Genomic DNA, 99,569 nt, shown 5'->3' with positions numbered 1-99,569 from the left:
CTCCGCGTTCGACCTCGGGTCCCCCGCGTAGTCCATCCGGTCCGTGCACTTCACCCCCTCCTTGCCGGGGGCGGCGGAGGCCGTGCCGCCGGCGGACGCCGTCCCGCCGGCGGAGGCCCCCGCCGTGGCGGTGGAGGGCTGGGCGACGCGCGTCGTCGCGGTGGAGGGCGCGGCGCTGTCGGCGCCGCCGCCGCTGCTGCAGGCGGTGAGCGACAGGCCGGCGGCCACGACGGCGAGGGCGAGCATCGGGAACTTCCGAGCGGGCATGACGTTGTCCTCCACGGTTTGGGCCTCATCGGGCGGGCCTTACGGTTCTGAGGAGCGTGCGGCCCGGGACCCGGTTGTCCCGCCCGTGGCGTCAGGACAGGTCTGTGACGGACGGAGGTCGTCCCCGTGACATCGTCTCAGGCCAGGCGGCCCGCGAGGGCGCCCAGGAGGGCCACCACCCCGGCCGGGCCGTCCACCTCCAGGTCCGCGCGTCGCCTCAGTTCCGTCACCTCGTCACTGCCGCTGCACACCAGGAGGCCCGGGGTGCCCTCGGCGCGCAGGGCGGCGACCGCCGCGAAGGCCGGCAGGTCACCGAGGTCGTCCCCGGCGAAAAGGACCGACCCGGCGTCCGTCTCCCGCGCGTACTCCCGCAGCGCGACCCCCTTGTCCATGCCGGGCGGCCGCAGCTCCAGCACCATGCGCCCCGGTTCGACGACGAGTCCGTGACGGGCCGCCAGGTCGGCCAGGGGCGTCCGCAGGGCCTCGAACGCGGCCTGCGGATCGGCCGCGCGGCGGGTGTGCACCGCGACCGCCCGGCCCTTCTCCTCGATCCAGGCGCCCGGCCCGGCACCGGCGGCGTCCAGCAGCCCCGGCAGCTCGGCCCGGACGGCGGCCACCCCCGGGTGGGGCGGCGGGGCGGTGACGGTGCCGGTGGCGGCGTCCCAGCGCTCGGCGCCGTAGTGGCCGAGGACGACGAGGTGGTCCAGGCCGGGGACGTCCGCGAAGCCTCCGTGGTGGACGGCGACCTCGGCCGGGCGGCCGGTGATCACCGCGACGGAGGCGACCTTCGGGGCGAGGGCCGCGAGCGCGGGCACCGCGTCCGGGTGGGCGCGGGCCCGGTCGGGGTCCGGCACGATCGGGGCGAGCGTGCCGTCGAAGTCGAGCGCGATCACCGCACGGCCGGGGTCCGCGAGGAAGGCGTCGAGCCCTTCGCGGCCGGCCTCGGTCGCGGGCGTCGGCAGGTGGTCCGCGGGGACCCGGGAGTCGGGGGTGGATTCCTTGTGGCTGCCCATACGGCGAACCTATCCCGCGGGCGCGGGAAAGAACCTCAGCGCTCGCCGCGCCGGGACTCCCGCACCCGGCGCAGCCGGTTGACCGTCACCGGGTCGAGGGCCAGCGCGCGCGGGTCGTCCAGGAGGGCGTTGAGGAGCTGGTAGTAGCGGACGGGGGCCAGGCCCAGTTCCTCGCGGATCGCGCGTTCCTTCGCGCCGGGGCCCGGAAAGCCGCGGCGCTCCAGCGCGAGGATGCCGCGCTCCCTTGCTCCGAGGTCCATGTACGGCACCGTAACGCCCGCCACCGACAGCGGCGCTATTCGGCGCTGTCCGACAGGTTCGCCGTCGCCTGGATCTGGCCGAGCACCTCGGCGGGGCTGCCGCCGGGGGCGACCGCCTGGCCGATGCGCTTCTTCACGTCCGCGCTGACCGCCGCCCAGGACGTCTTGCCGACCGGGTAGAGCTCGGAGAGCAGCAGTTCGTCCAGGAAGGGCCTCAGGTGCTCGTCCTCGGCCGCCGCGCTCATCGCCTCGGACGCGGAGGTGGTGACCGGCAGCAGGTCGTACCGGCGGGAGAAGTCGAGGACGTTCTCGTCGCTGTAGACGAAGTCGAGGAAGTCGCCGATCTCCTCCTGGTGGCCGTTCTTCTTGAAGGCCGTCATCCAGTCGGTGACCCCGAGGGTGTTCTTGCTGACGCCGTCGACGCCGGGGGTCTGCACCATGCCGTACTTCACGCCCTTGTCGGACGCCATCTTCATCAGCGTCGGGTGCCCGTTGAGCATGCCGACCTCGCCGTTCGCGAAGGCGGCGAAGGCGTCGGCGCGGTTGAGCCTGCCGGGGGCGACGGGGCCGGTGAGCCCCTTGCCGACCAGTTCGTCCCTGAGCCAGGTGAAGGTGGTGGCGTTCTGCGGGGAGTCGACGGAGTAGGTGCCGACGTCGTCGGTGTAGCCGCCCCCGCCGCTCAGCATCCACTGCATGGTCTCGGCCGGCGCCTCCTCGGGGCCCAGCGGCAGCGCGTACGGGTACTTCACGCCCTCGGCCTTCAGCGCCTCGGCCGCCTCGGCGAGGTCGTCCCAGGTCTTGGGCGGGGTGACGCCGGCCTTGGCGAAGAGGGTCTTGTTGTAGAAGAGGACGCGGGTGGAGGCGGCGAACGGCAGGCCGTACTGGACGCCGTGCACCTGGCCGGCGGTGGCCAGCTGGGAGACGAAGCCGGCCTGGACGGGGATGGAGAGCACGTCGTCGGCCCGGTAGAGCAGGTCCTCGGCCGCGTAGTCGGCGTAGGCGCCGATCTGCGCCATGTCGGGGGCCTCGCCGGCCTCGACCATCTCGCGGACCTTGCGGTCGACGTCGTTCCAGGAGTAGACGGTGACGTCCACGTGCACGTCGGGGTGCTTGGCCTCGAAGGACTTGGCCAGCTCGTCCCAGTACCCCTGGGAGCTGTTGTCCTTGTTGTCGCCGTAGTCGGCGGCGACCAGCTTCAGCGTCACCTCGTCGGAGCCGCCGGTGATTCCGCAGCCGCCTAGGACCGCCGTCAGCCCCAGGGCCGACACCGCCGCGATCGTTCCTGTCCTGTGCCGCCGCACGTTCCTGCCCCGCCCCTGTCCTGTGTCCATCGGTTCGTTCGTCCGCTTACCGGACTAAGGTCTACACCACCCCAATGGACTAGACCTCTCCCGGGTGTACGGGCCACACTGTCCCCGTGAGACATGTCATCGCCCTCGATGTGGGCGGCACCGGGATGAAGGCCGCCCTGGCGGGGCCGGGGGGCGAGCTGCTGCACCGGGCCCGCCGCGCCACCGGACGCGACCGCGGCCCCGAGGCCGTCGTCGCGGGGATCCTGGACTTCGCCGCCGAACTGCGCGCCCTGGGCGCCGACCGGTTCGGCGAGGGCGCCGTCGCGGCCGGTGTCGCCGTCCCCGGCATCATCGACGAGGAGCGCGGCACCGCCGTGTACGCCGCCAACCTCGGCTGGCACGACGTGCCCCTGCGCGCGCTGCTCGGCGAGCGGCTCGGCGGCATCCCGGTCGCCCTCGGCCACGACGTGCGCACCGGCGGGCTCGCCGAGGGCCGCATCGGGGCCGGGCGGGGCGCCGACCGGTTCCTGTTCGTGCCGCTGGGCACCGGCATCGCGGGCGCCATCGGCATCGACGGCCGGGTGGAGGCGGGCGCCCACGGCTTCGCGGGCGAGATCGGCCACGTCGTCGTACGCCCCGGCGGCACCCCGTGCCCGTGCGGGCAGCGCGGCTGCCTGGAGCGGTTCGCGTCCGCGTCGGCCGTCAGCCAGGCCTGGGCCGAGGCCTCGGGCGACCCGCGGGCGGACGCCGCCGACTGCGCCAAGGCCGTCGAGTCGGGCGACGCCCGCGCCGTCCGCGTGTGGCAGGACGCCGTGGACGCGCTCGCCGACGGCCTTGTCACCGCGCTCACCCTGCTGGACCCGCGCGTCCTGATCATCGGTGGCGGCCTCGCCGAGGCCGGGGAAACCTTGTTCACACCGCTGCGGGACGCCGTCCGGCGGCGCGTCACCTTCCAGAAGCCGCCGGAGATCGTCCCCGCGGCCCTGGGGGACACCGCCGGCTGCCTCGGTGCCGGGCTCCTGGCCTGGGACCTGCTCGACACCACTCCCACGACCGCGACTCCCCCGGAGGTAACCACCTGATGGCCCCAAGCAAGGTTCTCGCCGGTGCCCGGGTGGTACTGCCCACCGGCACCGTGGACGACGGCCGCGTGATCGTCGACGGCACACGGATCGCGGACACCGCGCCCCCGGACGCGGAGACCGTCGACCTCGCCGGCCACTGGGTGGTCCCCGGCTTCGTCGACCTCCACAACCACGGCGGCGGCGGCGCCTCCTTCACCGGCGGCGCGGCCGAGGACGTCCTCGAGGGCGTCCGCACCCACCGCCTGCACGGCACCACCACGGTGGTCGCCTCCGCCGTCACCGGCGACCTGGACTTCCTCGCCCGGCAGGCCGGGGTGCTCGCCGAGCTCGCCCAGCAGGGCGACATCGCCGGCATCCACTTCGAGGGGCCGTTCATCTCCCCGTGCCGCAAGGGCGCGCACGACGAGGAGCTGCTGCGCGACCCCGACCCGGCCGAGGTGCGCAAGCTGATCGACGCCGCGCACGGCCACGCGAAGATGATGACGCTGGCCACCGAGCTGCCGGGCGGCCTGGACTCCGTGCGGCTGCTCACCGAGCACGGCGTGATCGCGGCCGTCGGGCACACCGACGCGACCTACGAGCAGACGCTCCAGGCCATCGACGCGGGCGCGAGCGTCGCCACGCACCTGTTCAACGCCATGCCGCCGCTCGGCCACCGCTCGCCCGGCCCCATCACCGCCCTGCTGGAGGACGAGCGGATCACCGTCGAGCTGATCAACGACGGCACCCACCTGCACCCGGCCGCGCTCCGGCTGGCCTTCCACCACGCGGGCGCGTCCCGGGTCGCCTTCATCACCGACGCGATGGACGCGGCCGGCTTCGGCGACGGCCGCTACATGCTCGGTCCGATGGAGGTCGAGGTCGCCGACGGCGTGGCCCGGCTGGTGGAGGGCGGCTCGATCGCCGGCTCCACGCTCACCCTGGACCGCGCCTTCAAGCGGGCGGTGACGGTGGACGGGCTGCCCGTCGAGGACGTCGTCGCCGCGATCTCCGCCAACCCGGCCCGGCTGCTCGGCCTCGACGACCGGATCGGCTCGCTGGAGCCCGGCAAGGACGCCGATCTGGTGGTTCTCGACGCCGGGTTCGACCTGGTGGGCGTGATGCGCCGGGGCGAATGGGTGGTCGGTCCCCACCTGGGCTGATCCGTACCGGGCCCCTCCCCGGGACCGTCTCCGGGCCGCCCGCGGCGACCGGGCGGGGGCTGGGCCGACGGCCGTCCGTTTGGCATGATCGTGACTCCGGACAACGTCTTCGGCGCACATGGCGGACACAGACCATCGGGGGAGGTCGGCACGGGTGATACTCACGGTCACGCTGAACACCGCTCTCGACATCACCTACCGCGTCCCGGCCCTGCGGCCCCACGCCTCCCACCGGGTCACCGACGTGACGGAACGCCCGGGCGGCAAGGGGCTGAACGTGGCCCGGGTGCTCGCGGCCCTCGGACACGAGACGACCGTGACCGGCTTCGCGGGCGGCACCACCGGACGCGTCGTGCGGGAAGGACTGACCGGGGTGCGGAGGGTGACCGACGCGCTCGTGCCGGTCGCCGGGGCGACCCGCCGCACCATCGCCGTCGTCGACGAGCGCACCGGCGACACCACCCAGCTCAACGAGCCGGGCCCGGCCGTCGCCCCCGCCGAGTGGAACGCCTTCCAGGAGGTCTACGCGGACCTGCTCGCCGGCGCCTCGGCGGTCGCCCTGTGCGGCAGCCTGCCGCCGGGCGTGCCGGTGGGCGCCTACGCCGGGCTGGTGCGCACCGCGCGCGCGGCGGGCGTGCCGGTGCTGCTGGACACCAGCGGGGAGCCGCTGCGCCGGGGCGTCGCCGCCCGCCCGGACATGATCAAGCCGAACGCCGGCGAACTGGCCGAGCTGACCGGTTCGCACGAGCCGCTGCGGGCCACCCAGGCCGCCCGGCGCCGCGGCGCCCGGTCCGTGGTGGCCTCCCTGGGCGCCGACGGTCTGCTCGCGGTGACCCCCGAGGGCCGGTGGCGGGCGGTCCCGCCCGCGCACGTCCGCGGCAACCCGACCGGCGCGGGCGACTCCGCGGTCGCGGGCCTGCTGTCGGGCCTGGTGGAGCACCTGCCCTGGCCGGACCGCCTGACCCGCGCGGTCGCCCTGTCCGCGGCGACGGTGCTGTCGCCGGTGGCGGGCGAGTTCGACCGGGCGGCGTACGAGGAGCTGCTCGGCCGGGGCGTCGCGGTCACGGCGGAGGCCGACGCGGCGTGACCCGCCCGGGGGAGGCGTCCGGACCGTGCCGGACCCCGCGGCCCCGGCACGGTCCGGACGACGGCCCTAGTCCTTGACCTGGCCCTTCTTCAGGGAGAGCTGGTCCAGCAGGATGTTGCACTTGTCGCCGTCCCCGCAGGACAGCGAGATCGTGTTCGTGCCCTTGTTGAGCGTGGGCCAGGCGTAGGTCTTGGTCCAGCCCTTGGCGAAGTCGCCGTCCGCGGCGTGCGCGAAGTTGCCCAGGTTCATCTTGCTGCCGAACGGCTTGCCGTTGACCGTGAGCGTCATCGACTGGTCCTCGCCGGCCGCGCTGAAGCGGGCGAAGAGGGTGTAGACGCCGTCCTCGGGGATGCCGTTGACGGTCCAGGTGACCGAGGCGCCGGGCTGGTTGAGGTTGGCCACGTAGGCGCCGCCGTCCGACTCGGCGCCCTCGACGTCCGAGGCCGTCGCCACGCCGGGCGACAGCTGCAGCTCGCCCGCCTGGGCCGACGGCAGCTTCACCTCCTCGTCGGCGCTGCTGCTCGCCGACGGGCTCGGGTCGGTGCTCTGGGTCTGGGTGGGGGTGGGGTCGCCGACCGCCTCGTCGCCGCCCTTGTCGTCGTCCGTGCCGCTGCTGGTCATCGCCACGGCGATGCCGATGACGACCGCGGCGACCACCGCGACCGCGCCGATCAGCAGGCCCTTGGTGTTGGGCCCGCGGCGTCCGCCGCCGGCGGCGCGGGGCGGCTGCTGCGGGGCGGTGGGGGCACCGCCGCCGGGAAGCGTCTCCGGCGCGGCGTAGTGCGCGTTCGGCCTGCCGTAGGCGCCCTGCTGCTGCGGGGCCGCCTGGCCGTACGCGGCGGCCGGGGCCTGCGGTGCCCCGTACTGCCGTGTGCCGACGGGACGCACCCGGTTGACGGAGTTCGGGTAGCCGTAGCCACCGGACGGCGGCTGGGCTCCGTTGGCCTGCCCGTCGGCGTACAGGTAGCCGAACGGGTCGTCGTCCTCGGGCGTGCTCGCGCCGTTGTTGCCGGGCGTCATCCCTAGGTCTCCTAACCAGATGCGGTGCGTTTGCGGTACAGGTGGTGAGAGGGCGAGCCTACCTGCTCCCACTGACCCGAACGGGTGGCTCGGTCGGCCTCAACCCGCTGACCTGGGGTTCATCCGGCACGGCGGTGCTGTTTGGGACGAGATCGTTTCTCGACGTACATCCGCTCGTCGGCGGACTTCAGGACTTCGTCCGCCGTCATGCCGCAGTGGGCCCACCCGATGCCGAAGCTGGCGCCGACGCGGACGGCCCGTCCCTCGGCCCGGATCGGCTGGATGATCTCGTTGCGCAGCCGTACGGCGAGGTCCTCGGCGTCGGCCCGGCCGAGCCCGTCGGCGAGGATGACGAACTCGTCGCCGCCGAGCCGGGCCACCGTGTCGCCGTCGCGCACCCCGCCGCCGAGCCGGCGGGCGACCTCGATGAGGACGGCGTCGCCCGCGTTGTGCCCGAACCGGTCGTTGATCGACTTGAAGCCGTCCAGGTCGCAGAAGAGGACCGCGAGCCCCTTGGCGCCGTCGTCCGGCCCGTCGCCGGGGGCGACGGTGTGCACGTGGTGGTCGTAGGCCCCGTAGGGATCGGCGCCGGAGCGGAAGTCGAAGGTGTGGCCCCCGGAGTCGATGACGGGGTGCCCGTAGGCCGCGTCCATCGCGTCGGCCACCGCCGCGTGCGGGGACTGCGGGCGCCGGCACAGCCGGGCGGCGAGCCGGGCGCGCAGCTCGGCGGAGTTCGGCAGGCCGGTGAGGGAGTCGTGGGAGGCGCGGTGGGCGAGCTGGAGCTCGCGGCGTTTGCGCTCCTCTATGTCCTCGACGTGGGTGAGCAGGAAGCGGGGCCCGTCGGCGGCGTCGGCGACGACGCTGTTGCGCAGGGAGACCCAGACGTAGGTGCCGTCGCGGCGGCCCAGGCGCAGCTCGGCCCGGCCGCCCTCGGCGGAGGTGCGCAGCAGGGTGCCGATGTCCTCGGGGTGCACGAGGTCGGAGAAGGCGTAGCGGCGCATCGCGGAGGCGGGGCGGCCCAGCAGGCGGCACAGGGCGTCGTTGGTGCGCAGGATGCGGCCGTGCTGGTCGCCGCCCATCTCGGCGATGGCCATGCCGGAGGGGGCGTACTCGAAGGCCTGCCGGAAGCTTTCCTCACTCGCCCGGAGGGCCTGCTGGTCGCGTTCGAGGCGGACCAGGGCGCGCTGCATGTTGGAGCGCAGGCGGGCGTTGCTGATGGCGATGGCGGCCTGGAAGGCGTACATCTGCAGGGCTTCGCGGCCCCAGGCGCCGGGGCGGCGGCCGTTGCGCGGACGGTCCACGGACAGGACGCCGATCAGCTCGCCGCTGGCGTCGCCGCGCTGCGGGCCGGGCGCGTACAGGGGGGCGAAGAGCCGGTCCGAGGGGTGCCACTCGTCCTCGAAGCGGGGCGCGGGCCCGTCGGTGTACCACTGCGGGACGTCGTCGTCGTCGAGGACCCAGCCCTCGGTATGGGGTATGAAGATCAGGTCGCCCCACTGCTCGCCCATGGTCAGGCGGCGGTCCCAGGACGCGCGGGAACCGACCCGGCCGGTGATCAGCGCCTCGGCGGCCTGGTTGCCGGAGAAGGCCGCGACGACGAGGTCGCCGTCGGGACGGACCAGGTTGACGCACGCCAGCTCGTACCCGAGGGCCTGGACGACGCCGTCGGCGACGGCCTGCAGGGTGTCGGCCAGGCTGCGGGCCTTGTTCATCTCGGCCATGACCTGGTGCAGCTGCCGCAGGGACGCAAGACGGACGTAGGGCTCCGACTCGGTCTCCATGCTCGCCCTCCCCCCGAGACCTCGCAGCGAATCAAGGGTTCTCTTCGGCGTATCGTCCTACCAACTTCCGCCACTGAATCACAGCGCGCTGCCCACTCGGTACACAGGGTCAACAATTAATGTCCCTTGTGACTCAAGTCACAACCAAAGATGAACAATTGAGTGGTGATTCTGCGTTTTCCGCGTGCGTTTACTGAACGCAAAATTTGTAGCCATGCGCACGACTCCTCCCGCGGCTCCCCCGCCGCACTCCTGCGGGGGTCCTAGGCCGGTCCTAGGTCCCGGTTCGGGCCGGGGGCCGATGCCGGGCCGGGGACCCGGCGACTAGCGTGGCGGGGTGTCGAACACTCCCCCGCTCGCGTCCCCCACGTCCTCCGCGTCCCCGTTGACCTCACCGGTCTCCGGGCACCCTGAGGGGGTGAGCAACGACGAGTTCCGCGCCGTCATGTCCCGGCTGGCCTCGGGCGTGGTCCTGGTGACCGCGCAGGAGCCGCCGCTCGACCCCGACGACCCCGGGGCGCCGCGCGGCGAGGACGTGGGCATGACGGCCACGGCCTTCATGTCCGTGTCCCTGGACCCGCCGCTCGTCCTCGTCAGCCTGCGCGAGGGGTCCCGCATGGACGACCTGCTCGGCGAACAGCCCGTGTGGGCGGTCTCCGTGCTGTCCGAGAACCAGCGGCACATCGCGGGGCGCTTCGCGATGAAGGGCCGCGTCAGCGACCGGCTCCTGTTCGCGGACATCCCCTGCGTACGGGGCGAGGTCTCGGGGGCGCCGCTGGTGGGCGGCGCCCTGGCGACCCTGGAGTGCCGCACCGAGCAGCGCGTGCCGGCCGGGGACCACACCCTGGTGATCGGCCGCGTCCTGACCGCCTCGGTGCCGAGCGCGGACGGGGGGCCGCTGACGTACTTCCGGGGGCGGTACCGGCAGTTGGGCTGAGCGCTAATTCGCTCGTCCGGCGTGCGGGCGCCTGCCTAGGGTGCGCGCATGACGACCAGCGCCGCGCTCCGCCTGGAGCGCATCACCCCCGCGAACATCGAGGCCGCCCTCGCGATACGCGTGCGCCCCGAGCAGGAGTTCGCCGTCTCCCCGGTGGTGAAGTCCCTCGCCGAGGCCTACGTCCACTCCGAAAAGGCCTGGCCCCGGCTGATCGTCGACGGCGACCGTCCCGTCGGCTTCCTCATGGGCTTCTTCGACATCGACTGGTACGACGACGGCAGCGCGCTGCGCTCCGGCCTGTGGCGCCTGAACATCGCCGCCGACGAGCAGGGCCGGGGCTACGGCCGCTTCGCCGTGGAGTCGGTGGCCGCCGAGATCCGCCGCCGCGGCGGCAACGAGTGCTTCGTCACCTGGCACCCCGGCGAGGACGGCCCCGAGGACTTCTACCTGCGCCTCGGCTTCCGCCCGAACGGCGAGAAGGCCGAGAGCGAGACGGTGGGCGTGCTGGAGCTGGACCGGTAGCGGCGCCCGCGCGGACGGGGCGGCGGTCAGTCCCAGTTCTTCGGGGACCGGCCCCGCTTGGTCTCGGAGCGCTGCTTCTTCTCCCGCAGGCGGCGCTCGTTGATGCCGCGCGGCACGCGGGTCGGCCTGCGCGGCCGGGGCGGGGGCGCGGTGGCCTCGGCGAGCAGAGCCGCGAGGCGCACGGCGGCGGCCTCGCGGTTGCGCCACTGCGAGCGGTGCTCGGAGGCCCGCACGGTGACGACCCCGTCGCTCAGCCGCCCGGCCAGCCGCTCCAGCGCCCGCCGCTTCCACACCTCGGGCAGCGCCTCGGTGCGCGCCAGGTCGAAGCGGAGCTCCACCTGCGTGTCCGTGGTGTTGACGTGCTGTCCGCCGGGCCCCGAGGACCGCGAGAAACGCCAGACGAGCTCGGACTCGGGGAGCGAGACGGAGCCGCGGATGACGTGGGGACCGGACATGCCGTCCATGTTCCCGTCCCCGGCCGGTCCACGTCACCCCAATATCCCCGGCCGGACCCGGCCCTCCCCGGCCCGGCCCGGTCCAGAACTCGGTAAAGAAAGTAAAGAGACCTGGAACCTTGCCTACCCCTCTCGTCGTTCATGGGGGTAGCTGTAGCTTTCTTGCCGTACGTAAACGAGGGAAGGGACTCCCGAACAATGGCTGTAAGCCTGTCCAAGGGTGGCAACGTCTCGCTCACCAAGGAGGCTCCGGGCCTGACCGAAGTCACCGTGGGCCTCGGCTGGGACGTCCGCACCACCACCGGCACCGACTTCGACCTCGACGCCTCCGCGATCGCGGTCAACACGCAGGGCAAGGTCTACTCCGACGCCCACTTCGTGTTCTTCAACAACAAACAGACCCCGGACAACACGATCGTCCACACCGGTGACAACCGCACCGGTGAGGGCGCCGGCGACGACGAGGCGATCAACGTCAACCTGGCCGCCCTGCCGGCCGACATCGACAAGATCGTCTTCCCGGTCTCGATCTACGACGCGGAGAACCGCTCGCAGAACTTCGGCCAGGTCCGCAACGCCTACATCCGCATCGTCAACCAGGCCGGCGGCGCCGAGATCGCCCGCTACGACCTGTCCGAGGACGCGGCCACCGAGACCGCCATGGTCTTCGGCGAGCTGTACCGCAACGGCGCCGAGTGGAAGTTCCGCGCCGTCGGCCAGGGCTACGCCTCGGGCCTGGTGGGCATCGCCCAGGACTTCGGCGTGAACGTCTGACGTCCGCCCGTCCGTTCCTCACGTACGAAGGCCCCCCGGCCGTGTGCCGGGGGGCCTTCGGCGTCACGGCAGCAGGCGCTGTTCCTTCGCCACCGCCACCGCGCCCGCGCGGGTGTCGACGCCGAGCTTGTCGTAGATGCGGCGCAGGTGCGTCTTCACCGTGGCCTCGCTGATGAACAGGGCCCGGGCGATATCCCGGTTGCCGAGACCGGTGGCGAGCTGGGCCAGGATGTCGCGTTCGCGGTCGGTGAGGGAGGGGCGCGGACTGCGCATGTTGGCCATGACCCGGCTGGCGACCGGCCCGGACAGCGCCGTACGACCGCGCGCGGCGGCGTGGATCGCGGCGAACAGCTCCTCGGGACGCTCGGCCTTGAGCAGGTAGCCGGTCGCGCCGGCCTCGATGGCGCGGGTGATGTCGGCGTCGGTGTCGTACGTGGTGAGCACCAGGACGTGCGGGGAGGGGCCGTCGCCGGCGGTGAGGCGGCGCGTGGTCTCCACGCCGTCGATGCCCGCGCCGAGTTGGAGGTCCATCAGCACCACGTCGGGCGTCAGCCGCGCGGCGAGGGCGAGCGCCTCCTCCCCGGTGCCGGCCTCGCCGGCCACCTCGATGCCGGGGGCGCTGTCGAGCAGGGCCAGCAGCCCGGCGCGCACGACGACGTGGTCGTCGCAGACGAGGATGCGGACGGGGGCCGCGGCGGCGCCCGGGTCGGCCGGTCCGGTCATCGGGGTGCCTCCAGCGGGTCGGCCGGGCCGGTGCGGGGCGGGCCGGGCGGGTCGAGGGGGACGGCGGCGGACAGGACGGTGCCCTCGCCGGGCGCGGACTCGACGGTCAGGGTGCCGCCGAGCCCGCGCAGCCGGGCGCGCATGGCGGGCAGTCCGTGCCCGCGCACCCCGGACGGGGCGCCGGGCAGCGCGGCCGGGTCGAAGCCGTGGCCGTCGTCGGTGACGTCCAGGACGGCCTGGTCGTCGAGGAGGGTGAGGGTGAGCGCGGCGGTGGACGCGCCCGCGTGCTCCCGGACGTTGGCCAGGGCGCCCTGGGCGATCCTCAGCAGGGCCGACTGGACGCGGTCGGGCAGCAGCGGGGCCCGGCCGCCGTCGTCCACGTGGACCCGCACGGCGAGGTGGTCGCCGGACTCCCGCTCGGCCAGGACGCGCAGCGCCGCCACCAGGCCGCCGCCGCGGGCGAGGTCGGCCGGGGCGAGGTCGTGCACGAAGCGGCGGGCCTCGGCGAGGTTGTGCTCGGCGACGGACGCGGCGCCCCGGACGTGGGTGCGGGCCTTGCCCGGGTCAAACTCCCAGACCCGCTCGGCGGCCTGGAGCAGCATGCGCTGGCTGGACAGGCCCTGGGCGAGGGTGTCGTGGATCTCCATGGACAGCCGCTGGCGTTCGGCGAGGGTGCCCTCGCGGCGTTCGGCGGCGGCGAGTTCGCGGCGGGTGCGGATCAGGTCGTCGATCAGGGCGCGCTGCCGGGCCGCCTGCCGTTCGGTGTGCAGGAACACGGCCGTGGCGATGGCGGCGACGGCCGGCGGGGCGAGCAGCAGGTTCGGGTCGAAGCGCCCGGCGAGCCGGAGCTGCGCGGCGACGACGAACACCGTCAGGACGGTCACCAGCACGAGCGCGGCCCGGGCCGGCAGGGTCCGCAGGCCGGTGTAGAAGAGGGGCACGGCGCACCAGGAGAAGCTGGGCGCGAGGACGACGAGCACCATCCACACCGCGACCACCGCGCCGAGCCAGGCCAGGCGCCGCCGGGTGGCCCGCGCCCCGGCGCCGCTCAGCACGGGCCCGAGCAGGTGCAGCGCGGCGAGGGCGAGGGACAGGGCGATGATCCAAGGGGTGCGGGGCTCGCCGGGGTGACGCAGCAGGAAGCGGGCGAGGGCGCCGCCGAGCAGCAGGAAGAACGCCGCGTGCAGGACGGCGCCGAGCCACCGGGTGTCCGGGTCGTAGGGCTTCGGCATCCGCGCACGCCTCCTCTCCACCGTCGTCTCCTCCTAAGCCGAGCTGCGCGTCCCCTCCCATGGTGGCCTGTCCGGACGGTGGACGGGTCAGCCGATCGGACGACCCCGCCGTCGCCCGTTCCGTCACCGGGGAGCAGCCGGAACGGCAACCGCGCACCCCGCCTGCGGGACGGAGGGTGGAGGGCAGACGGACGGAGACGGCCCGCAGGGGCCTCGACGCGGACCGTCCGCCCCGACCCCGAGGAGCAGACCCACCATGAAGAAGACCCTTTCCCGGCGCGCCCGTATCGCCACCGGCGGCGCCGTCCTCGCCGCCGTCGCCGCGGGCACCTTCGGCACGGTGGCGGCCAACGCCTCGGCGCCGGAGTCCGCCCCGGCCACGGCGGCGGCCGCCGCCGTGGCCGGCAAGCGCGACACCACCACCTCCACGCACCTGACGATCGGCGCCGCGACCAAGGCCGCCCAGGCCGCGCTGAAGGCGGCCGCGAAGGACGGGCAGCGGGTCACGGTCGCCGTCGTCGACCGCAACGGCAACACGATCCTCACCATGCGCGGGGACGGCGCCGGCCCGCAGTCGTACGAGTCGGCCGTGAAGAAGGCGTACACCGCCGTCTCCTGGAACGCCACGACCACCGAGCTGGAGGGCCGCCTGGAGAACGCGCCGAACCTGAAGGACATCCCGGGCACGCTGTTCCTGGGCGGTGGCGTCCCGGTCACCGCCGACAAGGCGCCGATCGCCGGCATCGGCGTCGCGGGCGCCCCCTCCGGCGCCCTGGACGAGAAGTTCGCGCAGGCGGGCGCGGAGGCACTGCGCTAGGCCCTGTCGTCCGGACCGGGCCGGCTCCGGCAGGCCCCGGACGGCACCCCCGGACCCCGTGGGACCGGTGGCCGGTTCCGGCGGGCGTTTCACGTGAAACGCACCATAGGATCGCGGGGTGCGCCTGACCCGAGTGCTCGTAGCCGCCGCCACCGCCACCGCCCTCGCGGCGTGCAGCGGTGGCGGTGGCGGTGGTGTCGACGGCACCCCCGGCGGTTCGGGTGTGCGCGATCCGTACTTCCCGAAGGCGGGCAACGGCGGCTACGACGTCGGCCACTACGACCTGGTCCTCGACTACGACCCCGGCACCGGGCGTCTCATCGGCACGGCGACGATCACGGCACGTGCCACCCGGGACCTGTCCGCCTTCAACCTGGACCTCAAGGGCCTGGACGTCGAGAAGGTCACCGTCGGGGGCCGGGGAGCGCGCTTCAACCGGGCCGGGCAGGAGCTGACCGTCCGTCCGCCCGGCGAACTGGGCGACGGCGAGACGTTCCGCGTGCGGGTCCGGTACTCCGGCGAGCCCGAGACCGTGACCGATCCGGACGACTCCGAGGAGGGCTGGCTGCCCACCGAGGACGGCGCGGTCGGACTCGGCGAGCCGATCGGCTCGATGGCCTGGTTCCCCGGCAACCACCACCCCTCCGACAAGGCGACGTACGACCTCACGGTGACCGTCCCCGAGGACTACGGGGTCGTCTCCAACGGGCAGTTGACCGGTGAGACGACCAAGGGCGGCCGGACGACGTTCCGCTGGCACACCGGCGAGCCGATGGCGAGCTACGTCGCCACGGTCGCCGTCGGCGACTGGCGGATCGGCCGCTCGGCCACCGAGGACGGCCTGCCGGTGTACACGGCCGTCGACCCGGAGCAGGCCGGCGCGAGCCGGACGGTCCTCGCGCGGATCCCCGCGATCGTGAAGTGGGAGCAGGACGTCTTCGGCCCGTACCCCTTCTCCTCCACCGGCGCGATCGTCGACCGCCCGGAGGACGCCGGCTACGCCCTGGAGACCCAGACCCGGCCCTACTTCCCCGGCGCCCCCGACACCGAGACCCTCGTCCACGAGCTGGCCCACCAGTGGTACGGCGACTCCGTCACGCCGAAGACCTGGCGCGACATGTGGCTCAACGAGGGCTTCGCGACCTACGCGGAGTGGCTGTGGGCGGAGGACCACGGCGGCCACACCGCGCAGGAGACCTTCGACGCGCTCTACGACGGGACCTACTTCGACGACGAGGAGGCGGACGAGGCGGTCTGGGCGTTCCCGCCCGGCAAGCCGTCCGGTGCCGCCCACATCTCCGACAGCCCGGTCTACCAGCGCGGCGCGATGGTGCTGCACCGCATCCGGCAGACGGTCGGCGACGACGCCTTCCGCGCCCTGCTGCGCGACTGGGCCGCCGCCCACCGCCACGGCAACGCGGACACCGGCGACTTCACGGCGTTCGTGGAGAAGTCGGCCCCCGACGAGGACTTCACGGAGATCTGGGACGACTGGCTGTACGGGGACGGGAAGCCGGAGCACCCGTGAGACGGGGGTGCCGGCCGGCGCCTCACTCCTCGAACGCGTCGAGCAGCCGGGGCAGGTCCGGCGGCCACAGGGCCTCGGGGGCCTCGGCGAGGTCCGCGCGGCTCCACCAGCGCCAGGTGAGGATGCCGTCCGCGGCGTGCGCGGCGGCGAGGTGGGCGCCGGTGGGCTCGCGCCGGGGGCCGCGGGCGACGTAGATGTGCTCGTGCTGGCGGACCGGGCCCACGCTCAGGTGGGTGAAGTCGTGTTCCCACGTGCACAGCAGCGGGCCGGGCTCCAGGTCCGTCCAGCCGGTCTCCTCGCGCAGCTCGCGCAGGGCGCCCTCGCGGGGGCTCTCGCCCGCGTCCAGGCCGCCGCCGGGCATCGCCCAGTGCACGCCGACCTCGACGTTGTCGTACCGCAGGAGGAAGACCGCGCCGTCCGGGTCGAGCACGGCGACGCGGGCGGCGCGGCGCGGGACGCGCAGCGGCTTGCGCAGCACCGTGCAGGGACGGCCGGCGCGCAGGTCCCGGCGGTGACCGACGGTCTCGTAGCCGAGGGCGGTCCAGAAGGCGAGGGCGTCACCGTTGCCGTCGAGGACGGCGAGCCGCAGGCCGGCGTGGCCCGCGGCCCGGAAGCGGTCCTCGACGAGGGACGCGAGCCGCCTGCCGTGGCCCTTCCGGCGCAGGCGCTCGTCCACCATCAGCAGGCCGATCCACGGGTCGGGGTCGGCCGGGTCGGGATGCCGGGCGAGGGTGATCGCGATCCCGGCCAGCCGGCCCGCGTCCCGGGCGAGCAGGACCTCCGCGCCCGGCTGCGCCGACTCGTCGGCCAGCGCCGCCGCCACCTGTTCCGGACGGATGTCGTCGGGGTCGGGGAAGTCGCCGCTGAGGGCGTGGAAGGCGCGGTGGGACGCGTACAGGGCGGTCAGCTCGGTGAGGAGCGGGCCCGGGATGTCGTGGCCGGGGGCGAGCGTGAGCGGAGTGATGATCACACCGGGCAACCTACTCCGACGCGGTGCCGCGGTGGCCCGCAGGCGAGGGCATGACACCATCACCTGCGTGCTCGACATCGGCTACGCCCTCTCCACCCGTTTTCCCGACCCCCCGCAGACCGACTACCGCCGCGCGGACGTCCACGCCCTGCGGCACGACCTGTTCTGCGGGGACGTGTACCTGGCCGACACCCGGAAGGACCAGGAGATTTCCACGGCCTGGGGATGGGTGCCGGTGCTGGACTTCGCGTGGGCGCTGTGCGACATCGTGGAGCACATCGACCGGGACCCGGCGGGCTCCCGGGCCGCCCGGCCGCAACACGCCGAGTTGGACTTCACCGAGTCCACCGACCGCCTGCTGTTCGAGCGCCGCTTCGGCTGGGTCGACATCGAGGCGGAGTGGCTGCCGGCCTCCGAACCGCCGTTGTCCTTCTCGCACAGCGCACTGCGCCGGGAGGCCCGGGACTTCCTGCACGACCTGATCGCCGACCTCACCGACATGCACGAGGACCTGGCGGAGAACCCGGCGATCTGGACCCTCCAGGCCCGCTTCCCCCGCGTCTCCTGAGCCCCGCCCCGCGCGTCCGGCCCCTACCCCTCCGCCAGCACCCGCACCCCCATCTCCGCCGCCAGCACCGGTGCCAGGTCCAGCAGCTGGGCCGGGCTGATCACCGCCCCGGCCAGCCGGTCCACGCCGCGGGCCAGCTCCAGCGGAGCGGCACCGCGCAGGTCGACGTCCGTCAAGGTCGCCGCACCGAGGTCCGCGTCCTTCAGGGCGCAGTCCACGAACGCGACCCGCTCCAGGCGCGCGCCGCCGAAGTCCGGCTCGATCAGCACGCAGCCCTCGAAGACGACGTCCTTGAGCCGGGACCGGCGCAGATTCAGGCAGTCGATCTTGCCGCCGCGGATCAGGACCCGCTCCAGCACGGCCCCGTGCATCTGCGTGCCGCCCAGCCGGGCGTCGAGCAGCTCCACATCGCGCAGGGTGGCCTCGGCGAGGTCCGTGCCGACGCCCCGTGCGCCGGTGAGGACCGAGTCGAGCAGCCGGGCGCGCGGCAGTGACGTCCCGTCCAGCGCGCACGCCGTCAGCGCGCAGTCCAGGAAGCGGGCGCCCGCCCCGTCCTGTCCGGCGAGGTCCTCCTCCCGGAACTCCAGCCCGTCGTAGTCGCCGTCCGGCTCCAGCTCCCCGCCGGTGTACGGCTCCAGCACCGGCAGCCGCACCTGCGGACGCCGCGCCGCCCGCACCGTCGCCGTACCGCCGCCCGCCGCTCTCCTCGCCATGCCCCCCATGCTGCACCCCGCCACTGACACCCGCCCCCGCCTGCGGCTCCGCCGTCCCGTCGGCCGCGTGTCACACCCTCCGCCCGCGCGTCCGCCGTCCGCCGTCCGCCGTCCGCGCAGGAGGACACGGCACCGGGCGATCGCGCACCCGGGAAAGACCCGGGCCATGCCCCGCGTCACCGTCGTCGGCGGCGGCTTCGCCGGACCGACCGCCGCCGACAGCGCCCCGAGGGCCGTGTCCCTGGCCCTCGGGCGGAAGGAGCTTGACCTCAAGCGCGCTTGAGGACGTTGGGTGAGTCCCTGACCACGAGCCTCACGTTGGGGGACCGCCATGCGCGCCATCCGTCTGCACACCTTCGGCCCGGCCGAGAACCTCGTCCTCGAAGAGGTCGAGGACCCCCGCCCGGGCCCCGGCCAGGTCCGCGTCGCCGTCCGCGCGGCGGGCGTCCACCTGCTGGACACCGCCCTGCGCGAGGGCGTGCAGGGGCCGGCGCCCGAGCCGCCCGTCCTGCCCACGGTCCCCGGCCGCGAGGTCGCCGGCGTCGTCGACGCCCTCGGCGAGGGCACGCCGGAGAGCTGGCTCGGCCGGCGGGTCGTCGCCCACCTCGGCTTCGCGCCCGGCGGGTACGCCGAACTGGCCGCCGTCGACGCCGGCCGCCTCCACGAGATCCCGGCCGGCCTGGACTTCGCCGAGGCCGTCGCCATGATCGGCACGGGGCGCACGACGATGGGGATCCTCCAGTTCGCCGATCTCGGGCCCGGCTCCGTGGCCGTGGTCCCGGCCGCCGCGGGCGGCATCGGCACGCTGCTGGTGCAGTACGCGAAGAACGCCGGGGCCACCGTCGTGGGGCTGGCCGGGGGCCCGGAGAAGACCGCACGCGTCGCGGCGAGCGGCGCCGACCTCGCCGTCGACTACACCGATCCCGAATGGCCGGCCGAGGTCCGCGCCCACCTGGGCGGACGGGAGGCGACCGTCGTCTTCGACGGCGTGGGCGGGGACGTCGCCCGGGATGCCGTCGCACTCCTGGGGCCCGGCGGCCGGCACCTCGTCTTCGGCTGGTCGGGCGAGGGCCTGCGCGACGGCGGGCCGTACCTCGTCGACGGCGTCTCCCAGCAGGTGCTCGGCCCGGTGATGCTGGAGAGGGCCGGCGGCACCGACCCCGTCCGCACCCTCGAACTGCGCGCCCTCGCCGAGGCCGCCGGGGGCCGCCTCTCCCCCGCCGTGCACCGCTTCCCGCTCGCCGAGGCCGCGGCCGCGCACCGCGCGCTCCAGGGCCGCGGGACGACCGGGAAAGTGGTTCTGGAGCCATGACCGCCGACACACCCCGCGGACGACCGGAAGGGGATGCAATACGCCCCGATTCATGGTCTTCTGGCCGAATGAGCGCCGTCCGGACAGGTGAGGGAACGGCCCCCGCGGACGCCGACCCCCGCCGCTGGTGGGGGCTGATGGTGATCGCCCTGGCCCAGCTGATGGTCGTCCTCGACGCGACCATCGTGAACATCGCGCTGCCGTCCGCGCAGCGCGACCTGGGCATGTCCGACGCCAACCGCCAGTGGGTGATCACCGCCTACACCCTCGCCTTCGGCGGTCTGCTGCTGCTCGGCGGACGCATCGCCGACCTCGTGGGACGCAGACGCACCTTCGTCATCGGGCTGATCGGCTTCGCCGTCGCCTCCGCGATCGGCGGAGCCGCCGTCGGCCCCGCGATGCTCTTCGGCGCCCGGGCGCTCCAGGGCGTCTTCGCCGCCGTCCTCGCGCCCTCCGCGCTGTCCCTGCTGACGACCACCTTCACCGACCCGGGGGAACGCGGGAAGGCGTTCGGCATCTACGGCGCGCTGGCCGCCAGCGGCTCCGCCATCGGCTTCATCGTCGGCGGCGTGCTCACCGAGTACCTGGACTGGCGCTGGTGCCTGTACGTCAACATCCCCGTCGCCGTCGCCGCCGTGACCGGCGCCCTGATCCTCCTGCACGACCGGCCCGGCCACACCGGCGTCCGCCTCGACGTCCCCGGCGTGCTCCTCGGCTGCGGCGGTCTGGTCGCCCTCGTCTACGGCTTCAGCGAGGCGCAGCCGCGCGGCTGGAGCGACCCGCTCGTCCTGGCGCTGTTCGCCGCGGGCGCCGCCCTCCTCGCGACCTTCGTGTGGTGGCAGACCCGGGCGCCGGTCCCCCTGCTGCCGCTGCACATCGTCCGCGACCGCAACCGCGCCGGCTGCTTCCTGACGATGATGCTGGCCGTCATCGGCATGTTCGGGCTGTTCCTGTTCATGACCTACTACCTCCAGGTCGTCCTGGACTACTCCCCCGTGCGGACCGGCCTGGCGTTCCTGCCGATGACCGCCTCGATCCTCGTCGGCTCCACCCAGATCTCCGCCCGGCTGCTGCGCCACGTGGGCCCGCGCATGCTGATGGTCCCCGGCATGGTCCTCGCCTCCAGCGGCATGGTGGTCCTCACCCGGATGACCGTGCACTCGCAGTACACCTCGGAGATCCTGCCCGCCCTGATCCTGATGGGCCTCGGCATGGGCCTGACCTTCATGCCGGTCTTCTCCACCGCCACCGCCGGCGTCGCCCCGCAGGACTCCGGCGTCACCTCGGCGACGGTCAACACCTCGCAGCAGGTGGGCGGCTCGATCGGCACGGCGCTGCTCAACACCGTCGCCACCAGCACCGGCGCGTCCTGGATCACGGCCCACCTCACCGACCCGGCCCGGCGGGAGGAGATCGTCCGGGAGGGCATCGTCCACGGCTACACGGTCGCCATCTGGCTGGCCGCGGGCATCATGCTGCTGGCGGGGCTGGTCGCGGGCGTGATGGTCACGGCCAAGGCCCCGAAACACGGCACCCCGGCCGACCGCCCGGTACCGGAACCGGTGGCCTGAAGGGGAAGGGGCCTCGCCCGTCCTCCCCGGACCCCCGACGCCCGCCCGGACGCAACGTCTCCCGACGGGCCACCGCAGAACCCCACCGCTCGTCGCACGGCCCGGCCGGCGCCCCGCCGCACGAGCGGGCCCCACGGGCCACCCGCACAAGCACCGCCGGCCGCAGGTGCGGGCGTCGCCAGGAGGCTCTGCCTCCCCTGGAAACCTCCTGGAGGATCCCCGCCTACGCACAGACCCGCCGGCGCCCCGCCACCACGGGGGTTCGCCGACACCCCGCCGACCCGTCGCACGAGTCGCCGCCACGCCCCCCGCACAAGCCTCCGGCGCCCCCGGCGCGGAGCGCTCAGTGGCGGCCCGCCACCCGGTCCGCCAGCCGCGCCAGCCGGGACGACGCCGCGCTGTGCGTCGTGCGCTCCCGCCGGTCCGCCTCCCGGTACACGGCGTACATGCCCTGCACGCCCAGCCAGCGCAGCGGTTCCGGCTCCCAGCGGCGCACCCGGTGCCCCACCCACGGCAGGCCGGTCAGCTCGGTGCGGCCGCCCCGGCCCGAGTCCCGCCGCACCAGGTCGCCCAGGGTGCGCCCGGCCAGGTTGGCGGTGGCGACACCGGAACCGACGTAACCGCCCGCCCAGCCCAGCCCCGTCGACCGGTCCAGGGTGACGGTCGCGCACCAGTCGCGCGGCACCCCCAGCACCCCCGACCAGGCGTGCTCGATCCGCAGCCCGGCCAGGGAGGGGAAGAAGCGGACCAGGACCTCGCGCAGCGCCTCGACGGTCGCCGCCTGCGTGGTGCCGTCGTTGTCGGTGCGGGAGCCGAAGCGGTACGGCACCCCGCGTCCGCCGAGCGCGATCCGGCCGTCGGCGGTGCGCTGCGCGTACATGTAGGCGTGCGCCATGTCGCCGAGGGTCTGCCGGCCCTCCCAGCCCACCGACTCCCACTGCTCGTCGGTGAGCGGCTCGGTGGCGATCATCGAGGAGTTCATCGGCAGCCAGGTCCGCCGCTGGCCTTTGAGGGAGGCGGTGAAACCCTCGGTGCAGCGCAGCACGTAGGGCGCGCGGACGGTGCCGTACGGCGTCACCGCCCGCCGGGGCCGGATCTCCGTGACCGGCGTCGACTCGTGGACCGTCACCCCGATGCGCTCGACGGCCGCCGCGAGTCCCTTCACCAGCTTCACGGGATGCAGCCGCGCCCCGTGCGGCGTCCACGTCGAACCGACGGCGCCCGCCACCCTGATCCGTTCCGCCGTCTCCCGCGCCCCGTACAGCTCCCGGTCCTTCTCGCCGAACGCCAGCTCGGCCTCGTGGAACGCCTTCAGCCGGGCCGCCTGCGCGGGCGTGCACGCCACCTCCAGCACCCCGCCCTTGTGGACGTCGGCGTCGATGCCCTCCGCCGCGGCGGCCCGGACCACCTCGTCCACGGTGTCGTTCATCGCGCGCTGGAGCCGTACCGCCGCCTCGTGGCCGTGCAGCTTCGCGTACCGGTCGCGGCCCGCGATGCCGTTGTACAGCCAGCCGCCGTTGCGGCCGGAGGCGCCGTAACCGCAGAACCTCTGCTCCAGGACCGTGATCCGCAGGGACGGCTCCGCCTTCTTGAGGTAGTACGCCGTCCACAGTCCGGTGTAACCACCCCCGACGATCACCACGTCCGCCGACGCGTCCCCGGCGAGCGGTTCGCGCACCGCCGGAAGGCCGTCGTCCGCGTACCAGTAGGAGATGCCACCGTTCACGACGCCGCTGCTCGGGCTGCTCATGGGCAGGACGTTAACCCCGGTGGAGGGCCGTTGTCTGCTTCGGATTCCGTGGACTTCCGGCCCCCACGGGGCCCGTGCGGATCCGGTTGAACACCTGACCGGACCGCCGCCCGCCGGTAACGTCGCCGGACGTGATCGACGTTCCGGACGCCCTCGCGGCGTCCCAGGCGAAGTACAACAAAGAGGCGGGCCGCGCCTTCGTCGACGCGCTGCCCGAGCTGGCGGCCGGCTTCCTGGACCGCTGGCGACTGCGCCTCGACGGCCCCTCGATGCACGGCTGGGCCGCCCTGGTGCTGCCCGTCGTCCGGGGCGACGGCACACCGGCCGCGCTCAAGCTCCAGATCCTCGACGAGGAGACCGCGGGCGAGCCCCTCGCCCTCGGCCTGTGGGACGGCGACGGGGCGGTACGCCTGCTCGACCACGACCCCGCCACCGGCACCATGCTGCTGGAACGCCTCGATCCGACCCGCACGCTCGGCCACGTCGAGGACTCCCGCGAGGCCGTCCTCGTCGCCGCCCGGCTGCTCGCCCACCTCACCGCCGTCCCCGCCCCGCCCGGCCTGCGCCGCCTCGGCGACATCGCGCGGGCCATGCTGGAGCGCACGCCCCGGGCCCTGGAGCGCATCCCCGACCCCGAGGCCCGCCGCCTGGTCGCCGACTGCGCCGCCGCCGTGCGCGAGGTCGCCGACGAGCCCGGCGACCGGCTGCTGCACTGGGACCTGCACCAGGGGAACGTCCTGGCCTCGGACCGCGCCCCCTGGCTCGCCATCGACCCCAAGCCGCTGGCCGGCGACCCCGGCTTCGACCTGCTCCCCGCCCTCGGCGACCGCTACGACCCGGCCGAGACCCGGTGGCGCTTCGACGCCATGACCGACGTCCTCGGACTGGACCGCGAACGGGCCCGCGCCTGGTCCCTCGGCCGCGTCCTGCAGAACTGCCTGTGGAACGTGGAGGACGGCGACCCGCTCGAGGCGGAGCGGCTGGACATCGGACACCGGCTGCGGGCGTGATCCGCCCGGCACCGGGACACGTCGACGGCCCCCGCCCGACGCGGGCGGGGGCCGTTCGCCCGAGAGCCCCCTGTCGGATTCGAACCGACGACCTTCGCTTTACAAGAGCGGCGCTCTGACCAGCTGAGCTAAGGAGGCGTCGCGCGGCGGTGCGCGCGGAGGCTGCTCCACTGTACACAGAGCCGGTGAACGATGGGATTCGAAAATTTCGGCGAAGTTCACAGGCCCGCAGGTACTGACAGATCAGGTGAACGCCCGGTACCGTCCTGAGCCAGTTCACCCGCGTGGACTACACCAACCACCTTCCTACAACGGATCGTCCGGCACGTTCCTGCCGGTAGAAGGGGGCCCATACATCATGGCCACAGTCCAGTTCGACAAGGCGACCCGCGTGTACCCGGGTTCCGACAAGCCCGCCGTCGACGGTCTCGACATCGACATCGCGGACGGCGAGTTCCTCGTCCTGGTCGGCCCGTCCGGCTGCGGCAAGTCCACCTCGCTGCGCATGCTCGCGGGGCTCGAGGACGTCAACGGCGGCGCCATCCGCATCGGCGACCGCGACGTCACCCACCTGCCGCCGAAGGACCGGGACATCGCCATGGTGTTCCAGAACTACGCGCTCTACCCGCACATGACGGTCGCCGACAACATGGGCTTCGCCCTCAAGATCGCCGGCGTCAACAAGGCGGAGATCCGGCAGAAGGTCGAGGAGGCCGCGAAGATCCTCGACCTCACCGAGTACCTGGACCGCAAGCCGAAGGCGCTCTCCGGCGGTCAGCGCCAGCGTGTCGCGATGGGCCGCGCGATCGTGCGCGAGCCGCAGGTGTTCCTCATGGACGAGCCGCTGTCCAACCTGGACGCCAAGCTCCGCGTCTCCACCCGCACCCAGATCGCCTCGCTCCAGCGCCGCCTGGGCATCACCACCGTCTACGTCACCCACGACCAGGTCGAGGCCATGACGATGGGCGACCGCGTGGCGGTGCTGAAGGACGGCCTGCTCCAGCAGGTCGACTCGCCGCGCAACATGTACGACAAGCCCGCGAACCTCTTCGTCGCCGGCTTCATCGGCTCCCCGGCCATGAACCTGGTCGAGGTGCCGATCACCGACGGCGGCGTGAAGTTCGGCAACAGCGTGGTCCCGGTCAACCGCGACGCCCTGAAGGCCGCCGCCGACAAGGGCGACCGCACGGTCACCGTCGGCGTCCGCCCCGAGCACTTCGACGTGGTGGAGCTGAACGGCGGCGTCTCCGCGTCCCTGTCCAAGGACTCCGCCGACGCCCCGGCCGGCCTCGCCGTCACCGTCAACGTCGTCGAGGAGACCGGCGCCGACGGCTACATCTACGGCACGGTCGAGGTCGGCGGCGAGACGAAGGACCTCGTGGTCCGCGTCAGCAGCCGCGCGGTGCCGGAGAAGGGTGCGACCGTGCACGTCGTGCCGCGGCCGGGCGAGACCCACGTGTTCTCGTCCTCCTCGGGCGAGCGTCTCTCCGACTGACGCCCGGCGCGTGCCGGGGACGGGTGTCCCCGGCACGGGTGAATTCCCCCGGATCGACGAGAAGGGCCCCGCAACCTGCTGCGGGGCCCTTCTCGTTGTCGACAAATAACCTGACACAACGGGCTTTTCGGGCAGTGCGCGTCAACCCACTACCCATTTTCGGGTCCTGCCATGTCACCCGAACCGGTGACTAAATGTCGCCAAATCATCACCGGGCGCTACCCTCGCTCGCGTGAAGCACTCCGTGAAGCACTCCGCCACCCAGCAGACGCGAAGCGGCCGGGGCCCCGCCCGCCGGATCGGCCGTTCCCTCGCCTTCGTCCTGCCCGTCGTCCTGGTGCTCTCCGGGACCCTCGCGGTCACCCGGGTCAACTGGTCGGGGGATCCCTCGAGCCCGGTGCTCACCGCGTCGGACGCCTCCGCCGCCGGGGCCTCCACGCGCGCCGGGGCCCGCGCTCCGCACGAGGTGCTGCGCGACCGGCTGCTGACCGAGCTTCAGGAGGAGGACCCGGGCGTCGCCCTCACCGACCTCCAGAAGGCCGTCGACGAGCGCCCGTCGCTGGGCAGGCACTGCGCGTCCATCGCCCGCGCCCTCGGCCGCGCCGCGGTCAAGGTCTACGGTCCGACGCGCGCCCAGTCGTACGCGCGCCCCGTCTGCGACACCGCCTTCGCCTCGGGCGTGCTGGCCCAGCACCGCTGAGCGCCCCGCGGCCGAGCACCCCCGCCGGGGCGGCGGGACGCCACGTACAGTTCGGGTCATGACCGATCCGAACGCCGCGTCCCGCCGCCCCGTTCAAGCCGTCGTCCTGGCCGGCGGGCAGGGTTCCCGCCTGCGTCCGTACACCGACGACCGGCCCAAGCCGATGGTCGAGATCCCGGGCACCGGAACCCCGATCATCGGCCATCAGCTCGCCTGGCTCGCCGAGGAGGGCGTGACCGACGTGGTGGTCTCCTGCGGCCACCTCGCCGAGGTGCTCCAGAAGTGGCTGGAGACCGCCGACCTGCCGCTGTCCGTCACCACCGTGGTGGAGACCGAGCCCCTCGGCCGCGGCGGCGGCCTGAAGTACGCCGCCGCGCACCTCCCCCACCCGGACCGGCCCTGGTACGCCACGAACGGCGACATCTGGACGCGTTTCTCGCTGCGCGACATGGCCGACTTCCACGCCGAGCGGGACGCCGTCGCGACCCTCGCCCTGGCCCGCCCGCGGCTGCCCTGGGGCGCCGTGCAGACGGACGGCTTCGGGCACATCACGGACTTCATCGAGGCGCCCCCGTCGACCTTCGAGATCAACGCGGGTGTCTACGTCTTCTCGCCGGCCTTCGCCTCGATGCTCCCGGAGCGCGGCGACCACGAGCGGACGACGTTCCCGCGGCTGGCCCGTGAGCACCGGCTGGCCGGTTTCCCGATCCCGCAGGGCTCCTACTGGCGGGCGATCGACACCGCGAAGGACCTGACGGAGGCGGCCCGGGAACTGGCCGCGCCGAGCCGCTGAGCCGCTGAATCACCCGCCCCTACGCCGACGGGTCCCGCACGTCTTCCGTGCGGGACCCGTCGGCGTAGGGGCCGGGGGACGGCTCTAGCCCAGGAGGCCGCCCACCAGGCGGCTGCCCGGCTGCCCCGTGGAGGAGGAGCCGTCGTCGCCGTCCCCGCTCCCGGTGGAGCCGGTGGAGCCGTCGCCGCTGCCCCCGGTGGCGGTGCCGCCGGAGGACGGACCGGCGGTGGTGCTCGGGGCCTGTCCGGCCGGGGAGGTCCGCTGCGGCGGGGCCTGGCCCGTGGTGCCCTGGGTCTGGCTGGGGGCGCCGCCGGGGGTGGTGCCGCTGTCGTCGGTCGCGCCCGGGGTGGTCGTCCCGCCGTCCTCGGAGGGAGTGACCGCGCCGGACGTGGTGCCGCCCTCGACGGGTGCGGAGGAGGAGGCCTCCGGCGTCCTCTGCCCCCGCTCGCCGGGCTCCTGGGGGAGCGGCGAGCCGGGGAGGTTGTTGCGCGGGCCCTCGCCGGGCCCGGGGACGACCACGCGGTCGGCGTCCCGCACGGCACCGCCGAGCAGCGAGCCGACGAGGAGGGTGACGCCGGTGACGAGGAAGGTGACGAGGGCGCCGCGGCGCAGCACGTAGCGGCGCAGGTCCCAGATGTCGGCGCGGGGGCCGAGGCGGCGCCAGGCACCGCCGGCGAGGCGGCCGTCGACGGAGTAGACGGGGGCGCCGGCGATGATCAGCGGGGACCAGGCGGCGAGGTAGATGATGTCGGGCGCGTCGTAGACCGGGGTGCTCTTCCAGCTGACGGTGACCAGCAGCGCGGCGGACAGGATCGCGCCGATGACGGCGGCGACGCGCTGCCAGCAGCCCAGGACGGTCAGGACGCCCACGATGACCTGGAGGAAGGCGATGACCAGGCCGGAGCCGACCGGGTGCGCGAGGGCGAACTGGCGCAGCGGTTCGGCCACGTCCCAGGGGTGCAGGGTGTTGAGCCACTTGACCATGGAGCCGCGCTCGCCGCCGTCGAAGTAGACGGGGTCGCAGAGCTTGCCCATGCCGGCGTAGACGGAGATGAAGCCGAGGAAGACGCGCAGCGGCAGCAGCACGACGCCGAGGTTGATGCGGCGGCCGGGGTAGTAGGCGTGCCGTGCCGGGTCGTCGGAGTGGCGCCGGGCGCGCGCATCCGTGCCGGCGCCGTCGCCGAGGTCGTGACCGGCGGGGTACGGGCCGAAGTCGTCGTCGGCGTAGGCCGGTTCGTCGTAGGCCGGTTCGTCGTAGGCGGGTTCGTCGTAGGCGCTGCCGGCGGTGCGCATCGCGGGCAGCAGCCGGGTGCCCGCGCGGACGGTGCCGGGCCGTCCGTCGACGACGGGGGCCTCCAGGGGCTGGGTGTCGGGACCGTCGTCGAAGTCGTCGTACGGGCCGTGGCCGGGGCGGCCGCCCTCGCCGACGCGGGGGAGGACCTGGGTGGCGCCGGCGTCGGCGGAGGTGTCGGCGAGCGGGTCGTCGGCGTGACGGCCCGCTCCGGCCCGCACTGCCTGGAGCAGCCGGTGGGCGCCGGTGTCGTCCGGGGCGGACCGGCCGCTCCAGACGACGGGACGGCGCCGGGCGGGCGCGGGGACCGCGGCGCCTGCGACCGGCGTGCGGGCGGTGTCCTGGGTGGCGCTCAGGTGCCGCGCGATCCGCGGGGACCGGGTCCGCCGCGCGGAGGCACCGAGCTGCACGCGGAAGCTCGCGTGGTTGACGATGACCTGGGCCGGATCGCTCGGCACCTTCACCATGCTCAGCGCGGGAGCGTCGTCGTATCCCGACGAGCGGTCCCCCGTGGGTGTGCGGGGTGTTCTGGTGTCCACGCTCATCTAACCGAGTGACGTGTCGTTAGGACACTGCCTTGACCCGCCGGATCTGTCCGGACCGCGTCAAGCTTGCCCGAACCATCCGGAACACCCCGTTCGAGGGACCGTGCCGGACACCCGTTCCCCCACCGGCACCGCGACCGGCTCAGCCCCGCCGGCGCGCCGCCTCGTACAGCACGATCCCCGCCGCCACACCGGCGTTGAGCGACTCCGCACCACCGGGCATCGGGATCCGCACCCGGAAGTCGCAGGTCTCGCCGACCAGGCGCGACAGGCCCTTGCCCTCGCTGCCGACCACGACGACCACGGGGCCGTCCAGGGCCTCCAGCTCGCCGAGTTCGACCTCGCCGTCGGCGGCGAGGCCCACGACGACGAGCCCGGCCTTCTGGTACGACTCCAGCGCGCGGGTGAGGTTGGTGGCGCGGGCCACCGGCGTCCGGGCGGCCGTGCCCGCCGACGTCTTCCAGGCGCCCGCCGTCATGCCGGCCGCGCGCCGCTCGGGCACGACGACGCCGTGGCCGCCGAAGGCGGAGACGGAGCGGACGACCGCACCGAGGTTGCGCGGGTCGGTCACGCCGTCGAGGGCGACGATCAGCGGGTCCGTGCCCTCGTCGTGGGCGGCGGCGACCAGGTCCTCGGGGTGCGCGTACTCGTACGGCGGGACCTGGAGGACGAGCCCCTGGTGGTTGAGCCCGTTGGTCATCCGGTCGAGCTCCGGGCGGGGGGCCTCCATGAGGTTGATCCCGCCGCGCTCGGCCGCGAGCTGGAGCGCCTCGCGCACCCGCTCGTCGTTGTCGATGAACTGCTGGACGTAGAGCGTCGAGGCGGGCACGCCCTCGCGCAGTGCCTCGTAGACCGGGTTGCGGCCGACGACGAGTTCGGAGGCCGACCGGCCGCCCCCGCGACGCTGCTGCGGGCGTCCGGTGGCGCGGCGCGCCTTCGCCTGGGCGGCGCGCTGCTTGGCGTGTCCCTTGCGCATCTCGGCGGGAGGCGTCGGCCCCTTGCCTTCCAGGCCCCGGCGCCGCTTGCCGCCGCTGCCGACCTGCGCGCCCTTCTTGCCGGACATGCGGCGGTTGTTCGCGGCCATGAGTTACCTGTCTCCGCTCTCTGCGTCTTCACGCGGGTGTGCGTGGTGCTTGCGTCTTATGCAGTGTGCCGCCCGGGAGGCCGGGCGGCACAGTCGATCTTCCGGGACCGGGGGTCAGCGGGAGCCGAGGCTCCAGCGGGGTCCCTGCGGGCTGTCCTCGATGACCAGCCCCGACTCCTTCAGCTGGTCGCGGATGGCGTCCGCGGTGGACCAGTCCTTCCGCGCCCGGGCCGCCTCCCGCTGGTCGAGGACGAGGCGCACGAGGCCGTCGACGACGTCGTGCAGGTCCTCGCCCTTCTCCCCCTCGCCGGCCCAGTGCGGCGCCTGCGGGTCGAGACCGAGCACCTCGAGCATCGCACGGACCTCGGCGAGGCGGGCGACGGCGGCCTCCTTGTCGTCGGCGGCCAGCGCGCTGTTGCCCTGCCGGACGGTGGTGTGCACGACGGCGAGCGCCTGCGGGACGCCCAGGTCGTCGTCCATCGCCTCGGCGAAGGCGGGCGGCACCTCGGCGGCGGGCTCGACGGTCCCGCCGGCCAGCTCGGTGACGCGCTGCACGAAGCCCTCGATCCGCGCGTACGCCGACTCGGCCTCGCGCAGGGACTCCTCGCTGTACTCGATGGTCGAGCGGTAGTGCGGCGTGCCCAGGTAGTACCGCAGCACGACCGGGCGCCACTGCTTGACCATCTCGCTCACGAGCACGCTGTTGCCGAGCGACTTCGACATCTTCTCGCCGCTCATGGTGACCCAGGCGTTGTGCACCCAGTACCGGGCGAAGGCGTCGCCGAAGCCCCTGGCCTGGGCGATCTCGTTCTCGTGGTGCGGGAAGATCAGGTCGATCCCGCCGCCGTGGACGTCGAACTCGGCGCCCAGGTACTTGTGCGCCATGGCGGAGCACTCCAGGTGCCACCCCGGCCGCCCCCGTCCCCACGGCGTCTCCCAGCTCGGCTCCCCGGGCTTGGCCGCCTTCCACATGGCGAAGTCCCGCGGGTCCCGCTTGCCGGTCTCGCCCTCGCCCGCGGGCTGGCGCAGTTCGTCGATGTCCTGGTTGGACAGCGACAGGTACCCGGGCAGGGACCGCACGTCGAAGTAGACGTTGCCCTCGGCCTCGTAGGCGTGCCCGCGCTCGATGAGGCCGCGCATCATCTCGACCATCTCGGTGACGTGGCCGGTGGCGCGCGGCTCGTAGGTGGGCGGCAGGCAACCGAGGGCGGTGTAGGCGTCGTCGAACGCCCGCTCGTTCTCGTAGCCGATGGACCACCAGGGGCGGTTCTGCTCCGCCGCCTTCCTGATGATCTTGTCGTCGATGTCGGTGACGTTGCGGATGAACGTGACCTCGTAACCGCGGTACGCGAACCAGCGGCGCATGATGTCGAAGTTCAGGCCGGAGCGGATGTGCCCGATGTGCGGGGCGGCCTGCACGGTGGCACCGCACAGGTAGATCGAGACACACCCGGGCGTGAGGGGGGCGAAGTCACGGATCTGCCGGGCGCTGGTGTCGTACAGGCGAATAGTCACGAGTCCAGGGTAGTGGTCCCCGGGCAGTGCCAGGGGCGTACGGCCCGCTTGTCCACCGCACCGGATCCGAAAGACGGCGCTCGTCCCCCGCCCGGCCGAGCGCGGCGGCGACGGTCACCGCTTCGTCCGGCCGGGTGGGGCGGGCGGGCACAGGCCGGGGGCGGGGTGCGGGGCAGGCCCCGCACCCCGCCCGGCCCGGACGCCGCCCGTCATCCCGCCCGGACCACCAGTGCCGTGGCCACCGCCATCAGCCCTTCCCCCCGTCCGGGGAACCCGAGCCCGTCCGTCGTGGCCCCCGACACCGACACCGGTGCCCCCGCCGCCTCGGACAGCACCTTCTCCGCTTCCGCCCGCCGCTTGCCGATCTTCGGCCGCGGCCCCACCACCTGCACCGCGACGTTCCCGATCCGGAAACCGGCCGCCCGCACGATCCGCGCGGCCTCCGTCAGCAGCGTCACCCCCGACGCCCCGGACCACTCGGGCCGCCCGGTGCCGAAGTGCTGCCCCAGGTCACCGAGGGCCGCCGCGGAGAACAGCGCGTTGCACGCCGCGTGCGCGACGACGTCCGCGTCCGAGTGCCCGGCCAGCCCGGAGCCCTCGCCCTCCCACTTCAGCCCGGCGCACCACAGCTCGCGCCCGTCCTCGAAGGCGTGGATGTCGGTGCCGATCCCGACCTGCGGCAGCACCGGTGGAACGTCCGTCTCAGAACCCATCGTTCAGCCTCCTGCGCGCCAGCACCGCCTCCGCGAGCACCAGGTCGAGGGGCCGCGTCACCTTGAACGCCTCCTCGTGCCCCGGCACGACCACCACCGTGGGTCCCAGCTGCTCGACCATGCTCGCGTCGTCGGTGACGTCGCCGGTCACCGTCTCGTGGGCCCGCACCAGCGTGGCGCGGTCGAAGCCCTGCGGCGTCTGCACCGCCCGCAGCCGCGCCCGCTCCGGCGTCGCCACCACGGGTTCGGGGCCGCCCGGCACCGCGGCGGGCCCGACCTGCTTGACGGTGTCGGCGAGCGGCAGCGCCGGCACCACGGCGGGCGCGCCCTCCCGTACGGCCTCGATCACGGCGTCCACCGTGTCCACCGGCACCAGCGGCCGGGCCGCGTCGTGCACGAGGACGATGTCGTACTCGGACGGCAGCGCGTCCAGGCCGAGCCGTACGGACTCCTGCCGCGACGCGCCGCCGGGGACGACGAGGAAGTCGGTCCGCTCGGGCAGGGCGTGCGCGTCGAGGAGGCTCTTCACCTCGGCGGCGCCGTCGGGCGGGGCCACGACGACGACCAGGGAGACCGCGCGGGACGCGGCCATCGCGCGCACCGCGTGGATGAGCATGGGCGTGCCGCCCAGCGCTCGCAGGGCCTTGGGGGCGCCCGGGCCGAGGCGTACGCCGCGGCCGGCGGCCGGGATCACGGCCGCGGTCCGGGCGCTCGTACGGGCCTCGGCGGGCGGCTGCGCGGGCGAGGGGCGCGATTCGTCAGACATCGGTTCCTGTCAGGTTTGTGTGCTCGACCTAGTTGGGTATGGCCTCACCGTGCCGGGCGCGACGCCTTGACCGGACCCTTCCGTGACCCTGGTCGAGCCTGCTGCCCGGGCCCGGCACGCCAGGACCGGGGGGAAGCCTCCCGGGATGAGCGTACGAAGGCGTACGGCGTCGGGGTACGAAGATGCCGCAGCGCCCGGCGACAGCAAAGATGTCATCGGGCACCGCGGCATGTGTGCGCTGAACCGAGTGGGCCTGAGTGGAGCGGCCGGAGGGCCATCCCCTCGCGTCAGGTCCCGTGCGGGTCTCGCCTCAGGAGGCGAGCACCTCGTCGAGCAGGGCCTCCGCCTTGTCCTCGTTGGTGTTCTCCGCGAGAGCCAGCTCGCTCACCAGGATCTGGCGGGCCTTGGCGAGCATGCGCTTCTCACCTGCGGAGAGTCCGCGCTCGCGCTCACGGCGCCACAGGTCGCGCACGACTTCCGCGACCTTGATGACGTCGCCGGAGGCGAGCTTCTCCAGGTTTGCCTTGTAACGACGCGACCAGTTCGTGGGCTCCTCGGCGTACGGCGCGCGCAGCACCTCGAAGACCCGGTCCAGCCCGTCCTGACCGACCACATCACGCACGCCGACGAACTCCGCATTGTCCGCTGGCACACGTACCGTCAGGTCACCCTGGGCGACCTTCAGCACCAAGTAGGTCTTGTCCACGCCTTTGATCTGGCGAGTTTCGATAGCCTCGATCAGCGCGGCCCCGTGATGGGGATAGACCACGGTGTCGCCAACCTTGAACGTCATGTGACAGGTACCCCTTCCGTGGCTATCCAGGGTAACACGGATACGGCGTCTTCTGAATGGCGTTTTCGCAGGTCAGGGCATATCTCGGGGCTTGACAACAGCGACAGGGACGTGCTGCGCGGGGTGAGCGGAAGAAAGTATTCGCAGGTGGGAGCGGCTCTCCGGGCCGGGCGAAACACGCACGTCACACACGCCGGGAGCACCCCTCGGATGCCCGAAGATCCCCATATGTCCGCTTCCACGTGTGCGACTTCCGCTACTCCGTTCGGTGCCCGGCGCGCGCTTCCGGACGAATCCGGAATTGATCACCGACGCTCCCGGCCGGCCCCGCCGGTGATCAATTCCGCGGCCGTCCGCGCATTCCTTCACGCAAAATTCGTGCGCGGCGGGACACCGGTATGACGGCGCTTCTTATCCGAATGGCGGATGGGTGCGTGTTGTCTCTGTGCGCCAATGTGACTGCTGATGCCAGTGCGCCCGACGCCCCTCCCGATGCGGCGCGGAGGCTCCGGCACTACCGCCTGCCGGGCGAAGCCGAGCCCCTCCGGGGGAGGGTCGGGTGAGACGCCCCGGGAACGGCTCGGTAACCTAAGGCCGCTGACAGTCACTTAGGGCGGCTTTATCCGTTGCCGCCGCCTCGCTCGAGTCCAAGGAGTTGCCGCCGCCGTGAGCAGCAGCCTTCGACGCGGTGCCCTCGCCGCCGCCGCCATCGCGTTCTCGATCGCCTCGCTCGCCGCGTGCGGTGCCGGTCACAACGCCCAGACCCTGGAGATCAAGCCGGACAACGCGGCGATCTCGGTCGGTGACATCAAGATCCAGAACGCGATCGTCATCACGCAGCCCGACCTGGAGTCGACCGGTCCGGCCGTGGTCTCCGCCACCCTGTTCAACGGCGGTTCCACCGACCAGACGCTGGACTCCATCACCGTGGCCGGCAAGACCGCCGAGCTGAAGGCCGCCGGGGGCGGCAAGAACCTGACCGTCCCGGCCGGCGGTTCCCTGATCCTGGGCGGCGAGGGCAACGCCTCCGCGGTGCTGCCCAGCAGCCGCGAGGCCATCCAGGACGGCAACGCGCAGAAGGTCACCTTCGCCTTCAGCAAGACCGGTGACGTGAGTCTGCGCGCCTTCGTCGTCCCGGCCGAGAGCTACTTCTCCTCGTGGGGCCCGACCGACGTCCCGGCGACCCCGGGCGCGTCGGCGACGCCGGGCGCGGAGGCCTCCGGGGAGCCGGCCGCCGGCGAGACCTCGGGTGCCCCGGCCGACGGCGCCCCGGCCGACGGCGCGTCGGCCACCGCGACCGACTCCGCCGCGCAGGAGGAGACGGCCGGCCACTGAGCCCCGTACACCCGCGCCACGACGAAGGGCGGACCCCCGAGGGGGTCCGCCCTTCGTCGTGCGTCCCGGGGCCGGGGCCGGTCCGGCTACGGCTCGAACTTGTAGCCGAGCCCGCGCACCGTCACCAGGTACCGCGGCGCGCCCGGGTCGGGCTCGATCTTGGCGCGCAGCCGCTTGACGTGGACGTCGAGGGTCTTGGTGTCACCGACGTAGTCGGCGCCCCACACCCGGTCGATCAGCTGCATGCGGGTCAGGACGCGGCCGGCGTTGCGCAGCAGCATCTCCAGCAGGTCGAACTCCTTCAGCGGCAGGTCGACCTTGGTGCCGCCGACGGTCACCACGTGCCGGTCGACGTCCATGCGGACGGGCCCGGCCTCCAGCGCGGCGGGGGTGACCTCCTCGGGTTCGCCGCGGCGGCGCAGGACGGCGCGGATGCGGGCGACCAGCTCGCGGGAGGAGAAGGGCTTGGTGACGTAGTCGTCGGCCCCTATCTCCAGCCCGACGACCTTGTCGATCTCGCTGTCCTTGGCGGTCACCATGATCACGGGGACGTTCGAGCGGCCGCGCAGCTGACGGCACACCTCGGTGCCCGGCAGCCCGGGCAGCATCAGGTCGAGGAGGACGAGGTCGGCGCCGTTGCGCTCGAACTCGTCGAGTCCGTCGGGCCCGGTGGTCGCGACGGCGACCTCGAAGCCCTCCTTGCGGAGCATGTAGGACAGGGCGTCGGAGAAGGACTCCTCGTCCTCGACGACGAGCACACGGGTCACGGAAGGACCTCCGGGGCGGGAGACGTTTCGTACGGGGATGTGTGGGGGGTGACGGAGGACCGTCCGTCGCCGGCGATCTCGCCGTGCTCCACGTGTCCCAGGTCCAGCTGCTCCACCTGGTCCGTGGGGTCGGCGTCGTGGTCGGTCCGCCGTGCTGCGCGGTCGCGGGCGGGGCCCGACTCCGGCAGTCGCAGGGTGAACGTGGAGCCCTGGCCTTCGGCGCTCCACACCGTGACCTCCCCGCCGTGCGAGGCGACCACGTGCTTGACGATCGCGAGACCCAGTCCGGTTCCGCCGGTGGCCCGGGAGCGGGCCGGGTCGACGCGGTAGAAGCGCTCGAAGACGCGCTCCCTGTCCTTCTCGGAGATGCCGATGCCCTGGTCGGTCACGGCGATCTCGATCAGGTCGCCGCCGGGGGCGCTGACGCGTCGGGCGGCTATGCCGACGCGGGTGCGGGCGGGCGAGTAGTTGACGGCGTTCTCGACGAGGTTGCCGAGGGCGGCGGCGAGCTGGCCGCGGTTGCCGCGGACGCAGAGGTCCTCGGTGCCGCCGGCGGCCATCGTGATCTGCTTCGTCCCGGCCGCCTGCCGGCAGCGGTCGATGGCCTCGGCGACCAGTTCGTCCACCCGGACGGGCTCGGCGTCGTCCAGCGGATCGTCGTTCTGGACCCGGGACAGGTCGATGAGCTCCTGCACGAGGTTGGTGAGCCGGGTCGCCTCGATCTGCATGCGGCCGGCGAAGCGCTCCACGGCCTCGGGGTCGTCGGAGGCGTCCATGACGGCCTCGGAGAGCAGGGAGAGCGCGCCGACCGGGGTCTTCAGCTCGTGGCTCACGTTGGCGACGAAGTCGCGCCGTACGGCCTCGATGCGGCGGGCCTCGGTCAGGTCCTCGACCAGCAGCAGCACCAGCCGCGACCCGAGGGGCGCGACGCGCGCGGAGACGGCGAGTGCCTCGCCGCGCCCGGTGCCCCGCCTCGGCAGGTCGAGCTCGACCTGCCGTATCTCCCCGTCCCGCCGTGTGTCCCGGGCCATCTGCAGCATCGGTTCGACGGCGAGCTTGCCGCCCCGGACCAGGCCGAGGGCGTACGCCGCCGAGCTGGCCTTGACGACGCCGTCGGCCTCGTCGAGGACGACGGCGGAGGACCGCAGCACCGACAGGACGGTGTCCACGCCGGGCGGGAGCACCGGATCGGTGTGCAGGGAGGTGCGGGTGGGCCGCTTCTGGTCGCGCTCGCTCCAGCGGAACGCCAGCATGGCGATGACACCGGTGAGCACTCCGGCGATCGCTGCCGATGCGGCGACCGCCGCGTTCACGTCCATGCCCCCAGGTTAGGCATGGCGAACCGCCCCGCATCAGCCATCGCGGTGCGACCTCGAACACTCGTCGCCCAGAGTTCACCTCGGAGCCAGGGACGGTTCACTTGTGGTGCCGGAAACGGTCGCGTACAGGCCGGAACGTGGAGGCGTGGGGGTGCGGCGAGGGGTTCGAGCCCCCTCCTAGGACGTACGAGAGGGAACCTGATGCGGGACGCGTACCACGAGGAACTGGACTCGATCGGCGACAGCCTGGTGGAGATGGCCCGGCTGGTCGGGTCGGCGATCGGGCGCGCCACGACCGCCATCCTCGACTCCGACCTGAAGCTGGCCGAGCACGTGATCGAGGGTGACCAGAAGGTCGACGAGCTCCAGCACGACCTGGAGGCGAAGGCGATAGCCCTGCTGGCCCGGCAGCAGCCGGTGGCGACGGACCTGCGCATCGTCGTCACCTCGCTGCGGATGTCGGCCGACCTGGAGCGCTCGGGAGACCTGGCCCAGCACGTGGCCAAGCTGGCCCGGCTGCGCTACCCGGCGCGTGCGGTCCCGCACGACCTGCACGCCACGATCCTGGAGATGGGCCAGCTCGCGCAGCGCCTGATGGCGAAGGCGGCCGAGGTGATCATCACCAAGGACGTGGACCTGGCGCTCCAGCTGGAGCAGGACGACGACGCGATGGACCTCCTGCACCGCACCCTCTTCCAGCACCTGATGGACGACCGCTGGAGGCACGGCATCGAGACGGCCGTGGACGTGACCCTGCTCGGCCGCTACTACGAGCGCTACGCCGACCACGCGGTCGCGGTCGCCAAGCGGGTGGTCTACCTGGTCACTGGCGAGCACGCGGACGAGCTCCAGGCGGACGTCCAGCCGGTGACCGGGGTGGAGGGGGCCTGACGGGGGGAGCGACAGGGGCTTGGGCAAGGGGCGCGCGCGAGCGCCCCAGTGCGCCGTTGATGCGACCAGGGTCCCGGGCTTCCAATGGGCTCAGGCACCAGCCTCGAGGAGGGACCCATGGCCGAATCCCCCAGCACGACCCCCGACCCCGCGCAGGAACGGCAGACCGAGCAGCCCGCCGACCTCCGCAGCCTGCCCCTGATCGCCGCCTGCGGCTGCGGTTCGGGCTGCGGCTGCGGCTGCCAGTCGGGCAACCCTTGCCAGTGCGGCTGACGGGACGATGACGCGGTGACCGTACGGCGGCCGGGCCCACCCCGGCCGCCGTACGGTCTTCCGCCGCGCGCGCCGGCAGGCGGTGACCGGGTCCCGCGCCTCGCGGGTCAGATGCCGAACGCGGCGGCGTAGCGGACGGTCCCGCCGGGGAGCGGGTGGCGGGCGTCGAGGCTGAGTGCCATCAGGGCCTCGTCCGGGACGTCGATGGTCACGCCGATGCCGTGCTCCGAGGCCCGGGAGAACCCGAACCGGGGGTAGTACGAAGGGTGCCCGAGGACGACCACGTGGCGTTCGCCCTGCGCCCTCGCCGCGGCCAGGGCCGCGCGGACGGCCGCGGTGCCCGCACCGGTCCGCTGCCACTCCGGGTGGACGGCGCACGGCCCCAGGCACAGGGCCGGCGTGGTGTCGATGTGGCAGCGGGTCAGGAGGGCGAAGCCCACCGGGCGGCCGGTCTCGTCCGCCGCGACGAGGGAGAGGCCCTCGATCCAGGCGTCCGGGTCGGCGCGCAGGGCGTCGACGAGGTCGGCCTCCATGGCGGTGGGGAAGGCGGCGAGGTTGATGTCGCGGACGGCGGGGATGTCGGAGCCGGTTTCGGCGCGTGTGATCCAGGTGTTGCCCATGACGACGGGAGATCCGTTCCGGGAGAGGTTCGTGTGGTCGCCCCGCGAGCTCACGCTCTCGGCGGGGGGCTGAGGGTCAGGCCACGGCCCGGGACACGAGGGGGAGCCGGGCGCTGCGCACGGTGGTACCGAGCGCGGTCGTCGATCCCACCTCCCCGGCCTTCGGTCCCTGCTCGCACACGAGACGGGACAACCCTACGACGCCTCCCGCGCCCGACGCCGTCGCCGGCACCGGACCTCCGGCCACGGCCTGCCCACGAGGTACGTCCGGACTCGGAGCCGCTTCCCGCCGTGCCCGCTTTCGGCCCTACTGGCTGAGGCGCCCGTGCCGCACGTACCGAAGGACCACGAAGGTGATCACAGCGAGCTGTGCGAGGAACCAGACGCCGGCCTCCACCGCTCCCATGCCGCTGCCGACCGCCACCAGCACCAGCACCAGCACCAGCACCAGCACCAGCACCAGCACCAGCACCAGCACCAGCACCAGGGCGAAGACGGCGACGGCCGGCAGAGGGTTCACGATCAAACTGCGCGACGTCCCGCCCCCGGACTCATGGCCCTGTGCCTCGGAGAGCATGATCCCAAGGAGTGACCGCCATGTACAGAACATTGCGGACCACAGGTGCGCCGCGGGGGCGCTTACCCGTCAGGTCATCGACTCCACCGCCCCGGCATGCCATTCTCCCGGCGTACGGAGCCCGACCGACCGGAAGGACGCCATGCCCGCCTACGCGATAGCCCACCTGCAAGAGGCCGTCCCGCACCCGGAGATCGCCGAGTACATCGAGCGCATCCCCGCCACCTTCGAGCCCTACGGCGGACGCTTCCTCGTGCACGCCACGCCGCACGAGGTGAAGGAGGGCAGCTGGCCCGGACACGTCGTGCTGATCGGCTTCCCCGGGATCGCCGAGGCGCGGGCCTGGTGGGACTCGCCCGCCTACCAGGAGATCGCGCCGCTGCGCTCGCGGCACATCGAGGGCGACATCATCCTGGTCGAGGGCGTCCCGGAGGGCTACGACGCGACCGCCACCGCGAAGGCGATGCGTGAGGCCCTGCCCGCCGAGTAGCCCCCGGGCCCGGCCGGGCCCGGACCCCGCGGAGACGGCCCGAGCACGGCGACAAGCCCCCTCCCGGCGGCAGGACCGCAGGCAGGGGGCTTGATCAGTACCGCCTACTTCTTCTTGCCCTGGTTCTTCACGGCCTCGATCGCCGCCGCGGCCGCCTCCGGGTCGAGGTACGTGCCGCCCGGCTTCAGGGGCTTGAAGTCGGCGTCCAGCTCGTAGGCGAGCGGGATGCCCGTCGGGATGTTCAGGCCCGCGATGTCGGCGTCGGAGATGCCGTCGAGGTGCTTGACCAGGGCGCGCAGCGAGTTGCCGTGCGCCGCGACCAGGACCGTGCGGCCGGTCAGGAGGTCGGGGACGATGCTGTCGAACCAGTACGGCAGCATGCGGACGACGACGTCCTTCAGGCACTCCGTCTGCGGGCGCAGCTCCGGCGGGAGCACGGCGTAGCGCGGGTCGGAGAACTGGGAGTACTCGGCGTCGCGGTCCAGCGGCGGCGGCGGGGTGTCGTAGGAGCGGCGCCACAGCATGAACTGCTCCTCGCCGAACTCGGCGAGGGTCTGGGCCTTGTCCTTGCCCTGGAGGGCGCCGTAGTGGCGCTCGTTCAGGCGCCAGTGGCGGTGGACGGGGATCCAGTGGCGGTCCGCGGCCTCCAGCGCGAGCTGGGCCGTGCGGATCGCGCGCTTCTGGACGGACGTGTGGACCACGTCGGGCAGCAGGCCGGCGTCCTTGAGCAGCTCGCCGCCGCGCGTCGCCTCCTTCTCGCCCTTCGGGGTGAGGTTGACGTCCACCCAGCCGGTGAACAGGTTCTTCTCGTTCCACTCGCTCTCGCCGTGGCGGAGGAGGATCAGCTTGTACGGTGCGTCGGCCATAGCTCCGAGCGTAATCGACCCCCTCGGCCGACCGCGCGCCGCGCCCGGTGGGCGGACGGTTGACGGGAAGTGTTAATCGACTGGTCTGCGGCGATCACCGTCTCGTAAGTTGTGCTCACCACATGAGCCGCTTACATCTTTCGGGGGTCCACATGTCCGTCGCCGGGCTGAGACATGCCGTACGCCAGTCCGTCTCCGGGCTGCCGCGCGAGTTCTGGTGGCTGTGGACCAGCACCCTGGTCAACCGGCTCGGCGCCTTCGTCGCCACCTTCATGGCGCTGTACCTGACCCTCGACCGCGGCTACTCCGCCTCGTACGCCGGTCTCGTCGCCGCCCTGCACGGGCTCGGCGGGGTCGTGTCCTCGCTGGGCGCCGGGGTGATGACGGACCGGCTCGGGCGGCGGCCCACGCTGCTCGTGGCGCAGACCTCCACCGCGCTGTCCGTCGCGCTGCTCGGCTTCGTGCGCGACCCGGTCGCCATCGCGGCCGTCGCCTTCCTGGTCGGCATGGCGAGCAACGCCTCGCGGCCGGCCGTGCAGGCGATGATGGCGGACATCGTGCGGCCCGAGGACCGTATCCGCGCCTTCTCGCTGAACTACTGGGCCATCAACCTCGGCTTCGCGGTCTCCTCGATGGGCGCCGGGTTCGTCGCCGAGGTCAGCTACCTCGCCGGCTTCCTGATCGAGGCGGGCATGACCCTGGTCTGCGCGGTCCTCGTCTTCGTGAAGCTGCCCGAGTCGCGGCCCGACAGGCCCCTGCCGGGCACCGCCTCGGCGGACGAGCCGCCCGTCTCCCTGATGACCGTCCTGCGCGACGGGCGCTACATGAGCGTCGTCGGGCTCTCCTTCCTCGTCGCCCTGATCTTCCAGCAGGGCTACCTGGGCCTGCCGGTCGCCATGGGCGAGGCCGGGTTCACGCCGGCCGACTTCGGCGCGGCCATCGCCGTCAACGGCGTGCTGATCGTCGTCCTCCAGCTCCCGGTCACCCGGTTCATCGAACACCGGGACCCCCGGCGGCTGCTCGTCGCCTCGTCGCTGCTCGCCGGGTACGGCTTCGGGCTCACCGCCTTCGCCGGGTCGGTGGGCGTGTTCGCCCTGACCGTGTGCGTGTGGACGCTGGCCGAGATCGTCAACGCGCCGACGCAGACGGGGCTGGTCGTACGCCTCTCCCCCGTGCACGGGCGCGGGCGCTACCAGGGGATGTACACGATGTCCTGGGCCGTCGCCTCGCTCGTCGCACCGCTGATGTCGGGCTTCGTCATCGACCACTGGGGCGCCGGGTGGCTGTGGGGCATGTGCGCGGTCGTCGGCACGGTGGCCGCCGTCGGGTACGGGGCGCTGATGCGCCGGCTGCCGGACGGGGAACCGGCGCCCGCCGAGGCGACCGTCGCCGGGACCCCCGCGAAGTCCGAGGTCGGCGCCGCCTGACGCCCCGCCCCGCCCCGCCCTCCTCGTCACGGGTGCATCCGGGCCCCCTTCAGCACCTTGTCCACCGCGTTCCTCGGGCCGTACACGGCCAGTCCGACCAGGTCCAGGTCCGCGGTGGGCACGGCGCGGACCGCGGCCCGGTTGTCCCGGTCGTTCCCGGTGCCGAAGAGGTCCGAGGTGAACACCGCGCGGGGCAGGGCGCGGGACAGGGCCCGCGTGCGGGCGTCGGCCAGCGTCTCCTTCGTGCCCTCGAAGACCAGCACCGGCTGCCGGAACATCGGCAGGTAGGGGGTCGCGTCGGCGTCCTCGTAGGGCTCGCCGATCACCTCGGGGACCTGGCTGCCCAGGCCGCTGACCAGGAAGGCGGTGACGTTGAGGCGCTGCCAGGTCTCCAGGTCCTCGCGCAGCAGGACGGCGATCTTGGTGTCGAAGCGGACGGGGGGCCGGGCGTCGTCGTGCGTGCTCATGCCGTGAGACTGCCGGTCGGCGCACGGCGCGGTCTTGTACGTTCTTTGCATGGCCGACCAGCGGGACGTCTCCGCCTGGCGTCCCCGAATCCCGGGGGTCGTCGAGGTCTTCCACGCGCACTACACCGCGTACAGCTACCCGATGCACGTCCACGACGCCTGGACGCTGCTCATCGTGGACGACGGGGCCGTGCGCTACGACCTGGACCGGCACGAGCACGGCACTCCGCACGACACGGTGTCGCTGCTGCCGCCGCACGTGCCGCACAACGGCTCCCCCGCCACCTCGGACGGCTTCCGCAAGCGCGTCCTGTACCTGGACGCCTCCCGGCTCGGCGAGGAGCTGATCGGGCGCGCGGTCGACGCGCCCGACCTGCGTGACCCGGTGCTGCGGCGGCGGGTCGGGCAGGTGCACGCGGCGCTGGCCCGGCCCGGTGACGAGCTGGAGGCCGAGAGCAGGCTGACGCTGATCGGGGAACGGCTGCACGCCCACCTGCGGCCCAGGGGCGCGCCCCGTTCCCCGCGCCCCGACCCCGTCCTCGCCCGCCGGCTGCGCGAGTTGCTGGACGAGCGGGTCGTCGAGGGCGTCGGCCTGGAGGAGGCCGGCGGCCTCGTTTCCGCCCATCCCGCCCATCTGGTACGGGCGTTCAGCACGGCGTACGGGATCGCCCCGCACCAGTACCTGATGTCGCGCCGCGTGGACCTGGCCCGGCGGCTGCTGCTCGCGGGGCGCACCCCGGCCGACGTGGCGGGTGCGACCGGTTTCTACGACCAGGCCCACCTGACCCGGCACTTCAAGAGGCTGGTGGGCGTGACGCCGGGGCGCTACCGCACCGGCGCGCGGCGGAGCTGACCGGGCGTCAGTCGCCGGAGCCGCGCTCGATCAGGTGCTGGAACGCCTCCAGGTTCCGCGTCGACTCCCCGCGCGACGTACGCCACTCGTACTCCTTGCGGATGGCGGAGGCGAAGCCCAGTTCCAGCAGGGTGTTGAAGGCGCCGTCGGCGGCCTCCAGGACCTGTCCGAGGAGGCGGTCGATCTCGTCGGCGGTGACGGCGGCCAGCGGGAGCTTGGCGGCGACGTAGATGTCACCGAGGCGGTCGACGGCGTAACTCACCCCGTACAGCTTGAGGTTGCGCTCCAGCAGCCAGCGGTGGACGGCGGCTTCGTTCTCGTCGGGGTGGCGGATGACGAAGGCGTTGAGGGACAGGGAGTGCCGGCCCACGAGGAGGGAGACGGTGGTCGACAGTTTGCGGGTGCCGGGGAGCTTCACGACGTAGGTGCCGGGTTCGGGGCCCTCCCACTCCAGCCCGGCGTCCTCGAGAGCGCCCTCGACGACCTGTGCTGCCTTCTGTGCTGCCTCAGCCATGGTGGGAGCGTACGCGACGGCGGTGGGACTGGGTCGCGGCCGCGTAGACGTCGGCCGTCGCGGCGGCGGCGCTGTCCCAGCCGAAGGACTGGGCGTGCCGGGCGGCCGCGTCGCCCATGCGGCTCGTCAGCCCGGGGTCGTCGGCGAAGTCGCGCAGGACGCGCGCGTAGGCCGCGGGATCGTGCCCTTGGACGAGGCGTCCGGTGTGCCCGTCGCGCACGGCGACCGGGAGACCGCCGACCGAGGCGGCGAGGACGGGCGTGCCGGTGGCCTGGGCCTCTATGGCGACCAGTCCGAAGGACTCGCTGTAGGACGGCATGACCAGCACGGACGCGGCCCGGAACCAGTCGGCGAGCTGCTCCTGCCCGACCGGCGGGCGGAACCGTACGACGTCGGCGATGCCGAGCCGCGCGGCGAGCTTCTGCAGGCCCTCCGGCTTGGTGAGGCCGCTGCCGCTGGGGCCGCCGACGACGGGGACGACGACGCGGGAGCGCAGCTCGGGACGCTCGTCGAGGAGGACGGCGACGGCGCGCAGCAGGATGTCGGGGGCCTTCAGGGGCTGTATGCGGCCGGCGAAGAGCGGGATCAGGGCGTCCTGCGGCAGTCCGAGGCGGGCGCGGGCGGCGGCGCGGCCGTCGGCGGGACGGAACCGGTCGAGGTTGACGCCGGGGTGGACGACGGCGACCTTGGCGCGGTCGGCGGCGTAGTGCCGGACGAGTTCGTCGGCCTCCTCGGCCGTGTTGGCGATCAGCCGGTCGGAGGCGGCGACGATCTGGGTCTCGCCGATGACGCGGGCGGCCGGTTCGGGGGTGTCGCCGTCGGCCAGGTTGGCGTTCTTGACCTTGGCCATGGTGTGCATGGCGTGCACCAGGGGGGCGCCCCAGCGCTGGGCGGCGAGCCAGCCGACGTGGCCGGAGAGCCAGTAGTGGGAGTGCACGAGGTCGTAGTAGCCGGGGCGGTGTCCGGCCCAGGCCTGCATGACGCCGTGGGTGAAGGCGCACAGCTGGGCCGGCAGCTCTTCCTTGGCGAGTCCCTCGTACGGGCCCGCGTCGACGTGCCGGACGAGGACGCCGGGGGCCAGTTCGACGGCGGGCGGGAGGGCGGCGGTCGTCGCGCGCGTGAAGATCTCGACCTCGATGTTGATCGCGGCCAGGCGCTGCGCGAGCTCCACGATGTAGACGTTCATGCCGCCGGCGTCGCCGGTGCCGGGCTGGTGGAGCGGTGAGGTGTGCACGGAGAGCATGGCGACGCGGCGGGGCCTGCGGTGCAGCCGCAGCCGCGGGGAGGCCACCGGCGAGCGACGCCCGAGCCTGCTGACGTACTGGCTCACGAGCCGTTCCTCCTCGCTGCGGGCATGCCGGTCGGAGGACACGCGTCGCCCTCCAAGGGGAGGGAACACCGGACGCGGGTGCGCCATTTCCGGTTCCGCGCCCTTTACCGAATCATTACCGCATATCGCTCAACCGTTCGACGGCCCGGTCTGCGGCCCGGCGCCCACGAGGGCTTCCACGCCCTTCCTCCAGGCCTCCGTCAGGTCCGCCTCCGGAGGGAACCGGCCGTGGATCTCGAGGACGGCCATCCCGTGCGCGAAGGCCCACAGCGAGCGCGCCAGGTCCCCGTCCCCGCCACAGGCCCGCAACACCGGGGCGGCGGCCCGGTCCTCCAGGCCGGCCGGGAGCGAGGCGCGGGGCAGGGGGCTCTCATTGGCCAGGCAGTACAGGTGGGGATGGGCGAGCGCGTAGGCCCGGTAGGCCCGCGCCAGCGCCACCGGCGAGCCGGGCTCCCGCGCCACGGCGGCCTCCAGCGCCTCGGCGGCCTCGGTGAGGAACTGGGCGACCAGCTCGACCTCGACGGCCTTCTTGTCCGGGAAGTGCTTGTAGAGGGAGGGGGCCTTGATGCCGAGGCGGTCGGCGAGCGCGCGCAGGGTGAGCGCGGCGGGCCCGGACTCCTCCAGGAGGGCGCGTGCCGCCGAGGCGATCTCACGGGCCCGGGGGGACAGGCGGTCAGCCACGCTGAGAGCCCTCCTTCGTACGCGGTCCATAGCCGAAGGCGCGATCGTACGAGATGTGGGCGAGCCACCCGCACAGCGCCGCGGGGACCGGCGCCCAGGTCTGCGGCCCCACGGCAGGGAGCACGAGGAGCGCGAGCGGGACCGGGGCACGGTGGACGGCGTTGCGGTACGGCGCCGCGCGGGCCGGCAGCCGCCCCTCCTCCGTGCGGGGCGCGCCGGACAGGCCCATGAGGAGGGCCGGGTCGGGCGCCACGAAGAGGACGAGCGCCGGGAGCCCCGCCGCCCAGCCGTGGTCCACCGCCTCCAGGACGGCGGAGGCGGACCGGAACAGCGCGCCCGGCGGCCGGGCCGCGCGCCGGACGGGGCGGGCGGACGGAGAGGCCGTGGGGTGGCGGTGACGGTGGCCGTGCTCATGGATACGGCCTCCCTCCTGCCGGGTGGGGCGACACCATCGGCTAACATTGTTAGCCTCACCGTAGGGCTAACGGTGCTAGCCGTCAAGCGCGGGCAGCCGGCCGCATACCCTCGTAGGCATGACACCCCGCGCCACCACCCGCCCTGTGGGCACGGTCACGCGCGGGACGACGAATCCGAACCGGCTGCGCCGCATGGACCGCTGGATCGCGGCCGCCCACGGCGCCGAACTGCGCCGCGCCGCCGACCCCGTCGCCGTCGACCTCGGCTACGGCGCGGCCCCCTGGACCGCCGTCGAGCTGCTGCACCGCCTGCGCACGGTCGCGCCGCACGCGCGCGTGGTGGGCGTCGAGATCGACCCGGCGCGGGTGGCGGCGGCCGAGCCGTACGCGCGCGAGGGGCTCGTCTTCCGGCACGGCGGCTTCGAGGTCCCGGTGCCCCGGCCGCCGTCGCTGATCCGCGCGGCGAACGTGCTGCGCCAGTACGACGAGGGCGAGGTCGCCGCCGTCTGGCAGCGGCTGTGCGCGCGGCTCGCACCGGCGTCGGAGCACTCCCGGGGCGGGCTCCTGGTCGAGGGCACCTGTGACGAGATCGGACGGCGGCACGTGTGGGTCGCGCTCGGACCGGAGGGGCCGCGCACGGTCACCCTCGCGACCCGGCTGGGCTCCCTCGGCCGCCCCTCCGACCTGGCCGAACGGCTGCCCAAGGCGCTCATCCACCGCAACGTCCCCGGCGAGCCGATGCACGCCTTCCTGCGCGACTTCGACCGCGCCTGGGCCGCCGCCGCGCCCTACGCCTCCTACGGCGCCCGCCAGCGCTGGATGCGGGCGGTGCGGGACCTGAGCGCCGACTGGCCGGTGACGGACGGCCCGGCGCGGTGGCGGCAGGGCGAAGTGACGGTGCGCTGGCAGGCGCTGGCCCCGCGCGGCTGAGCAGCGAGCCGCACCGCACCGCACCGCACCGCACCGCACCGCACCGCACCGCACCGCGGGAACGATCTCCGTGCGACGTTCGTCACACACCGCGGGAAGTGCCGCGCCGGGAGGCGGCGGAGGGAAGAGGGGCGTGGAGACGGCGGGGGGAGAGGCGACGGCGGAGCCGCGGCGAACGGGGGGAAGCCTTCCCGCGGCCCCCGGAAGCGCCCCCTCTGTCGCTTTCCGCGCCGGCGTGGCACGATCCGTCGAGCGATCTAAGTTACTGACGGTAAATCAGGTGTGGGGGCGAGGTATGCGTACGGGGAAGCGTGGCTTGACGACTGCCGCCGTGACCGTGGCCTGCGCGGTCACCGTGCTGGCCGCCCCGGGCACGGCGTTCGCGGACCCGGGCCCCGCCCCGTCGCCGACGGCCTCCCGGGCCGCGCCGCCCCCGGCGACCCCCGGCAAGGACCTGGAGGCCGTGCGCCAGAAGCTCGACGAGCTCTACCGCGCGGCGGCCTCGGCCACGGAGGACTACAACGCCGCCGAGGAGAAGGCGCGGCAGCAGTCCGCCGAGATCGTCGCCCTGGCCAAGAAGATCGTCGAGGGCCGGCAGGAGCTGGACCGCCTCAAGGACCGGGCGGGTGCCGCGGCCCGCGCCCAGTACCGCACCGGCGGGCTGTCCGACGAGGCCAGGCTGGTGCTGAGCGAGGACCCCGCGGAGTTCCTCGACGGCACCGGCCGGGTGATGCAGGGCCAGCGCGCCACCAAGGGCCTGCTCGGCGAGCTGGCCCGTACCCAGGAGGACCTGAAGGCCTACCAGGCGGACGCCTCCGCCCAGTGGAAGAAGCTGGAGGCCAACCGCAAGGCCAAGGCCAAGGCCCAGAAGGAGGTCGAGAAGCGGATCGCGGCGGCCGAGAAGCTCGAGTCCGAGCTGGAGCAGGAGGAGAAGGAACGCCTCGCCCGGCTGGAACGGCAGGCCCAGGAGAAGGCCCAGGCCGCGTGGCTCGGCTCCGGCGTCGTCGAGGACCTCGACGCCGGAGCGACCGAGCAGGGCAGGAAGGCCGTGGAGTACGCCACCGCCCAGATCGGCAAGCCGTACCGGTGGGGCGCCGAGGGTCCGGACGCGTACGACTGCTCCGGCCTGACCTCGCAGGCGTGGGGGGCGGCCGGGCGGGCGGTCCCGCGCACCTCGCAGCAGCAGTGGCAGCAGCTGAGGCACGTCGACATCAAGGACGTGCGCCCCGGCGACCTGATCATCTACTTCGACGACGCCAGCCACGTCGGGATGTACGTCGGCGACGGCAAGGTCGTCCACGCCCCGCGTCCCGGGCGCACGGTGACGATCGCGGGGGCGGGCACGATGCCGATCCTCGGCGTGGTGCGGCCGGACACGACGACCGCGCCCGGGGCGTGACGCGGCCCACGCGGTACGCGCCGGGGGGGGTGACGCCGCCCACGTGACCCAGTCCACGCCGCACGCCCCGCCCCGCGTGACGTTCGTCATCCCCGCGCCGGGGCCGGCGTGTCCAACTGCGGTACGGAACGCGGCATATGACAGCGGCCGTCGGCGGTCCGACGTGTCGTGGACCATTCCGCAGCGGCGTCGTCACCCGCTATGGTCCCCGTCGGTGGGTCGAGGTCCCTCGCCCCGCCGTGCCCTCGGGGGGAGGGAAGGAACCCAGACGATGCCCGTACCCGTACCGCGGCAGAGGGCGATCCCGGCCGCGGAGTGCGGTCAGGCGCCCGCCGCGCCCCCGCTGAGCGGCCGTTCCCAGGAACGGGCCCCGCGCGGGACGATTCCGGCCGAGAACCCCACCAGTCAGCGGCAGAACCCGACGGAGAAGCGCGAGAAGGCCACGGACCAGCGAGAGAGCACCACTCCCACGAACCTGACGCTGCTGCTGATCGAGGACGATCCGGGCGGCTCGCCGATCGTGCCGGACCTGCTCGACCAGGCCGGCAAGCCGATCCGCGTCCGCACGGCCCGCAACCTCACCGAGGCCGAGCGGCTGCTGACCGACGACGTCCACTGCATCCTGCTGGACCTCGCCCTGTCGGCGCCGGGACCGGCCCGCAGGGAAGAGGGGGAGCAGGACGACGAGCTGGCGGTGCTCAAGCACGTGCTGGAACTCGCGCCCCGGCACGCCGTGCTCGCGCTCACCTCCTCCAGCGACGCCGAGCGCGGCGCGGAGGCGGTGGCGGTCGGCGCCCAGGACTACCTGTTCCGCGACGAGCTGGACGGACGGCTGCTGAGCCGCGCGATCCGCTACGCCGTCGAGCGCAAGCGCTCCGACTCGGCCGAGCGGCGTCTGGCCGAGGGCAGGCTGCGCGCCCAGGAGAACCGCCGTCTGGAGCGCGGACTGCTGCCGACCCCCCTGCTGGCCGGTTCCCCGCTGCGGTTCGCCGCCCGCTACCGCCCGGGCCGTTCGCGCGCCCTGCTCGGCGGCGACTTCTACGACGTGGTCCGCACCCCGGACGGCACCGTGCACGCCATGATCGGCGACGTCTGCGGGCACGGCCCGGACGAGGCGGCGCTCGGTGTGGAGCTGCGGATCGCCTGGCGTGCGCTGACGCTGGCGGGACTGTGCGGGGACCAGCTGCTCGGCACGCTCCAGCAGGTTCTGGAGCACGAGCGCTCGGACGACGAGATCTTCGCGACCCTGTGCACCGTGGACATCACGCCGGACGGCCGCCGCGCCGGCCTGTGCCTGGCCGGGCACCCGGCGCCGCTGGTCGCCGGCCCCGGTACGCCCGCCCGCCTGCTGCCGTACGACAACAACGGCCCGGCGCTCGGACTGCTGCCGCACGCCCGCTGGCCGCGCATGCAGGTGGAACTGGGCGCCGAGTGGAGTCTGATGCTCTACACCGACGGCCTGATCGAGGGCCACATCGGCGAGGGCCGCGAGCGGCTCGGCCAGGACGGCATGGTGGAGATGGTCCGCCGCCGCTTCGCCGACGGCCTGCGCGGCGAGGAACTGCTGGAGACGGCGGTGAACGAGGTCCGCGAACTCAACGGCGGCGAGCTGGCGGACGACGTGGCGGTCCTGCTGCTGGACCGGGTCCCCTGACCGCCCCGGAGGGCGGCGCGGGGGTCAGCGTCCGCCGTTGTACGGGCCGTACGGGCCGTCGCTGCTGGAGCCGCGGCGGCTGTTGCGGCCACCGCCCGGCAGACCGCGCAGCGCGGGCCGTACGTCGACCATGTACACGATCGTCGCGATGAGACCGATGATCGGCAGGAACGACAGCAGGGGAAAGATCAGGCTCACCACGAAGGCGAGCGCCAGGATGATCAGCCAGAACGGCTTGGTCTTCTTGTCCGCCGCGCGGTAGGCGTCCTCCCTGCGGACGGCGGCATCGATCAGCGCGAAGCCGTTGAAAACGGTCAGAGCGATGCTCAGAAGCCCCATGAAGTTCATGAACCCCTGCATCAGCACAACGTCCACCACCAGACTCGGGTCGTCCCTACGCGGTCACCGTACCCGGAGAACGGGCCGGGCACCCCGAGGGTGCCCGGCCCGCGTGTGCTCCCGCTCTCCTCACTTGGCGGGCGGCGTCGTCTTCCTGACGGTGGCGGGGGTGACGGGGGTGGCGGTGCTCTTCTTCGCCGCCGGGGCCTTGCGTGCGGCCGGGGCCTTCTTCTCCGCGGCCGGCTTGTCGTCCGTGACCGTGACGGGCTCGGGCTTCGGCTCGACGGCCACGGCCACCTCCTCCACGCCCTCGGCGATGTCCTCGATGCCCTCGGCGGCCTGGCCGCGCCAGGTGCGCACGGCCTGCTCGCCGTGCTCGGCGACCTTCTCGTAGGTCTCCCGGGCCTTGACGGCGTACTCGGCGGCGACGCCGACACCGCGCAGCGCGAGGTCCTGGGCGGTCTCGCCGAGCTTCTTGAGGTCGGCGTCGAGGGACCCGAGGAGCTCGTTGACCTTGGACTGCAGGGTGCCCTGCGTCTCCTTGACGCGAGCCGTCGCCTTCTCCTGGACGGCCTTCGGGTCGGTGTTGCGCACGGCCTCGATGCGCGCCGGCGCCTCGGTGCGCAGCTGCTCCACCAGCACCGGCACCTTCTTGGCCTGCTGGAAGGCCAGGTCGGCGGTGCCGGCGGCGAAGTAGAGCGGGGTGGGGTCGCTGAAGGTCTTGCGCAGGTCGTCGGTGATGGCCATGGTGCTGGTCCTCCCGGAATGCGTTCGGCTGAGGGTCGGTTGGTGGTCCCGCGCCCGGCCGGCCGGCTGCTCGCTCCTGCTCATCCGGCCGTCTGCTGCGGGTCGGCGTCGCCGCCACTCGTACGGAGGCGGCGGCCGGATATGGAACCGCCACCACCGGGGCCGCTCCCGGCGGCGTCGTCGACGGCTTCGCCTCGGACGTCGTGCGTCCCGAACCCGTTCTCCTTGCGGAAGGATTCGTAGATCTGGAGCAGCACCTGCTTCTGCCGCTCGTTCAGCGTGGGATCGGCGAGGAGGACCGCGCGCGTCGCGTCCTCCCGCCGGCGCTCCTCCCCGTCCCGCTCCGCGTCGAGGATCCCGGCGCGCACGTACAGCGTCTCGGCGGAGATCCGCAGCGCCTTGGCGACCTGCTGGAGCACCTCCGCGCTCGGCTTGCGCAGCCCGCGCTCGATCTGGCTCAGGTACGGGTTCGACACCCCCGCGGCATCGGCGAGCTGCCGCAGCGACAGCTGCGCGTTGCGCCGCTGCTCGCGCAGGTACTCACCGAGATTGCCGACGTTGAGCGAAGCCATGACTCCACCATGCACCAGCGTGCTAACTATTGCAAGCAGCCGCTTGCAATAGTGCTCCCACCCCGGGGCCGCCGGGCGGCCGGCTCACACCGGTTCGGGCTGGGCCCGCGCCGGCGGCGCCTTCACCGGCGCGGCCCCGGGTTCCCACAGCCTGACCGTCCGCGTGTACCCGTACACGACCGAGGCCATCGCCAGCAGGAGGAGCGGACCGGCCACCCACGGGCGCGCGGCCATCTCCACGGGCAGGAAGCGGTACGAGACCAGGAGCGCGGCGAAGACCGTCGCGCCGTGGGCGACCAGCCGGACGCCCGGCCAGTCAGGACCGCGGTCGAACGCGCGCAGCGCCCCCTCGACCGTGTACGCGAACACCACGCCGGCCACCAGGTCCACGCCGTAGTGGTAGCCGAACCCCAGCGTCGCGGTGAGCGTGGCGACCAGCCAGGCGGTGCCCGCCCACCGCAGGACGCGCGGGGCGGTGCGGGAGTGGATGAAGATCGCGACGGCCCATGCCGTGTGCAGGCTGGGCATGCAGTTGCGCGGGGTGAACTCGTCGTACGGCATGTGCTGCGGGCCGGCGGCCGGCGGCAGCGTGTGCGGCCACAGGTGGGCCACCGCCCACTCCCCGCCGCCGGTGCCCCAGGCGCCGTCGCCGTAGGCGAAGATCGGCCCGACCACCGGGAAGATCATGTAGACGGCCGGCCCGAGCAGGCCGATGACCAGGAAGGTCCGCACCAGGTGGTGGCGCGGGAAGCGGCGTTCGGCCGCCACCTTGCGCAGCTGCCAGGCGGCGACGACGACCGCGGCCACGGGCAGCATGACGTAGACGAAGTCGAGGACGCGGTGGCCGACCGGGCCGGTGGCCTCGACGATCCGGCCGGCCACCCACGACGGGTTGCCCAGCGCGTGGTCGGCGCTCGCCAGGTACCGGTCGAGCACCGTCGGGCGGGTCTTCGACGTGATGAGCAGCCAGGCGTCACCGGTCTTGCGGCCGGCCACCAGCAGCAGCCCGAGCCCGACGCCCTTCAGCAGCAGGACGCGCTCGCGGCCAGTGCGGCGCGTGAGGGCGACGACCGCGCACCCCAGGATCACCCACAACGCGCCGTTGCCGAAGCCCGTTTCGGCCCCGGCCGCCCACCGCACCAGGGCGAGGACGACGTCGACGCCGACCGCGGCGCCGATCGCGACGAACCGCTCCCGCCAGGTGAGCACCACCATCGTCAGCGCCAGGCTGGCGTAGAGCAGCGGTCCGGAGGCGGGGGCGAAGACCACCTCACGCGCCTGGTTGGCGATCGGCCCCGGCGCGCCGTAGTGGCGTGCGGCGATCTCCAGCGCGACGAGGAACCCGAGGACCGTCGCACCCGCCGCGGTCCACAGCACCACCCGTGGCCGGCGCCACGCGACGAACGTTCTTCTGACGCTTATTCGCGACAACAGGCGCGACGCTGCAGGTATCAATTTTTGGCCGATTTGTGAGGAATAGTCGGTTAAGAGCACTCGAACGAGTGATGGGAGATCACCGCAAGTTCGGACATGCTAGCGAATCCGGTACGGGGCGCGTCGAGAGCTCCGGCCCCGTCCTCGCAACGGCAGCCGTGAGCGCACCGCGTCCGGCCGGACGGCACCGTCCGCCCGGCGACGGCCCCGCTCCGGTGCCGAGTCCCCCTGGCGGCACACGCGTCCCCCGCGCCCGCCCGTGACGCCCGGTGCCCGTGCGGCTCTACCCGGGCCGTCGGGACGTGTGCGCGGGGGCGTCGTCCGGCCGGCCGTGCGCGGCGTGCCAGGACCGCAGGGCGTCCAGGACCCGTTCCCGGTCCGGCGCGTCGACCAGCCGGAGCGGCTCGCGGGCCCGCCGCGTCGCACGCCGGACGCGGTCGGCGGCGAGGCCGAAGTGCTCCGGGGCCGCGTCGGCGGGCAGGCCGATCGCCGCGCGCATGACGTCGGGGAAGACGGACTGCGCGTGCTCGAACGCGATGTAGACGGCGAGGTCGTCGTCCAGCCCCGCGGTCAGCCCGGCGAGCCCGGCCCCTTCCATCGCCTCGGCCCACAGCTCCGTCATGCGGACCTGCTCGTGCTTCTCGTACCCCATGCGGACGAGGTGCGTCGCGAGGTCGTGCAGGGGGTCACCGAACATCGCCAGTTCCCAGTCGATCACCGTGATCCGGTTGCCCCGCAGCACCGCGTTGGCGCGGTGGACATCGGTGTGCAGCAGCCGGAACGGCCTGGCCGTCCGGCAGCGGTGGCGCGCCGCGAACCGCGCCATCGCGTCCCGCGGCACACCGGCCGCGTCGAAGAGCGCGCCGAAGCGGTCCCGGTTGGGGCGGTGCACCCGCTCCTCGGTGAAGCGGACGAGCCGGTCCAGGAAGCCCTGGCTGTCACCGTCCTCGGGCCAGTCGCCGGGGCGGGCCGGCAGTTCCGCGACGGGGATCCGCGCGGTCCTGACGAAGAAGGCGGCGAACTCGCGCATGAGCGTCTCGTCACCGGCCCCGGCCCCGGCCCCGCCGGGCCGGGTCTCGTCGAGCGCCCGGCCCGCCCGGTACCGGTGCACGGAACGGTCGCCGAGGTCGACGAGGCACGGCGGTACGTCGCGCAGGTGCCGGCACACGACGCGGAGCACCTCCGACTCCCGCGGCCAGATGCGCGGCACCACCTCGACGGTCGTCAGCGGGACCCGGTACTTGAACCGGGTGAACGGCACGGCGCCCAGCAGCAGCGCCAGCACCGGTCCGGCGCGCAGCACGTAGTTGGTGTTGTGGTGTCCCCGCAGCACCTCTCCCCCGCCACGGAGCCGCTGGGACTCCACGAGACGGCGCACGAGCGCCTGGCGCGCCCGGTGTGGCAGACGGTGCATGGCCGGAGAGTAGCGTCCCGGTCGCGCCACCGGCGGACGCGTCCGAAGGGTGTCCGCCGAACGCCGGAGTCAGCCGCCGGACGCCCCGCCGGCACGGAGCAGCGCCAGCAGCGGTTCGAAGGAGCCGACGACGGTGTCCGCGCCGGCGTCCCTCAGGGCCTTCTCCTTGCGTTCGTCGCGGGCGTAGCCGAGGAAGGGGACCCGGGCCAGCCGGGCGGCCTCGCAGTCCGAGGGGGAGTCACCGATGAACAGGGCGGCGGACGGAGCGGCCCCCATCGCGCCGAGGGCCCGGACGAGGGTGTGCGGATCGGGCTTGAGGAGCCTCAGTTCCCGGGTGCGGCCGTAGACGTGCGGGCTGAAGCAGGGCAGCAGGCCGCGGCCGGCCAGGTAGGCGTGGGCGACCCGCGGGGAGTTGTTGGTGGCGACGGCCGGCCGGACGCCCACGGCCGTCCAGGTCCGGATCAGCGGGTCGGCGTACGCGGTCGGCATGGCGGAGGCGGTGGCCCGCAGCTCCTCCTGGGTGAGGCGTTCCTCCAGTTCCGCCACCAGGTCGCTGCCGGGATGCCGGCGGTCGACCGCGCGCAGGACCGCGTGCGGGTCCGGCGACTCCCGTTCCGCCTGGGTCAGCAGGCCGCGCAGCCCGCGCCCCCCGAGCCAGTCGACGAGGCCGGCCGCCACCCGCTCCGCCGTGTGCCCGGCGAAGAGCCGGCAGATCGGCCCGTCGAAGTCCCAGAGGACGAAGCGGGCACCGCGCACCAGCCGCCCGAGCTTCTCCGCGTCCACCGCCACCGTTCCGGTCCGCGTCGTGTCAGAGGTCACTAGGAGAGTGTCATGTCCGTGGTGATGGTTTCCCAGAGGGCGTCGAACCACTTCTGGGATTCCTTCACGAACATCTCGTCCCGCTGCCCCGAGCGGTTCAGGAAGGAGAACAGCAGCGACTGGGAGCCGAGGGCGTCGTACATCTCCAGCGTGCGGCTCTCGTACTCCTCCTCGCGCCGGGTGAGCATGTAGTAGCCGAGGAGCGCCTCCTCGCCGTTGAGCAGGTACAGCTTCACCGGCGGGGTGAAGGGCAGCGCGCGGAAGGCGATGCGCACGTCGACGCGGTGGGTGGACCGCACGGCGTACAGGTTGTGCTGGAGGACGCGGGCCTGGGCGTTGCGCATCTGCAGCCAGCGCTGGTGGACCGGGTCGTCCTCCTCGTCCTCGACCAGGACGGGGAAGGCCAGCTCGATGTCCCGCGACGGCATCAGGAGGCGGAAGTCGATCGACTCCGGGCGGATACGGCCCTCGTGGATCAGCCGGAGCGGTTCGCCGAGCGCCAGCATCAGCGTCTCCGAGGTGTGGCACACGACGTCCACCCGGACGTGGGGCACCGAGAACGCCTCCGCCAGCCGGGGGCCGAGCGCCACCATCGTCGGCTGCGGTTCGCCCCGGACCGGGGCGGGCTCGGCGATGCGGGGCGGGCTGCCCTTGCTGACGTTGGTGAGCAGGCCGTCCTCCTGGAGGGCCCGCAGCGCCTGGCGGACGGTGCCGCGCTCCACTTGGAACTCGTCGGCCAGCTCGGCCTGGGTGGGCAGGCGGTCGCCCGCCTTGAGGGTGCCCCCGCGGATCCGTTCCCGCAGGATGTCGGCGATCTCCTGGGACGAGAGCCTTCTGCTGCCGTTCACGGACACGTTCTCCTGAGTCACGACCAGACGCTACAACTCCGACCTACCTAACGGGAGTTGTTTGAAACTTGTTTACAACCAGCAGCCAAGTGGGGACAACCTAGGCAGAGTTGGTTACCAACTTCCCTGACTTGCTCAGAGTTGGCGGAAGTTTCACTTCCCGCAGCCTCCGAAGGGGGAAAGACCATGCCCGTCCTCGCCCTCGTCTCCGCGGTCCTCGTCGTCGCCTTCGAGCAGGTCGTCCAGTGGAAGTACGGCGCCACCGGAGTCGTCGGCCTGCTCCTGCTCACCATCGGCGTCAAGGCCAAGAGCCCCTCCGTCAGCTCCGCCGGCGCGGTGGTGCTGGCCCTGCTGGTCGCGGGGCCCGCCCTGTGAGGGGCCGGCCCCCGGATCCGCCCGGGGAGCACCGGACGCGGGAGGCGGTCAGTCCGTGAGCACCAGCTCCGAACTGATCGTCTCCCACAGTCCGTCGAACCACAGCTGCGACTGCCGCACGAACGCCGTGTCGCGCGGGCCGGCCCCCCGCTCGAAGGCGAACAGCGTCGAGCGGGTGCCCTCGGCGTCGTACACGTCCACCCGCTCCCCGCCGGCCTGCTCCTCGCGCCGGGTGAGCGTGTAGTGGGCGAAGAGCGCCTCCGTGCCGTTGAGCACGTACAGCTTCACCGGCGGGGTGAGGGGCAGCGCGCGGAAGGAGACGCTCACGTCGATGCCGTGCGTGGCGCGCAGCGACAGCAGGTTGTGCCGGAGCACCTGCCCCTGGGCGTTGCGCATGGCCAGCCACCGCTCGTGCACCGGGCCCACGCGGTCGCGGCCCGCCACCGGCACCGGGAAGGCCAGGTCGGTGTCCCGGCCCGGCAGCAGGACCCGGACGTCGATCTTGGCCGGTTTGCGGCGCCCGGTGTGGATCTGGCGCAGCGGTTCGCCGATGGCGAGGGTGAGGGAGACCGCGGTCAGACACAGCGCGTCGATCCTGACGTGCGGGACGGCGAAGGCTTCCGCGATCCGCGGGGCGAGGGCCACCGTGGTCGGCTGCGGCAGCGCGTCGGACCCGGTCAGGGCCTCGTCGGGGTCGGGCGCGACGGTCGCCGGGCTCCCCTTGGACACGTTGGTGAGCAGACGCTCCGACTGCAGGATGCGCAGGGCCTGGCGCACCGTGCCGCGCTCTACGCCGAACTCGTCGGCCAACTGGGCCTGTGTGGGCATGCGCTGGCCCGGCCGCAACGCCCCGGACCTGATCCGGGCGCGCAGTTGGTCGGCCACCTCGCGGTGGGTCCTCGCGCGCTCCTGCGGCTTCTTCCGTCCATTGACGGAGGCATGTTCCCGCTCCACGACCGAACACTACAACTTCCCGCCATCTTTGGGCAGTTCGCGTAAAGGTGGTTATGCGCCGCCCCCAAGAGGAGATAAGTAGAGAGAAGTTGGCTGCCAACTTTGGCAACGTGGTCGGCTCTTCTCGGGGTTGGCCATCACGGTGACAGCAGAAGGGGACACGTCCCGTCCGGGACGGTCCGAAGGGGGACCGCCATGCCGCTCATCGCCATCGTCGTCGCCGCTCTGGCCATCGGGTTCGAGCAGCTGGTGCAGTGGAGGTACGGACCGATGGGAATCATCGCGTTCGTCGCCCTGTCCATCGGCATCAAGGCGAAGAACACCGCGATCGGCAGTGTGGGTGCGGTGATCCTCGTGATGCTGCTCGCCCAGTCCGGCTGAATCGACGCACCGCTGGCCGGGCTCCCTTCCGGAGGGGAGCCGGGGGCCCGGACAGCCGGTCGGCACCACCGCACGACAACCACAACCGAAGAGCGCTGACCACGGACAGCGCACCCGACCCGTCACCGGCAGGAGGGAGCCGCCCCGGAACAGGTCAGAACAGGTCCGGGCACCAAGGACGCCTGGACGTACGCAGCAGGGCGTCGGCCAGCCGGGCGGCGCCCGCTCGTTCTTCCCGGACCCGGCCGAGCGCCGCCAGCCGCACGGCCGATTCGTCACCCAGCCACAGCGCCGCCAGCTCGCCGACGTCGAGGACCAGCGCGGCGCTCTCGGTGGTCGGCGTGCAGGACGCCCCGGTCCCGGAGGCCTCCAGCCGCCACCGCCCGCCGGTCAGTCCGTCCCCGTCCACCACCTCCAGCACCAGCGTCCCCTCGGCGCCGTAGGTGCGCGCCTCCAACGCCCGTACGACGTCCAGGATCCGCACCCACAGCCAGTCCGCCTGCGTGACGATCCTGGCGGCGCGCGGGTCCGGGAGCAGGTGCGGGAGCAGGTCGTCGGGGGCCCGCCAGCCGCTCTTCACCGTGGTGATCCAGTCGATCGAGCACAGATACCGCCACAGCGCCCGCTCGGCGGCCGGGGTCACGCCGATCAGCCAGTCGACGGTGGCCGTGTTCAGCGGCTGCTTGGCGTCCCCCCACCTCTCGTCCGCACGGTAGGAGACCATGCCCTCGACCTCGCCGTCCGCCGAGCGGTACACGGCGTAGAAGGGCTCGACCCACGGGGTGCCCCTCATGTTCACCGCCCCCGTGCGCACCTGCCACCACAGGTCGGTCCGGCTCACCGCGCCGGGCTGCGTCCGGCGCAGCCGCTCGTGCAGCTCGGGGCCCAGCTTGCGGACGTCCTCGCCGTCCACGAGGTCGATCCGGCCGCCGTCCTCCGGGGCCGCCCAGCGCGGGTCGAGACCGGCACGGGGGACGTCGACCGTCCACTCGGTCAGGGTGGTGGCGGGGCCGAAGCCGTAGCGGCCGTAGATCCGGTACTCCGCCGCGATCAGCGTCGCGACGACGTCCCCTCGTTCCTTCGCCGCCGCCAGGTCCTGCGTCATCATGCGGGTGAGCAGGCCGCGGCGGCGGTGGGTCGGGCTGACGGTGACGTTGGAGACGGCGTCGGCCGCCACGGGCGCCCCGCCGACGGCGGTGACCTCCTGGTCGAAGGAGCGGAAGGTCGCCACGCAGCGGCCGCCGTCGAAGGCGCCGAGGAGCCGGCCGGGGACGAACTCGCGGCGGCGTGCCTCCAACTGCTCCGCACCGACGGCGGGCGGCTGCAGGAACCCGGTGCTCAGGGCGCGGGACCAGTCGGGGAACTCGGCCTCGGTGATGGGCCGTACGTCGATGTCGGTGTGGCGGGTCATGCGCTCACGGTAGGTCGGCGACCGCACCGGCGTCGCGGGGATTTGCCGGCCCCGCGACACCGCGCCGCACAGCCCGGCGTCAGAACGCCGCCCGGATCTCCCCCACCTCGTGTCCGCCGCCCAGCAGCGGGGCGCGGCCGATGCGCTCGACCACCGGCGCGTCCACGCCCAGCAGCGTCAGCGCGCGGGCCAGCACCGGGCCCAGCGCCCTGCTCGCCCCGTCCTCCACCTTGAAGGCCAGCGCGCGGCCGTCCGGCAGGGCCACCGCCTGCACGGCCTCCGCGCCCATCTTGGAGAGCGTGCCGGGCACCTCGCGCATCAGCCAGGTGTCGGCGCGGCGGGTGCCGGCGACGTACTCGGGGTGGGCGCGCATCGCGTCGGCGACCCGGCGCTCGGCGGTGCCGGGCTCGGCGCCCACGAAGCCGCGGAAGGCGCGGGCCAGCCCGACCAGGCTGATCGCCATCAGCGGCGCCCCGCACCCGTCCGTGCCGACGGCGGCGACCGGCTCGCCCGCCGCGTCCTCCACGACCTCGTGGATGAGCCGCTGGAGCGGGTGGTCCGCGTCGAGGTAGGTCTCCAGCGGCCAGCCCCGCTCGGCACAGACGGCCAGCATCGCCGTGTGCTTGCCGGAGCAGTTCATGGTGATCCGGTCGGGCCCCGCGCCCGACGCCAGGTACGTGTCCCGCTCCTTTGGGTCCAGCGGCAGGTCGGGCGGGCACTGGAGCAGGGCCGGGTCGAGGCCGTACTCGTCGAGCATCTTGCGGACCAGGTCGCGGTGGAAGGGCTCCCCGGAGTGGCTCGCCGCGGCCAGCGCCAGCCGTTCCCCCGCGAGGTCCAGGCCGGCCCGCAGCACGCCCGCCGCCTGCATCGGCTTGTTGGAGGAGCGCGGGAAGACCGGCGCCGTCACGTCCCCGAGCGCCAGCTCCACGGCTCCGTCGGCGGCCAGGAGGACCAGGCTGCCCCGGTGCCGCCCCTCGACGAAGCCGGACCGGACGACCTCGGCGAGGACGGGCGGTGCGGCGGGTGAGAGGGCGGACGTGGGCGCGGACGGGGACGCGGGCATCGGCGGTGGCCTTCCGGACGGGTGACCCGCCGCCGTGACGTCCCGGGGTCACCGGGCCCAGCGGGGAGCGGCTGGAGGGAGCCGCTCCCGGCGTCACACGAGCAGGTCGTCGACTTGTGCTTCCCCTTCACGGTACCGGCGCGCGATCTCGGCGCTGCAGTCGTCGGCCGTCCGCTGCAGCCGCTGCCGCCGCCGGGAGACCTGCTGCTCGTAGTGCACGAGGCGGCCCATCGCGGCGTTCAGCTCCGGGTCGGTGCGGGCCGTCAGGTCGGACAGCTCCACCTCGCCGAGCATCTCCGCGGCCAGCCTGCGGCCCTCCTCGCTGCGCGGCGTGCCCAGCGTCACATGGCGCGCGGAGGACCGCTGCCGGGCCGGCGCGTCGGTCAGGATCTCCGACAGCCGCTCCACGACGGACGCCACGGATGTCGCGGACGCCTCGGACGCCGCCGTGCCCGGGTGCACCGCGGACGCCGGCCCCCGCCGCGCCAGCTCCGCCCGCAGGATGTCGATCCGCCCCTGCAGCAGCCGCCGTACGTAACTGAGGTCGGCCTCCTCGCGCTGGGCGTCCCGGCGCAGGGTGCGCAGCTCGGGCAGGCTCAGCACGGGCAGGTCGTCCTCCGGCGGGTCCACGGGCAGCTCCGGGCTGTCCGTGCGCTGCACGGGCGGCCGGGGCGGCTCGAGGCCCCCCGGGTGGGTCGACGCGACAGTCCCAGACGGCTGCCCCGTACTCGGTGTGCTCATATCACTCAACCGTCCCCTCGACCGGCGTCTGGGAAGCATCGTGCCACCCCAAGTGGCCGCTATGTGACCGAGTGCCCCCGATCGGCCCCAGATGGGGGGTTACGGAGCGATAAGAAGCCCCCGTACGGCCCGCCCGACGGTCCCCCCGGGCGGCACGGCATCATGGCGGCATGCGTGCGGTGGTGCAGAGAGTGGACGGCGCGAGCGTCGTCGTGGACGGCGAGACGGTGGGGGCGATCGACGGCGAGGGGCTGTGCGTCCTGGTCGGCGTGACCCACGAGGACACCAAGGAGAAGGCGGCGCAGCTGGCCCGCAAGCTCTGGTCGGTGCGGATGCTGCACGACGAGAAGTCGTGCAGCGACGTCGACGCCCCGCTCCTGGTGATCAGCCAGTTCACCCTGTACGGCGACGCCCGCAAGGGCCGCCGCCCCACCTGGAACGCCGCCGCGCCCGGCGATGTCGCCGAGCCGCTCGTCGACGAGGTCGTCGCGCAGCTGCGCGCGCTGGGCGCGACCGTGGCGACGGGCCGCTTCGGCGCGGCGATGCGGGTGTCGCTGACGAACGACGGCCCGTTCACGGTGCTGGTCGAGGTCTAGGAGCTCCTACGGCTCGACGACCGTCTCCTGGGCCGCCGCCGTGCCCTCGGCGAGCAGCCTGGCGTCCACGGGCACGTTCCGCTTGACCAGGGCGAGGGCGACCGGGCCGAGCTCGTGGTGGCGTACGGACGTGGTGACGAAACCGATCTTGCGCCCGTCGGCCCCGTCGTCGGCGAGGCGCACCTCGGCCCCGGCGGGCGGCAGGTGGACCTCGCTGCCGTCCAGGTGCAGGAAGACCAGCCGGCGCGGCGGCTTGCCCAGGTTCTGCACCCGGGCGACGGTCTCCTGTCCGCGGTAGCAGCCCTTCTGCAGGTGCACGGCGGTGCCGATCCAGCCCAGCTCGTGCGGGATGGTCCGGTGGTCGGTCTCGAAGCCGAGACGGGGCCGGTGCTGCTCGACGCGCAGCGCCTCGTGGGCGAGGATCCCGGCCGGCGGACCGGCCTCGGCGGCGAAGGCCTCCAGCTCCTCGCGCGGCAGGAAGAGATCACGGCCGTACGGCGTCTCGCGCACGACGGCGCCCTCGGGGGCCGCGGCGATGGAACCGGCCGGCAGGTGGACGACCGCGGTGTCGGGGGTGCGGTCGGCGACCTCGACCCGGTAGAAGAACTTCATCGACTCCAGGTAGGCGATCAGCGCCTCCTGGCTGCCGGGCTCCACGTGGGCCCAGACGGTCTCGCCGTCGTCCACGAGGTACAGGGCGTGCTCGATGTGGCCGTTGGCGGAGAGGATCAGCGCCTCGGTGGCCTCGCCGGCCGGCAGCTCGCTGACGTGCTGGGTGAGCAGCAGGTGCAGCCAGGCCAGCCGGTCGTCGCCGCTGACGGTGACGACACCGCGGTGGGAGAGGTCGACGAATCCGGTGCCGTCGGCGAGGGCGCGCTGCTCGCGGAACAGGTCGCCGTAGTGGGCGGCGACGCCTTCGTCCACGCCCTCGGCGGGGACGGCGCCGGGCAGGGACAGCAGGGGGCTCTTCATATGCCTAGCCTACGACTCGCCGGCCGGGCCCTCCGTGGAGCAGTCCCGGCACCGGCCGAAGATCGCGAAGTGCTTCATGTCGGTGTCGAAGCCGAACTGTTCGCGCAGCTTGGCGGTGAACTCGGCGGCCACCGACAGATCGGCCTCGATCACGCTGGTGCAGTCCCGGCAGACCAGGTGGATGTGGTGGTGCCGGTCGGCGAGGTGGTACGTGGGCGCCCCGTGCCCGAGGTGGGCGTGGCTGACCAGCCCGAGCTCCTCCAGGAGCTCCAGCGTGCGGTACACGGTGGAAATGTTGACCCCCGACGCCGTCTTCCTCACTTCGCCGAGGATGTCGTCGGGGGTCGCGTGTTCCAGGGTGTCCACTGCTTCGAGCACCAGCTGCCGCTGGGGCGTCAGCCGGTAGCCGCGCTGCCTGAGGTCGCTCTTCCAGTCGGTGCTCACCACACCCCTGAGTGTAGGACTACTTGAAGAAAGCGATCCCGTCGTCCGGCATGTCGTCGGGCAGGGCCTTGGCCCAGCGCTCGACGTCCTCCGGGGTGACGACCTTCTTCAGGTGCGCCGACATGTAGGGGCGCAGCTCGACCTCGGGGGTCTGCTTCTCGCCGACCCACATCAGGTCGCTCTTGACGTAGCCGTACAGCCGCTTGCCGCCGGTGTAGGGCCGGGAGGCGGCCGTGCGGGCCACCGCGTCGGTCACCAGGTCGATCTGCGGCTTCTGGTCGGCCATCTCGCCGTACCAGATCTCGATGACGCCGTCGTCGCGGGTCATCGTGACCTCGACCTTGCGGTTCGCGTCGATGCGCCAGAAGCCGTGCTCGGACTCCAGCGGGCGGACCTTGTTGCCGTCCTGGTCCAGCACCCAGGTGTGGGACTGGTACTCCAGGAAGTCCCGGCCGTCGTGGGAGAAGGAGACCTCCTGCCCGAAGTTGCACTTCTCGGCACCGGGGAAGTCGTGCACGCCCGCGCCCGCCCAGTTGCCGAGCAGGAAGGCGAGCGGGACGAGGTCCTTGTGGAGGTCGGACGGGATCTCGATCATGAACAGTACTTCCTGGCGTAAGGGGTCAGCGCTGGCCCTGGTACAGCTTCTTCACGGTCAGCCCGGCGAAGGCGAGGACGCCGACGCAGACCAGGACCAGCAGGGTTTCGAAGAAGATCTCCACGGGGTGCTCCTCGATTGAGCGGGGTGCGGTGCGTGCGCTGTGTGCACGGGGGCCGGTGCCCAGCTTACGCGGCCGGGCCGGACGGCACTTGGTGAGGTACGCCCTCGCGGCGGCCGTACGATGCGGCCATGGCGAAGAAGCTCGTGATCAAGGTGACGGCGGGGGCCGATGCGCCCGAGCGGTGTTCTCAGGCGTTCACGGTGGCGGCGGTGGCCGTGGCCAGTGGGGTGGACGTCTCCCTGTGGCTGACCGGTGAGTCCTCCTGGTTCGCCCTGCCGGGCCGCGCGGCCGAGTTCGAGCTGCCGCACGCCGCGCCGCTGCCCGACCTGCTCGACTCGCTCCTGGCGGGGGGCCGGGTCACCCTGTGCACCCAGTGCGCGGCCCGCCGGGACATCACCGAGAAGGACGTCCTCGAGGGCGTGCGGATCGCCGGCGCCCAGGTCTTCGTGCAGGAGTCGCTCGCCGACGACACGCAGGCGCTCGTCTACTGACCCCTCCCTGAAAAAGCGTGAACACCCAGCACCCAATTGTCCTCAGAGCGCTCATTCGAGCGCACCGAGGACACCAGGGGTGAAGTGCTCACGCTCTCGTCAGAGAAGCAGTCGGGTCTGCAGCGCCACGGTCTGCTGGAAGGGCACCTCCTCCGCCCCGCCCGCGCGGCTCTGCAGCACCACCGCCAGGACGTCGCCGGCGCCGATGTATGCCTCGCGGACCTGTTCGCCGCCGTACGGCTCGGGCTCGGTGAAGACGGCGGAGAGCACGTCGTCGGACTCGGCAGCCTCCGGGAAGTTCTCGTCGCGTTCCACCGTGTCCGCGCCTCGCACGGCGTAGATCGGGCTGTCGTACGGCGCCAGCTGCATGGTGTGCAGGTCGTCCACGACGGCCGCCGTACCGAACTGGAGCAGGTAGATCCGCGTGTGCGTACCGTCGTCGGTGGTCCAGCCACGGGCGGCGATGTGACGCAGCCCCGCATCGACGACCTTCAGCCGCAGTGCGTCACGGTCGGTCTCCTCCTCGTACTCCGCGAGGAAGGTCTCCGTCGCCAGCCAACCATCCGTGCCACGCAGAGCCGGGTCCGCTGTCGCCCCGTCGGGCGCCGACAGCAGCAGAGCCCGTAGATCGGCGTAGTGGGCACCTGCCGCGTTCCCCTCGGCGAACGGGCCCGGGCTGTTGGACGGCAGCGGAGCCGCGGTGAGCGTCGGGTACTTCCAGCGCCCGTCCGACGCGGTAGCGAGCCCTGGCACGTCCGTCCGGTCCATCCGCATGATGCCGTACGCCGTGGCCGATCCGACCGCCGCAAAGGCGGCGACGGCGGCGGTCCAGCGCAGCACGGCACGCAGGACCCGGCGGTCCTTGCACGACGGAGTCGAGACGCCGGGCGGCGGGGCAGGCGTCGGCTGGACGGGCGCCGACGGGGCGATCTGCTCGGTCACACGGACTCCCCGGGCTCAACGATGCGGTCCAACTGGTCCTTCAACAGCGCGGCGACGCCGTCCTGGTCGAACGGCTGCGCTCCTTCGGCGGTGGCGATGACCGCGATGTCTCCCATGGAGGCGGAGCAGAACATCGCATCGAGGCCTTCGTCGTCGCCGGAACCGGAAGGCGCGCGAAAGCACGCGGCGTCCTCGTAACCCTCGATCTCAGGGCCGTCGCGGAAGACGTCGAGGGCCTCCAGGAACGCGTTCCGGTCCGTCGTCACGGAACGGGCGGCGACCTGGTCCTCCATCCGGGCCAGAACGATTGTCATGGTGGCGGCGCCTGCCACACGGTTGGCGTTCTCCCCCATGGTGAAGGCGTAGCTGCGCATCGCCATCTCCTTGACGGGCCGGCGGTCGATCTCCTTCTCCAGCTGCTTGCGCTCGGTCCGAGGCAGTCCGGCCAGCGACTCCTTGAAAAGGGCGGCCGTCCGGCCTCCGTTCAGCACGGCGTCCGAGTCGAATTCACCCAGGTCGGGGCCGCGCAGCCAGTTGCCGGGCCGGTACGGCACGAGGGTCCAGGCCAGACTGCCCGGCTCGGCCGCTACCGCCGTCTGACCCTCGGTGGGCTGGGGACGCGCCCAGGACGGGACGCCCGGATCGCGGTCGGCGTCCGCGACGGCCACGGCGGTGCACGCGACGGCTCCGACGACGGTGCCGGTCAACAGGAGCGCTCCGGTGACGGCGGCGAATCGACGGCGACCTCGGCGCCCGGAGGCAGGAGGGGGCGGTGCGGTGGGCTCGGTCGTCAACGGGTCGTCGTTCCGGTTCTCGTTCACAGCCGCTCCATCTGCTGCTCGGCCAGGCCCAAGACCATCTTCTTGTCGATCGGCTTGGCTCCGCTCACCCAGATCTCCATGGCGATGTCGCCCCGCCGGGCGTGCGCTTGCGCCTCGTAGGGGAACTCCGAGCCGTCGAGGCCGGGGACAGGCTCGTCGTTGACAAACACACGGCCGTCCCCCGTGCCCGGGATACTCCAGTCGCCGACGCGGACGCCGTCGGCAGTCCCGACGTACTCGCTCCCCATGTCGGCAGCGAAGTACTGGCTCTCCACGTTGGCCTCGGTGGCGCCGAGGACCTCTTCCTGCCGGTACTGGATCAGCCGGACCTCTACGGAGTACGTCTCGTCAACCTCCCAGCCGGTGACGACGGCCCGGCGGAACTCGTTGCGGAGCAGAGCCTCGTACGCACGCTGCGGATCCATGAAGGTACCTGCGTAGCTTCCCAGGTCCATCCAGCCGTTGGAGCCCTTCAGCCAGTCGGCCTCCTCCGCCCCGCGCGGCTTCTTCAGCAGCAGGTCACGCAGGTCGCCCTCGGTGCGCACCTGGCGGTCCTGGTCGGCGGGCAGCGGCTTCGGCGCCGTTCCGGCGCTGCGCGCGAGGGCGGCCTGCGACAGCGGCGGCAGCTTCGTCGGCTCTCGTTCCGCCTGCACGAGAACTCCGGTACAGGCGCCGCCGACAAGGCCCAGCACAGCGGCGGCACCCATGAGCACGGCCGTACTCCCGCGCCACCGGCGTCGTCCGGCCCCCTCCACGGGCGCGGGCGAATCGTCGATCAGCTGCGGGGGTTGGTCCGGCGCCACGGACCCGTCCGGCGGCTCGCGGCCCTCCTCGTCGGCCGCCGGCCTCTCCGGCGGCGTGTGGCCCTCCCCTGCCTCGGACTTTTCCGGCGGCGGAGGGCCTTCCGAGGTCGTTGGCACGGCCGGTGCCGCAGGTCTCGCTGGTTCCTCTTCCATGGTGCCCCCACATAGGTGAAGCGCGCGTTCCGTATACGCGCACCCAGGAGACCCACCGCCGGCGTCCGGGGTTGCGGCGACGTTGATCACGATTCGGCCATGACGAACCCGGTGGCAGCGTCTTCGGCAGTCAGGAGGGACATCCGGATCGCGACGGAGACGTGGGCTGGCACGCAGGCTCGGGCCGAGCGCCCAGGCTCACCGGCCGAACTGGCGGCGAGCTGCCTGGAACCGGCTAGTGCCGCCCTTTCTTGCCGTCCAGTTCGTCCCACCACTCGTCGGACTTCGCGTCGCCCGAGGGGTCGTCCCACCAGCGGTCGTCGGGGCCGCGGCGGTTGGCGACGATCGCGGCCAGCGGAGGGATGACCATGGCCACCACGCACAGGCCCACGGCCGCCGGGACGGACCAGAGGCGGACGACTCCCCAGGCCAGGACGAACAGCGCGATGCAGGTGCCCATCATCACGAAGTAGACGTGCCGCCGCCGTGCGTACATACGTCCAGCGTAGGTCCGCGCACACCGAAGGGGCCGCACCCCAGGTGTCCAACCCGGTGGGTGCGGCCCCTCGGCCGTCGTGCGACGCGATCGCCGTCAGACGGCGATCGCGACCTCCGCCAGCCCGCCCTGCTGGGCGACGACCGTGCGGTCGGCGGTGCCGCCCGGGACGAGCGCCCGTACGGTCCAGGTGCCCTCGGCCGCGTAGAAGCGGAACTGGCCCGTCGCGGAGGTCGGGACCTCCGCCGTGAACTCGCCGGTGGAGTCCAGCAGACGGACGTAGCCCGTCACCGGCTCGCCGTCGCGGGTCACCTGACCCTGGATGGTGGTCTCACCGGGCTTGATCGTCGAGGCGTCGGGGCCGCCGGCCTTCGCTCCGCACATGTCGTACTCCTGAGGGGTTGGGAAAAGGCGGTCGGGTGGCTTACTTCGCGGGGCCGAGCTCGATCGGCACGCCGACGAGGGAGCCGTACTCGGTCCAGGAGCCGTCGTAGTTCTTGACGTTCTCCACGCCCAGCAGCTCGTGCAGCACGAACCAGGTCAGGGCCGAGCGCTCACCGATGCGGCAGTAGGCGATGGTGTCCTTCGCCAGGTCGACCTGCTCGTCGGTGTAGAGCTGCTTGAGCTCCTCGTCCGACTTGAAGGTGCCGTCGTCGTTGGCGTTCTTCGACCACGGGATGTTGCGGGCGGACGGGACGTGGCCCGGACGCTGCGACTGCTCCTGCGGGAGGTGGGCCGGGGCGAGCAGCTTGCCGGAGAACTCGTCGGGCGAGCGGACGTCGACCAGGTTCTGCGCGCCGATCGCCTTGACGACGTCGTCGCGGAAGGCGCGGATCGAGGTGTCCTGCGGCTTGGCCTTGTAGTCGGTCGCCGGGCGCTCGGGCACGTCGGTGCCGTCGACCAGCTCGCGGGCGTCCAGCTCCCACTTCTTGCGGCCGCCGTCGAGGAGCTTGACGTTCTCGTGGCCGTACAGCTTGAAGTACCAGTAGGCGTAGGACGCGAACCAGTTGTTGTTGCCGCCGTAGAGGACCACGGTGTGGTCGTTGGCGATGCCCTTCTTCGACAGGAGCTTCTCGAAGCCCTCCTGGTCGACGAAGTCACGGCGGACCGGGTCCTGGAGGTCCTGCGTCCAGTCGATCCGGATCGCGTTCTTGATGTGGTTCTTGTCGTACGCGGACGTGTCCTCGTCCACCTCGACGATCGCGATGGTCGGGTCGTCCAGGTGGTCCTGCAGCCAGTCGGCGTCGACCAGGACGTCGCTGCGGCTCATGCTTTCTCCTCCGGGGCAGTTGCGGCGGGGCGTGCGGTGAGAGGGGGTGCGCGCTCATGCCGGAGCGGCGCGCGGGTGCCCTGGGCAGGGCGGCGAGGGAACCGGACGGCGGCGTCGCCGTCCGTTCAGAAGGTGCGACAGAGCATGGCGGCAACGCGGCACAGGTCCACTGCCCGCCGCTTCGTGAGATCCGCCTGTCGCTTCATAGGCCCGATCGTAGGGACGGATGCCGGGCCATGTCACCGGCGTGTCGCATGATGAGACAGGATCGTCCGGTATGTGGGATCGACGAGCCTTCCGGACGCCGCCGAGCGGTCCGCGGCCCACCGGGACGGCCGGCACATCTGCGGTACGGACGTCGGCGTCTCGTCTGACGGACGCCGACGCGTCGGGCGGCCGGCCCGCGGGCGGCCCCGGGCCTCCCGGGGCACCGACCGCCGTCCTACCCGGCCAGCCTGACGTCCGAACCCTTCACCGTGATCTCGACGCCGTTCTTCGCCGCCTCGACCTTGTCCAGCTCGATCCCGCCGGGCAGCTCCTCGATGGTCTGCTGGAAGTCGGTGATGGCCCGGATCCGGGACTCGGCGAACTGCTTGCCGCCCACCGTCGGCAGGCCGTCCGCGACGACCTCGACGTTGTCGTCCTCGACCTTGACCGAGCTGAGGACGTCGACCGGCTCGGGCAGTTCGGTGCCCAGGACCGTGGCCCGGAGCGACACCTTGATCTTGCCGTTGCCGCCGTCGGAGAGACCGACGACCTTGGCGGTGATGCCGGGCCCGACCTCCGTGGGCTCGGACTTGGCGGCCTTCAGCAGCTCGTCGTAGGAGATCGTCGCGGTGCCGGTGGCCGTGGCCGCCGTGGCGGAGCCGAAGTCACTGGAGAACTCGACGCCCTTCATGTCGGCCCGGAGGTCGTCGATGCGGATCTTCCCGGTGCCGTCGCCGGTGGTCGCCTCGTAGTCCTCGATGCCGACCTCGACGTCGTCCAGCGTGCCGCCGAGGACCTGCGTGAGGAAGGGGAAGCCCTTGATGGACACGTCCGGTGTCGAGGCGAGGTTCTCGGTGCTGCGCAGCTTGTCCGCCGCCTCGCCCTCGGCGAAGTTGACCGCGACCCGGTCCGCGATCACGAAGAGTCCGCCCAGGACCACGACGACGATCAACAGTATTCGCAGTGCGCGCATGCGAGTGCTTCCCCACCGGTAGGCGTCAACGACAGCGGTCCCCCGACGACCGTCGGCCGTCCAGCGCGAGCGTAACGCGGTGGACGGTCGCAGTCGGATTTTGTCGATCACCTGTGACAGGCGGGGCGTGTGCGCCCCCGGGGGGACCTCAGCCGAACGCCCGCCCGAGCACGTACACGGCCGGGGCCGAGGCCGCCAGCGGCAGCGCCACGCCCGCCGTGAAGTGCACGAACCGGGACGGGTAGTCGTAGGCCGCGACCCGGTGTCCGATCAGCGCGCACACCGCCGCGCCCGCGCCGATCAGCGCACCCGGCGTGCCGATGCCCGTCACCGCGCCGACCGCGGTCCCGGCACCCGCCGCCGCGAGCAGCGCGACGACCACCGAGGCGGGCGTCGGCATCGGCAGCGCGCGGGCCACGACGGCCACCGCCACGGCGACCGCGCCGACCGTCGCCGCGTCCGCGTCGGCCGCGAGGTACCCGCCCGCGACGACGGCCAGGGCCGCCGCGGCGACGGTCGCCATCAGGCCGTACATCCGCTCGTCCGGATCGGCGTGCGACCGCAGCTGCAGGACGAGGGAGAGCAGCACCCACACGCCGAGCGTGCCGAGGAGCGCCGCCGGGGAACGGTCCGACACCAGCATCGCCGCGTCCGCGGCCAGCGCGCCCGCGAAGCCCAGCGCGATGCCCTGCCGGGCGGGCCACATGCCGTTCAGCCGGAACCAGCCCGCCGCGGTGACGGCCTGGAGGACGACCAGCGGGACGAGCAGCGCGTACGTGCCGACCGCGGCCGCGCCGGCCAGCAGCAGCCCGAGCAGTGCGGTGAGCGCGGCCGGCTGCATCCCCGGGTCGATGATCGGCGAACGGCCCTCGGCGCGGGCCCGCTGCGCGTCGGTGATCCGGGCGTTGCCCGCGAGGGTGGCCGGGCCGTACTCGGGCGCGTCCCCGGAGGCGGCGCCCATCGGGGACGCCGGGGCGGCCTGGGGCCCGGGAGCGGCGGGGGCCGCGGGAGGCTCGGGCTCGTAGGGCCGGGGCTGGGGGTGCGCCTGCGGGGCGTACGTCTGCGGCTCCGGCCGGTAGTGCGGCTGCGGCTGGTACTGCTGGGGCTGCGGCTGCGGCTGGTACCGCTGGGGCTGCGGCTGCGGCTGGTACCGCTGGGGCTGCGGCTGCGGCTGGTACTGCTGGGGTTGCGGCTGCTCCTGGTACGGCTGTGATCCGTACGCCGGGCCCCCGTGCCCACCGCCGTACGCGCCGTCGCCCTGCGGGGGCAGGTACGCCGTCTCCTCCGCCGGGACGGGCGGTTGCAGCTGCGTCTCCCAGGTCTGGCCCTGCCACTGCTGCGTGTGCTGGCCGGTGTCCGGGTCGTCGTACCCCCGGTGGCCCTGCTGGTGCTGTCCGGGCCACACCTGGGCGTCGTACCCCTCGTGCCCCTCGTACGGCTGGTGCGGCCGGTGCGGCTGATACGGCTGGTCGGTCATCGTCACCCTCCCGCGAACGGCGGGAGCACCTCGACCGTGCCGCCGTCGGCCAGCAGTACCGTCTCGTGCGCGCGCGTGCCCACGGGGTCGCCGTCGACGAGGAACGAGCAGCGCAGCAGCACGCGCGTGAGTTCGCCGGGGTGGCTCTCGCGCACCGCGTCGAGCGCGTCGGCGAGCGTGGCCGCCTCGTACGGCTCCTCGGCCACTCCCGCCGCGGCCTTCGCGGCGGCCCAGTAGCGCACCGTGACCTTTGCCATCTGGATCCTTCGTCGCCGGTGCCGATCGGCGTCCGTGCCGATCGGCGGTGAACACCGTCAGGCTAGCCCGCCCGCGCCACGGCCCAGTCGCCGATCCTGCGCAGCAGCTCCTCGCCACAGGCGTGCTCGGCGTGGCCCATGCCGGGCTCCACCCAGAGTTCGCCGTGGTCACCGGCCGCCTCGGCCAGCATCCGGGGGTGGTCGAGGGGGAAGTAGCCGTCCCGGTCGCCGTGCACGACGAGCAGCGGTGTCGGCGCGATCCGCCCCGCGGCCTCCACCGGTGACAGCGGTACCGGGTCCCAGTCCCGGTGGTGGATGCGGGTGCGCAGGCCGTAGCGGCCCACCAGGCGCCCGGCGGGGCGCATCACCAGCCAGTGCAGCCGGCGCATGGGGGCCGTGCCCCGGTAGTACCAGCGGGCGGGGGCGCTCACCGACACCACGGCGTCCGTGCGGGCGCCGTCGTCGCCGTCGCGGCCGTACAGCGCGGCGTGCCGCAGCACCACCGAGCCGCCCATGGAGAAGCCGACGGTCACCACGCGCGCGTGCCCGAAGCCGCGCGCCCAGGTCACCGCCGCCGCCAGGTCGAGCACCTCGCGGTCACCGACGGTCGAGCGCCCGCCGGAGGCGCCGTGGCCCCGGAAGGAGAACGTGACGACGGCCCCGCGGCGCGCCAACGCCCGCGCGATCCGGCGCACGTGCGGGCGACCGGCGTCGCCGGTGAATCCGTGCGCGACGACGAAGACCAGGTCGGCGGCGTCCCGGCGGGCCGGGCCGGGCTCGTACACGGCGTCGACGCGCACCCCGTCGGAGGTGCGGAGGAACGTGCGCGCCGGGGTGCGGCGGGGTGCCCGCCCCGCCGTCTCCCGGGGCGTCCCAGGATTCGGACGAATGGTGGAACGCGCCACATGACCTGCCGGACCGTTGCTCATGTCGGCTATTCTGCTGGGCAGAGGACTCGGGCGACGTAGCCCCCGGGTCCTTTTGTGCTTCCGGGAGCGTTCACCAGAGTTCACCTCCCGGACTCGCAGCGGAGCCCACGGGCACGGGACCCGCACCGTACGAAGCAGTGCCGTAAACGTCCTCGCAGGGACCGAGGAGGAACCAGACGTTATGGGCGAGCGAACCGTGCACGACCGCAGGACGACCCAGGCAGGTGGGGCGCCATGAGTTCTCTCCTGCTCCTGACCAATGCCCTCCAGCCGTCGACGGAGGTGCTCCCCGCCCTCGGCCTGCTGCTGCACAACGTCCGCGTGGCCCCGGCGGAGGGGCCCGCACTCGTCGACACCCCCGGCGCCGACGTGATCCTCGTCGACGGGCGCCGCGACCTCCCCCAGGTCCGCAGCCTGTGCCAGCTGCTGCGCTCCACGGGCCTCGGCTGTCCGCTGGTCCTCGTCGTCACCGAGGGCGGCCTCGCCGCCGTCACCGCCGACTGGGGCATCGACGACGTGCTGCTGGACACCGCCGGTCCGGCGGAGGTCGAGGCCCGGCTGCGGCTGGCCACGGGCCGTCAGCAGATCGCCGGCGACGACTCCCCCATGGAGATCCGCAACGGCGACCTGTCGGTCGACGAGGCGACGTACTCCGCCAAGCTCAAGGGCCGGGTCCTGGACCTGACCTTCAAGGAGTTCGAGCTGCTGAAGTACCTCGCCCAGCACCCGGGCCGGGTCTTCACCCGCGCCCAGCTGCTCCAGGAGGTGTGGGGCTACGACTACTTCGGCGGCACCCGCACCGTCGACGTGCACGTACGGCGGCTGCGCGCCAAGCTCGGCCCCGAGCACGAGTCGCTGATCGGCACCGTCCGCAACGTCGGCTACCGCTTCGTCACGCCCGAGAAACCGGAGAAGAAGGAACGGGCCGCGGAGGAGGGCGGGGCGAAGCACGGGCCGGAGGCCGGGGCGGACGCCGCGGAGGCGACGCCCGCCGCCGCCGAGGCCTGAGCGTCACCGGGCCGACCGAGGGCTGATACGCCCTGCCCGGAGCCGGTCCATCCGCGTAGACTCCGCGCGTGGCCAAGGTGACTCGGGATGACGTGGCGCGGCTGGCGGGGACTTCGACCGCCGTCGTCAGCTATGTCATCAACAACGGACCCCGGCCGGTCGCCCCGGCCACGCGCGAGCGTGTCCTCGCCGCGATCAAGGAGCTGGGGTACCGGCCCGACCGGGTCGCCCAGGCCATGGCGTCGCGGCGCACGGACCTCATAGGGCTGATCATCCCGGACGCCCGCCAGCCCTTCTTCGGGGAGATGGCCCACGCCGTCGAACAGGCCGCGTCCGAGCGCGGGAAGATGGTCCTCGTCGGCAACACCGACTACGTCGGCGAGCGCGAGGTCCACTACCTGCGCGCCTTCCTCGGCATGCGGGTCTCCGGCCTGATCCTGGTCAGCCACGCCCTGAACGACCTGGCCGCCGCCGAGATCGACGCCTGGGACGCCCGGATCGTCCTGCTGCACGAGCGTCCCGAGGCCATCGACGACGTCGCCGTCGTCACCGACGACCTGGGCGGCGCCCAGCTCGCCGTGCGCCACCTGCTGGAGCACGGGTACGAGTACGTCGCCTGCATGGGCGGCACCGCCGAGACCCCGTCCGTCGGCGACCCGGTCTCCGACCACGTCGAGGGCTGGCGGCGGGCGATGAAGGAGGCCGGGCTCTCCACCGAGGGGCGCCTCTTCGAGGCGCCGTACAACCGCTACGACGCCTACCGGGTGGCCCTGGAGATCCTCGCCGGTCCGCGCCGCCCGCCCGCGGTCTTCTGCTCCACCGACGACCAGGCGATCGGCCTGCTGCGCGCGGCCCGCGAACTGCGCATCGACGTCCCCGGCGAGCTGGCGGTGGCCGGCTTCGACGACATCAAGGAGGCCGGCCTGGCCGATCCGCCGCTGACGACGGTCGCCTCCGACCGGTCGGCGATGGCGCGGTCCGCCGTGGACCTGGTCCTGGACGACGGACTGCGGGTCGCGGGCTCGCGGCGCGAGCGGCTGAAGGTGTTCCCGTCACGGCTGGTGGTACGGCGGTCCTGCGGCTGCGGATAGCCTCCGGCGGGCGTGCCCGGCGGCCCCGGAGACGGGATCCCACGGGAGGACGGGCTTCTTTATATCGGGCATACGAGGTTCTGCCGGGCTTCTCAGACGGGACTCAGGAAGCTCTCATACGCGGGCGGGAAGCTCATGGACATGACCGAGAGCTTCCGCCGCAGCGGCGAGTACGAGAACGCGAACCCGTACGCGAACCCCTACGAGGGCGCCCGGCAGCACGCCTCCTCGCCCGAGGGCCCCACGGGCCCGGTGGACCCGGGGAGCCGCACGAGCCCGGTGGACCCGGAGTGGCCGCCCCCGCCGGCGCAGCCGCCCGCCCGGCCGCCCCACCCCCCGACGGCCGCGGCGCCGGATGAGCCCGCCCAGCCGCCCCGCAGGCGGACCCGGCGCGGCCCGCTCGCCCTCCTCGCGGCCGTGGCGATCGTCGCGGCGGCCGTCGGCGGCGGCGCCGCCTTCGGCATCCAGGAGCTGACCGGCGGCGACACCGTCGCCTCCAGCTCCACCAGCACCACCGTGGTGCCCTCCAGCCAGAAGGGCACGGTCGCCGGCGTGGCCCAGGCGGTCGGTCCGAGCATCGTCGAGATCAGCGCCGCCTCGAACGCCGGTTCCTCCACCGGTTCCGGCGTGGTCATCACCGGTGACGGCGAGATCGTCACCAACAACCACGTGGTGGCCGGCGCCTCCTCGGTCGAGGTGACGACCAGCGACGGCAAGCAGTACACCGCCGAGGTCGTCGGCACCGACAGCAAGAAGGACCTCGCGCTGATCAAGCTGGAGAACGCCTCCGGCCTGAAGGCCGCGACCCTCGGCGACTCCGACGGCGTCCGGGTGGGCGACCAGGTCGTGGCGATCGGCTCCCCCGAGGGCCTGACCGGCACCGTGACCAGCGGCATCGTCTCGGCCCTGAACCGTGACGTGACCGTGTCGACGGACGAGGACCGCCAGCAACAGCAGCAGCGACAGGGCGGTGGCTGGCCGTTCGAGTTCGGCGGGCAGCAGTTCAACGGCGACACCGGCTCGTCCACGACGACGTACAAGGCGATCCAGACGGACGCCTCCCTCAACCCGGGCAACTCCGGCGGCGCGCTGATCGACATGAACGGCAACATCATCGGCATCAACTCCGCGATGTACTCGGCGGCCGGTTCCTCCTCGTCGGCGGACGCGGGCAGCGTCGGCCTCGGCTTCGCCATCCCGGTCGACACCGTCAAGGCGGACCTGGCCGCGCTGCGGGCGGGCGCCCGGAACTGAGCGGAGGAGGACGGCACGCCGTGAACCGGCCGCTCGCGCCCGCCGCGACGTCCGCCGTCGGCGGCCCGGCCGGACTCGTCCTCGCCCCGGAGGTCACCTCCGCGCCGCACCCTCCGCCCCGCCGCCCGGCGCCGGACCGCGGCCGCCGCGCCACGGGGACCGGCCCCGCCGTGCGACGCTGAAGGCGTCGGCAGCCCGTACCCACCGCACCCGAGGAACCCGAGCCCATGAGCCCCGCAGAAGGCGACCGCGACCGTGACACCCAGCGCATCCTGATCGTCGACGACGAGCCGGCGGTCCGCGAAGCCCTCCAGCGCAGCCTCGCCTTCGAGGGATACGCCACCGAGGTCGCCGTCGACGGCGCCGACGCCCTGGAGAAGGCGGCGGCGTACCGGCCCGACCTGGTCGTCCTCGACATCCAGATGCCCCGCATGGACGGCCTGACCGCCGCCCGCCGGATCCGCGGGGCGGGCGACACGACCCCGATCCTGATGCTGACGGCCCGCGACACCGTCGGCGACCGGGTCACCGGCCTGGACGCCGGTGCCGACGACTACCTGGTCAAGCCCTTCGAACTGGACGAACTCTTCGCCCGCATCCGCGCCCTGCTGCGCCGCAGCTCCTACGCGGCGGCGGTGGAGGCCACCGCCGCCGACGACGACACCCTCACCTTCGCCGACCTGACCATGGACCTGGCGACGCGGGAGGTCACGCGGGCCGGACGCCCGGTGGAGCTGACCCGCACGGAGTTCACCCTCCTCGAGATGTTCATGGCACACCCGCGCCAGGTCCTCACCCGGGAGCAGATCCTGAAGGCCGTCTGGGGCTTCGACTTCGAGCCGTCGTCCAACTCCCTCGACGTGTACGTCATGTACCTGCGCCGCAAGACCGAGGCGGGCGGCGAACCGCGCCTCGTCCACACCGTCCGCGGCGTCGGCTACGTCCTGCGGCAGGGCGGCGCGGAGTGATCAGGCGGTTCCGCGCCCTGCCCCTGCGCTCCCGCCTGGCCCTGCTGGTGACGACGGCGGTGGCGTTCGCGGTGGCGGCGGTCTCGGTGACGTGCTGGTTCATCGTGCAGGGCAAGCTCTACGGCGAGGTCGACGACAACCTGCGCAACGGCAACCTCCACATGTCCCTGTCCGCGATCCAGACGACCCTGGCCGACTGCTCCCGGACGCCCGACCCGACCCGGCCCCCCGGCCCCCGCAGCCAGCCCTACCTCGAACTCGTCAGGGCCGACGGCGACTACTGCGTCTTCGGCAGCTCGGCGGGCTCGGTGAAGGTGACCTCCAAGGACGTCGGGGTCGCCGGCGACCCCGACGGTTCGGCGTACTTCCGCAACGGCGAGGACACCGACGGCAAGGCCGTGCGCACACTGACCGTGCCGCTCGCCGACGGGGTCGCCCTGCTGGTCGCCCTTCCGCTGGAGGACACCCAGGACACCCTCGACGAACTCGCCCTGCTGCTGCTCGTCGTCTCCGGCATCGGCGTGCTCGGCGCCGGAGCGGCCGGACTCGCCGTCGCCCGCGCCGGGCTGCGTCCGGTGGACGAGCTCACCGAGGCCGTCGAGCACGTCGCCCGCACCGAGGACCTGAACGTCCGCATCCCCGTGGAGGACGAGAGCGAGGACGAGATCGCCCGTCTCTCCCGCTCCTTCAACTCGATGACCTCCTCCCTGGCCAGCTCCCGCGACCTGCAACAGCAGCTCATCGCCGACGCCGGCCACGAGCTCCGCACGCCCCTCACCTCCCTGCGCACCAACATCGAGCTGCTCTCCCGCAGCGAGGAGACCGGCCGCCCGATCCCCGAGGCCGACCGCAAGGCGCTCCTCGCCTCCGTGAAGGCGCAGATGACGGAACTCGCCGCGCTCATCGGCGACCTCCAGGAGCTGTCCCGGCCGGACACCGGCCAGCACGCGGGCAGGACGCGGATCATCGCCTGGCAGGACGTCGTCGAGTCGGCGCTGCGCCGCGCCCGCCTGCGCGGGCCGGAACTGACCATCACCGCCGACGTCCGGCCCTGGTACGTACGGGCGGAGCCCTCCGCGCTGGAGCGCGCGATGGTCAACGTCCTGGACAACGCGGTGAAGTTCAGCCCGGAGGGCGGCACCGTCGACGTACGGCTGGCCGACGGCGTCCTCACCGTCCGCGACCACGGCCCCGGCATCCCCGCCGAGGAGCTCCCGCACGTCTTCGACCGGTTCTGGCGCTCGCCGTCGGCCCGTGCGCTGCCCGGCTCGGGGCTCGGCCTGTCGATCGTGGCGCGGACGGTCCAGCAGACGGGCGGAGAGGTGACGCTGACCCCGGCGGAGGGCGGCGGCACGGTGGCGACCGTACGGCTGCCGGGGGCGCCGGTGCCGCCGCCCGGCCGGGACCCGGCGGACGGGGCGGTCTGACCGCGCGGCGGCCCCGGCGCCCCCGGCGGCGACCGACGGGTGTCCCCGGTCCCCTGTGCCGGGACGCCGACGGGGCCCGGCGCCCGCGTTCCGTGCGGACACCGGGCCCCGTCGGCGTGACCGGTGCCCGTGCCTACTTCACGACCGTGATCCGGTCGGCGGCCGGCGGGGCGAGGGGGTTCGCCGCCGAGGAGTTGGCCGTCAGGTACTGCACGAAGGCCGCCAGGTCGTCCGTGCCGACCAGTTCGTCCGTGCCCCGGCCCAGCGTGGTGAAGCCGTCGCCGCCGCCCGCGAGGAAGCTGTTCGCCGCGACGCGGTAGGTGGCCGCCGGGTCGATGGGCGCGCCGTTCAGGCGGATGGAGCCGGTGACGACCCGGTCGGCGCCCGACCTGGTCAGGTCCAGGGTGTAGGTGAGGCCGGAGGAGACCTGGAGGATCTTCGGGGCGGCCTCGTTCGAGCCGCTGACCTGCTCCTTCAGGACCTGGATCAGCTGGGCGCCCGTGTAGCTGCGCAGGTTCACCGTGTTGGCGAAGGGCTGGACCGTGAAGCCCTCGGCGTACGTCACCACGCCGTCGCCCTCACCGGCCTTCGCCGCGTACGTGAGCGGCGCCCGGATGCCGCCCGGGTTCATCAGCGCCAGGTCGGTCTCCGGGTCCAGCGACCTGCCGTAGGCCAGTTGCGCGTCGGCGACCAGGTCGCCGAGGGGGGACTCGGTGCCGGTGTTGCCGATGTCACCGGAGATGTAGCCGACGGGGCGGTTGCCGATGGGGGCGGCCAGGGTGTTCCACCGGTCGATCAGGCGGGTCATGTCCGGTGCCTTCGGGACGTCCCGCGTCACCACGTGGTTCGCCGACTGCACGGCCGTACGGACGATGTCACCCGTCGCGCGGTCGTAGGTCAGCGTCGTGTCCGTGTAGAGGCGGCCGAAGGACGACGCCGACGTGACCATGCGGGGCTTGCCCGCCGGGTCGGGGATCGTGCAGACGTACGCGTTGTGGGTGTGGCCGGTGACGAGCGCGTCCACCTGGGGGGTGACGTTCTTGGCGATGTCGACGATCGGTCCGGAGATGCCGTCGCCGGCGCCCGGGGAGTCGCAGTCGTAGTTGTAGGAGGACGAGGCCGGGAAGCCGCCCTCGTGGATGAGGGCCACGATCGACTTCACGCCCTGGCGCTGGAGCTCCTTGGCGTACTTGTTGATCGTGGCGACCTCGTCCTCGAACCGCAGGCCCTTCACGCCGTCTGCCGAGACGATGTTCGGGGTGCCCTCCAGGGTCACGCCGATGAAGCCGATCTCGACACCCTTCTGCTTCCACACCCAGTAGGGCTTGAGGAGGGGCTTGCCGGTCTTCTCGTCCAGGACGTTCGCGGTGAGGTAGGGGAAGTCGGCGCCCTCGAACTCCTTGTCCGTGTAGCAGCCGGCGGTGGGGTGGCAGCCGCCGTTCTGCAGGCGGGCCAGCTCCCTGGCGCCCTCGTCGAACTCGTGGTTGCCGACGGACGTCACGTCGAGGTCCAGCTTGTTCAGCGCCTCGATGGTCGGCTCGTCGTGGAAGAGGCCCGACAGCAGCGGGGAGGCGCCGACCATGTCGCCGCCGGCCGCGGTGATGGAGTACGGGTGACCCTTGCGGGCCTGGCGCAGGTGGGTGGCGAGGTACTCCGCGCCGCCCGCGTCGATCGTCTTCGCCGTGCCGTCCGGCTGGACCTCGGTGACCCGGCCGGAGGAGCCGGCGGGGGGCTCCAGGTTGCCGTGCAGGTCGTTGAAGGAGAGGAGCTGGACGTCCTGGTAGCGGCCGTGTCCGTGACCGCCGTGGGCCTGGTGGCCCCCGTCCGCGTTCGCCGACGCCGGCAGTGCCGCCGCGGCGAGCGCCCCGGTGGTCACGACGGTGGCGGCGACGAGGAGACGGGCCGTCCGGCGTCTGCGGCGCGGTTGGTGCGAGTGTGCTGTGGCTGGCATGCGCCCCCCTGTGGGTGTGCGTGACACGGGCCGCAGAGGAAACGGCCCGCCGGCGCGACAGCCTAGGGTCAACGCGCGTAGCGCGACAGGGGGTTCCGGGTTACATCGTGGTCTACCTTCCGTTCTCCCCGCGGCCCTCCCCCGCGGTCTCCGCCACTACCGCCGCTTTCCCGCGCCCTCCCTCTACCCTCGTACGCATGACCAGCGACGACACCCTGCGGCCCGGCCGCTCCCGTTCGATCGAGACCCTCACCACCCTCACCCCGGAGCAGACCGGCGCCGTCCTCGCCCTGCTCGCCGACGCCGCCCGCAACGACGGGCAGCAGGCCGTGTCCGAGCAGGGGCGGCTGCAACTGCGCGGTCCGGCGCGGGAGGGCGTCTCGCACCTGCTGCTCACCCTCGACGGCGGCGAACTCGTCGGCTACGCCCAGCTGGAGGGCACGGACCCGATCGAACCCCCGGCCGCCGAACTGGTCGTCCACCCCTCGCACCGGGGGAGGGGCCACGGGCGGGCGCTGGGCTCCGCACTGCTCGCGGCCTCCGGCAAGCGGCTGCGGATCTGGGCGCACGGCGGCCACTCCGCCGCCCGGCACCTCGCGCAGGTGCTCGGGCTGACCCTCTTCCGCGAACTGCGTCAGATGCGCCGCCCGCTGGCCGGCCTCGACCTGCCCGAACCGCGGCTGCCCGAGGGCGTGAGCGTACGCGCCTTCGTACCCGGCCAGGACGACGCGGCCTGGCTCGCCGTGAACGCCGCCGCCTTCGCCCACCACCCCGAGCAGGGCGCCCTCACGCAACGGGACCTCGACGACCGCAAGGCCGAGGCGTGGTTCGACCCGGCGGGGTTCTTCCTGGCCGAACGCGGGGGCGAACTGATCGGCTTCCACTGGACGAAGGAGCACGCCGAGGAACGGCTCGGCGAGGTGTACGTCCTCGGCATCCGCCCCGACACCCAGGGCGGCGGCCTGGGCAAGGCCCTGACCACCATCGGCCTGCGGCACCTGGCGGAGCGGGGCCTGCCCACGGCGATGCTCTACGTCGACGCCGACAACAAGGCGGCCGTGTCCGTCTACGAACGCCTGGGCTTCGTCACCCACGAGACGGACCTGATGTACCGCACGGAGACGTGAGCCGCCGCCGGCGCGCCACCCCGCCGGGGGAGGCTTCCCGGGCGCGCCGGACGCCCCGCGCGACCGGGCCCGCGGGGCACGCCCTACGGACCGTGCGCGCCGCCCCCGCCGGGTGCGCCGCCCGGGCCGGACGTGGCCGGCGCGCCGACGGCCCGCCTCCGCCCGCGCCGGCCCACCGGCTCCGGCCCGCACACCGCCCACACCGCGGCGGCCGCCGCCGACAGCACCGCCCACCGGTCGTGCGCCGCCGGCCACCGCGGGTCGTCCGGCACCACGAACAGCGCCCAGTCCTCCGGTGCCAGCAGGGGCGCGAGGACGGCCACGACCAGCAGGGCCGCCGAGACGGCCGGACCGGGGCGCGGTTCGTCCGTCAGACGCACCACCGCCGCCGCACCGGCGAGCGCCGCCGCGCACACCGCCCCGGCCTCCAGGGTGATGTCGCCGGCCGGAGGCCGGACGCCGGAGGGGGTGAGCAGCAGCACCGCCGCCCACCACAGCGCGGCGAGCGGGGCGACGAGGACCACCCGCAGTGCCTGCCGCAGGGGACGCCGGGTCGGTACGGGCGCGGTGAGGTGCCGGGCCCGGTCGTCCAGCAGGAAGACCAGGCCGAGCGCGCCGGCCAGGGCGACGCCCCGCAGCAGGGTGAGCGCCTGCCAGGGGGTCGGTTCCGCGCCCGCCAGCCTCGGCGTCCCGGCGAGCAGCAGCCCGAGGGCGCCGGCGGAACCCAGGGCCCGCCACGGCAGGGTGCGCCACACGGGGCCGGCCAGCGCGCGCGTCACTCGCACGAGTCCGTCTCCTCCGGCCCGGCCACGCCCAGCAGACCGGCGGCCTCGGCCGTCGTGATCCCCGGGGAGGTCAGCTCGTCCCAGTGCGCCTTCACCCGCTCGGCGACGCCGGGAGCGGGCTCTTCGAGCAGCCGCCGTACGACGTCGGTCTGACCCGCCGTCATGGTCAGCGGATCGGTCGGTGACAGGACCACCGCGGACCCCTCGACGCTGTCGTCGAGACGGACACGGCGCAGGGCGCCCACCGGGTCGTCCTGCCAGCCGAGGGAGAGCCACATGACGGTGACCATCCGCCCGTCGCACACCGTGCTCCCCGCCTGCTCGCTGCCCGCGACCAGCACGGAGGCGACGGCGGTGGAGAACTCCGGGACCCGGTTGCCGCCCCAGGCGTTGCCCACGGTCACCTGGTGCGGTGCGGTCAGCGGGGGGATCGCGGCGTCGCCCCCCGGCCCGTACCGGACGTCCATCCGCTGCCGTACGACGAGCCGCCGGCCGTGCGCGGTGCCGCCCGCGAGGGACTGGACGTGGTCCACCACCCCGGCCCAGGTGCGCGTCCGGGGCTCCCACTCGGGGAACGCGCAGTACGCCGACCGGCCGTGCTCGACGCAGGTCTGCTCCTTCTCCGGGTTCACCGAGACCCGCTCGCGGGCCGCGGCCAGCTCCGGTGACGGATCCACGCCCTCGGCCTGCAGGACACCGCCGGTCACCGCCAGGGCGAGGGCCAGGACGGCCCCCGCCCGGACGGCCGGTCCGCGTCCCCCGGCGGCCAGCACCGCGAGGAGGGCCACGCACAGGGCCGCGCCGGCCAGGTACAGCGCGTGCCAGGCGGCGGGCCGCCCCAGCAGGTCGGAGGGCAGGGTGGTGGTGCCGGACTCGACGACGACCGGGGCCAGCCAGGACAGGCCGTCCGCGTTCCCCGGGCCCGTGCCGAGGACGAACGTGAACAGCAGGCAGACCACCAGCAGCGGCGCGGCGAACGACGCCCGCACCACCCGGGCCAGCAGCACCCCGAGCGCACCGAACAGCAGCACCGTCAGCGGACCGACGAGCAGCTCGGCCGGCGAACCGCTCCCTGTCGCACCCGGCTTGGACGCCTCCCAGGCGAACTGCCCGGCCACGCACACGGCGGTGAGCAGCGCGGCCGCCACGACGGACAGCACGTGCGCCGCCGTACGGCGCCAGGGCTCGACGACCAGGATCGCGAACTGGTTCTCCGTGCCGTGGCGCGCGGAGCGCAAGGCGGCGAAGTCGGCGGACACCAGGACGGCGAGACCCACGAGCAGGGGCCCGCCCTGGGTGGCGCGGTCGGCGTCCTGGAGGGCGGGGTACCCGTCCCAGGAGTCGCGGGTGCGCCACACGATCCAGGCGACGTGGGCGACGAAGGCGACGACGACGGGGACGCTCAGCAGCAGCCGGCGGGTCTCGAACCGGGCGAGGGCCAGCACGGCCCGGGCACCGCCGCCGCGCGGCCCGGCGTCCACGGCGGGCGGGGCCACCGTCGGCGGGGCGCTCATGCGGCCACCCCCGCACCGGCGCCGTCGAGGGTCAGCAGGTAGCCGTCCTCCAGCGTGGGTTCGAGCAGTTCGGCGCCGGGGGGCGGGTCGCCCACGTTCCGGAAGGAGCCGGTCCCCGTGCGCCACCCGGCCTTCGCGTGCGGATCGCGTTCCGTACCGCTCCACACGCGCCCGGCGGCCCGTGCGGTCAGCTCGGCCGGGGTCCCGTCGAACCGCACGGCCCCCGCGGCCATGACGAGGACCCGGTGGCAGAGCATCGCCACGTCCTCGGTCTGATGGGTGGACAGCAGCACGGTCCGCCCCTCCCCCGCCCCGGCGATCAGTTCCCGGAACCGCATCCGCTGTTCGGGATCGAGCCCGACCGTCGGCTCGTCGAGGACCAGGAACCCGGGGTCACCGACGAGCGCCGCCGCGAGTGCGACCCGCTGCCGCATGCCGCCGGACAGCTTCCTGATCCGCTTGCCGCGGACGTCGGCCAGGCCGACCTCGTCCAGGACGCGCCGCACCTCGCGGTGCCGGCCGGCCCGGTCGGTCAGCTCCTTCAGGATCGCGACGTAGTCGACGAACTCGAAGGCGGTGAAGTCCGGGTGGAAACCGGGGGTCTGCGGCAGGTACCCGAGCCGCCGCCGCACCTCCTGCCGTCCCCGCGCGGTGCCCGGGTCGTGCCCCAGCACGGTGAAGGAGCCCCGGTCGGCGGGCACGGCGGTCGCCAGCACGCGCAGCAGCGTGGTCTTCCCGGCCCCGTTGGGCCCGAGCAGCCCCGTGACGCCCGGCGTCAGCCGCAGCGACACCTCGTCCAGGGCCCGGGTGCGCCCGTAGTACAGGCTGAGCCCGGAGGCGGAAACGGTGGGGGTCATGCGCCACTCCCGTACAGAGATCGACAGAGGAAGGAAGAAGGACTCACGCGGCACCCCGCGCAAAGACGTCGAACCGGTCGCGGAACAGGACGAGCAGCCCCGTCCCCAGCACGGCCACGGCCGCGGACACGCCCTGCCCGGCCGCGGTGAACGGCGCCAGCGGACCGTCCCCGGCGGCCTGCGCCGCGTCCGCGGCGAACAGCACCCCGCCCCACGCCCCGGCGACCACCGAGGGCGCGACCACCGGTCCCAGCCGGGGCGTCAGCGCCAGCCCGGAGGCGGTGAGAGCGAGCGCGGGCAGCAGCCAGGCCAGCGCGCGCAGCCCGTATCCCGGCAGGGTGAGCGTCGCGAGGCCGTTGACGCCGAGAGCGACGGCCAGGACGGCGACCGTACGGATCATCAGCAGCCGGAAGCCGTGCATCGGCGAGACGACCGCCATCTCGTACGTCGGGTCCAGCGCGGGCCCGTAGGCGAGCGCCACCCCGGCCAGCGGCAGCAGCGGCGCGAAGGCGAGGAAGAGCGTGGGCCTGTCGGTGACGCCGGACGCGAGGGCGACGCCGAAGGTCGTCACCAGCACGGCGACGACCGCGGCCAGCCAGGAACGGCGCAGCACGGGCGTGGCCGCGAGCAGTCGCGCGGTGTGGTCGGCGGCCCCGCACCGCACCAGCAGGCCCTCGAGCCACCCCGGACGGGGCGCGTCCAGCTCGGCGTCGAGCCGCTCCCACCCCGCCTCCAGGGCGGCGGCGTCACTCACCCCGGCGAGGACACCCCGGCACCGCGCGCAGGAGGTCAGGTGGGCATCGGCGGACCAGAGCGCGGGCGCCGCGAGCTCGCCACGGGCGTACGCCCGCAGGTCGTCCTCGTCCACGTGCCAGCCGTTCTCGCTTCTCATGCCAGTGCCTCCCGCAGCTGCCGGCGGGCCCGCATCGCCCGCGTCTTGACCGTGCCCGGCGGGATGCCGAGCAGGACGGCCGCCTCGCGGGTGGTCAGCCCGTCGATGACCGTGGCCTGGAGCACCGCGCGCAGCTCCGGCGAGAGCCGGACCAGCGCACCGGCGAGATCCCCGTGCTCGACGCCGGCGAGCACCCGCTCCTCGGCGGACGCCTCGTCCCGGTGCCGCAGGCGGGCCAGCGCCTGCCGCAACCGCCCCCGGGCGCCGTCACCGCGCAGCGCGTCGACCAGCCGCCGGGACGCGATCCGCCACAGCCAGCCGGCCACGTCCCCCTCCTGCCGGTAGCGCGCGCTGCCCCGCCACACCGCGAGGAACGTCTCCTGCACGACGTCGTCGACGACGCCGGCGTCGGCGCAGCGGCCGCGCATCCGGGCGGTCAGCCAGGGGGCGTACCGCCGGTACAGCTCCTCGAAGGCACGCCGGTCGGCGTCCGCCGCGACGGCCCGCAGCAGCTCGCCGTCGGTTCTCGTTTCGCTCACGTCTCCTCATCGGACGAGCCGGACGGTCCGGTTCACGGGACCACGACGGAATTTTTCGACGGGTGCGGGGGGTGCAGCGGCCCGGCGTTCACGGGTGTCCGGGGCGGGGGTGGGTCGCGCGCCCGGCGCTACGGGGTGCCTCCCCCACTCTCGGCTTCGCTCGAGCGGGGGGACCCCCACCGCCCACCCGTGCCGCCCCTGGGGGTACCTCCCAGGCCGTTCAGGCACTGGGGGAGGCACGACTGCCCGCAGCGGCGGCGGCACGGCGACCGCCCGCAGCCGGGACGGCGGCGCACGGCGGCTGCCCGCAGCTACGCGAGGACGGCGGGTCAGTCGCGTACGGCGGGAAGGGGACGTGTCGGGGGGTGTCCGCCCGCAGCGGTTGGCGCGTCAACGCCCCGTCTGTTGGTCAGTACCCGATTCCGCGCCGTTCCGAGGACGGACACCCCCCGGCGCGGCCCCGCCCCACAGACCACCGAAGGCGCTACGCGCACCCCCACCGAAGCCGCACAGGCGCCGCAGGCATCCGCGCACCCCCACCGAACCCGCACAGGCGCCGCAGGCATCCGCGCACCCCACCACACCCGCACAGGCGCCGCAGGCACCCCGCACCACCACCGGAGGCCCCCCGCTATCCCACACGTCATGTCCCCGTAACCATCGATTCAGACAGCCTTGCAACCCTCGCCGAATGAAACCGACCGCGCCACCAGGAGCAGAGCATTCCGCGCCCTCCGACGCGCCTGTCCTGCACGCGGCGCGGAAGAATGAGTTCATGAGGCAGCCGAACCCCCAGGCAGAGGTCCAGCACCCGCAGCCCTCCGTGGGCTCCATCGCCGCGCACCGCCCGCACACCGTGGCCGCGACCGTCTCCGACCTGGAGCCCGACATCGACGCGGACCTGGACGCGTACGAGGAGTCGCCGGCGCCCGGCACCGACGGCGCCGACGCGGGCACCGCCCTGCCCCAGGGCCGCTTCCTGGACCGCGAACGCAGCTGGCTCGCCTTCAACGAGCGCGTCCTCGAACTCGCCGAGGACCCGAGCACCCCCCTCCTCGAGCGCGCCAACTTCCTCGCGATCTTCGCCAGCAACCTGGACGAGTTCTTCATGGTCCGCGTCGCCGGTCTGAAGCGCCGCATCGCCACCGGCGTCGCCACCCGCTCCGCCTCCGGCCTCCAGCCCCGCGAGGTGCTGGAGATGATCTGGGCCCGCTCCCGCGAGCTCATGGCCCGGCACGCCGCCTGCTTCCACGAGGACGTCGCCCCGGCCCTCGCCGACGAGGGCATCCACCTGGTCCGCTGGAACGAACTGGCGGAGAAGGAGCAGGCCCGCCTGTTCACCCTCTTCCGGCACCAGATCTTCCCCGTCCTCACCCCCCTCGCCGTCGACCCGGCCCATCCCTTCCCCTACATCTCGGGCCTCTCCCTCAACCTCGCGGTCGTCGTCCGCAACCCGGTCACCGGCCACCGCCACTTCGCCCGCGTCAAGGTCCCCCCGCTGCTCTCCCGCTTCCTCGAAGCGTCCCCCGGCCGCTACGTCCCCCTCGAGGACGTCATCGCCGCCCACCTCGAAGAACTGTTCCCCGGCATGGAGGTCCTGGAGCACCACGCCTTCCGCCTCACCCGCAACGAGGACCTGGAGGTCGAGGAGGACGACGCCGAGAACCTCCTCCAGGCCCTCGAGAAGGAGCTCATGCGGCGCCGCTTCGGCCCGCCGGTCCGCCTGGAGGTGGAGGAGTCCGTCGACCGGGAGGTCCTGGACCTCCTCGTCCGCGAACTGAAGATCGGCGAGGCGGAGGTCTACCCCCTCCCCGGCCCCCTGGACCTCACCGGTCTCTTCCGCATCCACAGCCTCGACCGGCCGGAGCTGAAGTACCAGAAGTTCATCGCCGGCACCCACCGCGACCTCGCCGAGGTCGAGTCGGCGTCGCCGCCGGACGTCTTCGCCGCCCTGCGCAGCCGCGACGTCCTGCTCCACCACCCGTACGACTCGTTCTCCACCTCCGTGCAGGCCTTCCTGGAGCAGGCGGCGGCCGATCCGGACGTCCTCGCGATCAAGCAGACGCTGTACCGCACCTCCGGCGACTCCCCGATAGTCGACGCGCTCATCGACGCGGCCGAGTCCGGCAAGCAGGTCCTCGTCCTGGTCGAGATCAAGGCCCGCTTCGACGAGCACGCCAACATCAAGTGGGCCCGCAAGCTGGAGGAGGCCGGCTGCCACGTCGTCTACGGGCTGGTCGGCCTGAAGACCCACTGCAAGCTGTCCCTGGTCGTCCGCCAGGAGGGCGACACCCTCCGCCGGTACAGCCACGTCGGCACGGGCAACTACCACCCGAAGACGGCCCGCCTCTACGAGGACCTCGGTCTGCTCACCGCGGACCCGCAGGTCGGCGCGGACCTCTCCGACCTGTTCAACCGCCTCTCCGGCTACTCCCGCCGCGAGACCTACCGCCGCCTGCTCGTCGCGCCCAAGTCCCTGCGCGACGGCCTGGTCTCCCGCATCCACAAGGAGATCCAGCACCACCGCGCCGGCCGCCCCGCCTATATCCGCATCAAGGTCAACTCGATGGTCGACGAGGCCGTGATCGACGCGTGCTACCGCGCGTCCCGGGCGGGCGTCCCGGTCGACGTGTGGGTGCGCGGCATCTGCGCGCTGCGCCCGGGCGTGGCGGGCCTGTCGGAGAACATCCGGGTCCGTTCCGTCCTCGGCCGCTTCCTGGAGCACTCGCGCGTCTTCGCCTTCGGCAACGGCGGCGAGCCCGAGGTGTGGTTCGGCAGCGCCGACATGATGCACCGCAACCTCGACCGCCGTATCGAGGCACTCGTCCGGGTCACCGACCCGGCCCACCGGGCGGCCCTCAACCGGCTGTTGGAGACCGGCATGTCCGACGGCACCGCCTCCTGGCACCTCGGCCCGGACGGCGAGTGGACCCGGCACGCGACCGACGCGGACGGCCAGCCCCTGCGCAACGTCCAGGAGATGCTCATAGACGCCCGGAGGCGCCGGCGTGGCACAGCAACACCTTGATCCGACGAACTCCCTGACCGGACCGGCCGGCCCGGTGCCCGTGGAGGCCCTCGCGAGCTACCTCCGCGCCCAGGCCACGGAGTTCCTCCGCGCCCTGCGCCTGCACCGCGGGTCGGGCGCGGGGACGGGCGCGAACGGTCCGGCCGCCGCGGGCTCCGTGGACGCGGCCCGTGCCCTGCGCCGCGCGGCCCGCCGCCTCAGCGGCACGCTGCACACCTACCAGCCGCTGCTCGACGCCGACTGGGCGGAGGGCATGCGCCCCGAACTGGCCTGGCTGTCCGGCACGCTGGCGAGGGAGCACGCGTACGCCTCCCGCCTGGAACGCCTGCTCCAGGCGCTGCACCGCCTGTCCGGCTCGTCGGAGCTCCCGGCACGCCGGCAGGTGGCGGCCGCGGCCGTGTCCGCGGGCCTTGCCGCGTCCCCCGCGCTCCCGCCGGCCCCCGCGCCCCCCGACCGCGGCAGCCTCACCGTGGGCGCGGCCAAGGCGGGCGCCCTGCTCGACCGCCAGCTGACCCTGGCCCGCACCCGGGCCCACTCCACCGCCCTGCAGGCCCTGGGCAGCAGCCGCTTCCACGCGGTCGCCGACAAGGTCGCGTTACTGGCCAGCGAGGTCCCCCTGCGGACGACCGCCGACGCCACCGCCGACCTCCGCCCGCTGGCCGGAGCGGCGCAGGACCGCCTCGCCGGCGCGGTGGCCGCGCTGCCCCTGGTCACCGCGGGCCACCCGTACAACGCGGAGGCGCTGGTCCACGGCCTGTCCCCGGATCCGGCGCCCCACCCGCAGGACGCCCCCTGGCACCAGGTACGCCTGCTGCTGCGGCTGCACCGGTACGCACGCGAGGTCCTGGCCGGCGAGAACGGCCCGAGCGGCGAGGACGCCCGCCTGCTCACCGCGGGCCGGGCCCTCGACCGCCACCGCGACGCGTCGGAGGCCGCCGCCGCCGCGGCCCAGGCCGCCCGCACGCCACGCATCGCCCCGGCGACGGCGTACGCCCTCGGCGTGCTCCACGCCGACCAGCGCCACGAGGTCGAGGCGGCACGGTACGCGTTCCAGCACGACTGGCAGAACAGGACCGTCCGCCCGGCACCGGCGCAGTGACCCGCGAAGGGATGGCGAGCCCCGCATGAGCACTCCCGAGGACACCACCGTCCGCGCGGCCGGCTGCGTCCTGTGGCGCCGCGCCCCGCGCACCGGCGAGCTCCGGCTCTGCCTGGTCCACCGGCCGAAGTACGACGACTGGTCGCACCCCAAGGGCAAGCTCCGGCGCGGCGAGGACCCGCTCGCCGGGGCCCTGCGCGAGGTGGCGGAGGAGACGGGGTACGCCGCGGTGCCGGGGCCCGAGCTGCCCACCGCGCGCTACCTGGCGGACGGCCGCCCCAAGGAGGTCCGGTACTGGGCCGCGGAGGCCGTCTCGGGCGGCTTCGCCCCGAACGACGAGGTCGACCGCGTCCTGTGGCTGCCGGTCGCGGCCGCCCGCGCCCGCCTGACCCACCCCAGGGACCGGGCCCTCCTCGACGCGCTGCCGGCCGCGCTGCGCCCGGGCGGGGAGGCCCCGTACGACGGGTGACCCGGAACCGCGCCGTGTCATCGGCGTAAGCATTCCGTGACCTCACCGCACCGTCCACAGGGGTTCACCCCTCGTTCATTCACGCCCATCGGCGGCTTCACCTGTTCTGCCTAATTTCGGCCTTACCCGGCACGGCCGCCCTGCGAGAACGCGCCCGTGTCACCAGTCCTCGCACGCCGCCGGAATTCAGGTCGGCGGCTCCTGGAAGGAACTCCCTCAAGTGAAGCTTCAGCGCATGAACCGGCGGGCCCTCGCTCTCGGTGCTCTCGCCGTCTCCGGCGCCCTGGCCCTCACGGCGTGCGGCTCCGACGACACCGGCGGGAACAGCAACGGCGGCGGCGCCTCCGCCACCACGCAGGCCGGCAACATCAAGTGCGACGACGCCAAGGGCCAGCTCCAGGCCTCCGGCTCCTCGGCCCAGAAGAACGCCATCGACGCCTGGGTCAAGCAGTACGTCGCGGCCTGCAAGGGCGTGCAGATCAACTACAACCCGACCGGTTCCGGCGCGGGCATCACCGCGTTCACGCAGGGCCAGACCGCGTTCGCCGGCTCGGACTCCGCGCTGAAGCCCGACGAGATCGAGGCCTCGAAGAAGGTCTGCAAGGACGGCCAGGCCATCGACCTGCCGATGGTCGGCGGTCCGATCGCCGTCGGCTTCAACGTCCCCGGCGTCGACACGCTCGTCCTGGACGCCCCGACGCTCGCGAAGATCTTCGACAGCAAGATCTCCCACTGGAACGACCCGGCGATCGCCAAGCTCAACCCCGGGGCCAAGCTCCCCGACCTCAAGATCCAGGCGTTCCACCGCTCCGACGAGTCCGGCACCACGGACAACTTCACCAAGTACCTGAAGGCCGCCGCGCCGAAGGACTGGACGTACGAGCCGGGCAAGTCCTGGGCGGCCAAGGGCGGCCAGTCCGCGCAGGGCTCCTCCGGCCTGGCCGCCCAGGTGAAGCAGACGTCCGGCGCGATCTCGTACTTCGAGCTGTCGTACGCCAAGGACGGCGTCAAGACGGTCGACGTGAAGACCGAGGCCGCCGAGCCGGTCAAGGCCACCGTCGAGAACGCCACCGCCGCCATCGGCGCGGCCAAGGTCGTCGGCACCGGCAAGGACCTCGCGCTGGAGCTGGACTACACGCCGGCCGCCGACGGCGCCTACCCGATCGTCCTCGTGACCTACGAGATCGCCTGTGACAAGGGCAACAAGGCGGAGACGCTGCCCGCCACCAAGTCCTTCCTGAACTACATCGCCTCGGAGGACGGCCAGGGCCTGCTGAAGGACGCCGGCTACGCCCCGATGCCCACCGAGATCATCACCAAGGTCCGCGAGAACATCGCGAGCCTGAGCTGACCCGAGTGCGGTCCGGCCACCGCACGGGGCCGGACCGCACCGTCCGGTGCACCGCCGCCAGGAGCCCCCGCAGGGACGGCTCCGCCCGAGCCGCCGCGTACGGCGGCTCCGCAGACCGGAGAACCCGATGGACATAACCACTGACACCCACAAGCCGGCAGCAGCCCCCCTACCCCACCAGCCCCCGGGAGCCGAGAACGGGCGCGCCACGCGCGGCGCCGTCCGCCCCGGTGACCGGATCTTCGTCGGGCTCTCCCGCGGGTCCGGCATCCTGGTGCTGGTCATCATGGCCGCCATCGCGGCCTTCCTGACGTACCGCGCCTCCCTCGCCATCAGCGAGGACGAGGCCAACTTCTTCACCAGCTTCGACTGGAACCCCAGCGGCACCCCGCCGCAGTTCGGCATCGCGGTCCTGGCCTTCGGCACCGTCGTGTCCTCGGTCATCGCCATGGCCATCGCGGTGCCGGTCTCGGTGGGCATCGCCCTGTTCATCACGCACTACGCGCCGCGCAGGCTGGGCGGCGTCATCGCGTACGTGATCGACCTGCTCGCCGCCGTGCCCTCGATCGTCTACGGCCTGTGGGGCGCGCTCTTCCTCGTGCCGCACATGGACGGGCTCTTCGGCTGGCTGGACGAGTACCTCGGCTGGACCGGCGTCTTCGAGTGGAACGGCGGAGCGCCGCGCTCGCTGCTCACCGTGGGCGTCCTGCTCGCGATCATGATCCTGCCGATCATCACCAACGTCAGCCGCGAGGTCTTCCGGCAGGTCCCGCGCATGCACGAGGAGGCCGCGCTGGCCCTCGGAGCCACGCGCTGGGAGGTCATCCGGATGTCGGTGATCCCCTTCGGCCGCTCCGGCGTCATCTCCGCCTCGATGCTCGGCCTCGGACGCGCGCTCGGCGAGACGATGGCCGTGGCCATGGTGCTCTCGCCGACCTTCGACATCGACGCCAGCCTGCTCGACCCGGGCGGCGGCACCTTCGCCCAGAACATCGCCAGCAAGTTCAACGAGGCCACCGTGATGGGCCGGGACGCGCTGATCGCCTCCGGCCTGGTGCTCTTCGTCATCACCCTGCTGGTCAACGGCGCGGCACGCCTGATCATCGCCCGCCGCAAGGAGTACTCGGGGGCCAACGCATGAGCCACGCAACCCTCACCCCCAAGAGCCGCGGCTCCCTGCGCGGCGCCACCCTGCCCCCGTGGTTCCCCTGGGCGGTCGCGGCCGGAGCGGTCGCCGCGGGCCTCGGCATCAGCGCCGCGGCCGGGCTGCACAGCAGCGTCCAGTGGGCCCTGATCGCCGTGGTCCTGTTCGTCGGCGGCACGTACGCCGTCTCGGCGCGCGTCGAGGGCGGCCGGCAGGCCAAGGACCGGGTGGCGACCAGCACGGTCTGGGTCGCGTTCCTGCTGGCCCTGATCCCGCTGCTCTCCCTGATCTGGGAGACGCTCAAGCGGGGCGTGCGGGTCCTCGACGGCTACTTCCTCACCCACTCGATGGGTGTGGTCGCCGACAGCGAGCCCGGCGGCGGCATCTACCACGCCCTCCTCGGCACCCTGGAGCAGGTCGGCCTCGCCACCCTGTTCTCCGTGCCGGTCGGTGTGCTCACCGCGATCTACCTGGTCGAGTACGGCCGCGGCCGGCTCGCCAAGGCCGTCACCTTCTTCGTCGACGTCATGACGGGCATCCCGTCGATCGTCGCCGGCCTGTTCGTCCTCAGCCTGTGGGTGCTCATCCTGGACATGGGCCCGTCCGGCGTCGCCGGCTCGTTCGCCCTGTGCATCCTGATGATCCCCGTGATCGTCCGCTCCACCGAGGAGATGCTCAAGCTCGTCCCGAACGAGCTGCGCGAGGCGTCGCTGGCGCTGGGCGTGCCGAAGTGGCGCACGATCCTGAAGGTGGTCCTGCCGACCTCGGTCGGCGGCATCGTCACCGGCGTCATGCTGGCCGTCGCCCGCATCACCGGCGAGACGGCCCCCGTGCTGCTGCTGGTCTGGGGCACCGACTTCATCAACGCGAATCCGTTCCAGGACCCGCAGGAGTCGCTGCCGATGTACATCTACCTGCAGTACGGCGCGGGCTCCGACCCGGCGTACGACCGTGCCTGGGCGGCGGCCCTGACGCTCATCGCGTTCATCATGATCCTCAACCTGGTGGCCCGCGGCATCGCCCGCTGGAAGGCACCGAAGACCGGTCGCTGAGGCCCCGGACCGAAAGAAGCAGTGATTCACATGGCCAAGCGCATCGATGTCAGCGGCCTCAACGCCTACTACGGCTCCTTCCTGGCCATCGAGGACATCTCGATGACCGTCGAACCCCGCTCGGTGACGGCCTTCATCGGCCCCTCCGGCTGCGGCAAGTCCACCTTCCTGCGCACGCTGAACCGCATGCACGAGGTCACGCCCGGCGGCCGGGTCGACGGCAAGGTCATGCTCGACGACGAGAACCTGTACGGCGCCGGGATCGACCCGGTGGCCGTGCGGCGCGAGGTCGGCATGGTCTTCCAGCGCCCGAACCCGTTCCCGACGATGTCGGTGTACGACAACGTGGCGGCGGGCCTGCGCCTGAACGGCAAGTACAAGAAGTCCGAGCTGGACGACATCGTCGAGAGGTCCCTCAAGGGCGCCAACCTCTGGAACGAGGTCAAGGACCGCCTGAACAAGCCGGGCTCCGGCCTCTCCGGCGGCCAGCAGCAGCGCCTGTGCATCGCGCGGGCGATCGCGGTGGAACCGAACGTCCTGCTCATGGACGAGCCCTGCTCCGCCCTGGACCCGATCTCCACCCTCGCGATCGAGGACCTGATCGGCGAGCTGAAGGAGCGCTTCACGATCGTCATCGTGACGCACAACATGCAGCAGGCGGCGCGCGTCTCGGACCGCACGGCCTTCTTCAACCTGGCCGCGGTCGGCCAGCCCGGCAAGCTGATCGAGATCGACGAGACGGAGCGCATCTTCTCCAACCCGTCGGTCCAGGCCACGGAGGACTACATCTCCGGCCGCTTCGGCTAGGCCGCGACCGGTCCCCTCGCGGTGCTGCATGGCGGTGCCACCGCGAGGCGAAAGGGCCCGCCCCCGAAGACCGGGGGCGGGCCCTTCACACACAGCCGTGGGCAGTCGTGCCGCAGGGCGGCACGGGCGGGCGCCGGGGGTGTTCCCGCCGGGGGAGGCACCTCGTGGCGCCGGGCCGCGCGTCCCACCCCGGCAAGGGGCGCCTACAGGAACGCCAGATCCACCAGCCAGTACGAACACGCGGCCACCACCGCGGCCGCCGGCATCGTGATGAACCACCCCAGGATGATGTTCTTCGCGACCCCCCACCGCACCGCGTTCACCCGTTTCGTGGCCCCCACGCCCATGATCGCCGACGTGATCACATGCGTCGTGGAGATCGGCGCGTGGAACACGAACGCCGACCCGAACATGATCGACGCCCCCGTCGTCTCCGCGGCGAACCCCTGCGGCGGGTCGAGCTCGATGATCTTCCGCCCCAGCGTCCGCATGATCCGCCAGCCGCCCGCGTACGTCCCGAGCGACAGCATCAGCGCACAGGCGATCTTCACCCAGACCGGGATCGGATCGCCGTAGTCCTCGACATCGGCGATGACCAGCGCCATCACCACGATGCCCATCGTCTTCTGCGCGTCCTGCAGGCCGTGGCCCAGCGCCATGCCCGCCGCCGACACCGTCTGCGCGATACGGAATCCCCGCTTCGCCTTGTGCGGATTGGCCCGCCGGAACATCCACATGATCACCGTCATGACGAGGTAACCGACGACCAGGCCGATCACCGGCGACACGAACATCGGGATGATGATCTTGTCGATCACTCCGTGCCAGTACACGGTCGTGCTGCCCGCCAGCGCCGCGCCGACCATGCCGCCGAACAGCGCGTGCGAGGACGACGAGGGCAGGCCGAAGTACCAGGTGATGAGGTTCCACACGATGGCGCCGATCAGCGCCGCGAAGAGGATTCCCATCCCCTTCGAGCCCTCGGGCGTCTCGATCAGCCCCTCGCTGACGGTCTTGGCGACCCCGGAGCCGAGGAAGGCGCCGGCGAGGTTCATCACGGCGGCCATCGCGAGCGCCGCCCGAGGCGTCAGCGCCCGCGTCGACACGGACGTCGCGATCGCGTTCGCCGAGTCGTGGAAGCCGTTGGTGTACGTGAAGAAGAGCGCGACCCCGATGGTCACGATCAGAGCGAAGGTGTCCATGGAGGGGTCAGGACTCCTTGACCGCGATGGTCTCCACCGTGTTCGCCACGTGCTCGAACGCGTCCGCCGCCTCTTCCAGCACGTCCACGATCTGCTTCAGCTTGAGCACCTCCATGGCGTCGTACTTGCCGTTGAAGAGGTGGGCCAGCAGCTTGCGGTGGATCTGGTCGGCCTGGTTCTCGAGCCGGTTGACCTCGATCCAGTACTCGGTGAGGTTGTCCATGGTCCGCAGGTTCGGCATGGCCTCGGCGGTCAGCTCGGCGGCCCGCGCGAGCACCTCGATCTGCTGGTCGACGCCCTTGGGCAGTTCCTCGACGTTGTAGAGGACGACCAGGTCGACGGCCTCCTCCATGAAGTCCATGATGTCGTCGAGGGACGACGCGAGGGAGTAGATGTCCTCGCGGTCGAACGGCGTGATGAACGAGGAGTTCAGCTGGTGGAAGATCGCGTGCGTGGCGTCGTCACCCGCGTGTTCGGCGGCCCGCATACGCTCTGCGATCTCGGCCCGGGCGGGTGCGTCCGCCCCGAGCAGTTCCATCAGGAGCTTGGAGCCCGTGACAATGTTGTCCGCGGACGCGGCGAACATGTCGTAGAAGCTCGTCTCCCTGGGGGTCAGACGAAAGCGCACGTGGGGTCCTCGGGATGCATCGGTTTCGGTCAGGCTGATGCTAGGCGCATCATCCGGCCACGGCTAACGGGCCGTCCCCCAGTGTCGCCCATGAGGCAGGGTGATGAGCAGGGGGGCGACCGGGGGCGGTGCTCCGCGCCGGATCCAAGGCTCCCCTACCCCGGAAAATTCGGTATCATATACCCACTAGGGGTATACGTCGGCAATCTGCACAACAGGAGGACGCGATGACGACCACCGAGGCCGGCGCAGGCGCGCCCTCCCCCGCCGTGGACGCGGTGGAGACGGACGGGACGGACATCGTCACGGACCACGACCGCGGCGTGCACGGCTACCACAAGCAGAAGGACGAACACCTCAAGCGCCTGCGCCGCATCGAGGGCCAGATCCGCGGCCTGCAGCGCATGGTCGACGAGGACGTCTACTGCATCGACATACTCACCCAGGTCTCCGCCTCCACCAAGGCCCTGCAGTCCTTCGCCCTGCAGCTCCTCGAGGAGCACCTGCGCCACTGCGTCGCGGACGCGGCCCTCAAGGGCGGTTCCGAGGTCGACGCGAAGGTGGAGGAGGCGACGAAGGCGATCGGCCGCCTGCTGCGCACCTGACCCGGCGGTCCCGCCTACCGGCCGGCGCCGGCGCCGCGCTCCTCGGCCACCCTCAGCACCTCGTCGATGCTCTCCAGGCTGAGCCGCTCCCGGGCGGCCGAGGCCGCGATGATCAGCTCCCCGCACAGCTCTATCTCGGCGAGCGCCACGTGGTCCTGAACTGCCGTACCGCCGACCGGAGCCACGCGCGTCACCTCGTCTCTGCCGTCACCGGCTTCCTAGAGTAGGGAGCGGCCCACGCACCGCGCATGGCACGGAAGGGCTAGTTCTTGCCGTCCGGGCCCGCGCCCGCCGCCCCCTCCGGCCCCGCGGCGATCTTCCCGGCGTAGATGTCGCCCTCCTCGGGCAGCCGTACGCGCACGGCGGCGCCGAAGTCGTAGAGCAGCGTCGTCGAGGCGACGGCCACGGTGCCCTCGCCCCGCCCGTTGGCGAAGCTGAACCGGTGCCGGACCTTGCGGATGCGGCCCGCGTCGTCGAGGTAGGCGTCGAACGGCACCTCGGCGGTGGCGAACCCCTCGGCCGCCGCGGACAGCGCCGCCCTGTTGCCGTCCGATGCCGCCCGCGCCGCCCGGGCGAGGTCGGCGGTCCCCCGGTAGTGCCGCACCTCGGTCCCCGCCACCTCGGTGCGCCCCACGTACGTCGCCGTCCGCGTGCCCCGCAGCACCTCGGCGGCGGCGAACGGGTCCGTCGCCCCGCCGGTCACCAGGTTCCCGTCGGAGAGCGTGGCGGTCGCCACCCTCACCCACTTGTCGTCGGGCACACCGGCGCCCCGGTTCTTCATGAACAGGGCACCCGGCGCCAGCAGCTCGGTGATCGGCCGGTGCCCGCTCGTGCCCGCCGGGTCCTGCGGCAGCTTCACCTTCAGCCTGCCGAGCCGTTCCCGGAAGTCGTAGACGCCCTCGCCGCGGATGGTCACCCGCGTCCCGCCACTGGCCATCTCCATGGCGGTGCGGGCCTTGGAGCTGCCGGCGGCCACCAGACGGTCCGCGGCCCGGTGCAGCACGCGGACCGGGTCACCGGAGCGGGGGTCCTGCGCGGCGGCCCCCTGTCCGGAGCACCCGGTCGCGGCCAGCCCCACGCCGACCACGGCCCCGACGACGGAGGCCGCCCCCGTCTTCCTGCCCCGCCGCTCCCTCTCCCGCCCGACCATCGCCACCTACCCCAGCCGACACGGCCCTTCCCGGGCCCCCTGTCGTCCCGGCTAACGACGGGCGGGCGACCCCGGTAACGTTGTGGCCGTGGCTCAGCAGGACGCTCGTGAAGCTCCCCAGGACATCCCGGAACACCGCACCACCACGGTCGAACAGGGCGCCTTCTGCACGGCCCGCTGCACCTGCGGCTGGCGAGGCCCGGCCCGCAGGGCCAGGAGCCAGGCCCGCACGGACGCGGCGTCCCACGCCACCTCCCGCTAGGGGGCCGTCCGGATCGTGCCGGGGGCGCGGGGCCCGGCACGCGCATCCGCGGCGTCGTCGTCGGCCGCAAGGCACCGTTGCCCGGAGCCGGCCCGATCCGCACGCCGCCCCCGGCCGCGGGCGGCGTGCATGGCCGGCCGCGCCCGCCCGGCGCCCGCGCACACACCCCGCGCCCGCCCGGCGACCCCGCGCCCGGCCCGTCACCGTGCCCCGGCGCGCACAGGCCCCGCGCCCACCAGGCCGGACACCCGGTCGGCCCAGTCCGGCGTGCATGGCCGGCCGCGCCCGCCCGGCGACCCCGCGCCCGGCCCGTCACCGTGCCCCGGCGCGCACAGGCCCCGCGCCCACCAGGCCGGACACCCGGTCGGCCCAGTCCGT

Annotated in this window: 106 protein-coding genes, 1 tRNA gene and 1 pseudogene; 44 read left to right on the top strand and 64 right to left on the bottom strand. The window is 73.2% G+C overall.

Translation table 11 applies throughout. From position 1 onward, the window contains the following. From ACZ4V6_RS23405 to ACZ4V6_RS23390, 4 genes and pseudogenes are all read right to left on the bottom strand, one after another. Window positions 1-267, bottom strand: a pseudogene (locus ACZ4V6_RS23405) (hypothetical protein); the annotation flags it as partial. A gap of 137 nt (window positions 268-404) precedes the next feature. Further along, window positions 405-1,280, bottom strand: a complete 876-nt coding sequence (gene otsB, locus ACZ4V6_RS23400; RefSeq protein ID WP_467830562.1) for a trehalose-phosphatase — start codon at window positions 1,278-1,280, stop codon at window positions 405-407. Window positions 1,281-1,315: 35 nt separating this feature from the next. Beyond that, entirely contained in the window at window positions 1,316-1,540 is a 225-nt protein-coding gene (locus ACZ4V6_RS23395; RefSeq protein ID WP_189234064.1) for a DUF3263 domain-containing protein, read from the bottom strand. A gap of 35 nt (window positions 1,541-1,575) precedes the next feature. After that, the gene (locus ACZ4V6_RS23390; RefSeq protein ID WP_467830558.1) at window positions 1,576-2,871 is read right to left on the bottom strand and encodes an ABC transporter substrate-binding protein; all 1,296 of its coding nucleotides are present in this window, start codon (window positions 2,869-2,871) and stop codon (window positions 1,576-1,578) included. Window positions 2,872-2,957: 86 nt separating this feature from the next. On the opposite strand from ACZ4V6_RS23390, the gene ACZ4V6_RS23385 reads away from it, so the two are divergent. The 3 genes from ACZ4V6_RS23385 to ACZ4V6_RS23375 all read left to right on the top strand — a co-directional run bounded on the left by ACZ4V6_RS23385 (window position 2,958) and on the right by ACZ4V6_RS23375 (window position 6,146). Next, entirely contained in the window at window positions 2,958-3,914 is a 957-nt protein-coding gene (locus tag ACZ4V6_RS23385) for an ROK family protein (protein WP_467830556.1), read from the top strand. Further along, a complete protein-coding gene (gene nagA / locus ACZ4V6_RS23380) occupies window positions 3,914-5,059 on the top strand; it encodes an N-acetylglucosamine-6-phosphate deacetylase (RefSeq protein ID WP_467830554.1) in 1,146 nt (381 codons plus the stop codon). The genes ACZ4V6_RS23385 and nagA overlap by 1 nt, the downstream gene beginning before the upstream one ends. Before the next feature lie 154 nt (window positions 5,060-5,213). Further along, on the top strand, window positions 5,214-6,146 hold the full coding sequence (locus ACZ4V6_RS23375; RefSeq protein WP_467830552.1) for a 1-phosphofructokinase family hexose kinase: 933 nt from the start codon (window positions 5,214-5,216) through the stop codon (window positions 6,144-6,146). 66 nt (window positions 6,147-6,212) lie between these two features. On the opposite strand, the gene ACZ4V6_RS23370 is transcribed toward ACZ4V6_RS23375, so the two are convergent. After that, window positions 6,213-7,166, bottom strand: coding sequence for a carbohydrate-binding protein (locus ACZ4V6_RS23370; RefSeq protein WP_467830549.1), 954 nt, complete (start codon window positions 7,164-7,166; stop codon window positions 6,213-6,215). A gap of 119 nt (window positions 7,167-7,285) precedes the next feature. After that, a complete protein-coding gene (gene cdgB / locus ACZ4V6_RS23365) occupies window positions 7,286-8,947 on the bottom strand; it encodes a diguanylate cyclase CdgB (RefSeq protein ID WP_467830546.1) in 1,662 nt (553 codons plus the stop codon). A gap of 337 nt (window positions 8,948-9,284) precedes the next feature. On the opposite strand from cdgB, the gene ACZ4V6_RS23360 reads away from it, so the two are divergent. Then, window positions 9,285-9,884: a flavin reductase family protein gene (locus ACZ4V6_RS23360; protein WP_467830543.1), complete on the top strand. Its 600-nt coding sequence runs from the start codon at window positions 9,285-9,287 to the stop codon at window positions 9,882-9,884. A gap of 48 nt (window positions 9,885-9,932) precedes the next feature. After that, a complete protein-coding gene (locus ACZ4V6_RS23355) occupies window positions 9,933-10,406 on the top strand; it encodes a GNAT family N-acetyltransferase (RefSeq protein ID WP_467830540.1) in 474 nt (157 codons plus the stop codon). A 26-nt stretch (window positions 10,407-10,432) separates the two neighbouring features. On the opposite strand, the gene arfB is transcribed toward ACZ4V6_RS23355, so the two are convergent. After that, the gene (gene arfB / locus ACZ4V6_RS23350; RefSeq protein ID WP_467830537.1) at window positions 10,433-10,870 is read right to left on the bottom strand and encodes an alternative ribosome rescue aminoacyl-tRNA hydrolase ArfB; all 438 of its coding nucleotides are present in this window, start codon (window positions 10,868-10,870) and stop codon (window positions 10,433-10,435) included. 189 nt (window positions 10,871-11,059) lie between these two features. Here arfB and ACZ4V6_RS23345 point away from each other — a divergent pair, with 189 nt between their 5' ends. After that, window positions 11,060-11,635: a TerD family protein gene (locus ACZ4V6_RS23345; RefSeq protein WP_019326664.1), complete on the top strand. Its 576-nt coding sequence runs from the start codon at window positions 11,060-11,062 to the stop codon at window positions 11,633-11,635. A gap of 63 nt (window positions 11,636-11,698) precedes the next feature. On the opposite strand, the gene ACZ4V6_RS23340 is transcribed toward ACZ4V6_RS23345, so the two are convergent. After that, window positions 11,699-12,358, bottom strand: coding sequence for a response regulator (locus ACZ4V6_RS23340; protein WP_467830533.1), 660 nt, complete (start codon window positions 12,356-12,358; stop codon window positions 11,699-11,701). After that, on the bottom strand, window positions 12,355-13,590 hold the full coding sequence (locus tag ACZ4V6_RS23335; protein WP_467830530.1) for a sensor histidine kinase: 1,236 nt from the start codon (window positions 13,588-13,590) through the stop codon (window positions 12,355-12,357). Before ACZ4V6_RS23335 ends, ACZ4V6_RS23340 begins: the two co-directional genes overlap by 4 nt. Window positions 13,591-13,846: 256 nt before the next feature. On the opposite strand from ACZ4V6_RS23335, the gene ACZ4V6_RS23330 reads away from it, so the two are divergent. Beyond that, complete coding sequence (locus tag ACZ4V6_RS23330) at window positions 13,847-14,407, top strand: GlcG/HbpS family heme-binding protein (RefSeq protein ID WP_467830527.1); 561 nt, start codon at window positions 13,847-13,849, stop codon at window positions 14,405-14,407. A 118-nt stretch (window positions 14,408-14,525) separates the two neighbouring features. Beyond that, window positions 14,526-15,935 (top strand): M1 family metallopeptidase, encoded by a 1,410-nt coding sequence (locus tag ACZ4V6_RS23325; RefSeq protein ID WP_467830524.1) that lies wholly within the window; start codon window positions 14,526-14,528, stop codon window positions 15,933-15,935. A 22-nt stretch (window positions 15,936-15,957) separates the two neighbouring features. Here ACZ4V6_RS23325 and ACZ4V6_RS23320 read toward each other — a convergent pair whose 3' ends face one another. After that, window positions 15,958-16,905: a bifunctional GNAT family N-acetyltransferase/NUDIX hydrolase gene (locus ACZ4V6_RS23320; protein WP_467830521.1), complete on the bottom strand. Its 948-nt coding sequence runs from the start codon at window positions 16,903-16,905 to the stop codon at window positions 15,958-15,960. A gap of 67 nt (window positions 16,906-16,972) precedes the next feature. Here ACZ4V6_RS23320 and ACZ4V6_RS23315 point away from each other — a divergent pair, with 67 nt between their 5' ends. Beyond that, a complete protein-coding gene (locus ACZ4V6_RS23315; protein ID WP_467830519.1) occupies window positions 16,973-17,473 on the top strand; it encodes a hypothetical protein in 501 nt (166 codons plus the stop codon). Window positions 17,474-17,496: 23 nt separating this feature from the next. Here ACZ4V6_RS23315 and ACZ4V6_RS23310 read toward each other — a convergent pair whose 3' ends face one another. After that, window positions 17,497-18,186 carry a pentapeptide repeat-containing protein gene (locus ACZ4V6_RS23310; protein ID WP_467830516.1) on the bottom strand — a complete coding sequence of 230 codons (690 nt, stop codon included), beginning with the start codon at window positions 18,184-18,186 and terminating at the stop codon, window positions 17,497-17,499. Window positions 18,187-18,517: 331 nt separating this feature from the next. Between ACZ4V6_RS23310 and ACZ4V6_RS23305 the strand changes: the two genes are divergently transcribed. Together ACZ4V6_RS23305 and ACZ4V6_RS23300 are read left to right on the top strand one after the other, a co-directional pair. Next, on the top strand, window positions 18,518-19,498 hold the full coding sequence (locus ACZ4V6_RS23305; protein WP_467830514.1) for a zinc-binding dehydrogenase: 981 nt from the start codon (window positions 18,518-18,520) through the stop codon (window positions 19,496-19,498). 68 nt (window positions 19,499-19,566) lie between these two features. Further along, window positions 19,567-21,069 (top strand): MFS transporter, encoded by a 1,503-nt coding sequence (locus tag ACZ4V6_RS23300; protein WP_467830512.1) that lies wholly within the window; start codon window positions 19,567-19,569, stop codon window positions 21,067-21,069. A 343-nt stretch (window positions 21,070-21,412) separates the two neighbouring features. Here the strand turns inward: ACZ4V6_RS23300 and ACZ4V6_RS23295 are convergent, their stop codons facing one another. Further along, the gene (locus ACZ4V6_RS23295) at window positions 21,413-22,819 is read right to left on the bottom strand and encodes an NAD(P)/FAD-dependent oxidoreductase (protein ID WP_467830509.1); all 1,407 of its coding nucleotides are present in this window, start codon (window positions 22,817-22,819) and stop codon (window positions 21,413-21,415) included. Window positions 22,820-22,950: 131 nt separating this feature from the next. Here ACZ4V6_RS23295 and ACZ4V6_RS23290 point away from each other — a divergent pair, with 131 nt between their 5' ends. Beyond that, on the top strand, window positions 22,951-23,829 hold the full coding sequence (locus tag ACZ4V6_RS23290; RefSeq protein ID WP_467830507.1) for an aminoglycoside phosphotransferase family protein: 879 nt from the start codon (window positions 22,951-22,953) through the stop codon (window positions 23,827-23,829). A gap of 64 nt (window positions 23,830-23,893) precedes the next feature. Here ACZ4V6_RS23290 and ACZ4V6_RS23285 read toward each other — a convergent pair. After that, window positions 23,894-23,967: transfer RNA gene (locus ACZ4V6_RS23285), tRNA-Thr, on the bottom strand. Between the two features lie 220 nt (window positions 23,968-24,187). Between ACZ4V6_RS23285 and msiK the strand changes: the two genes are divergently transcribed. The 3 genes from msiK to ACZ4V6_RS23270 all read left to right on the top strand — a co-directional run bounded on the left by msiK (window position 24,188) and on the right by ACZ4V6_RS23270 (window position 26,817). After that, window positions 24,188-25,324, top strand: coding sequence for a diacetylchitobiose ABC transporter ATP-binding protein MsiK (msiK, locus tag ACZ4V6_RS23280; RefSeq protein ID WP_467830505.1), 1,137 nt, complete (start codon window positions 24,188-24,190; stop codon window positions 25,322-25,324). Between the two features lie 244 nt (window positions 25,325-25,568). Beyond that, the gene (locus ACZ4V6_RS23275; RefSeq protein WP_467830926.1) at window positions 25,569-26,024 is read left to right on the top strand and encodes a hypothetical protein; all 456 of its coding nucleotides are present in this window, start codon (window positions 25,569-25,571) and stop codon (window positions 26,022-26,024) included. Between the two features lie 58 nt (window positions 26,025-26,082). Next, a complete protein-coding gene (locus ACZ4V6_RS23270) occupies window positions 26,083-26,817 on the top strand; it encodes a nucleotidyltransferase family protein (RefSeq protein WP_467830503.1) in 735 nt (244 codons plus the stop codon). 84 nt (window positions 26,818-26,901) lie between these two features. Here ACZ4V6_RS23270 and ACZ4V6_RS23265 read toward each other — a convergent pair whose 3' ends face one another. The 6 genes from ACZ4V6_RS23265 to ACZ4V6_RS23240 form a co-directional block, all read right to left on the bottom strand. Then, on the bottom strand, window positions 26,902-28,653 hold the full coding sequence (locus tag ACZ4V6_RS23265) for a DoxX family protein (RefSeq protein WP_467830501.1): 1,752 nt from the start codon (window positions 28,651-28,653) through the stop codon (window positions 26,902-26,904). Window positions 28,654-28,795: 142 nt separating this feature from the next. Next, entirely contained in the window at window positions 28,796-29,737 is a 942-nt protein-coding gene (gene rlmB / locus ACZ4V6_RS23260) for a 23S rRNA (guanosine(2251)-2'-O)-methyltransferase RlmB (protein WP_467830499.1), read from the bottom strand. Window positions 29,738-29,851: 114 nt separating this feature from the next. After that, window positions 29,852-31,252, bottom strand: a complete 1,401-nt coding sequence (gene cysS, locus ACZ4V6_RS23255) for a cysteine--tRNA ligase (protein WP_467830498.1) — start codon at window positions 31,250-31,252, stop codon at window positions 29,852-29,854. A gap of 209 nt (window positions 31,253-31,461) precedes the next feature. Next, entirely contained in the window at window positions 31,462-31,965 is a 504-nt protein-coding gene (gene ispF / locus ACZ4V6_RS23250) for a 2-C-methyl-D-erythritol 2,4-cyclodiphosphate synthase (protein ID WP_467830496.1), read from the bottom strand. Beyond that, a complete protein-coding gene (gene ispD, locus ACZ4V6_RS23245; protein ID WP_467830494.1) occupies window positions 31,955-32,731 on the bottom strand; it encodes a 2-C-methyl-D-erythritol 4-phosphate cytidylyltransferase in 777 nt (258 codons plus the stop codon). Before ispD ends, ispF begins: the two co-directional genes overlap by 11 nt. A 310-nt stretch (window positions 32,732-33,041) precedes the next feature. Further along, window positions 33,042-33,524, bottom strand: a complete 483-nt coding sequence (locus ACZ4V6_RS23240) for a CarD family transcriptional regulator (RefSeq protein WP_003953493.1) — start codon at window positions 33,522-33,524, stop codon at window positions 33,042-33,044. 666 nt (window positions 33,525-34,190) lie between these two features. On the opposite strand from ACZ4V6_RS23240, the gene ACZ4V6_RS23235 reads away from it, so the two are divergent. After that, window positions 34,191-34,859, top strand: a complete 669-nt coding sequence (locus tag ACZ4V6_RS23235; RefSeq protein ID WP_467830492.1) for a copper chaperone PCu(A)C domain-containing protein — start codon at window positions 34,191-34,193, stop codon at window positions 34,857-34,859. 86 nt (window positions 34,860-34,945) lie between these two features. On the opposite strand, the gene phoP is transcribed toward ACZ4V6_RS23235, so the two are convergent. Together phoP and phoR are read right to left on the bottom strand one after the other, a co-directional pair. Further along, complete coding sequence (gene phoP / locus ACZ4V6_RS23230; RefSeq protein ID WP_465270560.1) at window positions 34,946-35,617, bottom strand: two-component system response regulator PhoP; 672 nt, start codon at window positions 35,615-35,617, stop codon at window positions 34,946-34,948. Between the two features lie 5 nt (window positions 35,618-35,622). Beyond that, on the bottom strand, window positions 35,623-36,945 hold the full coding sequence (gene phoR, locus ACZ4V6_RS23225) for a two-component system sensor histidine kinase PhoR (RefSeq protein WP_467830490.1): 1,323 nt from the start codon (window positions 36,943-36,945) through the stop codon (window positions 35,623-35,625). Window positions 36,946-37,146: 201 nt separating this feature from the next. On the opposite strand from phoR, the gene phoU reads away from it, so the two are divergent. Next, window positions 37,147-37,836, top strand: coding sequence for a phosphate signaling complex protein PhoU (gene phoU, locus ACZ4V6_RS23220; protein ID WP_467830487.1), 690 nt, complete (start codon window positions 37,147-37,149; stop codon window positions 37,834-37,836). Between the two features lie 117 nt (window positions 37,837-37,953). Continuing rightward, window positions 37,954-38,109 (top strand): hypothetical protein, encoded by a 156-nt coding sequence (locus tag ACZ4V6_RS23215; RefSeq protein ID WP_171990951.1) that lies wholly within the window; start codon window positions 37,954-37,956, stop codon window positions 38,107-38,109. Window positions 38,110-38,216: 107 nt separating this feature from the next. Here ACZ4V6_RS23215 and ACZ4V6_RS23210 read toward each other — a convergent pair whose 3' ends face one another. Both ACZ4V6_RS23210 and ACZ4V6_RS23205 read right to left on the bottom strand, forming a co-directional pair. Beyond that, window positions 38,217-38,729 carry a GNAT family N-acetyltransferase gene (locus tag ACZ4V6_RS23210; protein WP_467830485.1) on the bottom strand — a complete coding sequence of 171 codons (513 nt, stop codon included), beginning with the start codon at window positions 38,727-38,729 and terminating at the stop codon, window positions 38,217-38,219. 307 nt (window positions 38,730-39,036) lie between these two features. Then, complete coding sequence (locus tag ACZ4V6_RS23205) at window positions 39,037-39,249, bottom strand: hypothetical protein (RefSeq protein WP_467830482.1); 213 nt, start codon at window positions 39,247-39,249, stop codon at window positions 39,037-39,039. A 199-nt stretch (window positions 39,250-39,448) separates the two neighbouring features. Between ACZ4V6_RS23205 and ACZ4V6_RS23200 the strand changes: the two genes are divergently transcribed. Continuing rightward, window positions 39,449-39,796, top strand: a complete 348-nt coding sequence (locus ACZ4V6_RS23200; RefSeq protein WP_467830480.1) for a DUF1330 domain-containing protein — start codon at window positions 39,449-39,451, stop codon at window positions 39,794-39,796. 104 nt (window positions 39,797-39,900) lie between these two features. Here ACZ4V6_RS23200 and ACZ4V6_RS23195 read toward each other — a convergent pair whose 3' ends face one another. Beyond that, window positions 39,901-40,662 carry a phosphoglyceromutase gene (locus ACZ4V6_RS23195; protein WP_467830477.1) on the bottom strand — a complete coding sequence of 254 codons (762 nt, stop codon included), beginning with the start codon at window positions 40,660-40,662 and terminating at the stop codon, window positions 39,901-39,903. A gap of 152 nt (window positions 40,663-40,814) precedes the next feature. On the opposite strand from ACZ4V6_RS23195, the gene ACZ4V6_RS23190 reads away from it, so the two are divergent. After that, entirely contained in the window at window positions 40,815-42,089 is a 1,275-nt protein-coding gene (locus ACZ4V6_RS23190) for an MDR family MFS transporter (RefSeq protein ID WP_467830924.1), read from the top strand. Window positions 42,090-42,115: 26 nt separating this feature from the next. Here the strand turns inward: ACZ4V6_RS23190 and ACZ4V6_RS23185 are convergent, their stop codons facing one another. Further along, window positions 42,116-42,556 carry a DUF2000 family protein gene (locus ACZ4V6_RS23185; RefSeq protein ID WP_467830474.1) on the bottom strand — a complete coding sequence of 147 codons (441 nt, stop codon included), beginning with the start codon at window positions 42,554-42,556 and terminating at the stop codon, window positions 42,116-42,118. Window positions 42,557-42,605: 49 nt separating this feature from the next. Between ACZ4V6_RS23185 and ACZ4V6_RS23180 the strand changes: the two genes are divergently transcribed. Then, a complete protein-coding gene (locus tag ACZ4V6_RS23180; RefSeq protein ID WP_467830471.1) occupies window positions 42,606-43,409 on the top strand; it encodes an AraC family transcriptional regulator in 804 nt (267 codons plus the stop codon). 7 nt (window positions 43,410-43,416) lie between these two features. Here the strand turns inward: ACZ4V6_RS23180 and ACZ4V6_RS23175 are convergent, their stop codons facing one another. The 4 genes from ACZ4V6_RS23175 to ACZ4V6_RS23160 form a co-directional block, all read right to left on the bottom strand. After that, window positions 43,417-43,923 carry a type III secretion system chaperone family protein gene (locus ACZ4V6_RS23175; protein ID WP_467830469.1) on the bottom strand — a complete coding sequence of 169 codons (507 nt, stop codon included), beginning with the start codon at window positions 43,921-43,923 and terminating at the stop codon, window positions 43,417-43,419. After that, a complete protein-coding gene (gene mshA, locus ACZ4V6_RS23170) occupies window positions 43,916-45,253 on the bottom strand; it encodes a D-inositol-3-phosphate glycosyltransferase (protein ID WP_467830467.1) in 1,338 nt (445 codons plus the stop codon). Before mshA ends, ACZ4V6_RS23175 begins: the two co-directional genes overlap by 8 nt. A gap of 129 nt (window positions 45,254-45,382) precedes the next feature. After that, a complete protein-coding gene (locus ACZ4V6_RS23165; protein ID WP_467830465.1) occupies window positions 45,383-45,934 on the bottom strand; it encodes a TetR/AcrR family transcriptional regulator in 552 nt (183 codons plus the stop codon). Next, on the bottom strand, window positions 45,927-46,232 hold the full coding sequence (locus ACZ4V6_RS23160) for a DUF4260 family protein (protein ID WP_467830463.1): 306 nt from the start codon (window positions 46,230-46,232) through the stop codon (window positions 45,927-45,929). Before ACZ4V6_RS23160 ends, ACZ4V6_RS23165 begins: the two co-directional genes overlap by 8 nt. A gap of 235 nt (window positions 46,233-46,467) precedes the next feature. On the opposite strand from ACZ4V6_RS23160, the gene ACZ4V6_RS23155 reads away from it, so the two are divergent. The 3 genes from ACZ4V6_RS23155 to ACZ4V6_RS23145 all read left to right on the top strand — a co-directional run bounded on the left by ACZ4V6_RS23155 (window position 46,468) and on the right by ACZ4V6_RS23145 (window position 50,333). Next, complete coding sequence (locus ACZ4V6_RS23155) at window positions 46,468-47,280, top strand: class I SAM-dependent methyltransferase (protein WP_467830461.1); 813 nt, start codon at window positions 46,468-46,470, stop codon at window positions 47,278-47,280. A 295-nt stretch (window positions 47,281-47,575) separates the two neighbouring features. Next, window positions 47,576-48,679: a C40 family peptidase gene (locus ACZ4V6_RS23150; RefSeq protein WP_467830458.1), complete on the top strand. Its 1,104-nt coding sequence runs from the start codon at window positions 47,576-47,578 to the stop codon at window positions 48,677-48,679. Between the two features lie 271 nt (window positions 48,680-48,950). Further along, window positions 48,951-50,333, top strand: coding sequence for a PP2C family protein-serine/threonine phosphatase (locus tag ACZ4V6_RS23145; protein ID WP_467830456.1), 1,383 nt, complete (start codon window positions 48,951-48,953; stop codon window positions 50,331-50,333). Window positions 50,334-50,357: 24 nt separating this feature from the next. On the opposite strand, the gene ACZ4V6_RS23140 is transcribed toward ACZ4V6_RS23145, so the two are convergent. The 7 genes from ACZ4V6_RS23140 to ACZ4V6_RS23110 all read right to left on the bottom strand — a co-directional run bounded on the left by ACZ4V6_RS23140 (window position 50,358) and on the right by ACZ4V6_RS23110 (window position 56,533). Then, a complete protein-coding gene (locus tag ACZ4V6_RS23140; protein WP_467830453.1) occupies window positions 50,358-50,693 on the bottom strand; it encodes a DUF2516 family protein in 336 nt (111 codons plus the stop codon). Window positions 50,694-50,801: 108 nt separating this feature from the next. After that, a complete protein-coding gene (locus tag ACZ4V6_RS23135; RefSeq protein ID WP_467830450.1) occupies window positions 50,802-51,419 on the bottom strand; it encodes a hypothetical protein in 618 nt (205 codons plus the stop codon). 80 nt (window positions 51,420-51,499) lie between these two features. Then, a complete protein-coding gene (locus ACZ4V6_RS23130; RefSeq protein WP_467830448.1) occupies window positions 51,500-51,991 on the bottom strand; it encodes a helix-turn-helix domain-containing protein in 492 nt (163 codons plus the stop codon). An 84-nt stretch (window positions 51,992-52,075) separates the two neighbouring features. Next, on the bottom strand, window positions 52,076-53,371 hold the full coding sequence (locus ACZ4V6_RS23125) for a phosphatase PAP2 family protein (protein WP_467830446.1): 1,296 nt from the start codon (window positions 53,369-53,371) through the stop codon (window positions 52,076-52,078). Between the two features lie 337 nt (window positions 53,372-53,708). Beyond that, a complete protein-coding gene (locus ACZ4V6_RS23120) occupies window positions 53,709-54,839 on the bottom strand; it encodes a phosphotransferase (RefSeq protein WP_467830444.1) in 1,131 nt (376 codons plus the stop codon). 69 nt (window positions 54,840-54,908) lie between these two features. After that, window positions 54,909-55,658, bottom strand: coding sequence for an HAD family hydrolase (locus ACZ4V6_RS23115; protein ID WP_467830442.1), 750 nt, complete (start codon window positions 55,656-55,658; stop codon window positions 54,909-54,911). Further along, window positions 55,658-56,533 carry a GntR family transcriptional regulator gene (locus tag ACZ4V6_RS23110; RefSeq protein WP_467830921.1) on the bottom strand — a complete coding sequence of 292 codons (876 nt, stop codon included), beginning with the start codon at window positions 56,531-56,533 and terminating at the stop codon, window positions 55,658-55,660. The genes ACZ4V6_RS23115 and ACZ4V6_RS23110 overlap by 1 nt, the downstream gene beginning before the upstream one ends. Window positions 56,534-56,692: 159 nt before the next feature. On the opposite strand from ACZ4V6_RS23110, the gene ACZ4V6_RS23105 reads away from it, so the two are divergent. Next, window positions 56,693-56,881 carry a hypothetical protein gene (locus ACZ4V6_RS23105; protein WP_467830440.1) on the top strand — a complete coding sequence of 63 codons (189 nt, stop codon included), beginning with the start codon at window positions 56,693-56,695 and terminating at the stop codon, window positions 56,879-56,881. Window positions 56,882-56,929: 48 nt separating this feature from the next. On the opposite strand, the gene ACZ4V6_RS23100 is transcribed toward ACZ4V6_RS23105, so the two are convergent. Further along, window positions 56,930-57,835, bottom strand: a complete 906-nt coding sequence (locus ACZ4V6_RS23100) for a FadR/GntR family transcriptional regulator (RefSeq protein ID WP_467830438.1) — start codon at window positions 57,833-57,835, stop codon at window positions 56,930-56,932. Window positions 57,836-58,030: 195 nt separating this feature from the next. Here ACZ4V6_RS23100 and ACZ4V6_RS23095 point away from each other — a divergent pair, with 195 nt between their 5' ends. Further along, window positions 58,031-58,216, top strand: coding sequence for a hypothetical protein (locus tag ACZ4V6_RS23095; protein WP_467830436.1), 186 nt, complete (start codon window positions 58,031-58,033; stop codon window positions 58,214-58,216). Between the two features lie 154 nt (window positions 58,217-58,370). Here ACZ4V6_RS23095 and ACZ4V6_RS23090 read toward each other — a convergent pair whose 3' ends face one another. The 3 genes from ACZ4V6_RS23090 to ACZ4V6_RS23080 form a co-directional block, all read right to left on the bottom strand. Next, window positions 58,371-59,627 (bottom strand): GNAT family N-acetyltransferase, encoded by a 1,257-nt coding sequence (locus tag ACZ4V6_RS23090; protein ID WP_467830433.1) that lies wholly within the window; start codon window positions 59,625-59,627, stop codon window positions 58,371-58,373. Window positions 59,628-59,706: 79 nt separating this feature from the next. After that, on the bottom strand, window positions 59,707-60,690 hold the full coding sequence (locus tag ACZ4V6_RS23085; RefSeq protein WP_467830431.1) for an asparaginase: 984 nt from the start codon (window positions 60,688-60,690) through the stop codon (window positions 59,707-59,709). A 93-nt stretch (window positions 60,691-60,783) separates the two neighbouring features. After that, entirely contained in the window at window positions 60,784-61,431 is a 648-nt protein-coding gene (locus ACZ4V6_RS23080; protein WP_467830429.1) for an RsiG family protein, read from the bottom strand. 170 nt (window positions 61,432-61,601) lie between these two features. Here ACZ4V6_RS23080 and dtd point away from each other — a divergent pair, with 170 nt between their 5' ends. After that, on the top strand, window positions 61,602-62,027 hold the full coding sequence (dtd, locus tag ACZ4V6_RS23075) for a D-aminoacyl-tRNA deacylase (protein ID WP_077799241.1): 426 nt from the start codon (window positions 61,602-61,604) through the stop codon (window positions 62,025-62,027). Window positions 62,028-62,033: 6 nt separating this feature from the next. Here the strand turns inward: dtd and ygfZ are convergent, their stop codons facing one another. From ygfZ to ACZ4V6_RS23060, 3 genes are read right to left on the bottom strand one after another with little or no spacing between them, the layout of a single operon-like run. Next, complete coding sequence (gene ygfZ / locus ACZ4V6_RS23070; RefSeq protein WP_467830427.1) at window positions 62,034-62,999, bottom strand: CAF17-like 4Fe-4S cluster assembly/insertion protein YgfZ; 966 nt, start codon at window positions 62,997-62,999, stop codon at window positions 62,034-62,036. Window positions 63,000-63,008: 9 nt separating this feature from the next. Next, window positions 63,009-63,446 carry a Fur family transcriptional regulator gene (locus ACZ4V6_RS23065; protein ID WP_467830424.1) on the bottom strand — a complete coding sequence of 146 codons (438 nt, stop codon included), beginning with the start codon at window positions 63,444-63,446 and terminating at the stop codon, window positions 63,009-63,011. Between the two features lie 16 nt (window positions 63,447-63,462). Continuing rightward, window positions 63,463-64,038: a heme-binding beta-barrel domain-containing protein gene (locus tag ACZ4V6_RS23060; RefSeq protein ID WP_467830422.1), complete on the bottom strand. Its 576-nt coding sequence runs from the start codon at window positions 64,036-64,038 to the stop codon at window positions 63,463-63,465. Between the two features lie 252 nt (window positions 64,039-64,290). Between ACZ4V6_RS23060 and ACZ4V6_RS23055 the strand changes: the two genes are divergently transcribed. Further along, window positions 64,291-64,653: a DsrE family protein gene (locus ACZ4V6_RS23055; protein WP_467830420.1), complete on the top strand. Its 363-nt coding sequence runs from the start codon at window positions 64,291-64,293 to the stop codon at window positions 64,651-64,653. A 99-nt stretch (window positions 64,654-64,752) separates the two neighbouring features. Here the strand turns inward: ACZ4V6_RS23055 and ACZ4V6_RS23050 are convergent, their stop codons facing one another. The 11 genes from ACZ4V6_RS23050 to ACZ4V6_RS23000 all read right to left on the bottom strand — a co-directional run bounded on the left by ACZ4V6_RS23050 (window position 64,753) and on the right by ACZ4V6_RS23000 (window position 72,981). Beyond that, window positions 64,753-65,595: a hypothetical protein gene (locus ACZ4V6_RS23050; RefSeq protein ID WP_467830418.1), complete on the bottom strand. Its 843-nt coding sequence runs from the start codon at window positions 65,593-65,595 to the stop codon at window positions 64,753-64,755. Continuing rightward, entirely contained in the window at window positions 65,592-66,416 is an 825-nt protein-coding gene (locus tag ACZ4V6_RS23045; RefSeq protein WP_467830416.1) for a hypothetical protein, read from the bottom strand. Before ACZ4V6_RS23045 ends, ACZ4V6_RS23050 begins: the two co-directional genes overlap by 4 nt. Further along, on the bottom strand, window positions 66,413-67,069 hold the full coding sequence (locus ACZ4V6_RS23040; RefSeq protein WP_467830414.1) for a hypothetical protein: 657 nt from the start codon (window positions 67,067-67,069) through the stop codon (window positions 66,413-66,415). The genes ACZ4V6_RS23045 and ACZ4V6_RS23040 overlap by 4 nt, the downstream gene beginning before the upstream one ends. A gap of 538 nt (window positions 67,070-67,607) precedes the next feature. Continuing rightward, window positions 67,608-67,868 carry a DUF3099 domain-containing protein gene (locus tag ACZ4V6_RS23035; protein ID WP_467830412.1) on the bottom strand — a complete coding sequence of 87 codons (261 nt, stop codon included), beginning with the start codon at window positions 67,866-67,868 and terminating at the stop codon, window positions 67,608-67,610. Window positions 67,869-67,964: 96 nt separating this feature from the next. Next, window positions 67,965-68,252 (bottom strand): DUF1416 domain-containing protein, encoded by a 288-nt coding sequence (locus ACZ4V6_RS23030; protein ID WP_004986406.1) that lies wholly within the window; start codon window positions 68,250-68,252, stop codon window positions 67,965-67,967. 40 nt (window positions 68,253-68,292) lie between these two features. Next, on the bottom strand, window positions 68,293-69,138 hold the full coding sequence (locus ACZ4V6_RS23025) for a sulfurtransferase (protein ID WP_467830409.1): 846 nt from the start codon (window positions 69,136-69,138) through the stop codon (window positions 68,293-68,295). A 125-nt stretch (window positions 69,139-69,263) separates the two neighbouring features. After that, on the bottom strand, window positions 69,264-69,344 hold the full coding sequence (locus ACZ4V6_RS23020; RefSeq protein WP_350310325.1) for a putative leader peptide: 81 nt from the start codon (window positions 69,342-69,344) through the stop codon (window positions 69,264-69,266). Between the two features lie 236 nt (window positions 69,345-69,580). Beyond that, the gene (locus ACZ4V6_RS23015) at window positions 69,581-70,318 is read right to left on the bottom strand and encodes an LmeA family phospholipid-binding protein (protein WP_467830407.1); all 738 of its coding nucleotides are present in this window, start codon (window positions 70,316-70,318) and stop codon (window positions 69,581-69,583) included. A gap of 148 nt (window positions 70,319-70,466) precedes the next feature. Further along, window positions 70,467-71,795: a hypothetical protein gene (locus tag ACZ4V6_RS23010; protein ID WP_467830404.1), complete on the bottom strand. Its 1,329-nt coding sequence runs from the start codon at window positions 71,793-71,795 to the stop codon at window positions 70,467-70,469. A gap of 2 nt (window positions 71,796-71,797) precedes the next feature. Then, the gene (locus ACZ4V6_RS23005; RefSeq protein ID WP_467830402.1) at window positions 71,798-72,052 is read right to left on the bottom strand and encodes a MoaD/ThiS family protein; all 255 of its coding nucleotides are present in this window, start codon (window positions 72,050-72,052) and stop codon (window positions 71,798-71,800) included. 62 nt (window positions 72,053-72,114) lie between these two features. Then, window positions 72,115-72,981, bottom strand: coding sequence for an alpha/beta hydrolase (locus ACZ4V6_RS23000; RefSeq protein ID WP_467830400.1), 867 nt, complete (start codon window positions 72,979-72,981; stop codon window positions 72,115-72,117). A 234-nt stretch (window positions 72,982-73,215) separates the two neighbouring features. Here ACZ4V6_RS23000 and ACZ4V6_RS22995 point away from each other — a divergent pair, with 234 nt between their 5' ends. The 6 genes from ACZ4V6_RS22995 (at window position 73,216) to ACZ4V6_RS22970 (ending at window position 78,729) form a co-directional block, all read left to right on the top strand. Further along, window positions 73,216-73,989: a winged helix-turn-helix transcriptional regulator gene (locus ACZ4V6_RS22995; protein ID WP_467830397.1), complete on the top strand. Its 774-nt coding sequence runs from the start codon at window positions 73,216-73,218 to the stop codon at window positions 73,987-73,989. Between the two features lie 68 nt (window positions 73,990-74,057). Next, the gene (locus tag ACZ4V6_RS22990) at window positions 74,058-75,080 is read left to right on the top strand and encodes a LacI family DNA-binding transcriptional regulator (protein WP_467830395.1); all 1,023 of its coding nucleotides are present in this window, start codon (window positions 74,058-74,060) and stop codon (window positions 75,078-75,080) included. Window positions 75,081-75,221: 141 nt separating this feature from the next. Further along, window positions 75,222-76,334: a S1C family serine protease gene (locus tag ACZ4V6_RS22985; protein WP_467830393.1), complete on the top strand. Its 1,113-nt coding sequence runs from the start codon at window positions 75,222-75,224 to the stop codon at window positions 76,332-76,334. Between the two features lie 20 nt (window positions 76,335-76,354). After that, on the top strand, window positions 76,355-76,516 hold the full coding sequence (locus tag ACZ4V6_RS22980) for a hypothetical protein (protein WP_467830391.1): 162 nt from the start codon (window positions 76,355-76,357) through the stop codon (window positions 76,514-76,516). Window positions 76,517-76,561: 45 nt separating this feature from the next. Next, on the top strand, window positions 76,562-77,302 hold the full coding sequence (locus ACZ4V6_RS22975) for a response regulator transcription factor (RefSeq protein WP_467830388.1): 741 nt from the start codon (window positions 76,562-76,564) through the stop codon (window positions 77,300-77,302). Next, window positions 77,299-78,729: a sensor histidine kinase gene (locus ACZ4V6_RS22970; RefSeq protein WP_467830386.1), complete on the top strand. Its 1,431-nt coding sequence runs from the start codon at window positions 77,299-77,301 to the stop codon at window positions 78,727-78,729. The genes ACZ4V6_RS22975 and ACZ4V6_RS22970 overlap by 4 nt, the downstream gene beginning before the upstream one ends. Window positions 78,730-78,862: 133 nt before the next feature. On the opposite strand, the gene ACZ4V6_RS22965 is transcribed toward ACZ4V6_RS22970, so the two are convergent. Continuing rightward, a complete protein-coding gene (locus ACZ4V6_RS22965) occupies window positions 78,863-80,680 on the bottom strand; it encodes a bifunctional metallophosphatase/5'-nucleotidase (protein ID WP_467830384.1) in 1,818 nt (605 codons plus the stop codon). A gap of 197 nt (window positions 80,681-80,877) precedes the next feature. Between ACZ4V6_RS22965 and mshD the strand changes: the two genes are divergently transcribed. After that, complete coding sequence (gene mshD / locus ACZ4V6_RS22960) at window positions 80,878-81,807, top strand: mycothiol synthase (protein ID WP_467830382.1); 930 nt, start codon at window positions 80,878-80,880, stop codon at window positions 81,805-81,807. An 83-nt stretch (window positions 81,808-81,890) separates the two neighbouring features. Here the strand turns inward: mshD and ACZ4V6_RS22955 are convergent, their stop codons facing one another. The 5 genes from ACZ4V6_RS22955 to ACZ4V6_RS22935 are packed head-to-tail and all read right to left on the bottom strand — an operon-like array spanning window position 81,891 to window position 86,394. Beyond that, the gene (locus ACZ4V6_RS22955; RefSeq protein ID WP_467830380.1) at window positions 81,891-82,592 is read right to left on the bottom strand and encodes an ABC transporter; all 702 of its coding nucleotides are present in this window, start codon (window positions 82,590-82,592) and stop codon (window positions 81,891-81,893) included. Then, window positions 82,583-84,106, bottom strand: coding sequence for an ABC transporter permease (locus ACZ4V6_RS22950; protein ID WP_467830378.1), 1,524 nt, complete (start codon window positions 84,104-84,106; stop codon window positions 82,583-82,585). The genes ACZ4V6_RS22955 and ACZ4V6_RS22950 overlap by 10 nt, the downstream gene beginning before the upstream one ends. Continuing rightward, the gene (locus tag ACZ4V6_RS22945; RefSeq protein ID WP_467830375.1) at window positions 84,103-84,963 is read right to left on the bottom strand and encodes an ABC transporter ATP-binding protein; all 861 of its coding nucleotides are present in this window, start codon (window positions 84,961-84,963) and stop codon (window positions 84,103-84,105) included. The genes ACZ4V6_RS22950 and ACZ4V6_RS22945 overlap by 4 nt, the downstream gene beginning before the upstream one ends. Window positions 84,964-85,006: 43 nt before the next feature. Then, complete coding sequence (locus ACZ4V6_RS22940; RefSeq protein ID WP_467830372.1) at window positions 85,007-85,855, bottom strand: zf-HC2 domain-containing protein; 849 nt, start codon at window positions 85,853-85,855, stop codon at window positions 85,007-85,009. Next, complete coding sequence (locus ACZ4V6_RS22935) at window positions 85,852-86,394, bottom strand: RNA polymerase sigma factor (protein WP_403519890.1); 543 nt, start codon at window positions 86,392-86,394, stop codon at window positions 85,852-85,854. Before ACZ4V6_RS22935 ends, ACZ4V6_RS22940 begins: the two co-directional genes overlap by 4 nt. 775 nt (window positions 86,395-87,169) lie before the next feature. Here ACZ4V6_RS22935 and ACZ4V6_RS22930 point away from each other — a divergent pair. From ACZ4V6_RS22930 to pstB, 7 genes are all read left to right on the top strand, one after another. Beyond that, window positions 87,170-89,422, top strand: coding sequence for an RNA degradosome polyphosphate kinase (locus ACZ4V6_RS22930; RefSeq protein WP_467830370.1), 2,253 nt, complete (start codon window positions 87,170-87,172; stop codon window positions 89,420-89,422). Next, window positions 89,403-90,521 (top strand): CHAD domain-containing protein, encoded by a 1,119-nt coding sequence (locus tag ACZ4V6_RS22925; protein WP_467830368.1) that lies wholly within the window; start codon window positions 89,403-89,405, stop codon window positions 90,519-90,521. Before ACZ4V6_RS22930 ends, ACZ4V6_RS22925 begins: the two co-directional genes overlap by 20 nt. 25 nt (window positions 90,522-90,546) lie before the next feature. Next, the gene (locus ACZ4V6_RS22920) at window positions 90,547-90,990 is read left to right on the top strand and encodes an NUDIX hydrolase (RefSeq protein ID WP_467830366.1); all 444 of its coding nucleotides are present in this window, start codon (window positions 90,547-90,549) and stop codon (window positions 90,988-90,990) included. A 220-nt stretch (window positions 90,991-91,210) separates the two neighbouring features. Next, entirely contained in the window at window positions 91,211-92,341 is a 1,131-nt protein-coding gene (gene pstS / locus ACZ4V6_RS22915; protein ID WP_467830363.1) for a phosphate ABC transporter substrate-binding protein PstS, read from the top strand. 127 nt (window positions 92,342-92,468) lie between these two features. Continuing rightward, entirely contained in the window at window positions 92,469-93,482 is a 1,014-nt protein-coding gene (gene pstC / locus ACZ4V6_RS22910) for a phosphate ABC transporter permease subunit PstC (RefSeq protein WP_467830361.1), read from the top strand. After that, window positions 93,479-94,537, top strand: coding sequence for a phosphate ABC transporter permease PstA (pstA, locus tag ACZ4V6_RS22905; protein WP_467830358.1), 1,059 nt, complete (start codon window positions 93,479-93,481; stop codon window positions 94,535-94,537). The genes pstC and pstA overlap by 4 nt, the downstream gene beginning before the upstream one ends. A gap of 30 nt (window positions 94,538-94,567) precedes the next feature. Next, window positions 94,568-95,344 carry a phosphate ABC transporter ATP-binding protein PstB gene (gene pstB, locus ACZ4V6_RS22900; protein WP_467830355.1) on the top strand — a complete coding sequence of 259 codons (777 nt, stop codon included), beginning with the start codon at window positions 94,568-94,570 and terminating at the stop codon, window positions 95,342-95,344. Window positions 95,345-95,547: 203 nt separating this feature from the next. Here pstB and pitH read toward each other — a convergent pair whose 3' ends face one another. Then, window positions 95,548-96,546, bottom strand: a complete 999-nt coding sequence (gene pitH, locus ACZ4V6_RS22895; protein WP_467830353.1) for a low-affinity phosphate transporter PitH — start codon at window positions 96,544-96,546, stop codon at window positions 95,548-95,550. Window positions 96,547-96,553: 7 nt separating this feature from the next. Next, entirely contained in the window at window positions 96,554-97,174 is a 621-nt protein-coding gene (locus ACZ4V6_RS22890; RefSeq protein ID WP_077799272.1) for a DUF47 domain-containing protein, read from the bottom strand. A 227-nt stretch (window positions 97,175-97,401) separates the two neighbouring features. Here ACZ4V6_RS22890 and ACZ4V6_RS22885 point away from each other — a divergent pair, with 227 nt between their 5' ends. Next, the gene (locus tag ACZ4V6_RS22885; RefSeq protein WP_467830350.1) at window positions 97,402-97,779 is read left to right on the top strand and encodes a metal-sensitive transcriptional regulator; all 378 of its coding nucleotides are present in this window, start codon (window positions 97,402-97,404) and stop codon (window positions 97,777-97,779) included. Window positions 97,780-97,793: 14 nt separating this feature from the next. Here the strand turns inward: ACZ4V6_RS22885 and ACZ4V6_RS22880 are convergent, their stop codons facing one another. Then, window positions 97,794-97,973, bottom strand: coding sequence for a hypothetical protein (locus ACZ4V6_RS22880; RefSeq protein WP_467830348.1), 180 nt, complete (start codon window positions 97,971-97,973; stop codon window positions 97,794-97,796). A gap of 68 nt (window positions 97,974-98,041) precedes the next feature. Then, window positions 98,042-98,929: an SCO4651 family lipoprotein gene (locus ACZ4V6_RS22875; RefSeq protein ID WP_467830919.1), complete on the bottom strand. Its 888-nt coding sequence runs from the start codon at window positions 98,927-98,929 to the stop codon at window positions 98,042-98,044. A gap of 88 nt (window positions 98,930-99,017) precedes the next feature. Here ACZ4V6_RS22875 and ACZ4V6_RS22870 point away from each other — a divergent pair, with 88 nt between their 5' ends. Continuing rightward, window positions 99,018-99,191 (top strand): hypothetical protein, encoded by a 174-nt coding sequence (locus ACZ4V6_RS22870; RefSeq protein ID WP_467830345.1) that lies wholly within the window; start codon window positions 99,018-99,020, stop codon window positions 99,189-99,191. Window positions 99,192-99,569: the final 378 nt, after the last annotated feature.

This window comes from Streptomyces sp. NPDC029152, from assembly GCF_055564355.1.
Note: the sequence above shows the minus strand (reverse complement) of the source record. Positions and strands in the feature narration are given on the sequence as shown.

Coding starts and splice junctions, on each gene's coding strand:
- ACZ4V6_RS23005 (WP_467830402.1), bottom strand. CDS start 72,052: ATGGCAAAGGTCACGGTGCGCTACTGGGCCGCCGCGAAGGCCGCGGCG.
- ACZ4V6_RS23080 (WP_467830429.1), bottom strand. CDS start 61,431: ATGAGCACACCGAGTACGGGGCAGCCGTCTGGGACTGTCGCGTCGACC.
- ACZ4V6_RS22950 (WP_467830378.1), bottom strand. CDS start 84,106: ATGAGCGCCCCGCCGACGGTGGCCCCGCCCGCCGTGGACGCCGGGCCG.
- ACZ4V6_RS23195 (WP_467830477.1), bottom strand. CDS start 40,662: ATGGCCGACGCACCGTACAAGCTGATCCTCCTCCGCCACGGCGAGAGC.
- ACZ4V6_RS22965 (WP_467830384.1), bottom strand. CDS start 80,680: ATGCCAGCCACAGCACACTCGCACCAACCGCGCCGCAGACGCCGGACG.
- ACZ4V6_RS23180 (WP_467830471.1), top strand. CDS start 42,606: ATGGCCGACCAGCGGGACGTCTCCGCCTGGCGTCCCCGAATCCCGGGG.
- ACZ4V6_RS23310 (WP_467830516.1), bottom strand. CDS start 18,186: ATGGCGAGGAGAGCGGCGGGCGGCGGTACGGCGACGGTGCGGGCGGCG.
- ACZ4V6_RS23150 (WP_467830458.1), top strand. CDS start 47,576: ATGCGTACGGGGAAGCGTGGCTTGACGACTGCCGCCGTGACCGTGGCC.
- ACZ4V6_RS23135 (WP_467830450.1), bottom strand. CDS start 51,419: ATGGCCATCACCGACGACCTGCGCAAGACCTTCAGCGACCCCACCCCG.
- ACZ4V6_RS22875 (WP_467830919.1), bottom strand. CDS start 98,929: ATGGTCGGGCGGGAGAGGGAGCGGCGGGGCAGGAAGACGGGGGCGGCC.
- ACZ4V6_RS22975 (WP_467830388.1), top strand. CDS start 76,562: ATGAGCCCCGCAGAAGGCGACCGCGACCGTGACACCCAGCGCATCCTG.
- ACZ4V6_RS22995 (WP_467830397.1), top strand. CDS start 73,216: ATGAGTTCTCTCCTGCTCCTGACCAATGCCCTCCAGCCGTCGACGGAG.
- ACZ4V6_RS23335 (WP_467830530.1), bottom strand. CDS start 13,590: ATGCCGAAGCCCTACGACCCGGACACCCGGTGGCTCGGCGCCGTCCTG.
- ACZ4V6_RS22930 (WP_467830370.1), top strand. CDS start 87,170: ATGAGGCAGCCGAACCCCCAGGCAGAGGTCCAGCACCCGCAGCCCTCC.
- ygfZ (WP_467830427.1), bottom strand. CDS start 62,999: ATGAAGAGCCCCCTGCTGTCCCTGCCCGGCGCCGTCCCCGCCGAGGGC.
- ACZ4V6_RS23025 (WP_467830409.1), bottom strand. CDS start 69,138: ATGAGCCGCAGCGACGTCCTGGTCGACGCCGACTGGCTGCAGGACCAC.
- ACZ4V6_RS23010 (WP_467830404.1), bottom strand. CDS start 71,795: ATGACCGACCAGCCGTATCAGCCGCACCGGCCGCACCAGCCGTACGAG.
- ACZ4V6_RS23210 (WP_467830485.1), bottom strand. CDS start 38,729: ATGGGCAACACCTGGATCACACGCGCCGAAACCGGCTCCGACATCCCC.
- cdgB (WP_467830546.1), bottom strand. CDS start 8,947: ATGGAGACCGAGTCGGAGCCCTACGTCCGTCTTGCGTCCCTGCGGCAG.
- ACZ4V6_RS23085 (WP_467830431.1), bottom strand. CDS start 60,690: ATGCCCGCGTCCCCGTCCGCGCCCACGTCCGCCCTCTCACCCGCCGCA.
- phoU (WP_467830487.1), top strand. CDS start 37,147: ATGCGGGACGCGTACCACGAGGAACTGGACTCGATCGGCGACAGCCTG.
- nagA (WP_467830554.1), top strand. CDS start 3,914: ATGGCCCCAAGCAAGGTTCTCGCCGGTGCCCGGGTGGTACTGCCCACC.
- ACZ4V6_RS23215 (WP_171990951.1), top strand. CDS start 37,954: ATGGCCGAATCCCCCAGCACGACCCCCGACCCCGCGCAGGAACGGCAG.
- ACZ4V6_RS23060 (WP_467830422.1), bottom strand. CDS start 64,038: ATGATCGAGATCCCGTCCGACCTCCACAAGGACCTCGTCCCGCTCGCC.
- pitH (WP_467830353.1), bottom strand. CDS start 96,546: ATGGACACCTTCGCTCTGATCGTGACCATCGGGGTCGCGCTCTTCTTC.
- phoR (WP_467830490.1), bottom strand. CDS start 36,945: ATGGACGTGAACGCGGCGGTCGCCGCATCGGCAGCGATCGCCGGAGTG.
- dtd (WP_077799241.1), top strand. CDS start 61,602: ATGCGTGCGGTGGTGCAGAGAGTGGACGGCGCGAGCGTCGTCGTGGAC.
- ACZ4V6_RS23390 (WP_467830558.1), bottom strand. CDS start 2,871: ATGGACACAGGACAGGGGCGGGGCAGGAACGTGCGGCGGCACAGGACA.
- ACZ4V6_RS23105 (WP_467830440.1), top strand. CDS start 56,693: ATGCCCGTCCTCGCCCTCGTCTCCGCGGTCCTCGTCGTCGCCTTCGAG.
- ACZ4V6_RS23370 (WP_467830549.1), bottom strand. CDS start 7,166: ATGACGCCCGGCAACAACGGCGCGAGCACGCCCGAGGACGACGACCCG.
- ACZ4V6_RS23300 (WP_467830512.1), top strand. CDS start 19,567: ATGAGCGCCGTCCGGACAGGTGAGGGAACGGCCCCCGCGGACGCCGAC.
- ACZ4V6_RS22940 (WP_467830372.1), bottom strand. CDS start 85,855: ATGAGAAGCGAGAACGGCTGGCACGTGGACGAGGACGACCTGCGGGCG.
- ACZ4V6_RS23120 (WP_467830444.1), bottom strand. CDS start 54,839: ATGCACCGTCTGCCACACCGGGCGCGCCAGGCGCTCGTGCGCCGTCTC.
- ispD (WP_467830494.1), bottom strand. CDS start 32,731: ATGTCTGACGAATCGCGCCCCTCGCCCGCGCAGCCGCCCGCCGAGGCC.
- ACZ4V6_RS23015 (WP_467830407.1), bottom strand. CDS start 70,318: ATGCGCGCACTGCGAATACTGTTGATCGTCGTCGTGGTCCTGGGCGGA.
- otsB (WP_467830562.1), bottom strand. CDS start 1,280: ATGGGCAGCCACAAGGAATCCACCCCCGACTCCCGGGTCCCCGCGGAC.
- ACZ4V6_RS23270 (WP_467830503.1), top strand. CDS start 26,083: ATGACCGATCCGAACGCCGCGTCCCGCCGCCCCGTTCAAGCCGTCGTC.
- ACZ4V6_RS23095 (WP_467830436.1), top strand. CDS start 58,031: ATGCCGCTCATCGCCATCGTCGTCGCCGCTCTGGCCATCGGGTTCGAG.
- ACZ4V6_RS23345 (WP_019326664.1), top strand. CDS start 11,060: ATGGCTGTAAGCCTGTCCAAGGGTGGCAACGTCTCGCTCACCAAGGAG.
- msiK (WP_467830505.1), top strand. CDS start 24,188: ATGGCCACAGTCCAGTTCGACAAGGCGACCCGCGTGTACCCGGGTTCC.
- ACZ4V6_RS23130 (WP_467830448.1), bottom strand. CDS start 51,991: ATGGCTTCGCTCAACGTCGGCAATCTCGGTGAGTACCTGCGCGAGCAG.
- ACZ4V6_RS23295 (WP_467830509.1), bottom strand. CDS start 22,819: ATGAGCAGCCCGAGCAGCGGCGTCGTGAACGGTGGCATCTCCTACTGG.
- ACZ4V6_RS23175 (WP_467830469.1), bottom strand. CDS start 43,923: ATGGCTGAGGCAGCACAGAAGGCAGCACAGGTCGTCGAGGGCGCTCTC.
- ACZ4V6_RS23140 (WP_467830453.1), bottom strand. CDS start 50,693: ATGCAGGGGTTCATGAACTTCATGGGGCTTCTGAGCATCGCTCTGACC.
- ACZ4V6_RS23020 (WP_350310325.1), bottom strand. CDS start 69,344: ATGAAGCGACAGGCGGATCTCACGAAGCGGCGGGCAGTGGACCTGTGC.
- ACZ4V6_RS23035 (WP_467830412.1), bottom strand. CDS start 67,868: ATGTACGCACGGCGGCGGCACGTCTACTTCGTGATGATGGGCACCTGC.
- ACZ4V6_RS23265 (WP_467830501.1), bottom strand. CDS start 28,653: ATGAGCGTGGACACCAGAACACCCCGCACACCCACGGGGGACCGCTCG.
- arfB (WP_467830537.1), bottom strand. CDS start 10,870: ATGGACGGCATGTCCGGTCCCCACGTCATCCGCGGCTCCGTCTCGCTC.
- ispF (WP_467830496.1), bottom strand. CDS start 31,965: ATGGGTTCTGAGACGGACGTTCCACCGGTGCTGCCGCAGGTCGGGATC.
- ACZ4V6_RS23155 (WP_467830461.1), top strand. CDS start 46,468: ATGACACCCCGCGCCACCACCCGCCCTGTGGGCACGGTCACGCGCGGG.
- ACZ4V6_RS23030 (WP_004986406.1), bottom strand. CDS start 68,252: ATGTGCGGAGCGAAGGCCGGCGGCCCCGACGCCTCGACGATCAAGCCC.
- pstB (WP_467830355.1), top strand. CDS start 94,568: ATGGCCAAGCGCATCGATGTCAGCGGCCTCAACGCCTACTACGGCTCC.
- ACZ4V6_RS23190 (WP_467830924.1), top strand. CDS start 40,815: ATGTCCGTCGCCGGGCTGAGACATGCCGTACGCCAGTCCGTCTCCGGG.
- ACZ4V6_RS23305 (WP_467830514.1), top strand. CDS start 18,518: ATGCGCGCCATCCGTCTGCACACCTTCGGCCCGGCCGAGAACCTCGTC.
- ACZ4V6_RS22920 (WP_467830366.1), top strand. CDS start 90,547: ATGAGCACTCCCGAGGACACCACCGTCCGCGCGGCCGGCTGCGTCCTG.
- pstC (WP_467830361.1), top strand. CDS start 92,469: ATGGACATAACCACTGACACCCACAAGCCGGCAGCAGCCCCCCTACCC.
- ACZ4V6_RS23240 (WP_003953493.1), bottom strand. CDS start 33,524: ATGACGTTCAAGGTTGGCGACACCGTGGTCTATCCCCATCACGGGGCC.
- ACZ4V6_RS23330 (WP_467830527.1), top strand. CDS start 13,847: ATGAAGAAGACCCTTTCCCGGCGCGCCCGTATCGCCACCGGCGGCGCC.
- ACZ4V6_RS22945 (WP_467830375.1), bottom strand. CDS start 84,963: ATGACCCCCACCGTTTCCGCCTCCGGGCTCAGCCTGTACTACGGGCGC.
- ACZ4V6_RS23090 (WP_467830433.1), bottom strand. CDS start 59,627: ATGACCCGCCACACCGACATCGACGTACGGCCCATCACCGAGGCCGAG.
- ACZ4V6_RS23340 (WP_467830533.1), bottom strand. CDS start 12,358: ATGACCGGACCGGCCGACCCGGGCGCCGCCGCGGCCCCCGTCCGCATC.
- ACZ4V6_RS23000 (WP_467830400.1), bottom strand. CDS start 72,981: ATGAGCAACGGTCCGGCAGGTCATGTGGCGCGTTCCACCATTCGTCCG.
- ACZ4V6_RS23200 (WP_467830480.1), top strand. CDS start 39,449: ATGCCCGCCTACGCGATAGCCCACCTGCAAGAGGCCGTCCCGCACCCG.
- ACZ4V6_RS23145 (WP_467830456.1), top strand. CDS start 48,951: ATGCCCGTACCCGTACCGCGGCAGAGGGCGATCCCGGCCGCGGAGTGC.
- ACZ4V6_RS23055 (WP_467830420.1), top strand. CDS start 64,291: ATGGCGAAGAAGCTCGTGATCAAGGTGACGGCGGGGGCCGATGCGCCC.
- rlmB (WP_467830499.1), bottom strand. CDS start 29,737: ATGGCCGCGAACAACCGCCGCATGTCCGGCAAGAAGGGCGCGCAGGTC.
- ACZ4V6_RS23185 (WP_467830474.1), bottom strand. CDS start 42,556: ATGAGCACGCACGACGACGCCCGGCCCCCCGTCCGCTTCGACACCAAG.
- pstA (WP_467830358.1), top strand. CDS start 93,479: ATGAGCCACGCAACCCTCACCCCCAAGAGCCGCGGCTCCCTGCGCGGC.
- ACZ4V6_RS22885 (WP_467830350.1), top strand. CDS start 97,402: ATGACGACCACCGAGGCCGGCGCAGGCGCGCCCTCCCCCGCCGTGGAC.
- ACZ4V6_RS23395 (WP_189234064.1), bottom strand. CDS start 1,540: ATGGACCTCGGAGCAAGGGAGCGCGGCATCCTCGCGCTGGAGCGCCGC.
- ACZ4V6_RS23355 (WP_467830540.1), top strand. CDS start 9,933: ATGACGACCAGCGCCGCGCTCCGCCTGGAGCGCATCACCCCCGCGAAC.
- ACZ4V6_RS22985 (WP_467830393.1), top strand. CDS start 75,222: ATGACCGAGAGCTTCCGCCGCAGCGGCGAGTACGAGAACGCGAACCCG.
- mshD (WP_467830382.1), top strand. CDS start 80,878: ATGACCAGCGACGACACCCTGCGGCCCGGCCGCTCCCGTTCGATCGAG.